The organism is Rubrivivax rivuli (assembly GCF_004016505.1).
Taxonomy (GTDB): domain Bacteria; phylum Pseudomonadota; class Gammaproteobacteria; order Burkholderiales; family Burkholderiaceae_C; genus Rubrivivax; species Rubrivivax rivuli.
This window is the reverse complement of record NZ_SACR01000001.1, coordinates 1-113,080: the sequence shown is the minus strand read 5'-3', so window position 1 is coordinate 113,080 and position 113,080 is coordinate 1. Positions and strand designations below refer to the sequence as shown.

The window sequence follows — 113,080 nt, the reverse complement described above, 5'->3', positions numbered from 1 at the left end:
CGGCTCCGGCTGTCGAAGGAGCACCGGCATGAAGCACAGCGCGCGCCGCCGTCAGCGCGGCGGCTTCGTGATGGGCCTGGTGGCCGGCCTGCTCGTGGGCCTGGCGCTGGCCTTGGCCGTGGCGCTCTACATCACCAAGGCCCCGGTGCCCTTCATCGACAAGGTGCCGCAGCGCACGGCCGAGCAGGACAAGGCCGAGATCGAGAAGAACCGCAGCTGGGACCCCAACGCGCTGCTCGGCGGCAAGCCGGCCAAGCCGCTGGCCGACCCGGCTGCGGCCTCGGCGGCAGCCGCGGCCTCGGCCGTGGCCCTGTTGCCGCCCGTGGTCGCCTCGGGCCCGACGGCCAAGCCGGCCACGCGCGATCCGGCGGCCATCCTCGCCGGCGCGCCCACGCCAGCGGCCACGCCGCCTGGCGCGAAGCCGGCGGCCGAGCCCTTCGTCTATTTCGTGCAGGCTGGCGCCTACACCCGGCCCGAAGATGCCGAGCAGCAGAAAGCCAAGCTGGCCATGCTGGGGCAGGAAGCCAAGGTCAGCGAGCGCGAGCAGGCCGGGCGCGTGGTGTACCGGGTGCGCATCGGCCCTTTCCCCACGCGTGAGGTGGCCGACGACCTGCAGGGCCGCCTGCAACAGCAGAGCATCGAATCGCAGATCGTGCGCGTCGAGCGCCCCTGAGAGACCACGGCGTTCGCAGACGCGGCACACTCCACCTCGAGCAGCAGTGCAGGAACTCGGCCGCCGCGGCCGGGTCCACCCAGGCCCGAACCTCCCACGAAAGGACATTCATGAACCGGCGCGATTTCTCCACCCTTCTGGCCAGCGCAGCGGGCACGGGCCTGGCCCTCACCGGCGCCGGCTCGGCGTTCGCGCAGGGCGCGCCGGTGGAAGGCAAGGACTACGTGCGCCTGCAGACGCCCAGTGCCGTCACGGGCCTGGCCGCCGGCAAGAAGGTGGAGGTCATCGAGTTCTTCTGGTACGGCTGCCCGCACTGCTTCAGCTTCGAGCCCACCATCGAGGCCTGGAGCAAGCGCCTGGCGCCCGACATTCAGTTCCGCCAGATGCCGTTTGCCTTCATCGGCCCGGTGGAGCACCAGAAGCTGTTCTACGCGCTGGAAGAAATCGGCCAGCGCGAGGCGCTGCAGAAGCGCATCTTCAACGCCATCCACCTGGAGAACCGCCGCATCAACACCGAGGCCGACATCCTGAACTTCGTCGCCGCCAACGGCGTGGACCGTGCGAAGTTCACCGAAGCCTGGAAGTCTTTCGGCGTGAACACCAAGATCAACCGCGGCAAGCAGCTCTCCAACGCGTACAAGATCGACGGCGTGCCGGCCATCGGCGTGCAAGGCCGCTTCTACACAGCGCCCTCGCTGGCCGGCAGCAGCGAGCGTGCCGTGGCGGTGGCCGATTTCCTGATCCAGCGCGCCCGCCAGGGCACCTGAGCCGCGGCCCCGGCGGGGGCCTCGCGCGGTGTCTTTTCACGGCACCGCGCCCCAGCAGTGGCAAAACTTGTGGCTAGAATGGCCTGCAAGTTTCGTGCCGATTACATGCTGCTCTCTCGCCTCTCACTGTGCTGCCTGCTGCCTCTGGCCTTCGGCCCGGGCGCAGCGTGGGCGGCCAAGGCCGACCGCAGCCAACCCATCGTGATGGAGGCCGACCGACCGGGCACGCTGGACTACCAGCGCCAGGTGCTGGTCTTCAACGGCAACGCCGTCATCACCCAGGGCACCATGGTGCTGCGCGCCGACCGCATCGAGATGCGCGAGATGGCCGATGGCTACCGCGCCGCCAGCGCCATCGGCCTGCCCGGCAAGCCCGCCACCTGGCGCCAGAAGCGCGACGGCCCGGCCGACGAAGTGGTCGAAGGCAGTGCCGAGCGCATCGAGTTCGACGGCAAGGCCGACACGCTGCGCTTCATCGGCAACGGCGCCGTGCGCCGCCTGCGCGGGGGCAACGTGGTCGACGAGATCAACGGCGCCACCATCGTGTGGGACAACCTCGCCGAGGTCTTCAAGGTGGAAGGCGGCGCCGTGACGCCGGCCAACCCCAGTGGCCGCGTGCGCGTGACACTGACGCCGCGTGCCGAGGCGGCCAGCGCGCCGCCGGCCCCGGTCCCGGCCGCGCTGCAGCCCAGCCGCACCCTGCCTTCGCCGCGCTGATGGAAGCGGCCGAGGCTTCTGCCACCGCGGTGGCCACGCCAGCGCCTGCCGCCGGCAGCCGGCTGGAGGCCACGGGCCTGCAGAAGAGCTACGGCGCGCGCATGGTCGTGAAGGAAGTGCACCTGGCCGTGGGCGCCGGCGAGGTGGTGGGCCTGCTCGGCCCCAACGGTGCGGGCAAGACCACCACCTTTTACATGGTGGTGGGCCTGGTGCGGGCCGACCAGGGCGAGATCCGCATCGACGGTCAGCCGGTGCAGGGCCTGCCCATCCACCACCGCTCGCGCCTGGGTTTGAGCTACCTGCCGCAGGAAGCCTCCATCTTCCGCAAGCTCACGGTGGAGGAGAACATCCGTGCCGTGCTGGAACTGCAGCGCGGCGCCGATGGCCGGCCGTTGAAGGCGGCGGTGATCGAGGACCTGCTCAACGGGCTGCTGCACGACCTGAGCATCGAGAAGCTGCGCGACTCGCCGGCCCCGGCGCTGTCGGGTGGCGAACGCCGGCGTGTGGAGATCGCGCGCGCCCTGGCCACGCAGCCGCGCTTCATCCTGCTGGACGAGCCCTTCGCCGGCGTCGACCCCATCGCGGTGATCGAAATCCAGAAGATCATCCAGTTCCTGCGCTCACGCGGCATCGGCGTGCTCATCACCGACCACAACGTGCGCGAGACGCTGGGCATCTGCGACCGCGCCTACATCATCAGCGACGGGCGCGTGCTGGCCGAGGGCACGGCTCAAGAGATCGTCGCGAACGCCGAAGTGCGCAAGGTGTATCTGGGCGAAAACTTCCGCATGTGATGGAGCCCCCAGCCTTGTCGCTACGCGCCTTCGGCACCCCCCAAGGGGGCTCACGCTGCGGTCCGGCAAAGCCGGCCCCGCGCGTGGGCTTGAGCGGGCTGCGGCCATGAAGCCATCACTTCAGGTCCGGCTCTCGCAGCACCTGGCGCTCACGCCCCAGTTGCAGCAATCCATCCGCCTCTTGCAGCTCAGCACGCTCGAGCTGCACCAGGAGGTGGGGCAGATGCTCGAGCAGAACCCCTTCCTGGAGACGGACGAAGAACTGCCGGCCAACCCCTTCGAAACACCGCTGGAGCGACAGGCCGTCGACCGCGTGGCCGACCGCACGGCCGATGCCGAAACCAGCAGCGATGCTGGCGAGAGCGGCGGCGACAGCGGCGGCGACACGGCTGCCGAGATCCGCGGTGACGAGTTCGGCACCACCGAGCGCGAAGACTGGGAGAACGGCACCGAGCGCGATGACTTCGACGGCATCCGCGAGACGCCGTCGTCCTCCGCCGCCACCGGCGAAGGCGACGAGCTCGATCCGCACGAGCGCCGCAGCAGCAGCGGCTCGCTCGAAGACCACCTGCGCCTGCAGGTGATGGGCATGCGCCTGTCGGCCCCCGACCAGGCCGCGCTGATGGTGCTGATCGAAAGCCTGGACGGCGACGGCTACCTGGCCGACCCGCTGGAAGAGATTGCAGAGCGCCTGGCCGAGATGATGGGCCTGCAGGACGACGAGGAAGCGCGCGCCGACCTCGCCGACCGCCTGCGTTGCGCGCTGAAATGGCTGCAGAGCCTGGAGCCTGCGGGCGTGGGCGCGCGCAACCTCGGCGAATGCCTGAGCCTGCAGCTGCTGCAGACGCCGAAGTGCGCCGCGCGCCAGCTGGCCTTGCGCATCTGCGACCAGTACCTCGAACTGCTGGCCCGCCGCGACATGAAGCGCCTGACCGCGCTGACCGGCTGCGATGAAAACCTGGTGCGCCAGGCGCAGGCGCTCATCCGCCAGTGCGAGCCCAAGCCCGGTCGGCCCTTCGGCAACGCCGAGGCCACCGTGGTGGTGCCCGACGTCATCGTGCGCAAGAGCGGCCGCGGCCTGGCCGTGGTGCTGAACCCCGACGTGATGCCCAAGCTGCGCATCAACGACCTGTACGCCGCCGCCGCGCGCGGCCAGCGCGGCAATGCCGCCAACCCGGGCCTCAGCTCGCGCTTGCAGGAAGCACGCTGGTTCGTGAAGAACATCCAGCAGCGCTTCGACACCATCCTGCGCGTCAGCAAGGCCATCGTCGAGCGCCAGAAGGCCTTCTTCACGCACGGCGCCATCGCGATGAAGCCGCTGGTGCTGCGCGAGATCGCCGATGAACTGGGCTTGCACGAAAGCACCATCTCGCGCGTGACCACGGCCAAGTACATGGCCACGCCGCAGGGCACCTTCGAGCTGAAGTACTTCTTCGGCAGCAGCCTGAACACCGAGGCCGGCGGCAACGCCAGCAGCACGGCAGTGCGCGCGCTGATCCAGCAGTTCGTCACCGCCGAAGACCCGAAGAAGCCGCTGTCCGACAGCCAGCTCTCCGACATGCTGGAAGAGCAGGGCATTCAGGTGGCGCGGCGCACGGTGGCGAAGTACCGCGAGTCGCTGAAGATCGCGCCCGCTTCCTTGCGCAAGGCCATCTGATGCCGGGCCTCTTCCTGCCCTGCGCCGGTGGCGTGGAAGCGCTGCTGGCCGACGAAGTGCAGCGCATCACCGGCACCACGGCAGAGGCCACGCGCGGTGGCGTGTGGGTGGAAGGCGATGCGCGCACGGCGATGCGGCTGAACCTGGAAAGCCGCCTGGCCACGCGCGTGCTGTGGCCCTTGATCGACGGCTACTACCGCGACGAACACGACCTCTACGAACTGGCGCGGCGCGTGCCCTGGGGCGAATGGATCAGCCCGGCGCAGACGCTGCGCGTGGACGTGAGCGCGCAGCGGTCACCGCTGCAGAGCCTGAACTTCGCCGCGCTGCGCATCAAGGACGCGGTCTGCGACACGCTGCGCGAGCAGACCGGCGAGCGGCCCAGTGTCGACACGCGCCGGCCCGACCTGCCCATCGCGCTGTTCGTGGGCCCGGAGCACGCCACGCTGTATGTCGACACTTCGGGCGAGGCGCTGTTCAAGCGCGGCTGGCGTGAAGACACCGGCGAAGCGCCGCTGAAGGAAACGCTGGCCGCGGCCATGCTGGCGGCCGCCGGCTGGCAGGGCCGCGCCGAGGACGGCCCGCTTTTCGACCCCTGCTGCGGCGCCGGCACCATCGCGGTGGAAGCGGCGCAGATGGCCTGCGGCATCGCGCCCGGCGGTCAGCGGCGGTTTGCCTTTGAGCGCCTCTTGCCCTTCCGCGCCCACATGGCCGCCTGGCGCGAGATGCAGCAGGCCGCGCAGGCGCGTGTGCACGCGCCGGCTGTGGCCGTGTACGCCGGCGACGTGAGCTTCCGCATGACCGACTTCGCCACCCGCAACGCCGAGCGCGCCGGGGTCTTGCAGGCCATCGATTTCAAGACCGCCGATGCCCTGCAGCGCCCACCACCGGCCGAGCGCGGCGTGATCCTGATGAATCCGCCTTACGGCGAGCGCATCGCCCCGAAAGGCCAAGGCACGGCCACGGCCCGCGAAGGCTTCGAAGGGGGCGGCAGCTCCGCCGAGTTCTTCGGTGCGCTGGCTGCGAACTGGAAGCGCCAGTACCCGGGCTGGACGGCCTGGCTGCTCAGCCCCGACATGAAGCTGCCGGGCCTGATGCGGTTGAAGGAGAGCCGCCGGGTGCCGATGTGGAACGGCCCCATCGAGTGCCGACTCTTCCGCTTCGACCTCGTGGCGGGCACCCACCGGGGCTAACGCAGCACCGGCAGCGCCGCCACGCGGCGGTCGATCTCCTGAAGCTGCGCCTCGTAGGCGGGCGCGCCCACGCCGCCGAAGCGTTTGACAAAGCTGGCCTCGTCCATGAACTCGGCCAGGTCCTGCCAAGGGGGCATCACGTCGCCGTCCCGCTGGGCTGCGGCCAAAGCCGCCTGCAGGCGCTGCGGGTCGCGCACGGCCCGTTCACCCAGGCGGATGCCCGCGCGGTTGGCCGCCATGTCGTTGAAGCTGAAACCGCTGCCGCCGCGTGAATCGGCCAGTTCCTTGTACACGCCGATGGCGCGCGACAGCGGGCTGGTGCCCTCGGCCGCCAGGGCCGCCGACACCAGCAGGTGGCGCGGAAAGTCGGCGCGGCCGTCCAGCGTCACCTGCATCGGGCGCGGTTGTGGCCAGTTGCGCGCTGCCGGCAGCAGCGCGCCCATGGTGCGGCCGTTGACGTAGAGCGTCAGCACCACCAGCGCCGCGCGGTTTTCGGCCGCGGCGTCGGCACCGGGGGCCGCGCTGCGTTGGCGCGCCAGCGCGAACAGGGGCGCCAGCACGCCAGGCAGGGGCACCGACCAGCCCGGCGACTGGCGCGCCGTCACCGCGGCCAAGTGCTCGGCATAGACCCGCAAGCGCTGCTGCTGGTCGGGCGGCACCAGCCCGCCCAGCAGGCGCTCGGAGCTGTCGTCCTGCCAGGCATAGACCACCGCCAGTTGCTGCGCGCCGAAACTCACGCGGCGCACCACCTCGCTGGCGGCCTGCCATTGCGGCTGCAGGCCGGCCCGTTCGGCGGCCCAGCGCAACAGCTTCTCGCCGGCCCAGGCGGGCAGGGGCAGGCGCCCCACCTGCAACTCGTCCAGCGCGGGCAGGCCGCCCGTCTCGCGCAGGCGCAGCTGCACGTTCAGCCAACGGCCGAAGGGGTTGGCCGGCAGGTGCAGGCTGGCCTTCACGAGCGCGCTGCCGCGCTGCAGGCTCACGCTGCCGGCCGAGGGCGCGTGGCGGCGCAGCGCGGCCTGGTTGAGCAGCACCTCCACGTCGCGCTCGCTCAGGCGCAGCGCGCTCACGCGGCCTGGCGTGGCGCGCCGCGGGTCGTGTGCGCGCACCAAGGCCAGTGCACGGGCCACGTCCTCGGCCACCGGTTCGGCCTGCAGGCTGACCGAGGGCTCGGCTTGCAGCGCCGCCACCACCGCCACCAGCACCGCCAGCCCGGCCAGCAGCGGCACGGCCGCTGCGGCGAGCATCCATTTCTTCATGCGCCGAGTCTGCCACCAGGGGCGCACCAGCCGCCGTGGGCCTCGGCACCGCGGGGCATAATTCCACGCTGAACTTCCGGAGGAATGCCTTGGAAACGGCCCAGGAACCCGCCTCTGCGCGCTAGCCGTCCTGGCCGGCTGCCACGCGGCCGGGCGAGACGGCACCCCAGCCGCCCCTCTCGCAGCCCCCGCCCCGGCGCCCCCGCCCGGGCCCCTGTTTCGGAAGTTGCCACATGCTCAACGTCTTCACGCTGGCCCAGGGCCGGCTGGTCCAGGCCGAGATTTCCCAGCTCGACGCGCTGGCGCTGCTGCAACCGGTGTGGGTGGACCTGGAGAGCCCCACCGAGGAAGAAAAGGCCTGGGTGCACCAGTGCTTCGGCCTCAGCATCCCGGCCGGCGTCATCGACGACGACCTCGAAGAGTCGGCCCGTTTCTACGAAGAAGACAACGGCGAGCTGCACATCCGCTCCGACTTCCTGGTGGACGCCGATGACCCCGCCAAGGGCAGCGAAGCCCAGCCCGCGCGCAACGTGCGCGTGGCCTTCATCCTCTCGAAGAACGTGCTGTTCTCCATCCACGCCGAAGACCTGCCCGTCTTCCGCCTGCTGCGCCTGCGCGCGCGGCGCATCCCGGCGCTGATCGAAGACGCCAAGGACGTGCTGCTGAAGCTCTACGACGCCGATGCCGAGTACAGCGCCGACCGCCTGGAAGGCATCTACGACGGGCTGGAGAAGGTCAGCGCCAGCGTGCTGACGCAGGACGTGAACGACCAGGTCGCCGGCGCCGCGCTGACGGCGATCGCGCGCGAGGAAGACCTGAACGGCCGCATCCGTCGCAACGTGATGGACACACGCCGCGCCTTGAGCTTCATGATGCGCAGCCGCATGCTCAATGCCGAGCAGTTCGAGGAAGCGCGTCAGATCCTGCGCGACATCGACAGCCTGGACAGCCACACCGCCTTCCTCTTCGACAAGATCAACTTCCTGATGGACGCCACCGTCGGCTTCATCAACATCAACCAGAACAAGATCATCAAGATCTTCTCCGTGGCCAGCGTGGCGCTGCTGCCGCCGACGCTGATCGCCAGCGTCTACGGCATGAACTTCGAGCACATGCCCGAACTGAAGTGGCAGTACGGCTACGCGCTGGCCGTCGGCCTGATGGTGTGTTCGGTGGCCGCGCCCTTCCTCTACTTCAAGCGCAAGGGCTGGTTGCGGTAGCCGCCTGCAACGGCGCGCAACAGGCGGTCTCGGCGTCGCATCCTGCGCACAACTCCGCAGGGCTTCGTATGCCAGGAGGCGAAGGCATCGTGTAACCTCGTCGCGTTGTGCCGGCAATCCGGCACCCGTCTCTTCGAGGCCGCCAAGAACATGCAGATCACACCGAAGACGCCGGCAGCCCTGATGCTGCGCCGTGCCCTCTTGGGCGCCGCCATGGCCGCGGGTGCGTTGGCCGCCACGCCGGCCCTGGCCCAGTTCAGCATGGTGCCGGCGCCGCTGTGCACGCAGCCCAAGGAATCGGCCACCGAGGGTGAGCGCGAGTACCGCGTGGACGCCGCCAAGCACCTCTACGCCTGCTACCCGATGCGGGTCTACCGCGGCAAGCTGCCGCCGCTGCTGTACGGCGTGATGATGGTCGAGACCGAGATCGACGCCACCGGCCAGGTGGTCAACGTCAGCGTGGTGCGCAAGCCGGCCGCCGAGGAGGTGGCGCCCTGGGTCATCGCGATGATCAAGCGCGCCGCGCCCTTCCCGGTGCCTGCCAAGCAAGCGGGCGGCACGGTGAAGTACACAGAGACCTACTTCGTCGACAAGTCCGGGCTGTTCCAGGCCCAATCGGTCACCGAAGGCCAACGCTGAACTTTGAGCCCCCAAGCTCGCTGGCGCTCGCTACCCCCCGAGGGGGCCGTCCGCCAACGGCCCGGCGGAGCCGGTTCCGTGGCGGGAAGCTTGATGCAATGGCATCCCTTCAGCTGTTCACGCGGCGCTTGAGCCAGCGCATCAAGGCGCCCAGCACGGGCAGCTTCTCGTAGAGCTCTTCGGCCACGTCCCAGTAGTCGCGGTGCAGCTCGATGCGGCCGTCTTCGGCCAGGCGCAGGTGCGAGGCGCCGCGCACCACCAGCGGCGGCTGCGCCCTGCCTTTCAGGCCGAAGACGAAGTCCCAGGTCAGGAAGCACTGCCGGCCCTGCACCACGGCCTCGTGCACCCTGAAGCGCGGCGCGTCCAGCGTGCGGAACATGTGCTCGAAGATGGCCGTGATGGCCGGCACGCCCTGCACCTCGTTGAAGGGGTCCTTGAAGCGCGCGTCTTCGGTGTAGATCTCCGCCAGCTGTGCCAGGCCCTGCGGCGACAAGGCCTCGTAGGCCTGCACGATGGCGGCGATGCGCGGGTCGGCGTGGCGCGGCGTGTTCACAGGCCGGTGGAGCGGCGCACGGCCGCGAAGTAGGGGCCGTAGCCCAGGTGGCGCAGCGCGTGCATCCAGAAGGTGAAGCGCTTCGGGAAGTGGATCTCGAACTCGCCCTTCTTCCAGCCGCGCAGGATCTCGCGCGCAGCGTCTTGAGGCGTGATGAGCGCGGGCATCTTGAACTGGTTCTGCGCGGTGAGCGGCGTCTCGACGAAACCCGGGTTGATGACCGACACGCCGATGCCCTGCGGCTGCAGGTCGAGGTACAGCGTCTCGGCCAGGTTGATGAGCGCGGCCTTGGTCGGCCCGTAGGCCAGGCTCTGCGGCAGCCCGCGGAAACCCGCCACGCTGCTGACCAGGCTGATGTGGCCCGCGTCCTGGCCGGCTTGGGCCTGGGCCTGCAGCACAGGCAGCACGGCATCGAGCATGTAGAGCGCGCCGACGTAGTTCACCTGCACGTGCTGCAGCGCCACGTCGAGATCGAAAGCCGGGGCGCGCATGGGCTTGTAGGTGCCGGCGCAGTACATCGCCAGGTCGATGCGGCCGTGCACGCGCGCGATGTGCTGGGCGGCGTCGCGCAGGGCTTCGCGATCGGTGGCATCCAGCGCGATGGCGTCGCTGCCCGGGTGTTCGCTGACGAAACGGTCCAGCGCCTCGCGGCCGCGCGCGGAGACGACCACGCGCGCGCCGGCGGCGTGCAGCGCGGTGGCCGTGGCGCGGCCGATGCCGGTGGAGGCGCCCACCAGCCAGGCGGTCTTGCCCGTCCAGCGCTCGATCCGGGGGTTCAGGGCCATCTTGTTCTTTTCAGGGTTTGTAGAAGGACAGGGTCACTTCGCCAAGGTAGATGCCGAACTTGCTCATCACGGCCTTGTTCAGCATCACCTTGTCGTCCATCAGGAACATCCAGTCGTCGAACTGCACCTCGTAGACCTTGCCGTCCACCGGCAGGCTGAGCGTGTAGCGCCAGTTCAGCGCGTTGCCGGCGCTGCGGCCTTCGGCCACGCCCACCACGTCGTCGGCGCGGCCGGTCCAGCGGCCGTTGCCTTCGTCGGTGAGCTTCCAGACGCGGCGCTCGGTCTTGCCGTCGCTGTAGGTGAAGCGCTCGTCGAGCACGCCCTGGTTGCCGTTCCAGGTGCCCGTCATCTGCACCGTGAAGCGGCGCACCACCTTGCCCGAGCGGTCGGTGAAGATGCCGTGCGCCACCATGGGGCCATTGAAGTAGGTCTTGAGATCGAGCACCGGCTTTTCGGCGGCGTAGTCGGCCGGTGTGGGCGCCGAGGCGCAGCCCGCCAGCAGCGCGGTGGTGGCCGCGAAGGCCGCGGCCAGGGTGATCAGGCGTCGTTTCATCGGGGTGTTTCCTTGCGCAGCCAAAGCGCCCACAACAGGCTGGCCGCCGCCAGCTTCAGCAGGCAGGGCAGCAGACAGTAGGCCAGGGTCAGGGCCTGCAGCGCTTCGGCGTCGCGGGCCCCGGGGGTGTAGCCGAAAGCGCCCAGCAGCGGCAGCGCCACGCCGGCGGCCAGGGCCAGGTTGAGCTTGGTGGCAAAGTTCCACCAGCCGAAGTAGGCGCCCTCCAGCTGCTGGCCGTGGCCGGCACGCTGGATCACGCCGGCCAGCAGCGCGCCGGGCAGCGTGAGGTCGGCGCCCAGCGCGATGCCACTGGCGATGCACACCGCGGTGTAGGCCGCCACGTCGCCCGCGCCCAGCAGCGCGGCCCAGGCGAAGGAGGCGATGGCCAGCACCATGCCCGCCAGCCAGGTGCGTGCCAGGCCGAAACGCGCCACGCCGCGCAGCCACAGCGGCATGCTCAAGGCGCCGGCGGCGAAGTAGCTGGCCAGGAAGAGCGGCTCGAAGGCAGCGGCCTGCAACCGATCACGGATGAAGAACAGCACCAGCGTGGCCGGCACGGCACTGGCGACGCCGTTGACGAGGTAAATGGCCAGCAAGCGCTTGAAGGCCGGCGTGCGCAGCGGCGCCCACAAGGCCGGCGCGCTGGCGGTGGTGACCTGCGGCCTGGGCGCGCGCGCCAGCAGCGCCACGCCCAGCGCCAGCGTGAGCGCAAAGACGGCGGTGGTCACGGACAGCCCCGCCACCGAGGGCAGCACGCTGGCCACCAGCACGCCCAGCAGCGCCAGGCCTTCGCGCCAGGAGACGATGCGCGCACGCTGGCCTTCGTCGCCGCCCAGGCGCGCACCCCAGGCCTGGTGCAGCACGCTCAGCACGCTGTAGCTGAGGTAGGTGAGGGCCAGCAGCGCGGCGCACCACAGCAGCAGCGCTGGCTGGCCGGCGGCGCCGGCCGTCGTGTCCACCGCCGGAAAGAAGAGCCCGCGGAAACCGAGTGCGCAGAGCAGCGCCGCCAGCACCGCGGCCAGCAGCACGGCGCGCGCCGAGCGGGCGAACCAGCCGTCGACCAGGCGGCCGATCCAAGGGTCGGCCACGGCATCGAGCAGGCGCGCGCCCAGCAGCAGCGCACCCAGCGTGGCCAGCGGAATGCCGAACTCGGCGGCGTAGTGGTTGGGCAGCACCACGTACAGCGGCAGCGCCACGAAGGCCAGTGGCAGCCCCAGGCTGCCGTAGGCCAGGCCCTGGCCCCAGCCACCGCGCCAGGCGGGCGCTGCGCCGGCAGTGGTCACGGGGCGCTTCTCGCGGTCTTCAGGCCCAGCAGCTGTTCACGCATCGCGGGCTCGGAGGTGCGTGGCGAGAGCCAGATGCCAAAGAACAGGCGGGCGAAGGCCACCTCGCGCAGTTCGCCGCGCAACTGACCGTTGAGGAAGAAGCGCGCACCCACGCCGGGCAGGTTCACGCCGGTGATGCGGTCGCCGGGCTTCACGTCGGGGAAGAGCTGCTGCATGTTGCCCAGCCAGCGCTCGCCATCGATGGCGCCGATCTCGCCCTGGCGCGCCATCTCCTTGAGCGAACGCTCGGCGATGGCACTGCCCTTGAGGTTGCGCAGGTACTGCAGCTCCAGCGCGAAGGGCACGGCCTGCCAGTCGGGCCCTGGGGTGGCCACGCCAGCCCAGAGCCGCGCGTCGTAGACGCGCAGACCCATGAAGCGCAGCGTGCCGCTGCCCAGCAGCCGCGCGCCGGTGATCTCGGCCGCCACCTCGGCCGGCCCGCCTGCCGGCGGCGGCGATTGCGCCCACACGCCGCCGGCGCCCAGCAGGGGCAGCGCGGCGGCGGCCAGCAGCCACTGGCGGCGGGCCGGCTTCATGGCGTGCGGCGCAGCGTGAACTGCATGACGTTGGTGTTCCCGGTGTCGAAGGCCGCTTCGCAGTAGGCCAGGTAGAACTCCCAGATGTGCATGAAGCGCTGGTCGAAACCGAGCTGGCGCACCTGCGGGTCGTGGTGCAGGAACTGCGCGCGCCAGCGGCGCAGCGTCTCGGCGTAGTCGGGGCCGAAGGCGCATTCGTTCACCACCTCCAGGCCGGCCTTGGCGGCCTCGGCACGGAAGGCCTGCGGGCTGGGCAGCAGGCCGCCAGGGAAGATGTACTGCTGGATGAAATCGGTGCCGCGCACGTAGCGGTCGAAGAGGTCGTCGCGGATGGTGATGGTCTGGATGCAGGCGCGGCCGCCGGGCTTGAGCTGGCTGCGCAGCGTGCTGAAGTAGCTGCCCCAGTACTCACGGCCCACGGCCTCGAACATCTCGATGCTGCAGATGGCATCGAAAGGCCCGTCGGTGATGTCGCGGTAGTCCTGCAGGCGCAGGTCGGTCTTCTCGGCCAGGCCGTGCCGCGCCATGCGCTCCTGCGCGAACGCCAGTTGCTCGGTGGACAGCGTCACGCCCGTGACGTGCGCACCGAACTCGGCCGCGCCGCACTCGGCCAGCGCGCCCCAGCCGCAGCCGATCTCCAGCACGCGCTGCCCCGGCTGCACCTCGCACTCGCGCAGCGCGCGGCGCACCTTGGCCCGCTGCGCCTCGGCCATGGGCTTGGTGAAGTCGCCTTCGAACAGCGCGCTGCTGTAGTTCATCGTCTCGTCCAGCCACAGGCGGTAGAACGGGTTGCCGATGTCGTAGTGCGCGTGGATGTTCTTGGCCGAGCCGCGCCGCGAGTTGCGGTTCATCAGGTGCTTGATGCGGTAGGCCAGGCGCCCCCACCAGGTGCCGTAGACCACCGATTCCACCGCGTCGCGGTTGGCGATGAAGAGCTTGAGCAGCGCCGCCAGGTCGGGCGTGGTCCAGTGGCCCTCGATGTAGCTCTCGGCGAAGCCGATGTCACCGCTTTTCAGCGCGGCGGCGCAGACGTGCCAGTCGTGCAGGCGCAGCGCAGCCCGCGGTTCGGGCTGCGTTGCCGAGCCGAAGCGCGCCTGCGAGCCGTCGGGCAACTGCACGTCCAGCGTGCCGGCGCGCAGCTGCTTCATCAGCGAGAACACGGCACGCGCGGCGGCCGGTGCCGTGTCGGGCAGTGCGAAGGCTTGGTGGGCGGTGGTGGAGGCGGAGTTTGAACGCATGGCCGGCGGTCTCTGCAAAACGAAGGTAGGGGTGGTACGCAGGGGCGGGCGGGGTGGATGCCTGGCGCGCTTCAGCGCGAGACGAACCCCTCGGGCGGTGCTGGTTTGCTGACGAAGGGCACGCGCTTGAGCCAGAGCTTCAGCGCCTGCCAGTGGATGCGCGCCAGCACGCCCAGCGTCATCAGCGGCATGCCGAAGAACGCGGCGCGCACGGACGCGGCGTTCAGCGGCGCCAGGTGCCCCGAAACGCTGGTGAGCAGCAGCGCGCCTTGTTCGTCGTCGTGGTCGACACGCGCCACGCAGCGATCGGCCGTGCGCATGAAACGGAAGCGGTACTGGCCCGTCACATGGCAGAAGGGCGACACATGGAAGACCTTGCGCGCGCGCAGTTCGCGGCCGTAGCCCAGACCGGGGCCCGCGAGCAGGTAGCAGTGGCGCTCGCCGAAGGTGTTGTTGACCTCGGCCACTTGCGCCGCCAGCGAGCCGTCTTCGCGGTGGCAGTGCCAGAAGCTCACGGGCTTGAACACGAAACCCAGCACGCGGGGGTAGGTCTGCAGCCAGACTTCACCGGTGGCGTCGTGCACGCCCTCGCGGGCCAGCAGTTCGTCCAGCCAGGCCAGCGCGTCGCGGCGCCCGTCGCCGTGGTCGGCGTCGTGGAAGCTCAGCAGGCCGAAGCGGTTGCGGCGCAGTGCCGGGCAGGGCTGCGTGCGCAGGCTGCGCATGGGCAGCATCACGAAGTAGGTCGGGTAGGCGAAGGCGTTGGCGGCCGGGCGCAGGCGGCGGTGCCGCACCGTGCCAGTGGCCAGCAGGGCCTGGGGCTGAAGCGGTGCCGTCATGCGCTCAGGGCCTCGGCACGCTCTGCCGGTTGAGAAGCCCAGGCCTGGCGAACGCGCGAGACGATGTCCAGCGCCGACATCAGGCCGTCTTCATGGAAGCCGTAGCGCGTCCAGGCGCCGCCGAACCACACGCCGCCGGTGCCCTGCACCGCGGGCAGGCGCTGCTGAGCGGCCACGGCAGCGCGGTCGAAGACCGGGTGGCTGTAGTCGAAGCGGCCCAGCACCTTGTCTGCCGCAGGCATGTGCGCCGGGTCGGGGTTGAGCGACACCACCACCGGCTGCGTCCAGGGCAGCGGTTGCAGCTGGTTGATCAGGTAGTGCAGGCACACGGCGGCCTGCTCGCGGCCGGTGTCGGCGGCGCGGGCGTAGTTCCACGCGGCCCAGGCCAGCTTGCGGCGCGGGAGCACGGCTTCATCGGTGTGCAGCACGGCATGGTTGGGGTGGTAGCGCACGGCGCCCAGCACTTCGCGTTCGGCCGGGGTGGCGTCGGCCAGCATCGCGAGGCTCTGGTCGCTGTGGCAGGCCATCACCACGGCGTCGAAGGTCTCGGTGCCGCTGTCGGTGGCCACGGCCACGCCACCGCCGGGCAGGCGCCGCACGCTGCGCACGGGGGTGTTCAAGCGCGCATCGGCCACGCTCTTCAGCAGCTTCGCCACGTAGTGCTTGGCGCCGCCGCGCACCGTGTACCACTGCGGCCGGTCGGCCACCTGGATCAGGCCGTGGTTGTGGCAGAAGCGGATCATCGTGCCGATGGGGAAGCGCAGCATCTGGTCGGTGGGGCAGCTCCAGATGCAGCCGATCATCGGCAGGAAGTACCACTCGCGGAAAGCCGCGTTGAAGCCGTGCTCGTCGAGGAAATCGTCGATCGGTTGCGCCAGTTCACCTTCGGCGTTGCGCAGGGCGATGGCGGTGGTGAGCTTGTTGAAGCGCAGGATGTCGCGCAGCATGCCCAGGAAGCGCGGCTTGAAGAGGTTGCTGCGCTGCGCGAACACCGTGTTGAGGTTGTTGCCGCTCCACTCCAGCCCGTTCTGGCGCACCTGCACCGAGAACGACATGTCCGACGGCGCCGTCTCCACGCCGTGTTCGGCGAAGAGCTTCACCAGGTTCGGGTAGGTGCGGTGGTTGAACACCAGGAAGCCGGTGTCCACGCCATGCGTGACCGGCCCTTGCGGCGTGGGCAGCGTGATGTCGACGGTGTGCGTGTGGCCGCCGAAGTAGCTGTCGGCCTCGAACAGCGTGACGCGGGCGTCCCTGGAGAGCTCGTGCGCGCTGGCCAGCCCGGTGATGCCCGAGCCGATGACGGCCACCCGCTTCATGCCCGGCCCCCCTGGCGAATCAGCGGGGCACCGCAGCGCGCGGTGCCCCGGTCTGTAAAGGCTGCTGTGCGGCGCCCCGGGGCCAACGAGGGAGGGAGGGAGGAGGAGGAGAGAGACCCCGGGATTTCGGCCGGCACTGCCGACGGTCCGCACAACAGAAAAATCAGCATTCAGTTCAGCCTTGAGAGTGAATCAACGCCGAACTGCAGCGTGAGAAGCCTGTGGTGAAGAAAAGTTCCAGGGTGCCGGCCCCGCTCGCGTAAAGAAGCGTGGCGCTGGGGTGCCTTCGCGGGTTGACAAGAGGTGGTGCGCAGTGTGGCATGACCGACAGACCTGGGACTGGATGCTCACGCGTGGCACATCCGAGCCGCGCGTCGGGGGTCGCAGTGTAAACTAACCAGTCGCGTTTTGACCAGTCGGTAATGTGTGGTGGCGTCGCGGTGTTGTCCCCACCCACGGTCGGCCCTTTGGCCCGGCCTGCGTGGGTGCGCAGGCGCGCTGGGGGCGCTGGTGTTTGCACGTGCGCAGAAATGCGCGCGCCCGTTGAGAATGCCCGGCAGCCGCCACCGCCATGAACGACAGCTCACGCTCCGCCTTGATCACCTTGTCGATCGCCGCCGTCGAACGCGACACGGGTTTGTCGAAAGACACCCTGCGCGTCTGGGAGCGCCGCTACGGCTTTCCCACGCCGGGCCGCGACGCCGTGGGCGAGCGTGCCTATGCGCTGGAGCAGGTGGAGAAGCTGCGCCTCGTCAAGCGCCTGCTGGATGCCGGCCACCGGCCGGGGCGCATCGTGCAGATGGAGACCGCCGCGCTGCAGCTGCTGGCCGACCAGACGGTGGACCAGCCCCTGCGCAGCGCCGAAGCCCTGGCCGATGCCAGCGATCTGCGTGAGCTGCTGGCGCTGATCCGCGGCCACGACGTGCCGCAGCTGCGCACCGTGCTCACGCGGCTGCTGGCGCGCCGTGGGGTGGCGCGTTTCGTCACCGAAGTGGTGGCACCTCTGAACGCAGCCGTGGGCGACGCCTGGATACGCGGCCAGATGGAGGTCTTCGAGGAACACGCCTACACCGAGCTCGTGCAGACCGTGCTGCGGCAGGCCATCGCCGCGATTCCGCCGGGCGCCGACGAGGGCCACCCGCGCGTGCTGCTCACCACCTTCCCGCACGAGCCGCACGGCCTGGGGCTGCTGATGGCCGAAGCGGTGTTCACGCTCGAGGGCTGCCCGTGTGTCTCGCTGGGCGTGCAGACGCCGGTGTGGGATGTGGTGCTGGCCGCCACCGCCTACCGCGCCGACATCGTGGCGCTCAGCTTCACCGGCTGCCTCAACCCCAACCAGGTGGTCGAGGGCCTGACCGAGCTGGCGCGCAAGCTGCCACCGGGCGTGCAGGTCTGGGCCGGTGGCGCCGCGCCCGTGCTGCACCGCCGCAGCGTGCCCGGGGTGCTGGCGGTGGCCAGTCTCGAGGGCCTGGCAAGCCACCTGCGTGCCTGGCGCAGCGCTTCCCCAGCGGGCAGCCGGGCCTGGCCTGCGCAGGCTGGCGGGGTGGCGGGGCCCTCCCTAGAATCGTGACATGGAACCCGTCAAGCCCATGATGCTGTACCCCGAGCTTTTCCGGCAACTCGAAGCCGTGCGCTGGAACATGGAGAGCGACATCCCCTGGGACCGCTTCGACGCCAGCCGCCTGACGGAAGAGCAGGCCCAGACGATCAAGATGAACGCCATCACCGAGTGGGCGGCACTGCCGGCCACCGAGATGTTCCTGCGCGACAACCGCGAAGACAGCGACTTCAGCGCCTTCATGAGCGTGTGGTTCTTCGAGGAGCAGAAGCACAGCCTGGTGCTGATGGAGTACCTGCGCCGCTTCCGCCCCGACCTCGTGCCCACCGAGGAGGAACTGCACGCCGTGCGCTTCGAGTTCGACCCCGCGCCCGCGCTCGAGACCTTGATGCTGCACTTCTGCGGCGAGATCCGCCTGAACCACTGGTACCGCCGCGCGGCCGAGTGGCACAGCGAGCCTGTCATCAAGGCGATCTACGAGACCCTGGCCCGCGACGAGGCCCGCCACGGCGGCGCCTACCTGCGCTACATGAAGCGCGCGCTGCACAAGTTCGGCGACGAGGCCCGCGCGGCCTTCGCCAAGATCGGTGTGCTGATGGCCAGCGCGCGCCGCACGGCGCAGGCGCTGCACCCGACCAACCTGCACGTCAACGTGAAGCTCTTCCCGCGCGACACCATCCAGAGCCGCATGCCCGACCCGCAATGGCTGGAGGCCTGGCTCGACCGCCAGATCCAGTTCGACGCGGTGTGGGAAGGCAAGGTCGTCGAACGCATCCTGCACAACATGAGCCTGCTGATGGAGCGCAGCTTCGCCAGCGTGCAGGAGCTCAACCGCTACCGCAAGGAAGTGACGGCGGCCGTGGCCGCCCAGGCCGCGCTGGCGGCCCAGCCCCGCCCGGCCTGACCCGCACCCCGGCGCACCCCGGCGTCTCCCAGGCTGGGCAAAGCTCGCCGACGCCCCCAGAATCAACCTGCCGCTTGCAGGGCCTTCGCGGCCCTGGCGCGGAAGGGCGCCCCATCAGCAACAAGCACAGGGCGCCAGTGGCAAGTTCGAGGGGGAGAGCCGGATTGCAGAAGCATCGACCACCCGCGGCCGCCTGGCGCCGCACGCTGTTGGCGTTGGGCGCAGCGGCCTTCGCCGCCAGCGCTGGGGCCCAAGGCACCGCAGCGCCGGCGGCCCCGGCCGCAGCCGCGGCGGCGCCGGCCCAGCCCACCGTGCAAGTGCAGCGTTATGAGATCCAGGGCAACACCCTGCTCCAGCCCGCGGCACTGCAGCAGCGCCTGCAGGCCTACACCGGCCGCCAGCCGCTGCAAGGCCTGCGCGATGCCGCCGCGGCGGTGCAGGAAATGTACCGTCAGGCCGGCTATGGCGGCGTCGTGGCCTTCCTGCCCGAACAGCCGCTCGATGCCTCAGGCGCGGCCGGAGCCACCGTCCGCATCCGGGTCGTCGAGGGCCAGCTCGTGCGCGTGGACATCACCCAGAACAAGGCCTTCAGCAGCGCCAACATCCGAGCCAGCCTCCCCTCGCTGGTGACGGGGCGCACGCCGGACGTGCGCCGCATCGACGCCGAGATCCAGCTCGCCAACGAGAACCCGGCCAAGACTGTGCAGGTGCTGCTGCAGCCCGGCGCCGAGCCGGCCACCATCGCCGCGCAGCTGACGGTGGCCGAGCAACCGGTGCAGCGTTTCACCGCCCGCGTGGACAACACCGGTGGCGAGCGCGACGGCCGCTGGCGCGCCGCGCTGGGCTGGCAGCACGCCAACCTCTTCGACCGCGACCAGGTGCTGGGCGTCGAGTTGCAGACCGCGCCCGAGAACGCCTCTTCCGTCGCGGTGGCCACGGTGAGCTTCCGTGCGCCGCTGTACGGGCGGCTGCTGGCCATCGATGCCTACGGGGCCTATTCCGATGTCGACGCCGGCAAGCTCACCACCCCGGCGGGTGACCTGAGCTTCTCGGGCCAGGGCAGCATCGTCGGCGCGCGGCTGAACGCCTACCTGCCGCGCTGGCAGAACATCGACCAGCGCCTCATCGCGGGGCTGGAATGGCGCGAGTACCGCAACAACTGCAGCATCGAGGGCCTGCCGCAGGGCGCCTGCGGCTCGGCCGGCGCCAGCGTGGCGGTGCAGCCGCTGAGCCTCACCTACACCGCACAGGCCGCCGGTGATGTGCGGGCGGGGCTCAGCGTCGGGCTGCACCACAACCTGGCCCTGGGCGGGCGCCACGCCGATGCGGCCGATTTCGAGGCCGTGCGCCCGGGCAGCGCGCGCCGCTACACGCTGTGGCGCCTGTCGGCCCAGGTGGCGGTGCCGGTGGGCGAGTGGGGCAGCCTGGCCGCGCGGCTGCAGGCCCAGCACAGCGCGCGCGCGCTGGTGCCGGGCGAAGCCTTCGGGGCCGGCGGCGCCCAGAGCGTGCGCGGCTTCGAAGAGCGCGAGCTTGGCGGCGACAGCGGCGCGCAGCTCAGCCTGGAGGCGATCAGCGCGCCTCTGGGTGCGCTGGTGGGCCAGCCCGAACTGGAGCTGCGGGCCCTGCTCTTCGCCGATGCCGCCACCGTCAGCAACCGCAATGGCGACCCCTGCCTGGGCGAGCGCCGCAGCTGCCGCATCGGCAGCCTGGGCGCTGGCTTGCGGCTGGGCTGGCAGGCCTGGCAGCTGCGGCTGGACGTGGGGCGGGCGATGAACAGCGCCGTCACCACGCGCGAGGGCGACGTCCGCGCGCACTTCTCGCTGAGCACTTCCTTCTGAGCCGTCGCGGCGCGCGGCGCCGCACACCGGAGACACCGTCATGCGCGCATCCTCACACCCGGCCCTGAAGCCCCTGGCCGCCGCAGCCCGCGCCGTGCTCACGGCCGGCCTCCTGACGACGCCGGCCTGGCTGCAGGCCAGCACCACCCTGCCCAGCGGCCTGCAGGTCGTGCAGGGCCAGGCCAGCGTGGCCACGCAGGGCGCGCTGATGACGGTGAAGAACAGCCCAGGGGCGATCCTGAACTGGCAGAGCTTCTCCATCGGCAGCGCGGCCGGCGTGCACTTCCAGCAGGCGAACGCGGCCAGCAAGGTGCTGAACCGCGTGGTCGGCCGCGACCCCTCGGCCTTGCTGGGCAGCCTCACCAGCAATGGCCAGGTGTGGCTGCTCAACCCGAACGGCGTGCTCTTCGGCCAGGGCGCCCGCGTGGACGTGGCCGGGCTCGTGGCCAGCACGCTGCGCCTGCCCGATAGCGATTTCCTGGCCGGCCGCTACCGCTTCAGCGCCGTGGCGGGCGATGGCGGCACGGTGCGCAACGAAGGGGCCTTGCAGACCACCTTCGGCGGCCAGGTGGTGCTGCTGGGCAGCCGCGTGGAGAACACCGGCAGCGTGGTGGCCCCCGGCGGCAGCGTGGCGCTGGCCGCGGGCCGCAGCGTGGAGCTGGTGGACACCGGCCTGCCGCACCTGGCGGTGAAGGTGGAACTGCCGGCCTCGGCCGACGGTGCCGGCAGCAGCGAGGTGCTCAACCTGGGCCGGCTGGTGGCCGATGGTGGCAAGGTCGACATCTACGCCGGCATCGTCAACCAGCAGGGCCTGGTGCAGGCCGACACGCTGGGCATCGATGCGCAGGGCCGCCTCACGCTGCAGGCCACGCAGCAGCTGAACCTGGCCGAGGGCAGCACCACGCGCGCAGCCGGCGGCACGCTGCGCCTGGATGCCGGCGCCGAGGGCCAGGCCACGGTGGCCGGCCTGGTGGACGCCAGCGATCTGCAGGGCCGCGGGGGCGACCTGCTGCTGCAGGGCCGCCGCATCCTGCTGGGCAGCACCGCGCTGCTGGACGCCAGCGGCGCCACGGGTGGGGGCCTGTTGCGCGTGGGCGGTGACTTCCAGGGCAAGAACCCCTTGGTGCGCCATGCCGACATGGTGACGGCGCTGCGCGGCGCCACCTTGCGCGCCGATGCCACGGGGCAGGGCGATGGCGGCCTGGTGGTGGTGTGGTCGGACAGCGCCACGCGGTTTGGCGGGCACGTCAGCGCGCGCGGTGGTGCGCTAGGCGGTCATGGGGGCCTGGCCGAAGTGTCGGCCAAAGGCTGGCTGGATTACCGCGGCACCGCCGATCTCGGCGCCCGTGGCGGCCGCGAAGGCACCTTGCTGCTCGACCCCTTGAACATCGTCATCCAGGCCACCGCGCCCAACCTCAACGGCGACGGCACACCGGGCGACGATCTCGGCAGCAACAGCATCGCCTTCGTCGACAACCCGGGGCTCACCAGCATCATCACCGCCGGGGCGCTGAACAGCCAGTTGAATCTCGGCAGCGTCACCCTGCAGGCGACGAACGACATCACGGTGAACCAGGCCGTGAGCTCGGCCTCCGGCAGCAGCCTGACCCTCCAGGCCGGCAACAACATCGACATCAACGCCGTCATCTCGCTGGGCGGTTCGCTCACGCTCTCGGCCAACGACAACGCCGCCGGCACGGCCAGCGGCAGCGGGCGCGTGGCGGTGCTCGCGCCCTTGACCTCCACCGCCGGCACCCTGGCCCTCACCAACGGCGGCGGTGCCGGCGTGCACACCTTCGCTGCGGACCTGACGGCGGTGAACCTGAACGTCATCGGCGACATCAACCTGAGCACCTCTGTCACCTGGACGCTCATCGGCACCGGCAGCAGCCTGAACAGCAACCTCACCGGCACCGGCGGCTTCACGAAGGAAGGCGCCGGCACGCTAACCCTCAACCCCCCCGGCTTCAGCAACTACAGCGGCAGCACCGTCATCAACGCGGGCACGCTGCGCGTGATCTCGGGTTCGCAGCCCCTGGGCACGGGCTTCGTCATCGTCAACACCGGTGCGACGCTGGACGCCTCCAACGGCGCCACCATCGGCAGCGACCTCACGCTGGCCGGCGGCCGGCTGCGCACCAGCACCGGCACCGGCACCTTCACCGGCAACATCTTCCTGAGCCTCGCCTCCAGCCTCAGCGCCGATCCCGGCGCCACGCTGCTGATCGCCGGCACGGGCAACATCGGGGGCAGCGCGGGCCTGCGCGTCGACGCCGGCAACGTGCGTTTCCAGGGCTCGGGCAGTTCCTTCGGCGACCTGCTCATCACCGGCGGCGCCGAACTGGCGATCACCGATGGCGGCCTGCTGGGCTTCGGCATCGTCACGCTGGACAACGGCACGCTGCGCTCGGTGACCAACCCGGTGTCGATCAGCAACACCCTGGACATGGGCGCCGGCGGCGGCACCCTGTTCACCGACACCGCGATGGACGTGTTCGACGGCATCAGCGGGGTGGGTCGTCTCACGCAGACTGGCGGTGGCACCCTGACCCTGCAGCTGGCAGCCACGCACACCGGGGGAACCACCATCAACGGCCTGTTTGCCACCACCGGCACCGGCCAGCTGCCCGCCAGCGGAACGGTGACGCTGCAGCCTGCCGGCGTGCTGCAACTGGGCGGCAACGCGTCCATCGGCAACCTCGACGGTTCGGGCACCGTCAACCTGGGCGCGTTCTCGCTGGGCACGGGCCAGGACGGCGGCCTGGCCACCTTCGCGGGTGTGATCGGCGGCACGGGCAACGTCTCCAAGGTGGGCAACGGCACGGCTGTCCTCAGCGGTGCCAACACCTACACCGGCGGCACCACCGTCTCGTCGGGCACGCTGCGCCTGTCGGGCGCCACGGCGGCCGCCGGCAGCGGCAACCTGCTGGTCTTCGGCACGCTGGACGTCACCGGGGGTGCGGTCGTGCCCAACAACGTCAACAGCAGCGCGGGCACGCTCTTCAACAGCAGCGGCACCGGGCGCATCGACGGCAACGTGGCGATGAGCGACGGCCCCACGTCGGTGGGCAGCACCGGCACCGGCCTCACGCTGGCCGGCGTGGTCTCGGGCGCAGTGGGCTTGAGCCGCAACGGCGGCGCGGGCGTGGTCTACCTCACGGGTGCCAACACCTACACCGGCGTCACCAACGTGCTGGCGGGCAAGCTGGCGGTGGGTGACGGGGGCAGCACCGGCACGCTGGGCACGGGCAACGTCAACGTGGCCAGCGGCAGCACGCTGGAGTTCAACCGTGCCAACGCCCTGCTTGTGAGCAATGGCATCAGTGGCGCCGGCTCGGTGGTGCAGCAGGGCACGGGCATCACCACGCTCACGAACACCAACCCCTACGCGGGCGGCACCACCATCAACGCCGGCACCCTGCGCGTGCAGAGCTCTGCGGGCGCCCTGGGTGCCAACGCCGTGACCGTGAACAGCGGCGGCACGCTCGACCTCACCGGCAGCGTGCTGATGCCCAACGCCGTGCAGGTGGCCGGCGGCGGGCGCGTGGGCAGCAGTGCCAACGTCAACACGCTGTCGGGTGCGGTGACGCTGGCTTCCGGCACGGCCGACTTCGGCCTCGCGGGGGGCGTGCTCCAACTCACGGGCAGCATCGGCGGCACGGGCGGCTTGAACGTGGCAGCCGGCGGCATCTACCTCAATGCGCCGAACAGCTACACCGGGGGCACCAGCGTCAATGCGGGCGCCAACCTGGGCCTCGAAGGCTCGGGCGCCAGTGTCGTGGGCGGCATCGCGGTGGCGGGCACGCTCGACGTGCGCAACGGTGCCGTGGTGCCGAACACCATCACGCTCGGGCCGGGCGCCACGCTGGGGGGCGGCAGCGGCCTGCCCGCCACCGTGAGCGGCCCGGTGGTGCTGGGCGGCAACGCCACCATCTTCGTCAACGGCGGCGACATCACGGTTTCTGGCCCCATCAGCGGCACCGGCACGCTGACCATTCCTTTCGGGGGCGCCCAGACGCTCACCTTCTCCGGCACCAACACCTACGTGGGCGACACGCGCGTGCAGGGCAGCGGGCTCGTGGCCGTCGGCGGCAATGCGCTGCCAGACAACTCCACGGTGGAGATCGTCTCGGGCACCACGTTGACACTGCTGGGGGCCGAGGTGCTCGGCGGCCTGACGGGTGCGGGCAGCGTGAACTTCAACAGCGCCACGCTGCCTGTGGGCGCCAACAACGCCAGCACCACCTTCCAGGGCACGGTCAGCGGCGCGGGTGCCTTCGAGAAGATCGGCACCGGCACGCTCACGATCACCGCTTCGCAGGGCTTCGGCGGCAGCACCCTCGTCTCGCAGGGCACGCTGGCGCTGCAGGGCGACAACCGCCTGCCCATCGGCACCCCCGTCTCGGTGGCCAGCGGCGCCACGCTGTCGCTGCAGGGCCTCAACACCGTCGGCAGCCTGAGCCTGAGCGGCACCCTGGCCGGCACGGGCACCCTGACCGCCGGCAGCTACACGCTGGCCGGCGGCGCGACAACGCTGGCCGGCGCCGGCCTCGGCGCCGGCCCGCTCGTCGTCACCGGCAACAGCAGTCTGGGCGGGACGACGGCTTCCGGCGCGATCACCGTTGCCAGTGGCACGCTGAGCCTGGCTGGCGCCAACCGCCTGGACGACTCCGCGGCGGTGCAGGTGCAGAGCGGCGCCGCGCTGGCGCTGGCCGGCAACGACACCGTGGCCTCGCTGGACCTGTCTGGCACGCTGGCCGGCACGGGCACGCTCACCGCCGGCACCACGCTGCTGTCCAGCGCCGTCGTGCAGGCGAACCTGGGCGGTTCGAACCTCGTCGTCAGCGGCAACAGCACCCTCAGCGGCACCTCCGCGGCCAACACCGTCGCCGTGAACGGTGGCACGCTGACGCTGATCGGCGCCGAACGTTTCACCAACGCACCTGCCCTGTTCGTGGATGCCTCGGCCACGCTCAGCTTCGGGGGCAACCAGACGCTCGGCAGCCTGGCGGGCAGTGGCATCGTGAACCTGGGCACCGCCTCGCTGACGACGGGCGGCGGCGGCTCCAGCACCTTCGCTGGCCAGATTTCAGGCACTGGCGGGTTGGTGAAGGTGGGCGGCAGCAGCTTCACCCTCAGCGGCAACCAGGCCTACACAGGCAGCACGCTCGTTGCCGCGGGCACGCTGCGCTTGGGCGGCACGCTGGCCTCGGGCACGACCCAGGTGGATGGCGGCGCGCTCGTGCTGGATGCAGCCGAACGCCTGGCCAACGGCGGCACCCTGTTGCTCAACGGCGGCGTCGTCGACCTCGGCGGCTTCAGCGAGACGGTGGCAGGCGTGCAGTTGCTGGACGGCAGCATCGTCAACGGTACGCTGGCCAGCACCAGCCCCTACGACTTGCGCAACGGCACCGTGAGCGCATTGCTCACGGGCACCGTGGGCCTGGTCAAGAGCGGGCTGGGCACCGTCACGCTGACGGCGCAGAACAGCTACACCGGCACCACGCAGCTCAACGGCGGCACGCTGGTGATGGACAACGCCAGCCCGCTGACCTTGAGCGCTCTGACGATGACCCAGGGCACGCTGGCCGGCAGCGGCGCGCTCACGGTCAGCGGGCCCTTCCAGGCCACGGGCGATTCGGTGCTGCTGAGCGGCACGGGCGGCTTCACCACCAACGGCACCACCACGGTCAACCTGGCGGCGGCCACGGGCGGCTTCGTGGCGGTGCAGCGCCCCTGGGTCAACAACGGCACCTTCACCCTGGGTGGTGACGACGGTCTGCGGCTCGGCGGCAGCGAAGGCGGCTTCTTCACCAACGGGCCGAGCGGGGTGTTCAACATCGCCACCACCCAGGCGCTGACGGTGCAGACGAGCAGCGGCACGCCGGCCGTCAACAACGCCGGCGTCATCAACCACACGGGCCCCAGCAACTCGCTGCTGGTGGGCAGCTTCACGAACCTGGGCGTGGTCAACGTCGATGGCGCCGGCCTGGCCATCGTGGCCACCAACGGCGGCACCGACACCGGCAGCTACGCGGTGGCGGCGGGCAGCTCACTCACCTTCGGTGGCGGCACGCGTGCGGTCAGCGGCGTGGGGGCCTTCAGCGGCAGCGGGCTGGTCGACGTGAACAGCGGCGTGCTCGACATCGGCAACGTGCTCACGGCCTCGGGCTTGAGCTTCCGTGCCAGCGGCGGTGCCTTGAACTTCAACGGCAGCGGCACGCAGACGATGGCCAGCCTGCTCATCACCGGCGGCAGCGTGGGCGGCGCAGCCGGCCTGGTGGTCACGGGCGCCTTCAGTGCCACGGGCAGCAGCGCCAGCATCGGGGCCGGCGGCAGCCTGCAGACGCAGGGCAGCGGCCTGGTCAACCTGGGCAGCAGCACCGGCGGCACGTTGGCCGTGAGCCGGCCGTGGATCAACAGTGGCAGCCTCACCATCGATGGCGACGATGCCATCGCCATCAACGCCAGCGCGGGCGGGCAGTTCGTCAACGACGCGGCAGGCACGGTCACGCTCAACGGCAGCGCGGCCACGCCGCTGGGCCTGAGTGCCGGCACGGGCACGCTGTTCAACAGCGGCACGCTGGCGAAGACATCGGCCGGCACGCAGACGCTGGCTTTCACCACGCTGCAGAACAGCGGCACGCTTGACGCGGTTGCCGGCACGCTGGCCGTGCCGGGCGGCTTCACGCAGACCGGCACCATCCGGACGAACACCGGCGCCACGCTGTCGGTGCCTGCGGGCTTCACCAACACCGCATCGGCCACCATCTTCGGCGGGGGCACCGTGGACCTGGGCAGTGGCACGCTGACGCAGCAGGGCACCCTGATCCCTGGCACGGGCGTCACGGCCGGCACGCTCGGCATCACCGGCAACCTGGTGATGAGCGGCGGCTCCTCGCTGTTCTTCAACGCCGGGGGCACCGCTCCCGGCAGCAGCGACCGGCTGGTCGTCAGCGGCAGCGCCACGCTGGGCGGCACGCTGCAGGTCACGAGCCTGCCGGGCTACAACCCGGTGAACGGCGATGCCATCCCGGTCGTGCAGAGCGCCAGCAGCACCGGCGTCTTCGGCAACCTCACCCAGCCCGGCGGCTTCACCACCGGCTACCGGCTCGCGGCCGGCGAGGCCGTGCGGTTGATCTACAGCAGCACGCCGGGCACGCTGGTCTTCACCAACGCCGCGGGCGACCTGAACTGGTCCACGCCCGCCAACTGGGGCGGCACGCTGCCCGGCAGCACCGACACTGCGCTGATCAGCAGCGGCTTCTCGGTGCTGAAGAACACCGGCATCGACACCATCGCCGGGCTCGAACTCAATGCCGGCAACGCGCTGACGCTCAGCGGGGGCACGCTCACCGTCACCGGCACCTCGGTGCTCGCCGGGGCCGTGACGCTGCAGGGCGGCAACCTGCTGCTGGACGGGCCGGTCACCAGCACCGGCGTGTTCAGCGTGAGCGGCGGCACCCTGCGCCTCAATGGCGCGGCCAGCTTCACATCGCTGGCGGCCAGCGCCGGCATCATCGACGGCAACGGCAGCCTCACGGTGAGCAACAGCGTCAGCCTGGCCGGGGCCGGGTTGGGCAGCACCTTCACGCTGGTCGACCTGACGCAGACCACGGGCGACCTGCTGCCGGGCCCATTGGGGAGCGCGGGCGCGGTGCGCCTGCGCACGCTCGACCCTGGCAGCCGCCTCATCGTCGACAACCTCATCAATGCCAGCGGCACGATGGATGTGCAGGCGGCCGGCAGCCTGGAGCTGCGGGCCAGTGCGCTGACCGAGGCCGGTCTGGTGGCCGGCGGCAACCAGACCGTCACCGCCGGCAGCGTGCTGCTGCAGGGCAGCAACGCCGGCACGGCGCGCCGCGCGCGCATCAGCGCCGGCGGCAACCAGAGCCTCACGGTCACCGGCCCCGGAGGGCTCACCGTGCAGGGGGGCAGCGTCGGCAACGGCAACTCGGCCCAGATCATCGCCACCGGCACGCAGACGGTCGCCCTCACGGGCGGCGGCAGCCTCAGTCTCGTCGGTGGCGCCAGCGGAACGAACAACCAGGCTGTGCTCACTGCACAGGGCTTGTCGCAGACCCTGGCGGGCAGCGGCGGCACGTTGTCGCTGCAGGGCGGTGCGGGGGGAAGCAACAACACGGCGAACCTCACCGCCTCGAACGCCAGCCCTGCCATCACGCAGCAGATCACGGGCTTCGGCAACGTGCAGGTTGTTGCGGGCACGGGGGATGGCACCTCGGCGGCGCTGAGCAACGCCAACGGCACCCAGACCGTCAACATCAGCGGCACGCTGAGCGTGAGCGCCGGTGCTGGCGGCAACAACAACCCGGCCCAGATGGCCGCGCCCAACCAGTCGATCACCACCGGGGGTGATGTCGTGCTGCAGGGCGGCAGCACCACCGCCGGCACTGGCGTCTTCACCGATGCCCGCATCGGTGGCGGCAACGGCCCCGGCAATCTGGTGATGAACATCGGCGGCAGCCTGCTGGCCACCGGGGGCAGCAACGGCAGCGGCGTCGTCATCGGACGCGTGGCCACGGCGGTGCAGCCCATGGGCATCGACATCACCGCCGGCGGCGACATCCGCCTGAACCCCGGCACGCAGGCCGGCTCGGGCGTGCGCGTCGGCAGCCCCGTGGGCGGGCCGCTGGTGGCGGGTGACATCCGCCTGGCTGCGCCCAACGGCCTGGTCTTCGTGAACGGCTTGCTCGGCGGCACGCCCTCCACCGAGGTGCAGGTGCTGACGGCGGGCAATGTGACCCTGCAGGGCCGCACGGTCGACGTGGGCAGCGTGCTCACGGGTCAGAACCTGCAGGTGCAGGCCACCGACCGCCTGGTGCTGCGCGATCTGGCGCGGCTGACGGCCAACGCCACCAGCGGCGATGCGCTCATCCTGCGCACGGGCGCGGGCGGCTTCGACAACACGGCCGGGGCCGGGGCGCTCAGCGTCACGGGCACGGCGCGCTGGCTGGGCTATGCGCCCGACCCGACCGTGGTCAACGCCGGGGGCCTGGTGGCCGCCTTCAAGCAATACGCAGCGCCCTTCGGCACCACGCCGGCGGCCAGCGGCAACGGCCTGCTGCTGGCGCTGGCCCCCACGCTCACGGTCAGTCTCCAGGGTCAGGTGAACAAGGCCTACGACGGCACCACCGCAGCCACCTTGAACGTCGGCAACTTCGTGCTTTCGGGCGCGCAGCCCAGCGACACCGCGACCCTGGCGCCCGTGAGCTCGGGCACCTACGCCGACCGCAACGTCGGCACCGGCAAGACCGTGCAGGCCACGGGCCTGGGCGTCAGCGTGGTGGACACGAGCACCGGCATCCCCGTCTTCGGCTACGCCTTCAGCGGCACCGCCAGCGGCGCCGTGGGCGGCATCAGCGCGCTGCCGCTGGTGGTGTCGGGCCTGGGCACGCAGAACAAGGTCTACGACGGCAACACGGCCGCCGTGCTGTCGGGCACACCGGGCATCTCGCCACTGGCGGGCGACGCGGTGAGCCTGGCGGGCACGGCCACCGGGGTCTTCGCGAACAAGAACGTCGGCACCGCCAAGCCCGTGTCACTGGCCGGCTTGAGCCTGACCGGCGCCGACGCCGGCAACTACACGCTGGTGCTGCCGGCGGGCCTGCTGGCCGACATCACACCGCGGCCCTTGACGGTCAGCGGGCTGGTGGCGGCCGACAAGGTCTACGACGCCAGTGCCACCGCGGCCCTCGGGGGCACGCCCTTGCTGAATGCCGTGGGCGGCGACGCCGTCACGCTGGTGGGCACGGCTTCGGGCAGCTTCGCCAACGCCAACGTGGGCATCGCCAAGCCCGTCACTGTCACCGGCCTGAGCGTGACAGGCGCCGACGCCGCGAACTACAGCTTCACACCGCCCACGGGTCTGGCGGCCAACATCACGCCGGCCGTGCTGCGCTTCAACGCCGACCCGCTCACGGCCGCGGCCGGCACGCCGCTGCCACCGCTGACCGGCAGCGTCACCGGCTTCGTCGGTGGCGAGACCCTGGCCGGTGCGACCACCGGCACGCTGGCCTGGACGACGCCGGCCACATTGGCCAGCGACCCGGGCACCTACGCCATCACCGGCGGGGGTCTCGCGGCCCTGAACTACCAGTTCCTGCAGGCGCCCGGCAACGCCAGCGCGCTGACGCTCACGCCGGCGCCCACCCAGGCCGCTGCCACGAACGCCAGCGTCACGGCCACCACGGTGAGCCTGCAGACGGTGCAGGTGCCGCTGGCGATGTCCACGCCCACCGAGGGCCGGGTGCTGGATGTGACCCCGCTGCTGGCCAGCACCAGCAGCACCAGCACCAGCACGAGTACGAGCACGGGCACGGGCACGGGCACGGGCACGGGCACGGGCGCATCTGCCGGCACGGGCGCCGGCTCGAGTGCAGGGAGTGGCAGTGCGCCTGCCACCCCGGCCGGTGGCGAAGGCAGCGGCACGCCGGCCGCCGCCCCGGAAGCCACGACCACGGCCACCGCGCTGGCTGCCACGCCGGCCGCGGGTGGCGAAGGTGGCGGCGGTGCGCCGGTCTTCCGTGCCATCAACTACAGCCTGTTGCCACGGCCGCAGGTGCAGAACCTGCTGGCGGCGCGCGAGCAGTACAAGAAGCAGGTCTTCGCGCAGGGCCTGTTCAAGCTGGAGCAAGACCCCACGCTGGCCGACGTTCGGCCGTGCAAGACCGAGGCCGAGCTGAGTTCGGGCAACTGCGTCATCACCGAGGCCTTGCGGCAGGAGATCCAGCAGGCCATCGCGGCCCGCGCCGTGGTGGCCGGCCCGCGCAAGCCCGACCGCCGCCGCGTGCGCCAGGCCGCGCTGCCGAACATCGAGCGCAAGCTGGCGCTGCTGATCGGCGTCAACGCCTACCGCGACAAGCGCGTGCCCGCCCTGGAGGGCGCCGTGCCCGACGCCCGCGCCGTGCGCACACTGCTGGAGGGCCGGCTGGGCTACGAAGCCACGGTGCTGGAGAACCCGACGCGTGAATCGATGATCCGCGCCTTCAACAAGATCGCGCTGGAGGCCGACGCGAACGACAGCGTGGTCATCTACTACGCAGGCCACGGCGTGGTGGTGCCCGTGGGCGGCACCGACACCGGCTTCTGGCTGCCCTCGGACACCAACGCCGAAGACCCGGCCAGCTGGCTGTCGAACGCCGACATCGCGCGCATGGTGGCGGCCGTGGGCTCGCGGCAGCTGATGCTGATCAGCGACAGCTGCTACTCCGGCTCGCTGGTCGGCAACGAGCGCGTGCAGGTGGCCAACACCAGCAACGCGGCCGACCTGCTCTCGCGCAAGGCCGCGGTGGTGATGAGCTCGGGCGGCAACGAGCCGGTGGCCGACGAAGGGCGCGACGGCCATTCGGTCTTCGCCTGGCACTTCATGCGTGCGCTGGAAAGCGTGGACAACTGGCAGGTCGGCGGCAGCGTCTTCGAGCGTGTGCGCAGCGCGGTGAGCAAGGAGTTCCCGCAGACGCCGCAGTACGGCGCCTCGCGCTCGGCCGGGCACCAGGGCAACACCGACTTCCTCTTCGAGCGGCGCGAGTTCGAGGCGCCGGCTGCTGCGGCGCCGGCAGCGGCGCCGCGCCCGCCTGCCCCGCGTTGACGCGTGCCTGGAGCCGGCCCGCTCAGCGCTTGGGGGCCGGCCGGTTCACCAGCGCGATGCCCCCGCACACCGCCACCAGCGCCACGCCCAGGCGCAGCGTGAGCGGCTCGTTGAGCAGCAGCACGCCCGCCAGCAGGCCGAACATCGGCGTGAGCAGCGTGAAGGCCGAGATGCGCGTGGCCGGGTAGTGGCGCAGCAGCCAGAACCACACCAGGTAGCTGACGAAGCTGACGATCACGGTCTGGAATGCCAGCGCCGCCCAGGGCAGGGCGCCCACCACGGCGGGCCACACCTCGCCGTGCAGCAGGCCGGCCGCTGTCAGCGCCACGCCCGAGACACCCAGCTGCCACAACAAGGTCTTCTCGGGCGCGGCGGTGGCGAGCTTCGAGCCGCGCAAAGTGAGCGTGGTCAGGCCCCACAGCAGCGCCGCCAGCAGGCCCAGGCCGTCGCCCACCCACTGCATCGGGCCCAGCGTGGGCGCGGCAAACCCCTCGGCAAAGGCCCACACCACGCCGCCGAAGGCCAGCGCCAGGCCGGCCAGCTGCGCCGCGTGCAGCTTCTCGTTGCGCGCGATGAAGGGCATGCCCAGGGCCACCACGAAGGGCGCCAGGTAGATGAACACCGCCATGCGGCTGGCGCTGGTGTACTGCAGGCCGATGAAGATGCAGGCGAACTCGGCCGCGAACAGCGCGCCCGCCGCCAGGCCGCCGCGCCAGGTGCCGTCACGCTGCCACACCGGCGTGCCACGCCACGCGGCCCAGGCCAGCAGCAGCACCGCCGCGCCCAGCGAACGCAGGCCCGCCTGCAGCAGCGGCGGCATCTCGGCCAGGCCCACCTTGGCGGCCACCTGGCCCAGGCCCCACACCGCGCTGCAGCCCACCAGCAGCACGACGGCCATGGCGTCGAGCTGCGTTCTTCTGTCTGAACTCATCCGCGCGATTGTCGGTGCGTCAGCAGCAGGGCCAGCGCCGCGCACAGCAGGCCTGCGCCGGCGCCGGTGGCGTGGGCCAGCGGCGCGGTGGCGATGTCAAAGCCGCCGTTCAGCAGGCCTTGCGCCGGCCGCAGCGGCGGGCCCCAGGGCGCTTCCAGGCCCAGCTTGACGAGCAGGCCCACGGCCATGGCAGCGCCCAGCAGGCGGCGCCGGCCGCTCTCGCGCACCAGCAGCCACAGCGCAGCCACCGCCACGCCCGCGTGCAGCACGCCCGAGAGGCCGCCGTAGTGCGCCAGCGCGGGTTGCAGCAGCAGCGGCAGGTGCGCCAGCGGCCAGGCCGCCGCCCAGGCCAGCGTGGCGGCGCGCGGCAGGCGCGCGGCCAGGCCCAGCGCGGCCACCACCGCAGCGCCCAGCAGGTTGGCCAGCAGGTGGAAGAGGCTCCAGTGCACGAAGGCAGCGCTGAAGGCGCGCCAGGGCTCGGTGCCGAAGGCTTCGGGCTGCCAGTCGAGCAGCGCGCTGGGCAGCGCCAGGGCGAGCACCGAGCCCGCCGACAGCGCTGCGGCCATCAGCACCCAGGCGCGGCCCGGCGTGGGCCCAGCAGGGGCGGCCTGCAATTCAGGCAAACACGGCCTGCCAGAGCGCGAGCACGGCCTCGCGCGGGGCGGCCAGGCTCTCGGGCTCGAACTGCGTGGGCTTTTCGTCCAGCCGCGCGCGGTGCTGCGCGCGGCGCAGTTCGCGGTAGGCGTCGGCCGCGGCACTGCCGATGCCGGCCGGCAGCAAGCCGGCGCTCTCGGCGCGCTGCAGCAGCGCGATGTTGCCGGCGTTGTCGCGCAGCGGCGGGTGTTCGCCGCTGTGGGCCAGCACCAGGTACTGCACGGCGAACTCCACGTCCATCATGCCGCCGGGGCTGTGCTTCACGTCGAACTTCTCCGCCGGCACCGGCCGCGCGGCACGCACCTTCTCGCGCATGGCGCGCACCTCTTCGCGCAGCGCGGCGGGGTCGCGCGGAGCCGTCAGCACAGCGCGGCGCGTGGCCTCGAAGCGCTGCGCCACGCTGCGTGCGCCGGCGCAGAAACGCGCGCGGGTCAGCGCCTGGTGTTCCCAGGTCCACGCGGTGTTGCTGCCGCGGCCGCCCTGGTAGTGCTCGTAACTCGCGATGCTGGTGACGAGCAGGCCCGAGTTGCCATTCGGCCGCAGCGCGGTGTCGATGTCGAAGAGCTCGCCCGCCGCGGTGCGCAGCGTCAGCCAGGTGATGAGGCGGCGCACGAAGCCGGTGTAGACCTCCTGCGCCTTCTGCTTGTCGGCCTCGGTCGCCTCGTCGTCGTCGGCGTAGACGAAGACCACGTCGAGGTCGCCGCCGTAGCCCAGCTCCAGCCCGCCCAGCTTGCCGTAGGCGATGACGGCCAGCCCGGGCTCGGGTCGGTGGCGCAGCCTGAAGCCGGCCCAGGCCCAGCGCACGGTGATGTCGAGCAGCGCATCGGCCAGCGCCGAGAGGTCGTCGGCCACCTGCTCCACCGTGAGCTCGCCGCCAACGTCGCGCACCAGCGTGCGGAAGACCTCGGCGTGGTGCGCGCGGCGCAGCGTGTCGAGCAGCTTCTCTTCGTCGTCTTCGCCGGCGCGCTGCAGCGCGCTGCGGCGCTCTTCCAGCTCGGCGGTGAAGGCGGCACGGTCGAAGCGCTGGTGCAGCAGGCGCTCGTCGGCCAGTTCGTCGATGACGCCGGGGTGGCGCATCAGGTACTGCATGGGCCAGCGCGCCAGGCCCAGCAGCTTGAGCAGGCGGCCGTGCACCTCGGGGCGTTCGACCAGCAGCGCGATGTAGCTCTCGCGGCGCAGCAGGGGTTCCAGCCAATCGACGAAACGCAAGGCACCGGCCGGCGTGCAGCGTTCTTCGCGCAGCGCCAGGCCGGTTTTCTGCATCAGCCGGCCCAGGCGCAGGCGGCTCTCGTCGCGCAGGGCCTGCACACGCGGGCTCTGCGCGAAGGCGCGCACGCGTTCGGCCAGTTCGGGCGGCAGGCGCTCGAGCAGCGTCTCACTGTCCACCGGCAGCGGCCCGGTGCCGCAGCCGCGGCCGCGGCAGGGGCCGCTCTTGCTGCCGCCACCTTCGGCCGCCGCGCCCTGGCCTTCGCGCAGCAGCGCGTCGAACTCGGCGGCCACCAGCTCGCGCACTTCCAGCAGGCGGTCGAGCAGCGCGCAGCTCTCCGGGCCCTTGCACACCAGGCCCATGCTGGCGGCGATCCAGGCGAGGTCTTCGTCATTCGTGGGCAGCAGGTGCGTCTGCTGGTCGTCCAGGAACTGGATGCGGTGCTCCACCCGGCGCAGGAAGGTGTAGCCCTCGGCCAGCTGCGTGGCCGTCTCGGCCTTCATCAGCCCGCGCGAGACCAGCCGCTGCAGCGCGGTGAGCGTGCTGCGCGTGCGGATCTCTGGGAACTGCCCGCCGCGCACCACCAGCATCAGCTGCACGATGAACTCGATCTCGCGGATGCCGCCGCGCGAGAGCTTCACGTCGTTGGCGCGCTCGGGCCGGCCGGCGGCGCGGCGCTGGGCTTCGTCGCGGATCTTGCGGTGCAGCTGCCGCAGGCCTTCGAACACGCCGTAATCCAGGTAACGGCGGTAGACGAAAGGCGTGACCAGGCTGCGCAGCTGCAGCGCGCGGCCGCTGGTGACGGCCGCACGCGGCGCCACCACGCGGCTCTTGAGCCACGCAAAACGCTCCCACTCGCGGCCCTGCACCTGGAAGTACTCTTCCAGCATCGAAAGGCTCACCACCGGCGGGCCCGAGTTGCCGTTGGGCCGCAAGGCGAGGTCGACCCGGAAGACGAAGCCGTCTTCGGTGGTCTCGCCGATCAGCGCATAGAGGCGCTTGACGACGTAGCAGAAGTACTCGTGCACGCTCACCGCGCCGCGGCCCTCGGTGTTGCCGGGGGTCTGGCCGTCGTCTTCGTAGACGTAGATGAGGTCGATGTCGGAAGAGACATTCAGCTCGCGCGCGCCGAGCTTGCCCATGCCCACGATCCACAGCTGCACGCGCTGACCGTCGGGGCCCAGCGGGGGGCCGTGGCGCGCATCCGCTTCGGCTTCGGCCTGCGCCAGCGCGAGTTCCAGCGTGGCCTCGGCCAGCGTGCTCATGGTGCGCGTGACGACGTCCAGCGCGGCGCCTTCTTCCACGTCCAGCACGGCCAGGCGCTCGATGACGAGGTGGCGCGCCACGCGCAGCGCGGCGGGCAGGTCGCGCCCGCCGGCCTGCAGGCGGTGCACGAGCGCGGTGATGTCGTCGAAACCCGGCACGCCGGGGGGCAGCAAGGCCAGGTCGGTGGCGTAGCGGCGGCGTATGCGCTGCACGAAGCGGCTGTGAACTGCGGCCGCGGTCGCGGTGAGCATCGGTATCCCTCCGGAAAATCCCTGGTCCGGCGCTGCATTCATGCGCGTGCGGCGTCCGGGAGCGGCAGTGTCATCGCCTTGGCATGGCCTATGCCGGCCGGGGGGTATGGTGACTGTTCAGTCGCAAAATAGGCGGATGAAGACAGCCGCCGTGCAGATGATCAGCCGCCCCGAGTGGCCCGCCAACCGCGAGGCCGCTGCCCGGCTGGTGGCCCAGGCCGCCGATGCCGGTGCCCGGCTGGTGGCGCTGCCGGAATACTTCTGCCTGCTGGGCCGGCGCGACACCGACAAGCTCGCGCTGGCCGAGGCCCCGGGGCAGGGGCCCATCCAGGACTTCCTGGCCGAGACCGCCCTGCGCCACGGCGTGTGGCTGGTGGGCGGCACCTTGCCCGTGCACGCAGACGTGCCCGGCCGTGTTCTCAACCGCTGCGCCGTCTACGGCCCCGATGGCCACGCCGCAGGACACTACGACAAGGTGCACCTCTTCGCCTTCGACAACGGCCGCGAGAGCTACGACGAAGGCCGCACGCTCTGCGCCGGCGGCCAGCCGGTGGCACTGGACCTGCCGGCCACGGCGCAAACGCCCGCGCTGCGCATCGGCTTGAGCGTCTGCTACGACCTGCGGTTTCCGGAGCTCTACCGCGCCTTGATGGCGCCGCCCTGCGACCTGCTGCTGGTGCCCGCGGCCTTCACGCACACCACCGGCCAAGCGCACTGGGAGGTGCTGCTGCGCGCCCGCGCCATCGAGAACCAGTGTTACGTGCTGGCCCCTGCCCAGGGCGGGCTGCACGAGAACGGCCGCCGCACCTGGGGCCACAGCGTGCTGATCGACCCCTGGGGCCAGGTCGTGAGCGTGTTGCCCGAAGGCGAGGGCGTGGTGATGGGCGAACTGGAACTGGGGCGCATCGCGCAGGTGCGGCAGCAGTTGCCGGCACTGGCGCACCGGCGGCTCTGAAGCTGTAGCGGCTCGTCACCCGCCGAACATCATCCGCCGCGCCAGCCAGCCCTTCAGCGGCGGCAAGGCACCCAGCGCCGCCAGCCCCAGCCCGCGTGCGCTGGCCGCCCCGGGCAGCTGCCAGGTGAAGCTGCGCGCCAGGAAATCGGTGGCGGCGATCATGGCCCAGCGGTCGGGCGCCCGCGCCCATTCCACGCGGCGCAGCGCGGCGTCCAGGTCGTCGGCCCAGCGCAGCGCACCCACCAGCGACTGCACGTCGCGCAGGCCCAGGTTCAGGCCCTGGCCGGCCACCGGGTGCAGGGTCTGCGCCGCGTTGCCGATGTTCACCGTGCGCCCATGCACCAGCGTGCGCTCGGCGTTCAGGCCCAGCGCAAAGGTCTTCAGCGGGCCTAGGCCCACCACGCGCCCGGCCTCGGGCGGGAAGAGCGTGTTCAGCACCGCCAGGCGCTGGGCGTCGGTCAGATCGCGCACCGGGTCGTCGGCGCTGGTCACGCACCACACCAGCGCGGCACGGGCCTGGCCGTCGGGGCCTGGCGGCAGCGGCAGCAGCGCCGCCGGGCCCTGCCGTGTGAAGCGCTCGAAGGCCAGGCCCGGCGTGGCACCGGCCAGTGTGGCGGTGCCCACCCAGGCGGTCTGCGCGTAGTCGTGGGTCACGGCCTTGCGGGTCTGGTCGGCGAACACACCGCCTTCGGCCACCACCGCGAGGTCGAAGCGTTCGGCCACGCCGGCGTCCACCTCCACGCCGCTGCCCTCGGCTTTCAAGCCCGCCACGGGCGTGCCGAAGCGCGTGTGCAGCCGTTGCGGCTCGGCCGCCGCGGCGGCCAGCCAGGCGGCCTGCAGCGGTGCCAGCAGCGAGCCGTAGCTCAGCACCGCGCCCACGTGCGGCACGCCCAGTTCGCCAGCGCGCAGGCGCACCTCGGCCTGGCCCCAGCTGGGCGGCTGCTGCGAGACGTGCACCTCGGTGATGGGCTGGGCACCGGTCGGCAGCGCGCCCGGCGCCACGCCCAGGCGCTGCAGGAACTGCAGGCTGCCCAGGTTCAGTGCCAAGGTGCGCGGGTCGGCGGCCACGTCGCGTTCGAGCGCGCGGGCGTCGAAGACGGTGATCTGCGCGTGCGGCAGCAGCCGCGCCGCGTGCAGGGCCAGCGCCAGCCCCACCGGGCCGGCGCCCACCACGGCCAGTTGCCAGGCGGTGTTCATGGAGCCGGAGTCTGGCTCAGCGCGCCTGGCCCTGCAGCGCCAGGCGCGCAAAGCTCAGTTCGCGGTAAGGCGTGGCCCCGGTGTCCACGCAGCGCTGGAAGGCGCGCATCGCTTCTTCGCGCTGGCCCTGCAGCAGCAGCTTCTGGCCGATGAAGAAGTGAGCCTCGGCCAGGTTCAGGCGCTCCATCTCGGGGGCGGCGCTGGCCTGCTTGAGCAGTGCGGCGCGGTCGATGCGGCCGAGCAGAAAGCGCAGCAGGGCGCCGGGCAGCTTCTGCGGGTCGGTGGCTTCGACATGTTCGTCCACCGCCGCGGCGCCACGGCCGCCCTGGGCTTCGGCGGCCAGGTACAGCCACAGCAGCGCGAACTCGCGGCCTTCGCCGGTGCCGTTGGCCACGGCCTCGCGCAGCAGCTTCTCGGCTTCGGCCGGGCGGCCCTGCAGGAAGTGCAGCGAGCCCATCCAGCTGGCCGCCCCGGCCGGCCGGGCTGCGGGCGTGATGCGCGCGAAGCTGGCCAGCGCTTCCTCGGCCTTGCCGGCGCCGGCCAGCGCCACGCCGCGTGCATCCAGCGCCTCGGCGTCGTCGGGGCGCAAGGCCAGCACGGCATCGGCGTCGGCCAGCGCCTGCGCATGGTCGCCCAGCAGGTTGTGCGAGATGGCGCGCGAGACCAGCACGCGCTGCGCCAGCGGGCTGCCCGACGGGATCTTCTGCAGCACCTGGCCGTCGATGGTGCGGCCGAACTCGTTGCGCATGATCAGGCCCTGCAGCGCGTCGTTGCGTGCACCGCGTGCGTTGCGCACCCGGCGCTCGACCTTCTCCAGTTCGGGCACGATGGCCTTGTCCTCCAGCAGCGGCAGGCGCAGGCGCCCGAAGCTGCCTTGCCGCGCCTGCAGGATCTTCTCGCGCCAGGTGCTCAGCTCGGTGGGCAGCACCTGGTCGTCACGGCGCTCGTAGCGGCGCACGAAGCTGGCCGTGCGGCCTTGCAGCTCCATGCGGGCGCTGAAGCGGAACTGGCGCTCGACGATCTCCATTGGCGGCGGGGTGCTGCTGGTCATCGCCACCGGCACCTGGATCTCGATGCGGCTTTCCACCAGGCGTGGCTGGTCGACGAGGAAGGGCGTGCGGCGCTGCGTCTCGTTGGGCCCCGTCAGCACGTCCAGCAGCTCCATGGCACCGAACTCGGCCTCGAGGTAGCCGCGGTTGTACTGGCCGAACTCGGGCACCTCGAAGCGCTGCGTGAACTGCCAGCGGTTGGTCTGGCGGTCGTCCACCACCTCGGGCTCGCCCAGGGTCTTGAGGCCGGGCAGGAGCCGCGCGAAGCTGCCGCCCAAGGCCTGGCTGAGCGCCTGCACGCCGGCCTGCGCCTGGCCGGCGCGCCAGCGTTCGGCCGGCAGGCCGATGGCACGCATGGTGAAGGCCAGCTGCGCCGGCCGGCCGGGCTCGCGCAGGTCCCAGCGCTGCTCGAACTGCAGGCGGTTCACGGCCGCGGGTGGCTCGGGCACGGTCTGCAGTTCGCTGCCGGCGCCCACCACCAGCGCGGCGCCGTAGGGGTACTGGGCGCGGCTGTCCATCTGCAGGCCCTGGCCGTTGATGGTGGCGTCGAGAAACCACACGCGGCCCTGGTGCTCCACGCGCGTGATGACGTGGTCGAAGAGCTCGTGCGAGGGCAGGTAGTCGCGCACGCCACGGTTGCGCTGCACCGAGACCAGCGCCGGCTTGGCGTCGAAGCCCAGCTCGCGCAGCAGCGCGTTGAGCAGCACCACCTTGTCCTTGCAGTCGCCCAGCAGTTCGGCCAGGGTCTGCTGCGGCGGCTTGGGCCGGTGCGAGCTTTCGCCCAGGCTCACGCTGAGGTAGCGCACCTCGTCCTGCACGAAGCGCAGGGCTTCGGAGATCAGCGCCTCGTCCTTCAGGCCCGTGGCGCGCAGGGCTTCGGCCTTGGCAGCCACCGTGGGCGGCGTGGGGCTGGGCAGCGCGAACAGGCGCTGCGCCCAGGCGTCCACCTCGGACCAGCTGGCGTACTCGCTGATGTCGATGGCGCGGTAGACCTTGAACCAGGGCGGCGTGCCCTGCTCCTGCGCCACGGCGGCCAACTGGTGGCGCACGGCGCGCAGCACCTGCGTGTTGCCCTCGGTGAACTTCTCGGCCTCGTCCTGCCCGGCCAGCGGCTTGGTGTAGACGGTCTTGTTCGCCGGCAGCACCCAGCGGTGGTGCAGCAGGTCCACCGGCGTGTCGTAGCCTAGGCGCATGCCGCCGGAGATGCGGCCCTCGAAGATGGGGTTCTCGCCTTCCACGGTGTAGGCCAGTTCCACGGCGTCGCCCACGCGCACGTCGGACAGCACCACCAGCAGCGTCTCGCCGCCGTCCAGCACCTGCTGCTCCAGGCGCTGCTCGCGCCGCATGGGCTCGATGCGGGCTTCGGCCAGTCGCTCGCTGCGCTGGCCCTCTCGCAGCACGCTGGCGTGGTGGATGACCACGGTCTGGAAGGCCGGGTTGAAGCCGATCTGCCACTGTGAAACGCCGCCCAGGGCGCCCGCGTCCAGCGCGACGCTGCGGATGCGCACGAAGGTCTGCGGCTTGGGCGTGGTGTGGTTGGTCTGCAGGTCCACCAGCTGTTCGCGCCGCGCGCCCACGGCCGGGGCCTTGGGGGCGCTGGCATCGGGCGCGGGTGGGGCCGCCACCCAGGCCGGGATGGCACCCACCTGCCAGCCCTTGCCGCTGCGCGGTGGGGCGGCGGGGGTGGCCGCGGCCGGCACCGCGGGCTTGGCCGCAGGGGCCTTGGTGGCGGCGGGCTTGCGCGCCGCCGGGCTGGCCTTGCTGGCGGCGGCTTGGGCCGCGGCGGGCTGGGCGCCCAGCCCGAAGGCGCCGACCAGCGCGACGGCGCAAAGCGCCAGGAGGGGGGCGCGTCGCGCCCGGGCCCAGAACTGCATCTTCTTGTGCTCCCTGAAAAACTGGCCGCTGGCCGGCATTGCGCGGTGGCCCTGACCGCAGCGGTGCTTATTATTCGCCGCGCACCCGCTCCGGGTGCACACCCGAGGAAAGGGGCTGGCCATGGCGCTGATGGATTTCATCAAGAAGCAGTTCATCGACATCCTGGAGTGGACGGAAAGCGGCGACGGCACGCTGGCCTTCCGCTACCCGATGGCGGGCAACGAGATCCAGTACGGCGGCAGCCTCACGGTACGCGAGAGCCAGATGGCCGTCTTCGTCAACGAGGGCAAGGTGGCCGACGTCTTCGGCCCCGGCATGTACAAGCTGACGACGCAGACGCTGCCGGTGCTGACCTACCTGCAGAACTGGGACAAGCTCTTCCAGAGCCCGTTCAAGAGCGACGTCTACTTCTTCAGCACGCGCCAGCAGCTCGACCGCCGCTGGGGCACCACGCAGCCCGTCACCATCCGCGACAAGGACTTCGGTGCCGTGCGGCTGCGCGCCTTCGGCAACTACGCCTACGCGATCCAGGACCCCAAGCTCTTCCACACCGCGGTGAGTGGCACCAGCGCGCGCTACACGGTCGAAGAGCTGGACGGTCAGTTGCGCGGCCTGATGCTGCAGCACATCAGCGATGCCGTGGCGCAGAGCGGCATTCCTTTCCTCGACCTGGCCTCGAACCAGATCGAGTTCGCCAAGCAGTTGCAGGAAGCCACCGCCCCTGAGTTCGCCAAGCTGGGCCTGGCGCTGGTGAGCGTGACGGTGCAGAACGTGAGCCTGCCCGAGGAACTGCAGAAGATCCTCGACCAGAAGATCGGCATGGGCATGGTCGGCAACGACATGGGCAAGTTCATGCAGTACCAGACGGCGCAGGCCATCCCGAAATTCGCCGAAGGCGCGGCGGGCGGTGGTGGCGGCAGCGGCGTGGTGGGCGACGCCATGGGCCTGGGCGCCGGCGTGGCGCTGGGCCAGGTGATGGCGCAGCAGCTGCAGGCCGGGTTGCAAGGCGGTGGTGCTGCGGCGGCGCAGGCGGCAGGCGTTGCAGCCGCTGCGGTTGGCATCAAGCCCGACGAGGTGATGGCCACGCTGGAGAAGCTGGCTGACCTGAAGGCCAAGGGCATCCTCACCGAAGACGAGTTCGCTGCCAAGAAGGCGGAACTGCTGAAGAAGCTGGTCTAAGTTGGCCACGTCTCCGCAGCGCGCTTATCGCGCTGCTTGTCCGAACTGCGGTGCGCCGGTCGAGTTCGCTTCGGCGGCCTCGGCCAGCGCTGTCTGCAGCTTCTGCCGCAGCACGCTGGTGCGCGATGGCGAGGCGCTGCGCCGCATTGGCGTCAGCGCCGAGCTCTTCGACGACCACAGCCCGCTGCAGCTGGGCGCGAGCGGCTCGCGCCAGGGTGTCGCGTTCACGCTGGTCGGCCGCCTGCAGTACGGCTACGAGGGCGGCACCTGGAACGAGTGGCACGCGCTCTTCGACAACGGCCGCAGTGCGTGGCTGAGCGAAGACAACGGCGCCTACGTGCTGGCTTTCGACCAGCCCTTGCCGCCCGACGCCCCTGGCATCGGCGGCCTGCAGGCCGGCACGCGCGTGCTGGCCGACGGCCGCGCCTGGGACGTGGCCTCGGTGCAGAGCGCCCACCTCATTGCCGCGCAGGGCGAACTGCCTTTACCGCCGCGGCTGGAAGGCGAGTTCACCGTCGTCGACCTGCGCAACGGCGCCGGCGAGGTGGCCACGCTGGACGGCAGCGACCCGGCGCGCCCGGCTTTCAGCGTCGGCCGCAGCGTGCTGCTGGCCGAGCTGGCCATGCAGGGCCTGAAGGACAGCAGCGAGAAGACGCTCAAAGGCCGTGGCGTCGAGTGCCCCAACTGCGGCACGGCACTGGAGGTGAAGCTCAGCAGCACGCAGAGCCTGACCTGCACGAACTGCGCCTCGGTGGTGGACATCAGCCAGGGCCTGGGCGCCGAGCTGAAGCACTACCAGCAGAACAACGCCGGCATGGGCGGCGCCGAGCCGCTGCTGCCCCTGGGCCGCACCGGCACGCTGGCGCTGGACGGCCCGCCCTTGCCCTGGCAGGTGGTGGGCTACCTCGAGCGCTGCGACATCCCCGCGCCCGGTGACGATGAAGAAACGAGCTTCTGGCGCGAGTACCTGCTCTACAACGCGGGCGCCGGTTTCGCCTTTCTCGTCGACACCAACGAAGGCTGGAGCTGGGTGCGCCCCATCACCGGCGCGCCCGCCGTGCGCGGCAAGCAGGCCACCTGGCAGAACGACAGCTACCAGGAGAAGTGGAGCTACGACGCCAAGGTCACCTGGGTGCAGGGCGAGTTCTACTGGCGCGTGCAGCGCGACGAGCGCGCGCGTGTCACCGACTACGAAGGCACGGGCCGTGCGGTGGCCAAGCGCCTGTCACGCGAGAAGACGCGGCAGGAGGTGACGTGGTCGGCCGGGCAGGTGCTGAAGGCCGAGACCGTGGCCGATGCCTTCGGCCTGGCCGCCGGCCAGCGCGCGGCGCTGCAGCGCGACGTCTCGCCCACCAGCTTCAAGGCCGCCGGCGTGCCCAAGGCGCTGCTGCTGGTGGTGCTGGTGCTGGGCGTGGTGGTCTTGCTGGCGATGTGCAGCGACAACGAATGCGACCAGGTGCGCAACACCTTCGGCGCGGCGAGTGCCGAGTACCAGCAGTGCGAACGCAACCGCGGCTCGGGCAGCGGCTACCGCAGCAGCGGCGGCAGCTACGGCGGCTGGTCCAGCGGTTCAGGCGGCCACAAGTAGCGGCGCGCCGACCCTTCAGACAACCAAGAGGAGCTTCACCATGATGGGTATCGAATGGCTCAAGCCCGGCGCTTTTTTCGGCTCGGCCTTGTTCGCCTTGCTGGGCGTGGCCGTGTTCTGGCTTTGCTTCGTGATCATCGACAAGCTCACGCCCTATGACCTGTGGGCCGAGATCGTCGAGAAGAAGAACCTGGCGCTGGCCATCGTGGTGGGCGCGATGTGCATCGCCATCGGGCTCATCGTCTCGGCCGCTGTTCACGGCTGAAACAGGCCCCAGCGGCGATCAAGCTTCCCGCCGCGGAACCGGCTTCGCCGGGCCGCTGGCGGACGGCCCCTGGGACCCGTAAGGGCCCTCGACAGGGCCTTGGGGGTCCACATTCACGCGTAGGTTTCCCAGGCCTGCCGCTCGGGGTGGTCGAGATGGGGCAAGTGGTTGTAGCTCAGCAGCCGGTGCCCCTTGGGCGTGAAGCTGAACTCGCTGAGCGCGCTGTTGCGGATGCGCAGGTTCAGCTCGATGGTGGTCTCGGGCGGCGTACCCAGCACCTGGTGCACGGCGGTGGCGATGGGCCCGCCGCTGCTGACCAGCAGCACGTTGCCGCTGTGCGTTTGCTGCACGTGCTGCAGCGCGCCAGCCACGCCGGCGCTGAAATCGGCCCAGCTGGGCATGCCTTGGGGCTGCGTCTGGCCGGCCATCCAACGTGACAGCGCCTCACGCAGCAGTCGGAAGTGGGCCTTGTAGACCTCAGGGCTGTCGGGCTTGGCCAGCGGCCCGGCGTGCACGGTGCGGATCAGCGCTTCGCTGTCGTACTCGTTGAGGCCCGGCCACAGCAGCGCCTCAGGCAGCATCGCGCCGCCGCCTTCGGCATGCCCGTGGGCGATGCCGGCCAGCGATTGCGCATGGCGCTTGAGCGTGCCGCGCAGCACGCCTTCGAAGGCGATGCCGCGCCCGGCGAACCAGCGGCCCAGCGCCTGGCACTGGCGCGTGCCGAGTTCGCTGAGCTGGTCGTAATCGGCCGCGCCGAAACTGGCTTGGCCGTGGCGCACGAGGTAGAGCGTTCCCATGCCTGGCATTCTGGGCCGGGCAGGGGTGGTCGCCCTGTCGCGCTGGAGTCAGCGCCGATGTCCGGGCCAACACCAGCGCCAGGTCGCGCGCCTCACTCGTTGCTCATCACCACCTGCATCTCGAAGCTGCCGGCCTTGCCGGCCTCGAATTTCCAGGGGCGCAGGCCTTCGACGACCGTCTTCCGCAGCACACGCGCCTGCGGCGGCTGCACGTCGACCACCGTCACGTCGGTGACGGCACCTTCGCCGTCGATGGTGAGCTTGGCGCGCACCACGCCCTTGTCGATGCCGTTGCGGATGGCCTCCGCCGGGAAGTCGAGGGGCGTCTTCTTCACGACCTTCGGGGCGCTCTGGGCGGCCACGGGGAGGCTGACCAGGTGCAGCGAGAGGCCCAGGGCCGTGGCCAGGCCCACGCGGGCGGTGAGGTTGCGGAGCTTGCTTTGCATGGCGCGTTCTCGGATGAAGTGGAGGGACAACGGGACAAGAAAAAGAGGCAGTGCGCCCGGCCTTCAGGCCGCGGCGCCGCCGGGCAGGCGGAAGAAGGCCACGGCCTTGACCAGCCGTTCGGCGTTGGACTTGAGCGATTCGGTGGTGGCGGCGATCTCTTCCACCAGCGCGGCGTTCTGCTGCGTGGCCTGGTCGACTTCGCCGACGCTGCCGTTGATGGAAGCCATGCCCGTCACCTGCTCGTGGCTGGCGTGGCTGACCTCCTCGACGAGCTGGCGCACGTCCATCACGGCCTTGACGATGCCGCCGATGCGCTCGCCCACCTCGGCCACGGTGCGCGTGCCGTCGGCCACGCGCTCGGCCGAGTCGTCGATGAGGCTCTTGATCTCGCGCGCCGCGCTGCTGGCACGGCCGGCCAAGGAGCGCACTTCGGTGGCCACCACCGCGAAGCCGCGGCCGTGCTCACCGGCCCGCGCCGCTTCCACCGCGGCGTTCAGCGCCAGGATGTTGGTCTGGAAGGCGATGCCATCGATGACGGCGATGATGTCCTTGATGCGCGTGCTGCTGCCGGAGATGCGCGTCATGGTCTCGACGAGCTGCTCCACCGACTTGCCGCCCTCCACCACCGCGTCGCGGGCGCTGGTGGCCACCTGCGAGGCCTCGCGGGTCTTCTGGCTGTTGCCCTGCACCGTGGAGGCGATCTGCTCCACCGCGCTGGCGGTCTGCTGCAGGCTGGCGGCGTTGCGCTCGGTGCGGGTGGACAGCTCGGTGTTGCCGCCGGCGAGTTCGTCGCTGTGCGCGGCCACGTCGCGGGCGCAGCGCTGTACGTCCTCGATCACCCCCAGCAGGTGCTGCTGCATGCCGCCCATGGCGCGCAGCAGTGCGCCGATCTCGTCCCGCGCGCCCGAGTCGATGTGGCGCGAGAGGTCGCCCGACTTGATGCGCTCGGCAGCGTCCATCGCGTGCTGCAGCGGCACGGTGATCGAGCGGCTGATGACCCAGGCCGCGCTCACGGCCAGCACCAGGCCGACCGCGCCGAAGACCAGCATCAGCCACACGCTGCGCTGGGCCGCGGCGCCACCGGCGGCGGCGCGGGCTTCGACCTGCTCCTTCAGCGCCACGCCCAGGGCTTCCACCGATTTCTCGTAAGCCTGCTGCACCGGGCGCAGATCGATGAGCAGCGAGGTGCGCGAGTCGTCGGGGTTGCCGGCGTCGTAGACGGTGAGGAACTTGCGCACGGCGGCCGTGAAGGCGGCCTTCTGCGTCTTCACCTCTTCGATGAGGCGGGCGTTGTCGCCCTGGCCGGCAAGCTTCTGCACCTCGGCCAGCTGGGTTTCGCCGTCGGTGAGCGACTCTTCGATGGCGGCCTTCAGCCGCTTGATCTGGCCGCCGCTGTCCACGATCAGCAGCTCGCGGCTCGACCGCGCCACGAGGTGGGTGCGTTCCTGCAGCGCGTTGGCGGCGCGCACGAGCGTGATGTCGACGCGGGCCGTGGTGTCGAGGTCTTGCGCGAGCGAGCGCGCGCTGAGCGCGCCCACGCCGCACAAGCCCACCAGCAGCAGGATGAGGATGGCGAAGGCCACGCCCAGGCGCGGCCCGATCTTCAGGGTCTGGAGGAGTTGAGACACGGCTTCCCTCGAATCAATGCGGCTTCACCGGTTTCCGGTGCACTTGTTCGTGTCATCGGCGCCTGCACCCGGGTTCTGAGCCGGCGGTCGTGACGGATTGCACGGTCGGCGGGGCGTTACGCTCGGCGCATGTCGTCGACCTCTTCCTCCGCCGAGACGCCCGCAGCGCACGCGCGCATCCACCCGGCCGAACTGGCCCTGCTGGCTTCGGTTTTCGTGGTCGCCGCCTGTGGCCTGGTCTATGAACTCGCGGCCGGCGCGCTGGCCAGCTACCTGCTGGGCGATTCGGTGCTGCAGTTCAGCACCATCATCGGCAGCTACCTGTTTGCCATGGGCATCGGCTCGTGGCTCAGCAAGTACATCCGGCACCAGCTGGTGGCGCAGTTCCTGCGCATCGAGCTGCTGGTGGCCTTCATCGGCGGGCTGATGCCGGCGCTGCTGTTCACCGCGCACAGCAGCCTGCCGGCCAGCGCCGAGCTGCCCTTCCGCGTGATGCTCTACGGCCTGGTGGGCGTGATCGGCATCCTGGCCGGGCTGGAGATTCCGCTGGTGATGCGCATCCTCAAGGCGCACTTCGCGCCACGCTGGGCGCTCTCAGACCTGGTCTCGCAGGTGCTCACCTTCGATTACCTGGGCGCGCTGATGGTGGCGGTGGCCTTCCCGCTGCTCTTCGTGCCGCACCTGGGGCTGGTGCGCACGGGGCTCTTCTTCGGGCTGCTGAACGCGGCGGTGGCGGTGTGGGTGCTCTTCGCCTTCCGCGCCGACCTGCGGCGCTGGGGCGCGCACGCGGCCGCGTGTTTCGGCGTCGTGGCCGTGCTGATCGCGGCCATGGCCGGCGCCGACCGCCTGACCACCTGGGCCGAAGACAGCTTCTACGGCAGCGACATCGTCGTGCGCGAGAGCAGCGACTACCAGCGCGTGGTGGTCACGGCCGGCCCGGCGGGGGTGCGCCTCTATCTCAACGGCAACCTGCAGTTCCACAGCCGCGACGAGTACCGTTACCACGAGGTGCTGGTGCACCCCGCGCTGGCCGCGCACGGCGCACCGCGCAGGGTGCTGGTGCTGGGCGGTGGCGATGGCCTGGCCGTGCGCGAGGTGCTCAAGCACCCCAGCGTGGAGCAGGTGACGCTGGTGGAGCTCGATCCGCACATCACGCGCCTGTTCGCCAACAACCCGGTGCTGCGCCAGCTGAACGCCGACGCCTTGGCGAGCCCCAAGCTGACCGTGGTGAACACCGACGCCTACACCTGGCTGGAGGCCAACCGCGAGGTCTTCGACGTCATCGTCGTCGACTTCCCCGACCCCACCAACTTCAGCATCGGCAAGCTCTACACCACCAGCTTCTACCAGCGCGCCGACCAGGCCCTGGCCGCCGGTGGCTACCTGGTGGTGCAGACCACATCGCCGCTGTTCGCGCGCAAGAGCTACTGGACGGTGGTGAGCACGATAGAGGCCGTGGGGCTGCAGACCACGCCGCTGCACGTGCACGTGCCCAGCTTCGGCGAGTGGGGCTTCGTCATCGCCAGCCGCCGGCCCTGGCAGGCGCCGGAGAAGCTGCCGCCCGGCCTGCGTTTCCTCACCGTGGCCGGGCTGCCGGCGCTCTTGCAGTTCCCGCCCGACATGGCGCGTGTGCCGGCCGAGCCCAACCGCCTGAGCAACCAGGCCCTGGTGGCCACCTTCGAAGAAGAGTGGGGCCGGGTGAAGTGAGGCCGCCCGCACTGCGCCGCCGCACCTTGCTGGGCTGGGGCGCCGCCGGCGTGCTGGCTGCAGGCTGCAGCCCGCCGGCCGCCCCGGGGGCGGTGCCCGTGCAGTGGGTGGGCGCCAGCCACGCCCGCGGCCACCGCTTGCGCCGCAGCGGCGCGCTGCCGCCCGTGGCGGTGGAGCGGCGGGCCGGCGCGCTGGTGCTGGGTGCCGGCGTGGCCGGGCTGGCCGCGGCGCGCGGCCTGCGGCAGCGCGGCATCGAAGAGGTGCACGTGCTGGAACTCGAAGACCAGCCCGGGGGCAACAGCCGCGGCCACCAGATGGCGGGCATGGCCTGCCCGCTGGGCGCGCACTACCTGCCGCTGCCAGGCCCGCAGGCGCGCGAGGTGAGCGAACTGCTGCACGAGTTCGGCCTGCTGAAACAAGAGCTCGGCCGCACCGTGGCCGACGAGCGCCACCTCTGCCACAGCCCGCAGGAGCGCGTGTTCTTCGAAGGTGCCTGGGCCGAGGGCCTGTTGCCACCCGTGGAGCCCGGCTCGCGCACGGCGCAGCAGCTGCAGGCCTTTGCCGCCGCGGTGGCCGCCGTGCAGCGCGAAGGCGCCGGCCGCCGCGGCGAGCCGGCCTTCGCCCAACCTGCACACCGCAGCGCCTGGGGCGCACTGCAGGCTGAACTGGACGCGCAGACGTTTGCGCATTGGCTCGGCGCGCGCGGCTTCGACGACGCCCACCTGCGCTGGTACCTCGGCTACTGCTGCCGCGACGACTACGGCGCCACGCTGGACGAAGTCTCCGCCTGGGCCGGCCTGCACTACTTCGCCAGCCGCCATGGCTTTCACGCCCCGGGCAGCGAGGCTGAAGCCCGCGAGGCCGTCTTCACCTGGCCCGAAGGCAACGCCTGGCTCACGCAGCGCCTGGCCGCGCCGCTGGGCGATCGCCTGCACGGCGGGCGCACGGTGCTGCAGGTGACCGAAGGCCGCCACGCTGTGGAGGTGCTGGCCTGGGACGAAGCCGCGCAGCGCCTGGAGCGCTGGACGGCGCCGCAGGCCGTGCTGGCGCTGCCGCTCTTCATCGCCGCGCGCGTGGTGCAGAACGCCCCGGCTGCGCTGACGCAGGCCGCTGCGCAACTTCAGTACGCGCCCTGGCTGGTGGCCAATGTGCAGATCGACGCCCCGCTCTTCGACCGCCCCGGCGCGCCGCCCTCGTGGGACAACGTGGTCTACGGCGGCCGCGGCCTGGGTTATGTGGACGCCATGCACCAGAGCCTGCGCCCGGTGCCCGGCGCCACCGTGCTGACGGCCTACCACGCGCTGCCGCGCAGCGAACGCGCAGCGCTGCTGGCCGACGACCCCTCGCCCTGGGCCGCGCGTGTGCTGGCCGAACTGCGGCAGGCCCACCCCGACATCGACCAGCGCGTCCAGCGCATCGACCTCATGCGCTGGGGCCACGCCATGGCCATCCCCGTGCCCGGCTTGCAGCGCCACGCGGCCCTGCAGGCGCTGCGCAGCGCACGCGGCCGGCTGCGTTTCGCCCACGCCGACCTCGCGGGCTGCTCGGTGTTCGAAGAGGCTTGCTCGGCCGGCGCCGAGGCTGCGCTAGCCTAGGCGGCTTCCGTCCTCTGCCACGGCCTCTACGCAAGGCCGCCCCACACCATGCAATACCGCCACCTCGGCCGCTCCGGCCTGCGCGTCAGCGCTTTGTCTCTCGGCTCCTGGGTCACGTACCACAACCAGGTCGACACGGGCCAGGCGCGCGAGATGATGGCCGCCGCCTTCGATGCCGGCGTCAACTTCTTCGACAACGCGGAGGTCTACGCCGGCGGCCGCAGCGAAACCATCATGGGCGAGGCGCTCAAGGCGCTGGGCTGGCCGCGCCTGAACTACATCGTCAGCACCAAGTTCTTCTGGGGCCTGGACCGCAGCGGTGATGCCGTCAACCGCAAGGACACGCTGAACCGCAAGTACCTGATGCAGGCCATCGACGGCAGTCTGCAGCGCTTCGGCCTCGACTTCATCGACCTGATCTACTGCCACCGCCCCGACCCGCACACGCCACTGGAAGAGACCGTGCGCGCGATGAACGACATCATCAACCAGGGCAAGGCGCTGTACTGGGGCACCAGCGAGTGGAGCGCGGCCGACATCGCCGCGGCCTGGCAGATCGCCGACCGCCACGGCTGGCACAAGCCGCTGATGGAGCAGCCGCAGTACCACCTCTTCCACCGCGAGCGCGTGGAGAAGGAGTACGCCCGCCTGTATGAAACCACCGGTCTGGGCCTCACCACCTGGAGCCCGCTGGCCAGCGGCCTGCTCACCGGCAAGTACCGCAACGGCATCCCCGAAGGCAGCCGCGGCGCGCTGGAGAACATGGCGTTCCTGCGCGACGGCTTGCTGGATGCGAAGAAGAACGCCGCCGTGGCCGCGCTGGAGCCGATCGCCGCCGAGCTGGGGGGCACCCTGGCGCAGCTGGCCATCGCCTGGGTGGCGAAGAACCCGCGCGTCAGCACCGTGATCACCGGGGCCTCCAGCGTGGCTCAGCTGCAGGCCAACCTGGGCGCGATGACCGTCCTGGACAAGCTGGACCCGGACGTGCTCGCCCGCATCGATGCGCTGACCGCGCCGCTGGCGGGCTGACACGCTGTGCAGGGCGCGGGGCGCGCACAGGATGTCGCAGCCTTGGAATGTCGAGCTTTTGTCGAGGATAAATGGGACTCAAGTGTGCGGCGGGCCGGCCGTAAACCGCAGGAGCAAGAGCCAGAAGGACACTTTCCATGCGCAGCAACCTGCCCGTCACCCAGCGTGAGTACAGCTTCCCGATCGAGCAGACCCTGGTCTCGGTCACCGATCTGAAAGGGCGCATCGTCTACTGCAACGGGCCCTTCGTGGCGGTGAGCGGGTTCACGCGGGAAGAGCTGCTGGGGCAACCCCACAACATGGTGCGGCACCCCGACATGCCCGAGGAAGCCTTCCGCGACATGTGGGAGACCATCGAATCGGGCCGGCAGTGGTCGGCGCTGGTGAAGAACCGGCGCAAGAACGGCGATCACTACTGGGTGCATGCCAACGCCACACCCATGCAGCGTGATGGGCAGACGGTGGGCTATCTCTCGGTGAGGCGTGCCGTCTCGGCCGACCGCGTGGCCGCAGCCGAGCAGCTGTATGCCCGCATGCGCGAAGAAGCCGCGCAAGGCCGACTGCGCACCGGCCTGCATCGCGGCGCCGTGGTGCGCCGCGATGCCGTGGGCCGCGCCCTGCAGGCCGTGGGCACCGCGGTGCAGCGCGTGGGCGTGCACGGCGCACTGGCCGTGGGCGCCGTGCTGGGCGGTGCAGCGCTGGCCAGCGCCACCGCCGCGGTGGTGTGGGTGCCGGCCGCCTTGGCGCTGGCACTCGCGGTGCAGGCCTTGCAGCGCCGCGTGGTGGAGGCGCCGCTGCAAGCCGTGCTGTCCGATGCGCGCCAGCTGGCCGCCGGTGACCTCACGCACGAAGTGAACGTCGACGCGCCTGGCCTGCCCGGTGAACTGCAGGGGGCGCTGGCCCAGCTGTCGGTGAACCTGTGCACCGTCATCGGCGACGTGCGCACCGAGGCCGAGAACCTGCGCACCGCGGTGGCCGAGATCGCCGCCGGCAACCAGGACCTGTCATCGCGCACCGAAGCCCAGGCCAGCAGCCTGGAGGAAACGGCGGCGTCGATGGAGCAGATCAACGGCACCGTCAAGCAGAGCGCAGCCTCGGCCAGCCAGGGCGCACGCCTGTCCGAGGAGGCTTCGAGCGTGGCCCACCACAGCCACGAGGCCGTGATGGGTGTGGTGCAGTCGATGGAGGCGATCTCCGAATCGTCCAAGCGCATCGGCGAGATCATCCACGTCATCGAAGGCGTGGCTTTCCAGACCAACATCCTGGCGCTGAACGCCGCGGTGGAAGCGGCCCGTGCAGGCGAGGCCGGCCGCGGCTTTGCCGTGGTGGCCAGCGAGGTGCGCGGCCTGGCGCAGCGCACCGCCGAGGCAGCGCGCGAGATCAAGCAGCTCATCACCGCCAGCACCGAACGTGTGGACGCGGGCAACCGCCAGACGCAACTGGCGCAGCAGCGCATGCAGGAAGTGCTGCAGAGCGTGGGCCAGGTCAGCACCTTGCTGGGCGAGGTGAGCTCCGCTGCGCAAGAGCAGCAGCAGGGCGTGAGCCAGGTCAACGAGGCCGTCACGCACATGGACGGCATCACGCAGCAGAACGCGGCCATGGTGGAAGAGCTGGCCGCGGCCGCGCAGGCGCTGAACGGCCAGGTGCAGACCGTGAACCACACGCTGCGCCTGTTCCGCCTGCGTGCCGGCGAGAGCTCGATCGCCGAAGGCGATGCCGTGGCCCTGCGCAAGGAGCAGCGAGCAGCGGCGCCGGCTTCTGCGCCCGCCCCCGCAGCTGCCGCCGTGTCGGCAGCCCCTGTGGCCAGCCCCGGTGCCGTGGCCAAGGCAGTGGTGCAGCGGGCTGCGGCCCCGAAGGCCCCGGCGCGCGCCGCGCCGCGGCCTCAAGCGGCCAGGCCGGCCCCTGCGGCCCCTGCACCCCGGCCGCCAGCCGCCCCGGTGACGCGTGAGGCCGCGCCCGCCGCGGGCTCCGACGACGACTGGACCACCTTCTGACGGCAGCAGGCCTCCGGCCGGCACCATGAAAAAAGGCCCACCGCGAACGGTGGGCCTTCTTGCATCTGGAGCGGGATAAGAGGCTCGAACTCTCGACCTATACCTTGGCAAGGTATCGCTCTACCAACTGAGCTAATCCCGCAGGGGTTCTGGTGGCCTGGGGCGGAATCGAACCACCGACACGCGGATTTTCAATCCGCTGCTCTACCAACTGAGCTACCAGGCCGTGCAGAGCCCAGCAGTATAGCCCAAGTTCCCGCGCCCGCCGGCAGGCTTCAGCTGGCGCCGCGCTTGTTGCGTGAGAGGTCCACGCCCAATTGCTTGAGCTTGCGGTAGAGGTGCGTCCGTTCCAGGCCGGTCTTTTCGGCCACGCGCGTCATGCTGCCGCCTTCCTGCGCGAGGTGGAACTCGAAGTAGCTCTTCTCGAAGGCGTCGCGCGCTTCGCGCAGCGGGCGGTCGAGGTCGAACACCTGCTCAGACCGCGGGCCCTCGTGCGCCGGGGGCAGCATCGTGTGGGCCATCGGGTGCAGTGGCGCTGCCTGGGGGTCGCCGCCTGGCGCTGCCCCCAGCTCGGTGCGCAGCCCGCCTTGCAGCGCGGCGGCCAGGCGCTGCGCCGGCTTCACCAGAGCCTGCTCCACGGCGCGCAGCAGCTTCTGCAGCGTGATGGGCTTTTCGAGGAAGGCGCTGGCGCCGTACTTGGTGGCTTCCACCGCGGTGTCGATGGTGCCGTGGCCGCTCATCATGATGACCGGCATGCTCAGCTGCCCGCTGGCGCCCCATTCCTTGAGCAGCGTCACGCCGTCCACGTCGGGCATCCAGATGTCGAGCAGCACGAGGTCGGGCCGCAGCATCTCGCGCACATGGCGGGCCTGCGCGGCGTTTTCGGCCAGCTCGACCGTGTGACCTTCGTCGGTCAGGATCTCGGACAGCAGGGCACGGATGCCCAACTCGTCGTCGACTACCAGGATAGTTGCCATGCGTTCTACTAGTGCGTCACGCTGCCAGGGGCCGGTGCGGCGCCGGCATCGGCGGCCTCGTCAGGCCCGCCCGGCGTTGCGGCGAAGTTGGAAAATGATAGCGAAACGCGGGCTCCGGTGACGGGTCCCTCGGGATCGTCGCCCCGGTGCAGGTTGGCCACGCGCAGCCGGGCGCCGTGTTCGTCGGCGATTTTCTTCACCACCGCCAGCCCCAGGCCCGTGCCTTTGGCCTTGGTGGTGACGTAGGGCTCGAAGGCACGCTTGAGCACCTTGTCGGCGAAACCCGGGCCGTTGTCGATGACGGTCAGGCGCACCGCCCGCAGCCCGCCCTGCTCGCCGCGCGCGCCCGAGACGAGCAGCTCCACCTGCCCATCGGGGCGGTCGGCCACGGCGTCCAGGCCGTTCTGCACGAGGTTGTGGATGACCTGGCGCAACTGCGTCGCGTCGCCGCGGATGGCCGGCAGCCCGGGTTCCACACGCGGGCGCAGCAGGCCGTTGTCCAGCGCCTGGCCGTACAGGCCCATCACCTCGGCCGCCAGCGCGCCCAGGTCCAGCGGCTTCATCTGTGCGGCCGGCAGGCGGGCATAGTCGCGGAACTCGTTGACCAGGGTCTGCATCGCCTGCACCTGGTTGACGATGGTGTTGACGCTGCGCGCCAGCAGCGCCTGGTCGGCCCCTTCGAGCTTGGCACCCAGGCGGTGCTGCAGCCGCTCGGCGCTGAGCTGGATGGGCGTGAGCGGGTTCTTGATCTCGTGCGCCAGGCGCCGCGCCACCTCGGCCCAGGCGGCGCTGCGCTGCGCGCTCACCACCTCGGTGATGTCGTCGAAGACCATCAGGCGCATGTCGCCGGGAAGACTGGCGCCGCGCACCAGCAAGGTCAGTGTGGTGCCGTCGCCGCGCTGCAGGTCGAAGCTCTCTTGCCACTGGTCGCGTTCGCCGGCCTCGGGGCTGGTGGCCAGCAGTTCGAAGCGCTGCTCCACGCCCTGCGAGAAGTCTTTCAGGTCGGGCAGCTCGCTCAGGCGGCGGCCGCGCCAGCTGGCCAGCGGACGCTGCAGGATGCGCGTGGCGCCCGGGTTCACGGTGTCGATGCGGCCCTCGCGGTCGAACACGATGACGCCAGCGGTCAGGGTGTCGAGGATGGTCTGCAGCCGCGTGCGCGCGCCTTCGAGCTGCTGCACCCCTCGCTGCACCTGCGCGCGCGCCTCGGCCACCTGCGAGGTCATGGCCGCGAAGCTGCGCGTGAGGCCGCCGAGTTCGTCGCCGCTGGGAAAGACGGGCTTGGCCCGCAGGTCGCCGGCCGCGACCTCGCGCACGCCATCGGCCAAGAGCAGCAGCGGCTTGGCCAACTGGTTGCCCAGCACGATGGCCAGCAGCACCGCCGCGAACACGGCCAGGATGAGCGCCAGCGTCAGCGTGCCCACGTACATGCGGCGCAGCGCGTCGCGCGCCAGGAAACGCTGCTGGTACTCGCTGTAGGCCGCCTGCACCGCCAGCGCATTGGCCGCCAGCGCCCGCGGCATGGGCTGCAGCAGCATGAGGTAGCGCTCTTCGCTGCGCGCCAGCGCCGTGCCGGTGCGTGGCACGCGGGCCAGCGCGCGCACGCGCGGGCCGGGGTTGCCCGGCGCCAGGGCTTCGTCGTCCAGGCCCTCCACTTGCGCGGCCGAGCCGGTGTCGCGCACCTGGCGCATCAGGTTGGCGCTGGCGCGTTCGGGCGGGCCCGCGCTGGCGCTGCCGCCAGCGGTGAAGAGCACCTGGCCCTGCGGCCCCACGAGCGCGGCCTCGCTGGCGCCGATCTGCTCGCGCAGCCGCTCCAGTGCCAGTGGCGCCATCGCCAGGCCGGTGTCGGCCAGGCGGTCGGCGCCGACCTGGGCCTTGCCGATGAGGTCGGCCGTCAGCGTGTCGAGCGTGCCCTTGCCCAGGGCCAGGCCGGCGTCCAGCGCGCCGGCCACCTTCACGTCGAACCAGGCCGCGATGCTGCGGCTGGCGAACTGGTAGCTCACGGTGTAGATCACCAGGCCCGGCAGCAGGCCCACCAGCGCGAAGATGCCGGCCAGCTTGATGAGCAGCCGGCTGCCGAACTTGCCGCGCCGCACGCGCACCGCCAGCCGCAGCGCCACCACGCCGATCACCAGCGTCAGCAGCGCGGCCACGGCCACGTTCACCCAGAACAGCCAGACGAAGTGGCGTTCGTAGAAGCCGCCGCCCTGGCTGCTGAAGCTGATGACGAAGGCCAGCACCAGCGCCGTGCCGGTGGCGGCGACGATGGCGATGATCCAGGCCCAGCGGGCCGAGTTGCTCACGGGCTGCCCAGCTCGACCTTGAGGGTGCTGTTCACGCCCACGGCCCAGTCGCCCTGGCCGCCCAGCCCGAACTGCATCGGGCCTGGCAGCTGCGAGGTGTCGAGCCGGTAGCTGAACTGCAGGTAGTAGGTCTTGTCCGCGTCCAGCTCCTTCAGCTCGGCGAGCTTCCAGTCGCTGCTGCGCGAGGCCAGCGCCAGCGCCTCGGCCAGTGTCGGGAAGGTCTGGTTCAGGCCGCCGATGAGGCCCACGCGCCACGAGTTGGTGAGCGGCTGGTAGGCCAGGCGCCAGGAACGCGTGACACGCGCCACGCGCTCATCGCGCCAGTACCAGCGGTTGCGCAGCAGCTGTGCCTGCGCCACGAAATAGATGGGCACGCCGCGCTGCAGCGCTTCTTCCACCGAGCGCGGCAGGTTCACGCGGGCGTTGAAGTCCAGGCTCAGGGCACCGTCCTGGCGCTGCACCTGCAGGCCGGCCAGTTCCACGCCCTGGGCCTGGGCAGCGCTGCCGGCCAGCAAGAGCCACAGGGCCAGGCAGCAACCCAACAGCCAGCCCGGCAGCCACGGCTGCAGGGGGGCGGGGCGGTCCGGCAGCGGGGGCATGGGCGGGTAGGGGCTTCGTCAGGGGCCGGAGGACTTGCGCAGCAGGGCGTAGAAGAAACCGTCCTGCAAGGCCGCGGGGCGGTTGGCGATCGCCCCTGAGGCATTGTCGGGCAGCGGCAACAGATGGCCGGGCGCCTGCGGCTCCAGCACCGCCGCCCCTGGGGGCAGGCGTTGCAAAAACGCGTCGATCTGCTGCCGGCCCTCGGCCGGAAAGATGGAGCAGGTGGCGTAAAGCAAGCGCCCGCCCGGGACCAGCAGAGGCCACAGGGCATCCAGCAGCTCGGCCTGGATGCGCGCCAGCGCCTGGATGTCGTCCTGCCGGCGCAGCCAGCGCACGTCGGGGTGGCGGCGCACGATGCCGCTGGCCGTGCAGGGTGCGTCCAGCAGGATGGCGTCGAAGGGCCGGCCGTCCCACCAGCCCTTGGGAAAGCGGCCATCCCCGGCCTTCAGCTCGGCCTGCAGCCGCAGGCGGTTCAGGTTGTCCTGCACGCGGGCCAGGCGCAGCGGGTCGCTGTCCAGGGCCAGCAGGTCGAGATCGGCCAGCTCCAGCAGGTGGGCCGTCTTGCCGCCAGGGGCGGCGCAGGCGTCCAGCACGCGGGCGCGCGGGCGCTGCCAGGGCGCGCCGGTGTCGCCTTCGGCGGGCTGCAGCAGCAGCGCGGCGGCGCGCTGGGCGGCGGCGTCCTGCACGCTGACCTCGCCTTCGGCAAAACCGGGCAGCTGATGAACCGGGCAGGGCTGGGCCAGCACCACCGTCTGGCCGGCACCCAGGCGCGTGCCGGGTGGGTCTTCGGCCAGCGTGGCGGCGCGGCCCAGCGCGGCCAGGCCGTGCACGTACGCTTCGCCGGTGCCACGGCGCGCGTTGACACGCAGCGTCATCGGCGGGCGGCGATTGGCGCCGGCCAGCAGGGCTTGCCAGTGCTGCGGCCAGTCGCGCTTGACCCGTTCCACCCACCACAGCGGGTGGTTGTAGGCCCCCAGGGCGCTGCGTTGCGCGGCGGGCACGAGGCTGTCGCGCTCGCGCAGGAAGCGCCGCAGCACGGCGTTGATGAAGCTGGCCGCTGCCGGCGTGCGCACGCGCGCAGCGCTGACGGCCTGGTCCACCAGGGTGTGCTCGGCGTAGGGCGGCGGGTCTTGACCCGCGCCGGTGGGCCACAGCAGCGCCAGCGCGGTGACGAGCAGCGCGTCCACCGCCGGTGGGGGCAGCTTGGGCGCCAGCAGCGCGCGCGCTTCGGTGGCGCTGCCCAGCCAGCGCAGGGTGTGGAAGCTCAGCGCCTGCACGCCCGGTCGCAGGTCGGGCGGGCAGCGCGCCAGCACGTCGGTGAGCGACTGCCCGCCGCGCACCGCCTGCACCGCGTCGGCGGTGTGTTCGAGCAGGCGGCCCAGCGGGGGCGAGGCACCGCCAGCGGGCGGGGTGGGTTGGGCGGCCGGCAGCATCGGGGCAGTCTAGCCGGCCGCTGCCTCGCCCCGCTGCGAGGCGCGGCTGGGGTGATGCGGTGAAAGCACAGCGCGAGCGGGCGTGGCGGCGCACAATCGTCACTTCCTTGGCTACGCAGCGGCCTGTCGCGCGCTCCCCACCCCACCCATGCCCCGTACCGTTGCCCCGGCCGCCGCCAACCGCATCTTCCGCAGCGAAGAAGAACTCGCCGCCCTGCCGGCCAGCGAACGCATCCGCTACCGCCTCGTGCAGGCCGAGCGGCGCTACCACGCCAACGACAACATCTCTGCCTTCGTGCGCGAGGGCGAGCTCGCCGAGCTGAAGGCCGAGGTGGCGGCCAAGCTGCAAGAGGTGTTGCAGGCGCTGGTGATAGACACCGACAGCGACCACAACACCAACGAGACGGCCAAGCGCGTGGCCAAGATGTACCTCGAAGAGGTGTTCCGCGGCCGCTACGTGCCCATGCCCAGCGTCACGGAGTTTCCGAACGTCGAGCGCCTGAACGAGCTGATGATCGTGGGTCCCATCACCGTGCGCAGCGCCTGCAGCCACCACATGTGCCCGATCTTCGGCAAGGTGTGGATCGGCATCCTGCCCAACGAGCACAGCAACCTGATCGGCCTGAGCAAGTACGCGCGCATCGCCGACTGGATCATGAGCCGGCCGCAGATCCAGGAAGAGGCCGTGACGATGCTCGCCAACGAGCTGCAGGAGCGCGTGCGCCCCGACGGCCTGGCCATCGTGATGGAGGCCGACCACTTCTGCATGCACTGGCGCGGCGTGAAGGACAACGAGAGCGCCATGGTCAACAGCGTGATGCGTGGCGCCTTCCTGAAAGACGCCAACCTGCGCCGCGAGTTCCTCTCGCTGCTGCCGCGCAAGTCGAACTGACAGCCCCCCGCCCGCGCGGCGCTGCCGCCGGGCTGCCACCGAGGATTTCCCCATGCTCGTCCGTCTCATGTATGCCAGCCGCGCCGTGCCGGCCGTCGACCAGGAGGCGCTGGTCGCCATCCTGCGCAAGAGCAAGGTCAACAACCCGGGCACAGGCATCACGGGCGTGCTGTGCTTCAGCGAAGGCATCTTCCTGCAGGTGCTCGAAGGCGGCCGCGCCGCGGTGAACCAGCTCTACAACCGCATCGCCACCGACCCGCGCCACAGCGACGTGACGCTGCTGTGCTACGAAGAGATCGGCGAGCGCCGCTTTGCCGGCTGGAGCATGGGCCAGGTGAACATGAGCCGGTTGAACCCGGCGCTGCTGCTGAAGTACAGCGAGAAGCCGACGCTCGACCCCTTCGCCGTCTCGGGCCATGTCTCGATGGCGCTGTTCGAAGAGCTGATGGCCACGGCCAGCATCGTCGGCCAGCCATGAAGGTGGCGGGCTGGCTGCTGGCCCTGGCGGGCTTGCTGGCCGGCCTGGTGGGGGCCTGGCTGCCCGCGGCACCCGCGTTGGCCGATGACGGCCTGCAGGCCGTGACCCTGCAGCACGGCGGCCAGCAGCGCCGCTACCTGCTGCACGTGCCCGCCAACCTGGACCGCACGCGCCCCGCGCCGCTGTTGCTGGCCTTGCATGGCGGTGGTGGCCATGCCGAGTTCATGGCCGATGACGAGCGCTACGGCTTGCAGCGCCTGGCCGCGAGCGCGGGTTACGTGCTGGCCTTCCCCAACGGCAGCAGCCGTTTCCCACGCGGCCGACTGGCCACCTGGAACGCCGGCGGCTGCTGCGGCCAGGCGCGCGACCAGAACGTCGACGACGTCGGCTTCCTGCGCGCCGTGGTGGCCGACGTGCAGGCCCGCGTGCGCATCGACCCGGCGCGCGTCTTTGCCACCGGCATGTCCAACGGCGGCATGATGGCCCACCGCCTGGCCTGCGAGGCGGCCGACGTCTTCCGCGCCGTGGCCGCCGTGGCCGGCACCGAGGCGGCGCCGAACTGCCAGCCCTCGCGGCCGGTGTCGGTGCTGCACATCCACGCGCTGGACGACACCCACGTGCTCTACGGCGGCGGTGCCGGGGCCGACGCCTTCCGCGACCGCAGCCAGGTGATGGACTTCGTCTCGGTGCCGGTGACGATGTCGCGCTGGGCGCAGCGCCTGCAGTGCCCGGCACCGCCGAAGCCCGTGCTCGAACGGCCGGGTGCGCGGTGTGAGGCGTACGCTGGCTGTGCGGGCGGCGCGCAACTGCAGCTGTGCACGGTGGACACCGGCGGCCACAGCTGGCCCGGGGCCGAGAAGGTGCGGCGCGGCAAACCGGGCGCCACGCAGGCGCTCGACGCCAACGCGACGATGGCCGAGTTCTTCGGGCGGTTGCCCTGAACTTGGGCTAGAGCCGGCCCGCCGGCCCGAAGCGGAACAGCCCCACCAGCAGCCGCGTCGGAAAGGCCGCGATGGCCTCGTTGTAAGGCTGCGCCGTCTCGTTGAAGAGCTGCCGCGCGAAGCCCAGGCGCTTCATCGCATCGCGCCAGGCCAGGGCGTTCGTGGCCACGTCGTCGCGCACGCGCACGGCCTCGTGCTGCTCCAGCAGTGCAAACACGCGGCTGGCGGCCGCGGCCTGCGCCGCTTCGGCCGCGGCCCAGGCTTGCGCGTGGGCCTGCACCACGGGTTTGCTGTCCATCTGCGTGGCCGCGCGCGCGGCTTCGGCGCAGGCGGTCTGCCAGGCGTCGAGCGCGCCCTGTTCCGCCGCCATCGGCTCGCGCAGCGCGGCCATCAGCGGGTCGGCAGCGGCCTGGCGCTGGCGCAGCGCATCGCCCACCTTGGCCCAGCTGGCGGCGATGGCGTTGCGCAGGGCCACGAGCCGGTTGTAGGCGCCCACCATCCACAGCAGCAGCACGCAGACCAGGGCCGTGAGCCAGATCGAGCTTGAGTCCATGCCCCGAATCTAGAGCATCGGCCGGCCGTGCCGGCGGGCGCCTCAGCCGCGCACTTCACCCTGGCCCAGCACCACCCACTTCATCGAGGTCAGCCCCTCCAGCCCCACCGGCCCGCGGGCGTGGAACTTGTCGGTGCTGATGCCGATTTCCGCGCCCAGGCCGTACTCGAAGCCATCGGCGAAACGCGTGCTGGCGTTGACCATCACGCTGGCCGAATCCACCTCGCGCAGGAAGCGCATGGCATTCGGATGGTTCGTGGTGAGGATGGCGTCGGTGTGGTGGCTGCCGTGGCGGTTGATGTGGGTGATGGCCTCGTCCAGGCTGTCCACCACCTTGATGCTGATGATGGGCGCCAGGTACTCGCAGCCCCAGTCAGCTTCGCTGGCGCGGTGCACCCGCGGGCGCGGGCCCAACAGCGCGGCGGCACGGGCGCAGCAGCGCATCTCCACGCCCTTGGCCATGAACACGTCGCCGATGCGCGGCAGGAAGGCCGCCGCCTGCGCGGCGTGCACCAGCAGGCTCTCGGTGGCGTTGCAGGGGCTGTACTTCTGTGTCTTGGCGTTGTCGGTGACCTTCACCGCCATCTCAAGATCGACCTCGGCATCCACGTAGGTGTGGCAGTTGCCATCGAGGTGCTTGATGACAGGCACCTGGGCCTCGGCACTGATGCGTTCGATCAAGCCCTTGCCGCCACGCGGGATGATGACATCCACATATTCGGGCATGGTGATCAACGCCCCCACGGCCGCGCGGTCGGTGGTGGGCACCAGCTGCACGGCGGTGGCCGGCAGGCCGGCCTCTTGCAGCGCGGCGTGCACCAGCGCGGCCAGCGCCAGGTTGCTGTGCAGCGCCTCGCTGCCGCCACGCAGGATGCAGGCGTTGCCGCTCTTGAGGGCCAGGCTGGCGGCCTCGATGGTGACGTTGGGCCGGCTCTCGTAGATCATGCCGAACACACCGAGCGGCACGCGCATCTGCCCCACGCTGATGCCGCTGGGCCGGCGCTTGACGCCGGTGATCTCGCCGATGGGGTCGGGCATGGCGGCGATCTGCTCGCAGCCTTCGGCCACGGTGGCGATGACGGCGGGCGTGAGCTTCAAGCGGTCGACCATCGGTTCGGCCAGGCCGGCGGCGCGGGCCGCTTCGAGATCGCGCTGGTTGGCGGCCTGCAGCGCCGGGCCGGCCTCGCGCAGGCGGCGCGCCAGCGCACGCAGGGCGGCGTCTTTGGCCGCGCTGGGGGCGGCGGCCATCGTGGTGGCGGCCGTGCGGGCCGCGGCGCCCATGCGGGCCATCAGGGCGGGGATGTCGAGGTGGGTTTCAGCAGCAGACATGCCGTGGATTGTCCCAGAGCCCCTGCCGGCAAGCCGGCTGCGGCCTCAGGGCGCCACGCCCGTCACCCAGGCCTTGCGGATGAGCCGCCCGCAGTTGGCCGATTCGTTGCCCGAGCCCGCCGGGCCCTGGCGCGCCAGCACGCCGTACCAGGTGCGCGTGGCGTCGATCCACGGGTAGAAGCCGAAGGCGCCCGCGCTGCTGAAGGCGCCGTCGCCCACCGCCGGGTCTGTTTCCACCCAGTGGCCGAGCGAGTAGCTCCAGCTCTCGGTGCGCGGCACGGGCGTGGCCAGCGCGGTGGGGCAGGTGTCGGGGTTGGTGCACACCGCGTGGCTGCCGAGCTGGGCGCCCAGGCGCAACTGGCCGGCCAGCATCTTGCGCAGGAAGCGCGTGTAGGCCGCCGGCGTGCTCTCGGCGCCGCCAGCGAGCTGCGGCTGGTTGAAGCTGATGGGCACGTCGTCGCCCAGCACCGCGCGGAACTCGGTGGCCAGCTCGCCGTTGCCCATGTTGCCCAGGCCCATCAGGCTGGCCAGCTTCTGCATGTGGCCGCCGTCGTAGAAGAAGCGGCCTTCGGTGTTCGCGCTGTACTGGCCGTTGCTGGCGGGGAAGGCCAGGCAGCCGTCCACCGTCTGGCCTTGCAGGCAGATCGAGAAGTTGGTGTAGCCGCTGCGGAAGGTGAGGTGGCTCACTTCCTGGGCCGTCAGCGTGCCGGCGCGCTTCTCCACCACGTGGGCGCCGAAGAGCCACTTGGTGGCCGAGGCCAGCGACATCGAGGTGTCGGCCGTGTAGGCCGTGGCGTTGCCGGCGCGGTTGACCGAGCCGCTGGTGCGCGCACCGTTGCGGTCGCCCAGTTCCCAGTAGAAGGGCGCCACGGCGGTGCACAGCGCGTGGTTGTTGGCCGTGGTGGTGGCCGCGGCGATGCGCTGCGCCTCGGTCGGGCCGGCGGACGGTGGGGGTGGCGCCGGTGCGGGGTCGGTGGCACCACCCCCGCCACCGCAGGCGCTCAGGCCTGCGCACAGCAAGGCCAGCGTGGCCGAGGTGGTGCTGATGACGAACCCGTTTTTCATGGCGTGTGCTCCCTGGGCCTGTTTGTAGGCCCGGCACCTGACACGCAGCACATCGGCCGTGTAAAGCTGCGTCACCGCGTGTAGCGCGGTGTCACGGGATCAGCGACAGCACCGCCAGCCAGAACGAAGCCGTCAACGCGAAGGCCGCGGTGGAGATCACGATCGTGGCCGTGGTCTCGGCCTGCAGCGTCTCGTAGCGCTGCGAGAAGATCAGCGCGTTGCTGCCCGTGGGCAGCGCCGCCATCATCACCACCACGGAGAGCGGCAGCCCGGTGAGGCCGAAGCCCCAGCGCGCCACCACCAGCACCACGGCCGGCACCAGCAGCAGCTTCACCGCGCTCAGGCCTAAAGCGCCGCGCCACAGGCCGCGCACGCCATAGGCCGCCAGCGTCACGCCGATCAGCACCAGGCACATCGGCACCACGGCCGCGCCTAGAGTGAGCAGGCTCTCGTCGACGATGGGGTGCAGGCCGAGGCCCGTGAGGTTCCAGGCCATGCCGGCCAGCACCGGCAGCACCACGGGGTGGATGACGGTGTTGCGCGCGGTCTGCGCCAGCGTGCGCGCCAGCCCGCGCAGGCCGCTCGGGGCCGTCTGGCCCTGGGCCGCAGCTGCGCGCGAGAGGTCGAGTTCCACCAACGCCGTCAGCAGCGTCAGCAGCACCAGCGCGTGCAGGCTCACGAGGGCGATGTGGATGGCCAGACCGGCTTCGCCGAACACGGCCGCCGCGAAGGGCACGCCCACTTGCAGCGAGTTGCCGAAGGTGGCGGTGATGGCCCGCGTGGCCGGCGCTGCCGCGCCATGCCGCGCTGCTGCACGGCGCTGGCTCAGGTAGACGAGCAGCAGCACCCCCACCAGCGGCACGAAAAACGCCACCAGCGTGGCCCAGGGCATGTGCGCCAGGTCCAGCCGCGCCGTGGTGCGGAACAGCAGCGCCGGTACGAAGAGGTAGAAGACCAGGTTGCCCAGCACGCGCGCCGGGTCGCCTTCTTCGGGCTTGCCCAGCCAGCGCTGGCGCGCGGCCAGCCAGCCCAGGCCGACGGTGAAGAACATCGCCATCAGCTTGGCCAGCACGGTGGCCGTCATCGCGCTGCGGCCCTGCGGCCGCCGGGGCTCAAGCCGCGGCCTTCTTGGCGGCGGGTTTCGCGGCCGCCTTCTTCGCCGCAGCACCCTTGGCCGGCACCTTGGCCGCACGCGGCTCGAACTCGAAGCCGACCTTGCCTTCCTTCGCGTCCCAGGCCAGGAAGGCCTTGAACTTGCGCTTGGTCTTGTTGCTGACGAAGTTCTCCAGCAGGCTGGTCTTGCCCGTGGTGAGCAGCTTCACCACCTCTTCATGCGGCACCGGCTGCTGCAGGATGATCTTGCCGGTCTTGAAGTCGCAGGTGACAGGCGCTCCCACGCTGTGCTCGCAGACGTAGTTCGTGCCGTGCTCGAAGACCTTGCCCTTGCACTTGGGGCAGTGGCCCAGGCTCTGCTGGGCGGAGAAGTCTACCGGCTCGCCATCGCCTTCGGCCTGCTTGGCGTCGTCGCCGAAGTCGAACTCGAGCTTCCAGTTGCTGATCTCTTCGTCGAAGGCCAGCTTGATCTCGGCCGTGAAGGGCCAGCCCGCCTTGCTGCGGAAACCTTCCAGCGGGCCGATCTTCTTGTCGCGCACCAGGGCCTCGGCCTCGGCCGTCTCGAAGGCGCGGCCGGCCGGGATCTTGGTGATGGAGAAGCCGCAGCCTTCCTCCATGCCGGCCGCGCCGGTGCAGGCGAAGCGGCGGTAGTTCTCCTTCACCACGCCGCCGCAGTTGGGGCAGGGCGTGGCCAGCGTGGCGTAGTCGCCGGGGATGGTGTCGCGGTCGTACTCCTTGGCCTTCTTGACGATGCGCTCGGCCATCTTCGCGATCTCGCCCATGAACTGGTCGCGGCTCAGGCGGCCGTGCTCCATCTCGCTGAGCTGGTACTCCCAGTTGCCGGTGAGGTCGGGGCGCGTCAGGTCTTCGATGGCCAGGCCGCGCAGCAGCGTCATCAGCTGGAAGGCCTTGGCCGTGGGCACGAGCTCGCGGCCGTCGCGAAGCATGTACTTCTCGGCGATCAGGCCTTCGATGGTCTGCGCACGCGTGGCCGGCGTGCCCAGGCCCTTTTCCTTCATCGCGTCGCGCAGTTCTTCGTCTTCGATGAGCTTGCCGGCGCCTTCCATGGCGCTCAGCAGCGTGGCTTCGGTGTAGCGCGCCGGGGGCTTGGTCTTCAGCGCGTTCACGGCCACGTCCTCCACGCGCACCTGCTCGTCCTTCGCCATGGCCACGAGGTTGGCATCGTCGTCTTGCGCCTCCTTGCCGTAGACGGCCAGCCAGCCGGCGTTCACCAGCACCTTGCCGTTGGTCTGGAAGACGTAGTCCTGGCCGCCGTGCTGCACCGTGCTCAAGCGCGTGGTGACCATGAACTCGGCGCTTGGGTAGAACACCGCGAGGAAACGCTTGACCACCAGGTCGTAGAGCTTGGCCTCGATGTCGGTGAGGCTCTTGGGCGCCTGCAGCGTGGGGATGATGGCGAAGTGGTCCGACACCTTGGTGTTGTCGAACACGCGCTTGGTGGGCTTGATGTAGCCCTCGTTCAGGCCCTTGCGCGCGTGCATGCTCAGCTCGCGCAGCGGGCCAGGCAGGTCTTCGTCGGCCAGCATCGTGAAGGTCTGCTTCACGGTGGGCAGGTAGTCCTCGGGCAGGGCGCGGCTGTCGGTCCGCGGGTAGGTCAGCACCTTGTGCTTCTCGTACAGCGCCTGCGCCAGGCTCAGCGTGGTCTTGGCGCTGAAGCCGAAGCGGCTGTTGGCCTCGCGCTGCAGCGTGGTCAGGTCGTAGAGCAGCGGGCTGGCCTGCGTGCTGGGCTTGGCTTCGTCCACCACGCGCGCGGGCTGGTTGCGCACCGCGGCGGCGATGGCGTCTGCCGTGGCCTGGTCCCACAGGCGGTCGGCGCGGGCCTCGGCGTCGTTGGCGTCCTTCTTCCACTTGGTGTCGAACCATTTGCCTTCGTACTGTCCGGCCACGGCATCGAAGGTGGCCTTCACTTCCCAGTAGGGGCGGCTCACGTGCTTGCGGATCTTCTCTTCACGCTCCACCACGATGCTCAGCGTGGGCGTCTGCACGCGGCCCACGGTGGTGAGGAAGAAGCCGCCGTCGCGGCTGTTGAAGGCCGTCATCGCCCGCGTGCCGTTGATGCCCACCAGCCAGTCGGCCTCAGAGCGGCTGCGCGCGGCGTCGGCCAGGCCCTGCATCTGCGCTTCGCTGCGCAGCTTCTGGAAGCCTTCGCGGATGGCCTGCGGCGTCATGCTCTGCAGCCACAGGCGCTGGATCGGCTTGATGGTCGGCTTCTTCTCGCTGTTCTGCGCATACTGCACGATCAAGCGGAAGATCAGCTCGCCCTCGCGGCCCGCGTCGCAGGCGTTGATGATGGCCGTCACGTCCTTGCGCTTGACCAGCTTCACCACCGCGCTCAGCCGCGCCTTGGCCTTGTCGATGGGCGCCAGGTCGAAGTGCGGCGGCACCACCGGCAGGTTGGCAAAACTCCACTTGCCGCGCTTGACGTCGTACTCCTCCGGGGCCTTGATCTCCACCAGGTGGCCCACCGCGCTGGTGACGACGTAGGTGTCGCTCTCGAAGTGGTCGGCGTGCTTCTCGAACTTGCCCGCCACGGGGGTGAGCGCGCGCACGATGTCCTGCGCCACGCTGGGCTTCTCGGCAATGATGATGGTCTTGCTCATGGTTCCTTGGAAGTCGTTCACTGCCTTGGCGGCGGTGCCGGCGCGCCCCGCAAAAGGGCTGCCTACAATCCGCCGATCTCGCGCGCACGCACGCGCGCTCGTACGAATTCAATATACGGAATGAAGATGACCCCGCAAGCGGCACCGCTCCGCCCCGTGGCCGCCACCGACAAGCGCCGCATCCAGGTGCGCAAGAGCGGCGTGCACGGCAAGGGCGTCTTCGCGCTGCAGCCTATCGCCAAGGGCGAGCGCATCATCGAATACAAGGGCGAGATCATCGGCTGGCCCGAGGCGCTGCGCCGTCACCCGCACGACCCGAGCGACCCCAACCACACCTTCTATTTCAGCCTGGACGATGGCAGCCATGTCATCGACGCCAAGGTGGGCGGTAACGCGGCGCGCTGGATCAACCACGCCTGCGAGCCCAATTGCCAGGCCGAAGAGCTGGAAGGCCGGGTCTTCATCAAGGCGCTGCGCAAGCTCAAGCCCGGTGAAGAACTCTTCTACGACTACGGCCTGGTCATCGACGAGCGCTACACGCCCAAGCTGAAGAAAGAGTACGAGTGCCGCTGCGGCAGCCCGCGCTGCCGCCGCACCATGCTGGCGCCCAAGCGCTGAGGGTGCCACAGCATGCCTAACAGCCAGACGCAGTGGGGTGCCGAGGCGCTGTGGCAGCAACTGGAGCCCTTGCTGCCCGGGCTGAGCGTGGAGGTGCTGGCGCGCGCCGAGAGCACCAACACCCTGCTGCTCGACCGCGCACGCGCCTGGGCGGGCGCGCCCGATGGCCTGGTCACGCGGCCCGGTGAACTCGACGGCCGCAGCGCCGATCGCGAACGCCCCACGCCGCTGGGCCGGCGCGGCGCCGACATCCAGCCCTGCCTGCTGGTGGCCGAGCAGCAGACGCGCGGCCGCGGCCGCCTCGGGCGCGACTGGGTTTCCAGCGCCGGCGCCTCGCTCACCTTCAGCCTGGCCCTGCCCCTGGCGCCGGCCGACTGGTCGGGCCTCTCGCTGGCGGTGGGGCTGGCCTTGGCCGAAGCGCTCGATCCCTTGCCTGCCGAGGCCCCGACATCACCGCGGCTGATGCTGAAGTGGCCCAACGACCTCTGGCTGGCTGAGGGGCCTGCGCAGCCGGGCCAAGCCAGCGGCAGCCTGGGCCGCAAGCTGGGCGGCATCCTCATCGAGACCGTCAACGTCGGCCACCGCCGCCTTTGTGTGGTGGGCGTGGGCCTGAACGTGCGGCCGCAGGCCGTGCCCGAGCTGCCGCACGGTTACGCCTGCCTCGCCGAGATGCAGGCCGAGGCCAGCGCCCCGGCCACGCTGGCGGCGGTGGCGCTGCCGTTGGTGAGGGCGCTGCTGCGCTTCGAGGCCGAGGGCTTCGCGCCGCTGCAGGGCGCCTATGCACGGCGTGATCTGCTGCAGGGCCAGCCCGTCACCACCACGCTGGCTGCCGTGCCCGAAGGCGTGGCCGAGGGCGTCGACGAGCGCGGGGCCCTGCGCGTGCGCAGCGGCGACCTGCACAGCCTCGTGAGCGGCGAAGTCAGCGTGCGCCTGCAAGGTGGGGGGGCCTGATGCTGCGCGGCTTGCTGGTCTTGCTGGTGCTGGCCAACCTGGGCTTCTTCGCGTGGAGCCGGGGCTGGCTGGCGCCCGGCATCGCGCCGCCGAACCAGGGGCAGCACGAACCGCAGCGCCTGCAGGCCCAGGTGAAGCCCGAGTTGGTGGCAGTGCTGCCGCCCAAGGACGCCAATGCCGCCGTGGTGGCGGCGCGCGCCGCGGCCGCGGTGTGCGTGGAGACAGGCCCGCTGGCCGAATCCGAACTCGTCACCGCCGAGGCCGAACTCGTGGCCGCGCAGGCCCCCGCCGGCAGCTGGACGCGCGAGCCCGCCCCGCTGCCGCCGCTGTGGCTGGTCTACGCCGGCCGCTGGCCCGAGCCTGCCGCACGCCGCGCGCGCGAGGCCGATCTCCGCAAGCTCGGGCTGCAGCCCGAGGTGCTCACCGCGCCGGCCGAACTGGCGCCGGGCCTCGTCATCTCGCGCCATGCCAGCAAGGCCGAGGCCGATGCGGCGCTCGAGAAACTCACCAGCGCCACGCCGCCGCTGCGCGGTTCGCGCGTGGCGCAACTGCCGCTGCCGGCCGCCAACACCGTGCTGCGCCTGGCGCGCGCCGATGCCGACTTGCAGGCCCGCTTGCGGCTGCGCCCGGGCGAAGTGCTGGGTGGTGGGTTCAGGCCTTGCGCGGGCGCGCCGGTCGTGGCGTCGGCGTCGGCGCCGAAGCCCTGAACAGCGCGGCCACGGCCAGCGCCAGCGCGGCCAGCCAGGCCAGCGACATCGAACCCCCGCCGCCGCCACCCGCTGCGGGCGCTGCCGGGGTGGTGGGCGGGGTGCTCACCGGGGCTGCCGCCACCGTCACGGTCTGGGTCGTGTTCGCGCTGGCCCCGGTGCTGTCGGTCACGGTCAGGCGCACCGTGAAGCTGCCGGCAGCGCTGGGGGTCAGCGTGGCGGTGGCGGCGTTGGTGGCGCTGCTGAAGGCGGTGACGATGCCGCCGCCGTCGGTGATCTCCCACAGGTAGGTGCTGAGGCTGGCGCTGCCCGAGGCCGTGCTGCCACTGCCCGATAGCGTGACGGCACTGCCGGCGGTGGGGGAGGCCGTGCTCACCGTGATGGCCGCCTGGGGACCGGCCACCGCCAACACGGCGCGGCCGGCGTCCAGCATGCCAGCGCCGCAGAAGGTGGTGTTGCAGTAGCACTGCAGCTGTTCCACCGAAGTGCTGGGCGCCACGCACTGCGGCACCACAGTGCCGTCGCCGTTGTCACCCCCGGTGGTGGGGAAGGGGCGTGCCGTGCTGCGCAGCGCGGCCAGCAAGGTGGCCGGTGTCAGCGTGCTGCGCTCGGAGAACATCAGCCCGGCGGTGGCGGCCACCAGCGGTGACGCGAAGCTGGTGCCCACGGTGATGTTGTAGCTGTCGGTCCAGGTGGAACCCACGGGGCCCTGGGTGCCGGTGTTGGTGGCCGCCAGGATGGGGTAGAGACAAGGCGTGCCAGGGGTGATGTTGATGCAGTTGCCGGCGGGGGCGGCGATGCTGATCTGCGTGCCCAGGTCGGAGAAACCGACCTTCGTGCCGGCATGGCGCAAGCCGGCCACGGCGATGACCCCGGTGCAACTGGCCGGCGCGCTGACCGGCCCGCCGGCGCTGTTGCCGGCCGCAGCGACGATGACCACGCCGCGGGCCAGCACCTCGTTCACGGCCGATTGGTAGCCGGTGCTGCAGGCGCCGCCCCCGCCCAGGCTGAGGTTCAGCACCTTGGCCGGGTTGGGGTTGTCGGGCACGCCCGGCACCGAGATGCCGGCGGCCCAGCGCATGGCGGCCTGGATGTCGGCACTGTCGCCGAAGCACTTGCCCAGCACGCGCACCGGCAGCACACGCACACCCGGGGCGGCGCCGGCCATGCCGTTGCTGTCGTCGGTGGCCGCGCCGATGAGGCTGGCCGTGCTGGTGCCGTGCCAGCTGCTGTCCGACGCCGTGCAGCCGCTGAAGGTGCTGGTGCGGCTCTCGGCCGAAGTCAGCCAGTCGCCGGGGTCGCTGGGGTCGCTGTCGCGGCCGCCACCGTCGTTGGCCACCGTGGCATTCGTGACGAAGTCGTAGCCCGGCAGCAGGCGCCCGGCCAGGTCGGGGTGCTCGGGCCGCACGCCGGTGTCGAGCACGGCCACCACCACGGCGCTGTTGCCGCGCGTGCGGGCCCAGGCGGTCTCGATGTCGATGGACGACACCGGCCCCTGCGCCAGCGTGGCGGCCGGCGCGCGCAGGTACCACTGCCCGCTGGCCGGGCCGTCCTGCAGGCTGCTGCCGTTGCTGCGCCGCTCGGTGGTGCTGGTGGGGTAGAGCGGGTCGTTCGGCGCGGCGGTGCGCCGCATGCGCTGGTTGGGCTCGGCGAACTCCACGTCGGGGTCTGCGGCCAGCTTCGCGGCCAGCTCGGCCGCGCTGATGCCGCTGGCGCGCAGCACCTGGATGTTGGCGCCCACGGCGGGCCCGGCCTGCAGCGTGCGGCCCAGGCGTGCGCCCATCACGTTGGCGCGTTCGGTCAGCACGTTGCGCACGGTGCTGGCCTCGGCGCGGGATGACAGCGCGTACTGCCGCGTCAGGTCGGCCGTGGCCTTGAACTTCACGATGACCTCGCCTTCCACCGGCGGCAGTGGCGTGCGCGCGGCGGCCGGCACAGGCCGGTCGGCCCCGGCCGGCAGCGCCAGCGCGGCGCCCAGCGCCAGCAGCATCCACGAGCCGGCGCGCCGCGCCGGGGCCAGGGGGAAGGGCTTGTGCAGCATGCACCCAGTTTAGGCTGCGGCCCGTGGCGCCGTATGTCCACGGCACCGGCTTCCGTAAGCAAGCGCAAGCCCAGGCCCGCCGCGCGGGTGCCGGCCGTGACATTTGCCCAACGGAACGACCCCCATCCCCCCGATGACGGCCCCCGAGCCCAGGGGGTGGGGCACCTGAGCGCTTGTGCTGACGGGGCGCCTCGCGAGAATGGGTCGCTCAGCCGGCATGTTCCGGCAGCTTCGGGCCCAACACGGCTCGCCAGGAGAACCCCTTTGAAACACCACTTCCTTGCCGCAGCCTGCCTGGCGGCCCTGGCCCCGTTGTCGGCCACCGCCCAGGCCACCGACCACGTGCACACGCCGCTGTGCAACCACCAGTGGTCTGACCACCAGGGCGCCCTGAGTTTCGCCACGCCCCTGGCGCTGCCGTCTTCCGGCCGCACCACGGGCATGACCTTCATCCTCAACGACCTCGGCGGCGTCGGCCCCGGCACGGCCGCGCGTGCAGGCTTCGAGGCGGCCGCCGCGCTGTGGTCGAGCGTGCTGCTCGACCCCATCACCATCGTGCTGGACGTGCAGTTCTCGGCGCTGGGCCCCGGCATCCTGGGCTCCACCGGCTCCACCACCAACACCGTGGGCTACGCCGCGCTGCGCAGCCTGCTGGCTGCCGATGCCACTTCGGCGGCCGACGCTTCGGCCGTGGCCTCGCTGCAGAACGGCGCCCTGGGTTTCGTCTCGAACGAGCCGCTGACGACGGGCCCCATCGACTCGCGCGTGCGCGTGTTCGACAACAACAACAGCTTTGACAACAACAACATCGCGGTCAACACCGCGCAGGTCAAGGCGCTGGGCCTGGTGCCCACCTACGCCGCGGGCAACACCACGCAACGCGACGGCTCGGTGTCCTTCAGCACCGCCTTCAACTGGGACTTCGACCGTTCCGACGGCCTCACGCCGGGCTTCTTCGATTTCGTCGGCGTGGCCGCCCATGAAATCGGCCACGCGCTGGGCTTCCGCTCGGGCGTCGATTTGGCCGACATCAACGCGCTGCCGGGGGCGCAAAGCCCGAACGGCGTGCGCGGCCTCAACAACATCGCCTGGGGCACGGTGAACGACCTGTTCCGCTACGGCAGCTTCCAAGGCGCGCAGACGCTGGACTGGTCCATCGGCGGCACGCCCTGCCTGTCGATCAACGCGGGCGCGTCCTGCGTGGGCCTGCTGTCCACCGGCCGCGTCAACGGCGACGGCCGCCAGGCCAGCCACTGGAAGGACGATTCGCTGATCGGCGGCGCCCCCCTGGGCATCATGGACCCGACCGTGGGTTCGGCCACCAGCAACACGCCCACGCTGGTCGTGACGCAACTCGACATCACCGCCTTCGACGTGATGGGCTACAACGTCACCGCCATCCCCGAGCCCTCGACCTGGCTGATGATGTTCGGCGGCCTGGCTGCCGTGGGTGCCGTGGCACGCCGCCGCCGCCAGAGCGAAACCGCGGCGGCCTGAAACCTGCCGCGAGGCCGGCGCCTGCGGGCGCCGGCCCATGAAAAAAGGCCCGCTGCTGCGGGCCTTTTCCTTGGGGGCGTGGCGGCCGCGTTCAGCGGGCCATAACCTGCACCATCTCGAGCACCTTGTTCGAGTAGCCCCACTCGTTGTCGTACCAGCTCACGACCTTGATGAAGGTCTTGTCCAGCGCGATGCCGGCGTCGGCGTCGAAGACGCTGGTCATGGCCTCGCCGCGGAAGTCGGTGGAGACGACCTTGTCCTCGGTGTAGCCCAGCACGCCCTTCATCGGGCCGGCGGCGGCGGCCTTCATCGCGTTGCAGATGTCTTCCCAGCTGGCTTCCTTCACCAGCTCGGCGGTCAGGTCGACGACGCTGACGTCCGAAGTCGGCACGCGGAAGCTCATGCCGGTGAGCTTCTTGTTCAGCTCGGGGATCACCACGCCCACGGCCTTGGCCGCGCCGGTGCTGCTGGGAATGATGTTCTCCAGGATGCCGCGGCCGCCGCGCCAATCCTTGTTGCTCGGGCCGTCAACCGTCTTCTGCGTGGCGGTGGCGGCGTGCACGGTGGTCATCAGGCCGCGCTTGATGCCGAAGCTGTCGTTCAGCACCTTGGCCACGGGGGCCAGGCAGTTGGTGGTGCAGCTGGCGTTGCTGATGATGGTCTGGCCGGCGTAGCTGTCGTGGTTGACGCCGTAGACGAACATCGGCGTGTCGTCCTTGCTGGGCGCGCTCTGGATGACCTTCTTGGCGCCGGCGTCGATGTGCTTCTGGCAGGTGTCCTTCGTGAGGAACAGGCCGGTGGCTTCCACCACGATGTCGGCGCCCACGTCACCCCAGGCCAGCGTGGCGGGGTCTTTCGCGGCGGTCAGGCGGATGCGCTTGCCGTTGACGATGAGCGTGTTGCCGTCCACCGCCACCTCGCCCTTGAAGCGGCCGTGCACGCTGTCGTACTTCAGCATGTAGGCCAGGTAGTCGGGCTCGAGCAGGTCGTTGATGCCCACGATCTCGATGTTGGGGAAGTTCTGCACGGCGGCGCGGAACACCATGCGCCCGATGCGGCCGAAGCCGTTGATGCCGATCTTGATGGTCATGAGGTCTCCTTAGGGTTTGAGGTCGATCTGAAGGCAGGGTACCTGGATGTGCGCGATGTCGGCGTAGACACTGGCCAGCTGCTCGCTGCGCAGGTCCAGTTCGGCATCGCGCAGCCAGGCGATCAGGGGTGCCCGTGCTCGGGTCTGCTCGGGTGTGGCAGGGCCGACCGTCCCGACATCGTTGGGCGCGCCCGGCCGCAGGTAGGTCAGCCGCACATCGAAGGGGCAGCCCATGGGGGTGGTGTCGAGCTGCAGCGACTGCGTCTGGATGCCCTTGGTCAGCCCCATGAAGTCTTGCAGCCGCATGGCGTGGAAGCCGAAGCCGCCGGATCCATCGAGCCGAAAGATGAAGACCGTGCTCAGCCACACCGGGGTGTCGCTGCCGGGTTCGAAACAAGGCAGCCGGTAGCCCTGGGCCCAGGAAGTCACGGTGCGTGCGAAGACGCCCGCGCTGCTCATGTGATGCAGCTTCACTTCTGGTGGTTGATCGGGCGCGTTGAACTTCAGCAGCGCGAACAGGCGGCCCTGCACGCCATCTCTCTGGGCCCGCGTGGGGTACGTGAAGTCCAGCTCCGGCATCTTGATGCAGGCCTGCAAGGCCTTCTGGCGCGGGGTGGCCGGTGTCGCCAGGGTCTCGTAGTTCACCTTGCGCGTATCGGGCCTGAAGAAGTACTCCTGGCGCAAGGCGATGGGGCCTTCGGCGCTGTTCAGGCAGGGCAGGCGCAGGGTGCGCAGATGGGCCTGCACCTCGTCGACGAACTCGGTACCGCCTTCCTGCTCGAGCACCTGCACCGCGGGTGGGCGGTTGGGGCTGTTGAAGCTCAGTTCCACCAGCACACGGCCCTGTTGCTTGCGCTGCAGCAGCTCGAAGGGGTAATCGGGCCGGGGCAGCCGGGGGTCGGTGGCGGTCAGGCAGGCCGTGGCAGGCGAGGCCTGCAGCTTCAGCTCAGGCACTGTGACCGCGTGCGCCGCCGATGACAGCACCAAGGCCGCAGCCCATGCCGTCACGGCGGCTGCGGCGCGCAGCCGCAGGCCGCTGGGCGGCGCTGGCGGCAGACGGGAGGAGACGGGTCTCACGAAACCGGGAGTGAAGAGGTGCTCAGCGCCCCACCACCTGCCGCACCACCGCCACCACGTTCTCTGCCGTGAGCTTGAAGTGCTTGAACAGCGCCGGCGCGGGCGCGCTTTCGCCGTAGGTGTCGATGCCCACCACGGCCGCGCAGCCGTACTTCCACCAGCCGTCGGTGACGCCGGCTTCCACCGCGATGCGCGGCACGCCGGCCGGCAGCACGCTGGCCTTGTACTTGACGTTCTGGCGGTCGAAGACGCTGGTGCTGGGCATGCTCACCACGCGCACCGCGATCTTCAGCTTGGCCAGTTCGGCCTGCGCATGCAGCGCCAGGCCCACCTCGCTGCCGGTGGCGATGATCACGGCCTGGGCCTTCTTCTTCAGGCCCACCTCGCTGGGCTCGGCCAGCACGTAGGCGCCCTTGCCGATGTCGTCCAGCCCGGTCTTGGGCGCGTAGGGCAGGTTCTGGCGGCTCAGCAGCAGCGCGCTCGGCCGCGTGCTGTTGCCCAGTGCCATGGTCCAGGCGACCACGGTTTCGGCGGTGTCGGCCGGGCGCCAGACGTCGAGATTGGGGATCAGCCGCAGGCTGGCCGCGTGCTCCACGCTCTGGTGGGTGGGACCGTCTTCACCCAGCCCGATGCTGTCGTGCGTGAAGACGTGGATCACACGCTTCTTCATCAGCGCGGCCATGCGGATGGCGTTGCGGCTGTAGTCGCTGAAGGTCAGGAAGGTGCCGCCGTAGGGGATGTAGCCGCCGTGCAGGGCCACGCCATTCATGATGGCGGCCATGCCGAACTCGCGCACGCCGTAGTTGATGTGGCGGCCCCCGTTGGGCGCACCGTCGTCGGCGCCGAAACGCAGCGCCGGCGTGTGGCTGGTGTTGGTGAGGTTGCTGCCGGTGAGGTCGGCGCTGCCGCCCAGCATCTCGGGCAGCGCGGCGGTGAAGGCTTCCAGCGCGATCTGGCTGGCCTTGCGGCTGGCCACGGTCTCGGCCTTCGTGTGCGCGGCGATCACGGCATCCACCGCGGTCTGCGCGAAGTTCTCGGGCAGGCGGCCTTCCATGCGGCGCACGAACTCGGCGGCCAGCGCCGGGTGGGCGGCGCGGTAGGCGGCGAAGGTCTCGGCCCAGCGCTGCTGCGCGGCAGCGCCGGCGGCACGCGCGTCCCACGCGCTGTAGGCGGCCTCGGGGATGACGAAGGGCTCGTGCGCCCAGCCCAGCGCCTCGCGCGTGAGCTTCACTTCCTCGGCGCCCAGCGCCTCGCCGTGCACCTTGGACGTGCCGGCGCGGTTGGGGCTGCCCTTGCCGATGGTGGTCTTGCAGATCACCAGCGTGGGCTTGGTGGCCGAGGCGGTGGCGGCGTGCAGGGCCGCGCCCACGGCGTCAACGTCGTGGCCGTCCACCGGGCCGATGACGTTCCAGCCGTAGCTCTCGAAACGCTGCGCCACGTTGTCCACGTACCAGGGCTGCACCTGGCCGTCGATGCTGATGCCGTTGTCGTCGTACAGCGCCACCAGCTTGTTCAGCTGCCAGGCGCCGGCCAGCGCGCAGGCTTCGTGGCTGATGCCTTCCATCAGGCAGCCGTCGCCCATGAAGACCCAGGTGCGGTGGTTCACCACCGTGTGGCCGGGGCGGTTGAACTCCTGTGCCAGCAGCTTTTCGGCCAGCGCCATGCCCACGGCATTGGCCAGGCCCTGGCCCAGCGGGCCGGTGGTGGTTTCAACGCCCGGGGTGATGTCCACCTCGGGGTGGCCGGGCGTCTTGCTGTGCAGCTGGCGGAAATTGCGCAGCTCGCTCATCGGCAGGTCGTAGCCCGTCAGGTGCAGCAGCGCGTAGATCAGCATGCTGCCGTGGCCGTTGCTCAGCACGAAGCGGTCGCGGTCGGCCCAGTGCGGGTCGGCCGGGTTGTGGCGCAGCGCGCCGCCCCACAGCGCCACCGCCATCTCGGCCATGCCCATGGGCGCGCCCGGATGGCCGGAATGGGCCTGCTGCACCGCGTCCATGGCCAGGGCGCGGATGGCGTTGGCCATCAAGGAGGTGTCGGAAACGGAAGCAGGCATGGCAGGGGTGCGCAAGGCGGGGGGTGCGAAGTAAGCCATGATTCTAGGAGGCCCGTCCGCCACCAATAATGAGGGCCTGCTCACCCGATGCGGTTGGTTTGAACGCGTGTCCCCGTCTTCCCGCCTGAAGTTCCAGCGCCTGTTATGGGCCACGGCCGCGCTGCTGTTCGCCGACGTGGTGGTGGTGTCACTGCTTGCCGCGGGGGCGGTGCCCAGCGCGCCTGCACAGGGTCTGCTGCGCGGCGCGGTGCTGCTCAATGCCGGGGTGGCGCTGGTGATGCTGTTGCTGTTGCTGCTGCAGTGGCAACGCGGGCAGGCCGAGGCCGAAGCGGCGCGGGCAGAACAGGTTCGCCAGCGCGAGGTGCTCGACGCCTTGCAAGCCGCCGTGGTGCTGTGGGACGCCGACGACCGCCTCGTGCTGGCCAACGGCGATTTCCTGAAGGTGTACGGCGCCGTGGCCCAGCACATCCGGCCTGGCGTGCGTTTCGAAGACGCTCTGCGCACGGCCGTGGCCGCGAACCTCCTGCCCGAGGCCTCGGCCGGGCCCGAGGCCTGGATCCAGCAGCGCCTGGCGCAGCGCCGCCAGCCGCAGCAGCAAGGGCCCATCCTGCGTGCGCTGCCCGATGGCCAGTGGCGCCGCATCGTCGAACAGCGCCTGAGCGATGGCAGCCTGCTGGCGCACAGCGTCGACGTCACCGAGCTCATCAACGCGCGCACCGAGCTGGCCCTGGCACGGCAGGCCGCCGAGCAGGCGCGCCAGCGGCTGTCTGACGCGGTGGACGCGCTGCCCGTGGGCTTCGAGCTCTACGACGCCGACGACCGCCTCGTGATGGTGAACGCCGCCGCCACGGCCATGTACCCGCAGCTGGGCGATCTGGCCGACCAGCGCCCCTTGTTCGCCGATGTGGTGCGCATCAACCACGCCCGCGGCGGCCTGCCCGAGATCGCCGACGAGGCCGCGCTGGAGGCCTTCATCGCGCGCCGCATGCGCGAGCGCCGCCACCCCGGCCCGCCGCATGTGATGCAGGTGGCGCGCGGGCAGTGGGTGCGTGTGCACGAACGGCGCACGCGCGATGGCGGCACCGTCGGCGTGCGCGTCGACGTCACCGAGGCCTTCACCGGGCGTGCGGCGGCCGAGCAGGCCACGCAGCGTCTGCAGGATGCCATCGACGCGCTGCCCGAGGCCTTTGCGCTGTTCGATGCCGAAGACCGGCTCGTGGCCTGCAACGAGCGTTACAGCCAGACCTTCGGTTGCGACGAACAGTTCGTGCGGCCGGGCGTCACCTTCGAGGAGGTGCTGCGCCACGGCCTGCAGAGCGGCCTGTATCCGCAGGCCGAGGGCCGGGCCGAAGCCTGGCTCGCCGAGCGCATGGCCGCGCACCGCAACCCTTCCGGCCCGGTGCTGCAGGCCTTGGCCGGCAACCGCTGGGTGCGCGTGGACGAGCGCCGCACGCGCGACGGTGGGGTGGCTGGCGTGCGCAGCGATGTCACCGAACTCGTGCACCGCGAGCAGGCCTTGACGGCGCTGAATGCCCAGCTGGATGCGCTGAACGCCCGGCTGGCGCACCTGTCGGACACCGACGACCTCACCGGTCTGGCCAACCGCCGCCAGTTCGACCGCCGCCTGGCCGACGAGTGCGCGCGGGCGCGCCGCCACGGCACGCCCATCGCCTTGCTGCTGCTGGATGTCGACCACTTCAAGCGCTACAACGACCTGCACGGGCACCCGGCCGGCGACGAGTGCCTGCGCCAGGTGGCCCAGGTGCTGCGCGGCACCGCCCGGCGTGCCGGCGACCTGGTGGCCCGCATCGGCGGCGAGGAATTCGGCCTGCTGCTGCCCCACCACAGCGCCGATGAGGCGCGCGCGCAGGCCGAGAGCGCCATCGCCGCGCTGGCCGAGGCAGCGCTGCCGCACGGCGATTCGCCCGTCTCCCCGCAGGTGACGCTGAGCATCGGCGGTGTGCAGGTGGCGCAGCCAGGGGCCGGGCTGGAGGCGGCGATGCTCGTGCAGCGGGCCGACGAGGCGCTCTACGCTGCCAAGCACGCCGGCCGCCAGCGCCTGGTGATGCACACCCTCTAGGCTGCGCATGCAAGGCCTGCACCTCACCGCCGACTTGCGCGGCTGCCCCCCCGCGCTGGCCGTGCTGCACGAGCCCGAGGCGCTGCGCGCGCTGTGCCTGGGCGCGGTGGCCGCGGCCGGGCTGCAGGCCGTGGGCGAGCTCTTCCACCGTTTCCCGGCGCCGGGCGGCGTGACGGGCGTGGTGCTGCTGGCCGAATCTCACCTGGCGGTGCACACCTGGCCCGAGCTGGGCGGGGTGACGCTGGACGTCTACGTGTGCAATCTGCACGGCGACAACAGCACCCGCGCCGAAGGCCTGCTGGCCGCGCTGGAGCAGGCCTTCGGTGCCAGCAGCGCCGAGCGCCACCGCGTGCGACGCGGCGGGCCAGGCGCCGCCTAGAAGCCGCCTAGAGGCCGCCTAGAGGCCGCCCGGGTTCAGGCCAGGCCCGCGGCGGCCTTGGCGCGCAGCTTGGCGTTGATGTAGGCGCCGTGCGGCACGTGCAGCAGGTCGGCCACGCGCCAGAGCACGTGGTTCTCGTGCGCCGTGAGCTGGCCATCGGTGTAGGCCACGGCCCACATCGCCTCCACCACCTGCACCTTGTCCTCGAAGCTGAGCTGCTCGTTCAGCGTGGAGGTGAAGGCATGGAAATCGACGGCGTGCTTCGCCCGGTGCTCGGCCAGTTCCAGCAGGCGGGCCTGCTCGTCATCGGCCAGCGCAAACCGCTGCTGCAAAACGGCCAGCACGGCGCGGCGCTCGGCCTCGGTGCATTCGGCATCGGCGCGCATCACCTCCACCAGCAGCACGGCCGTGGCCAGGTGCAGGCGGTGCGCTGCGTTGCCGCCGCCGGGGCCCTGCAGCGGCTGGGCCAGCAGGCTGTTGAAGAGGTCTTGCAGGGGGCGCAGCATGGGGGTCTCGGGGGCCTGGACCGGGTTGGGATCGCGGCAGGACGGCTGGAGTTCAGTCTTGGCGCCGCGGCAGCGTGGCGGCCTGCTCGCCCAGGTCCCAGAACAGCCCCGTCATCAGCGCCAGCGCCTCGCGAACCACGGGCACCAGCAGGTGCTCGTCGGGCGCGTGCTGGCTGCAGGCCGGGTAGCTGTGCGGCACCCACACCGTGGGCAGGCCCAGGATGTCGGCGAACACGTCGTTGGGCAGGCTGCCGCCCAGGTTGGGCAGCAGCACCGGCGGGCGGCCGGTGCTGCGCTGGATGCTGGCCAGCGTGAAGCGCACCCAGGCGTTGTCGGGGTCCAGGCGCGTGGCGGCCATCACCGGGCCCACTTCGATGCCGATGTCACCGAAGCCCTGCGCCGCCAGGTGCGTGGCCAGATGCTCGTGCAGCCGGGCGATGTCGGTGCCGGGCACGAAGCGCATGTGCATCGTCGCTCTTGCCGTCGGCGGGATGGCGTTCACGGGGTGCTGCGGGTTGCCGGCCACCATGGCCAGCACCTCCAGCGTGTTCCAGGCGATCACGCGCTCGGCCGGGCTCAGGCCGGGCTCGCCCCAGCCCGGGTCGACTTCGGGGTCGCCCGGGTCACCGCCGAAACGCAGGCCGGCGAGCGCGGCACGCACGTTGGCCGGGATGGGCGGCGGGCGCAGCGCCGCCACGCGGATGACCCCGCGGCCGTCCACCAGGCTGGCAATAGCGTTGGCCAGCACCACGGCCGGGTTGCTCAGCAGGCCGCCCCAGTTGCCGCTGTGGTGGCCGCCCTCGCGCGCCTTCAGCGTGAGATCGAAGTTCACCGTGCCGCGTGAACCCAGGAAGACGGTGGCGCAATCGCGCCGCAGGCGCGGGCCGTCGCTGGCGATCAGCACATCGGCGCGCAGGGCCTCGCGCTGCTGCGCGCAGAAGGCGGCCAGCCCCGGGCTGCCGGCCTCTTCGCCGGTCTCGATGAGCCACTTGACGTTGAAGCCCAGTTGCCCGCGCTGCTGCAGCACCTGTGCCAGCGCCGCGATGTTGATGCTGTGCTGGCCCTTGTTGTCGGCGGTGCCGCGGCCGTAGAGGCGTTCGCCGTCCTGTGCCAGCACCCAGGGGCCCTGGCCCCGCTTCCAGCTGGCGTCTTGCCCGCGGATGACGTCGCCGTGGCCGTAGACCAGCACCGTGGGCAGCGTGTCGCCCTCGTGCCGGTGGGCGATGAGGAAGGGCCCGAAGCCAGCCTCGGGGTTGGGGTGCAGTGTGCAGGTGAAGCCCAGCGCGGCCAGCGTGGGCGCCATCTCGTCGCTGAGGTAGGCCTGCAAAGCCGGGCCCGAGGCCGGGTCCTGGCTCTCGGTGCGCATCGCCACGCGGCGCGCCAGGTCTTGCGAGAAGGCGCCGCTGTCGAAGTGCGCCAGCGCGGCCTGCAGCGCGTTGCCGCGCGCGGCCGGGGCCAACACTGCACTCAAGGCTTGCTCACGAGCTCGAAGTGCTCCACCACGGGCGGCGCGGCGAAGAAGGGCCCGACGATCGCACGCCACTCGGCAAACAGCGGTCCCTGGCGGAAAGCCACCGTGTGGTCTTCCAGCGTGGCCCAGAAGATCTGCAGGATGTAGCGCTCGGGGCTCTCGATGCCGCGGTTGACCTTGGCGCCGTGGAAGCCCTGGGCGCGGCCGATGACGGTGGCGATGCCGCGCTGGATGGCCTCTTCGAAGGCCGCGTTCTGGCTAGGCTGGATGCGGATGTCGGCAAGTTCAAGGATCACGGGCAGGCTCCCAAGTCAGCAGGTGGCCAGTGTCCCACGGCCCCTGCACCGACCACGCCGCAGGCGCTTGCGGGTGGGTCAGAGCCTGCAGCCGCGGCCGGGGTCGGCCAAGGCCTTCACGGCCACGCCGCGCGTTTCGTTGTTCACGCCCTTCACCTCGCGCAGATAGATGTCCTGCACCGGGTTGCGTTGCGGGCTCAGGCTGAACTTGCCGCGCGGGCTGTCGATCACGGCCTTGGCCATGGCGGCCTGCAGGGCCTCGCGCTGCTTGATGTCGCCCTTCACGGCGTTCAGGCCGGCGGCGAGCATCTGCGCGGCGTCGTAGCCCTGCACGGCGTAGACATCGGGCTGCTGCTTGTAGCTGATGGCGTAGGCCTTGCGGAAGGCGTTGTTGCGCGGCGTGTCCAGGTTGTCGGCGTAGTGCAGCGTGCTCAGGATGCCCTGGGCGCTGGCGCCCTGCGCCTCCAGCGTGCCGTCGGTGACGAAGCCCGAGACCACCAGCGGCACCGCCTTCTTCAGGCCCGCGGCGTCGTAGTCCTTGACGAACTTCACCGCACCGCCGCCGGCGAAGAACGCGAACACCACGTCGGGCTTCTGCGCCGCGATCTCGGTCAGCAGCGCCTGGAATTCCACGCCCGGGAAGGGCAGGCTGAGTTCCTTCATGACCTTGCCGCCGCCCTTCTCGAAGCCCTCGGTGAAGCCCTTGACGGCCTCGTTGCCGGCGGCGTAGTTCCAGGTGATGCTCATGGCGCGCTTGTAGCCCTTGCCCGCGGCCACCACGCCCGCGGCGTAGCCCGGCTGCCAGTTGCTGAAGCTGCTGCGGAAGATGTTGGGCGCGCACTGCGCGCCGGTCAGCGCGTCGGCGCCGGCGTTGGGCACGATCATCAGCGTGTTGCTCTCGCGCGCGGCACGGGCCATGGCCAGCGCCACGCCGCTGTGCACGGTGCCCACCAGCACGTCGACCTGGTCGCGCTTGATCAGCTTGTTGACGTTGTCGGTGGCCTTGGCCGGGTCGCTCTCGTCGTCGACCTTGAAGTACTGCACCTCACGGCCGCCGAGCTTGCCGCCCTGTTCCTGCACGTGCAGCTTGAAGCCCTTCTCGATGGCGTCGCCCAGCGCCGCGAAGGTGCCGGTGGCCGGCAGCATCAGGCCCACCTTGATGGGCGCGTTCTGCGCCAGTGCGCCGCTGCAGGCGAAGACACCGCAGGCCAGGGCCAGGGTGCTGAGGGCGGGTCTGAAGCTCATTCGGGTCTCCGGGGTTTCTTGTGGGGGTCTGGGCCGTTGCCAGCCTCCCAGCATGCCTGGGGTGGCAGCCGGGCGTTAGCGGGGTTTGCCGGATGTGGCGGATTTCACGGTCGGCGTCGGCGCAGCGGCCGCCGGGACGCGCCTGCCGGCCTCCGCACACCGCCTGTTGCAGACCGGCTGCCTCAAGTTCAGGCGGCGGGCACCCGAAAACAGGCGTGAGAGGCCGTCCGACAGGACAGCCAAGAGCAGATACGCACAGGGAAGCCGCATGACCAGCACCGTCGCCGTCGAGGAGTTGCGCGTGGGCATGTACATCCACCTCGACGGTGGCTGGCTGTCGCACCCGTTCCCCTTGTCGGCCTTCCGCATCACGTCCAACGACGAGATCGCGACCATCCGCGGCCTGGGCCTGACCCAGGTGCGCTGGGTGCCTGAAAGAAGCGAGTTGCCCGCCGCGGGCGCCTTGCTGGAAGGGAATGTGCCGCCTGTGGTGCCGGCCGGCTCGGCCCTGAGCCCCGAGGAGCAGGCTGCGCGCGACCAGGAAGCCTGGCTCAACGCGCAGCGAGAGTCGGCACAGCGCTGCGAGCGCCAGTACGGCGAGGCGGCCCGCGTGATGCGCGACATCGGCGAGCAGATCACGCAGCAGCCCAAGGAAGCCGGCCGCACCGCAGGCGATCTCACGCGCGCCATGCTCGACAAGATGCTGGCCGCCGACGAGGTGGGCATCCGCCTCGTCAGCGGCGCCGGCGGCGACCGCAACAGCGCCCACGCGCTCAACGTGGCGGTCGTCTCCATGCTCATCGGCCGCACGCTGGGCATGAGCGACAGCGAGATGCAGGACATGGGCGTCGGCGCCCTGCTGCACGACGTGGGCAAGATCGACGTGCCCGACCGGCTGCGCCACCCGGAAGACAACTTCACCCCCGCCGAGACCAACGGCTACCGCGACCACGTGGCCAAGGGCGTGCTGCAGGGTCACCGCATGGGTCTGAACGCCGGCTCGCTGTCGGTGATCGCGCAGCACCACGAACACGCCGATGGCAGCGGCTTCCCGATGAAGCTCAGCGCCGACCGCATCGGCCTGGGGGCGCGCATCGTGGCCATCGTCAACCGCTACGACAACCTGTGCAACCCCGGGGGCCGCACGCTGGCCCTCACGCCGCACGAGGCGGTGGCGATGATGTTCGCGCAGTCGCGCTCGCGCTTCGACCCGCCCGTGCTCAACGCCTTCATCCGCATGATGGGCGTGTACCCGGCGGGCTCGCTGGTGCAACTCACCGACGACCGCTACGCGATGGTGGTGGGCGTCAACTCCACGCGGCTGCTGAAGCCGCGCGTGCTGGTGCACGGCACCCCAGCCGCGCGCCCCGGTGCGCGCGGCGGCAACGCCGGCGCGCCGCAGCTGCTCGACCTGGAGTTGCAGCCCGAGTTGGGCATCCGCCGCAGCCTGGCGGCGAGCAAGGTGCCGCCGCCGGTGCTGGCCGCGCTCGACCCGCGCCCGCGGGTGTCCTACTACTTCGAGCCGCTGAGCGTGGTGTCGCGCCCTGCGGAGCTGGCTGCGTGAGTGCTGCCGCACATTGGGCCGGCCTGCTGGCAGGCATGCCGCAGGCGGCCTGGGTGGTGGCCATGGCCGACCGGCGCGTCGTGGCCGCCAACGCCGCTGCCGCGGCCTTGCTCGGCCGCAGCGCGCAGGCGCTGCAGGGCGACGCGGCTGACGCGCTGCTCAGTTCGCCCGAAGACCGCCTGTGGTGGGACAGCGAAGGCAGCATCGGCCTGCTGCACACCGACACCGTGGTGGCCACGGCCGCAGGCGCACGCTACGTGAGCCGCAGCCTGTCCCTGATCGACGTGCCGCCCGGCGAGCCGGCCCATGCCCTGGTGGTGGTGGCCGACCGCAGCGCCGAGCACCGCGCCGAGAGCGAACGCGAGGCCGCGCTGGCCGAACTGCAGGCCACGCTGGAGGCCACGGCCGACGGCATCCTCGTCACCGATCCGCAGGGCCGCTTGAGCGCCTGCAACCGGCGCTTCGCCGAGATCTGGGGCCTGCCGCGCGAGCTGCTGCAGCACGAAGACGATGCCGCGGTGCACGCCTGGATGGCGCGCAGCGTGGGCGACCCCACGGGCTACCAGCTGCGTTTGAACGCGCTGCGCGAGACGCCGCAGGCGAGCTCCAGCGACCGGCTGGAACTGCTCACCGGCCAGGTGGTGGAGCGCGTCTCGCGGCCGCTGCTGGTGCGCGGCCGCGCGCAGGGGCGGGTGTGGTCCTTCCGTGACCTCACGGCCAGCGTGGAGGCCGAGGCGCGCATCGAGCAGCTCTCGCGCAACGACACCCTCACCGGCCTGCCCAACCGCAGCGCGCTCGTCGACCACGTCAACGAAGCCACGGCCACGGCCCGGCGCGAGGGCCGCTCCTACGCCTTCCTGCTGGTGGACCTGGACCGCTTCCGCCAGATCAACGACAGCCTGGGCCACGAGGTGGGCGACCAGGTGCTGCAGACCGTGGCCCACCGCATCCAGGCCTGCCTGCGCGCCGACGACGTGCTGGCCCGCCTGGGCGGCGACCAGTTCGCCGTGCTCGTGAACCCGGCCGATGCCGCGGCCGCCGAGGCCACCGCCAAGCGCATCCTCAACGTGGTGGCGCACCCGTGCAGCGTGGAAGGCGCGCCCTTCACGCTGACCTGCAGCATCGGCATCGCGATGGCGCCTTCGCAGGGCTCGCGCATCGACGACCTCGTGCGCCACGCCGAGGCTGCCATGCGCACCGTCAAGAGCGCCGGCCGTGCGCACTACCGCATGCACCAGGCGCGCGCCGAGGGCGACCGCCGTAACGACATGCAGCTCGACCACGCCATGCGCCAGGCGCTGGTGAGCGGGCGCTTCCGCCTGCACTACCAGCCCCAGGTGAGCCTGGCCGACGGCCGCGTGGTGGGCGCCGAGGCGCTGCTGCGCTGGCGCGACCCGGAGATGGGCGATGTCTCGCCGGCGCACTTCATCCCCGTGGCCGAGGACAGCGGCTTCATCGTGCACATCGGCGAGTGGGTGCTGGCCCAGGCCGTGCGCCAGGCGGCGCTGTGGCACCAGCGCGGGCATGCACTGCCCATCGCCGTGAACGTCTCGGCCCTGCAGTTCAAGCAGCCGCATTTCGTCGACCGCGTCGGCAGCGTGCTCGACATCAGCGGCCTGCCGCCGCACCTGCTGGAGCTGGAGCTGACCGAGAGCATCCTCGTGCACGACGCCGACGAGTCGCTGCACCGCCTGCACGCGCTGGCGAGGCTGGGCGTGAAGATGTCCATCGACGACTTCGGCACCGGGTACTCGAGCCTGAGCTATCTCAAGCGCTTTCCCATCGGCAAGCTCAAGATCGACCGCAGCTTCATCAAGGGCCTGCCGGGCGACGACAGCGACGCCGGCATCGTGCGCGCCGTGCTGCAGATGGCCCGCGCCCTGGGCATGAAGTGCATCGCCGAGGGCGTGGAGACCGAGCCGCAGCGCCACTTCCTGCAGGAAGAAGGCTGCGACGAGTTCCAGGGCTGGCTGTACGCGCCCGCGCTTGACAGCCTGAGCTTCGAGCAGCGTCTCGTGCACGGGCCGGCTGCGCCGGCCGCTGCAGGAGCGGCCGTGCCGGCCCCCGCGCCCGCACGGCGCATCCGCCTGGTTCGGTAGGCGGCGCACCGACGCCGCACCGACGCCGCACCGACGGCGACCGGCACGGGTTGCACAATCACGCCCCGCACCCCGCGCCGGGGTGTGCCTGCTAGGCTGCCCATGATTTACAAGTTCAAGAGCCCCGCCACTGGCGACCTGATCATGCTCGGGGTCCATGGCGACCAGATGCTGCGCCTGCTGGGCCGTGAGCCCGCACCGCGCGGCATCATCGAGCCCGCCGACATGCCTGCCGCCAGCGCCGCGCTGATGGCCGCCATCACGCAGGATGAAGCCCCGCCCGAGGACGACGACGCCCGCCAGCCCCCCGTGGGCCTGCGCCAGCGCCTGTGGCCCGTGGTGGAGATGCTGCGCCGCGCGCACGCGGCCGACGCGCCCGTGGTGTGGGGCGTCTGAACCCACACCGACCGAATCGAACCGCCCGAAAGGAAGCCCCCGATGAAGCTCTGGAGCGACAGCTGGACCAACGGTGACCCCATCCCCGCACGCTACGCCGCCGGCAAGCCCGACGGTGCCGGCCAGGCCACCTTCAGCGACAACCTGAACCCCGCGCTGCAGTGGAGCGACCTGCCCGCGGGCACGCAGTCGCTGGTGCTGGTGTGCCACGACTTCGACGTGCCCAGCCGCGGCGACGACGTCAACCAGCCCGGCCGCGAGGTGCCGGTGGACCTGGAGCGGGTCGACTTCTTCCACTGGCTGCTGGTCGACCTGCCGCCCACGCTGGCCGGCATTGCCGAAGGCGAGTTCAGCCGCGGCTTCACCGCGCGCGGCAAGCCCGGCCCGGCCGCGCTGCATGGCGCGCGCCAGGGCCTGAACGACTACACCGCCTGGTTCGCCGGCCATCCCGAGATGGCGGGCGACTACTTCGGCTACGACGGCCCCTTTCCGCCATGGAACGACAGCCTGGTGCACCACTACGTGTTCACGCTCTACGCGCTGGACGTGGCACGCCTGCCGGTGGAAGGCGCCTTCAAGGGCGCCGACGTGCGGGCCGCACTGGCCGGGCGCGTGCTCAACGCGGCCACTTTCTCGGGCACCTACACGCTGAACCAGCGCCTGATCGGCGCCGGGTTTTGAGCGAGGCGGCGGCCTGGGGCCAGCCCTGGCTGGAGCCGACCCAGGTGATTGCCGTGCGGCACGGCCGCACCGCGTGGAACGCCAGCCAGCGCGTGCAAGGCCACCAGGACGTGGCACTCGATGCCGTCGGCACCTGGCAGGCCTCACAGGTGGCCAAGGCCCTGGCCGACACCCCGCTGCACGCCGTGCACAGCAGCGACCTGCGGCGCGCCCACGCCACCGCTCTGGCCATCGCGGGCCTGCACGCGCTGCCGGTGCGCGCGCACCCGGCGCTGCGCGAGCGCCACTTCGGCCGCTTCGAGACCCTGACGCACGCCGAGATCGAAGCGCGCTGGCCTGAGGAAGCGCTGCGCTGGCGCCGCCGCGACCCGGTCTTCACTCCGGGCGGTGGTGAATCGCTGCTGGCCTTCTCGGCGCGGTGCGTTGCGGCCGTCGAGCGGCTGGCCGAAGCCCACCGCGGGCAGACCATCGTCATCGTCGCGCACGGGGGTGTGCTCGACTGCCTGTACCGCGCCGCCGTGGGCCTGCCGCTGGAAGCGCCGCGAAGCTGGGCCCTGGGCAACGCCACCATCAACCGCCTGCTCTACACCGGCGAGGGCTTGCAGATGGTGGGCTGGAACGACGACGGGCACCTGGCCGGCGAGGCGCCGGCCGAGGCCTGAGGGGGCGAGGCTTCAGGCGCTGTGGGCACGGCGGCGACGCGCCAGGCCCGCAGCCGCCAGGGCCAGCCCTGCCAGTGCCAGCGAGCCAGGCTCAGGCACGCCCGAGGGGGTGGTGGCCAGGGGCTGCACGCGGATGCTCATCTCGCCGTAGTTCTGACCGTTGGAGAGGAAGGCATTGCCGCCCGCGTAGAGGTCGGCGTTCGTGCGCGCCACCATGCCGCGGCCGCTCACCGAGGTGACGGTGACCGAGTACACCTGGCCCACCGTCAGCGGCGTGCCGCTGACATTGAAATCGAACCACTTCAAACCATCGTTGACCAGGGGGCTGAAGACGAACGAGCTCAGCACAGGGCCCGACGGGCCGGCGCCCTGCAGCAGGCGGAAGGTCATCGACAAGGCGCCGAGGTGGACGTTGGCGTCACCGACCAGCACGCCGATCGAAACGCTGCTGTCTTCCGCCGTGAAGCTCTGGCCCATGCCGTTGTAGCCGAAGCAGATGCAGTGGCCGCCCACGGAAGTGGCACCGGTGGTGTTGATGGGGCCGGCAACGGCGTGCTGCGCGCTGAACAGGGCGGCCAGCAGGCCGGTGGCGACAGCCAACTTGGTGAAACGCATGGATAACTCCGGGATTGTGTTTGTGCACTTCATCGGCCCCAACGAGGGCTCGGCGGCTCAGGCAGCAAGTCGCAGGCCAGCTGCCCCGCGCTGCACGCGCCATGGCGCCAAGTCCTTGATCACAAAGAATGACCGCCGTGATATCCGCACGAACCGCCGCCCGGAGGCCTGCCGGGCGGCGCCAGCGGTGTAAGCGGCACCGACGGTCCTTCGGTACGCCGGCGGCATCGCCGGCGCACCGCCCGGGCCTGGCAGCGAGGTTCAGCCGCCGAACAGGTCGCCCGCCGCGGGCGCTGCCGGTGGCACGAGCCCCAGGTGGCGCCAGGCCGCTGCCGTCGCCACGCGCCCGCGCGGCGTGCGCTGCAAAAAGCCCTGCTGGATGAGGTAGGGCTCGATCACGTCTTCGATGGTGCCGCTCTCTTCGCCGATGGCCGCGGCCACGTTGTCCAGGCCCACGGGGCCGCCGTCGAAGCGGTGGATCACGGCCTCCAGCAGCTTGCGGTCCATCACGTCGAAGCCCAGCGGGTCGACGTCCAGCATCTTCAGCGCCTTGTCGGCCAGCGCCGCGGTGATGCGGCCGTCGCCCTTGACCTGCGCGTAGTCGCGCACACGGCGCAGCAGGCGGTTGGCGATGCGGGGCGTGCCGCGGCTGCGGCGTGCGATTTCCAGCGCGCCGGCGTCGTCGGCCGGCACGTTCAGCAGGCTGGCCGAGCGCGTGACGATGCGGGCCAGCTCTTCGTGCGTGTAGAACTCCAGCCGCGCCACGATGCCGAAGCGGTCGCGCAGCGGGTTGGTCAGCATGCCGGCCCGCGTGGTGGCGCCCACCAGCGTGAAGGGCTGCAGGTCGAGCTTGATGCTGCGCGCGGCCGGGCCCTCGCCGATCATGATGTCGATCTGGTAGTCCTCCAGCGCCGGGTAGAGGATCTCCTCCACCACCGGGCTCAGCCGGTGGATCTCGTCGATGAAGAGCACATCGTTCTTCTCGAGGTTGGTGAGGATGGCGGCCAGGTCTTTCGGCTTCTCCAGCACCGGGCCCGAGGTCTGGCGCAGGTTCACGCCCAGCTCGTTGGCGATGATGTGGCTCAGCGTCGTCTTGCCCAGGCCCGGCGGGCCGAAGAGCAGCACGTGGTCCAGCGCCTCGGCCCGCTGCTTGGCCGCGCCGATGAAGATCTCCAGCTGCTCGCGCGCCTTGGCCTGGCCCACGTAGTCCTGCAGGCCTTTCGGGCGCAGCGCGCGTTCGATGGCCTCTTCGTTGGGCGAGGCGGGCGCCGCGCTGATCACCCGGGCCGCCGCCGGGCGGGGCGCGGGGGCGAAGTCGTCGGTCTGGATGGCCATACAGTGATTATGACCAGCCGCTACACTGCGCGCCCTCACCATGCACCGCCGCCACCTTCGCCCGCTGACCTGGCTCGCCCTCTGGGCCGTGCTGGCCATGGCCTTGCTGCCGGCGGTGTCGCACGCGCTGTCGTTCGCGCGCGGCGACGGGGGCGCCTGGGCCGAGGTCTGCACGCCGCAAGGCATGCGCTGGGTGCTGGTGGAAGCGCCCGACGGGCCTGCGCCCAGCAGCCTGCCGACGGCCACCGGGCACCTGGAGCACTGCTCCTTGTGCACCCTGAGCGCCGGGGCTGCCGCGCCGCCGCCCGCGCTGCCGGTGCTGCTGGCCTTGTCGCTCGCGGCCTTCGAGCCACCGCTTTTCCTGCACGCGCCGCGCACGCTGTTCGCATGGCGCACCGCGCAACCGCGCGGGCCCCCGTTCGTCTCCTGACCTTCGCCACGTTCGCCCTGCGCCCGGCCTGAAGCCGCGCGGGGTGCCCCGTTGCATGCCCCGCCCTCGCAGGCGGGGTGTTCAGGAGTTCTGCCTTGTCTTCCCGTTTTTCGTCCCTGCACCGCAGGGCGCCGTTGGCGCTGGCCGCCGCGGCCAGCTGCGCTTTCGCGCAAACCGCTCCCGCCCCTTCGAACGTCTCCGCAAACGCCGCCGCCCAGGCGCCGGTGCGCGACGCCGGCATCGTCACCATCGTCGGCAGCCGCGTCAGCAGCCTGCCGACGCAGATCCCCACCACCACCGAGGGCATCACCGGCGCCGAGGTCGAGACCAAGATCAACGCCACCGACAGCGAAGACGCGCTGAAGTACTTCCCCAGCCTGCTGGTGCGCAAGCGCTACATCGGCGACTACAACCACGCGGTCCTGTCCAGCCGCGCCAGCGGCACCGGCAACAGCGCGCGCAGCATGGTCTACGCCGACGGCATCCTGCTGAGCAACTACCTCGGCAACGGCGCCGCCTTCACGCCGCGCTGGGGCCTGGTGACGCCCGAGGAGATCGAGCGCGTCGACGTGCTGTACGGCCCCTTCTCGGCCGCCTACCCGGGCAACAGCGTGGGCGCGGTGGTCGACTACGTCACGCGCATGCCGCGCAAGTTCGAGGTGCATGCCAAGGTGGGCTACTTCGTCCAGCCCTTCGAGCTCTACGGCACGAAAGACACCTACAGCGGCTGGCAGGCCAGCGCCTCGGTGGGCGACCGCGCCGGCGCCTTTTCGTGGTGGTTGAACGTCAACCGGCTGAAGAACGAGGGCCAGCCCATGACCTTCGCGACCAAGCTGGTGAGCGCCAGCACCACGGCCGCCGGCACGCCCGTCAACGGCGCCGTCCTCGGTGAAGACAGGAGCTACCTGCCCTGGTACCTGATCGGCGCCGGCACGCAGTACAGCACCACGCAAGACCACGCCAAGGCCAAGATCGCCGTCGATCTGCCCGGCCAGGTGCGCGCGCAGTACACCCTGGGTTGGTGGCAGAACAGCACCGTGGGCCAGAGCACCAGCTACCTCACGCGGGCCAGCGATGGCAGCCCCTTTTACAGCGGCGTGGCCACCATCGGCGGGCGCAACTACACGGTCGCCGCCAGCGACTTCGGCCAGAACCGCGACAGCCTCACGCACCTCATGCACGGGCTGAGCGTGGCCAGCCGCGCGCGCGGTGTCTTCGACTGGGAGATCGCCGCCAGCCTCTACGACTACGACCAGGACATCGCGCGCGCGCCCACCGGCGCCAAGCCCGCGGCCGATGCGGGCGGCGCCGGCCGCATCACGCGCCTGTCGGGCACCGGCTGGCACACCCTGGCGCTGAAGGGCGTGTGGCGCCCGAACGCGGCGCACCAGGTCGATCTCGGCCTGCAGCAGGACAGCTACCGCTGGCGCCAGCGCATCGACAACGCGGCCGACTGGATCACGGGCGACGCCACCACGGCGGTCAGCAGCTTCCGCGGCCACACGCGGCTGCAGAGCCTGTACGCGCAGGACACCTGGTCTTTCGCGCCGGCCTGGAAGGCGGTGCTGGGCTTGCGGCACGAGCACTGGACGGCCCGCGACGGCGCCAAGACCACAGGCAGTGCGGCGCCGGTGAACTTCAGCGCCCGCAGCGAGAGTTGGCTGTCGCCGAAGCTGGCCCTGGGCTTCCAGGCGGCCGAAGGCTGGGCCTTGAAGCTCAGCACCGGCCGCGCTGTTCGGGTGCCCACCGTGGGCGAGCTCTTCCAGGGCAACGCCGGCACCGATGTGGTCACCAACCCGGGCCTGAAGCCCGAGAAGAGCTGGACCACCGAGTTCACCAGCGAGCTCAGCCGCGGCCTGCAGCGCCTGCGCACCACGCTCTTCCACGAGACCACCACCGACGCGCTCTACAGCCAGGCCATCGCCGGCACCAGCCCCATCGTCAACAGCGTGCAGAACATCGACCGCATCCGCACGCTGGGGCTGGAGACCTTCTACGAGGTGTCGGACCTCGGTGTCCAGGGTCTCGACCTGCAGACCAGCCTGACCTACGCCGACAGCGTGATCCGCGCCAACAGCAGCTACGTCAGCGTGCCCGGCGACACCGTGGGCAAGCAGCAGCCGCGCGTGCCGAAGTGGCGCGCCAGCTTGCTGGCCAGCTACAAGTTCAGCCCCGCGCTGACCGGCAGCTTCGGTGCCCGCTACGGCAGCCGCCAGTACGGCCAGCTGAACAACAGCGATCCCAACGGCTTCGCCTACCAGGGCTTCAGCAAGTACTTCACCACCGATGTGTGCCTGCGCTGGAAGATCGACAAGCAGTGGAGCGCGGCCTTCGGCATCGACAACCTGAACAACTACCAGTACTGGAATTTCCACCCCTACCCGCAGCGCACCTACAGCGCCGAGCTGCGTTTCGACCTGTGAGCACCCTCGCCATGAAGACACCCCTCCTCAGCCTCGTGCTCGCCACCGCCACGGTGGCGGCCCAAGCCCATGTGACGCTGGAAACCCCGCAGGCCACGGCCGGCGCGGGCTACAAGGCCGTGCTGCGCGTGAGCCACGGCTGCCAGGGCACGGCCACGCACACCCTCACCGTGCGGCTGCCGGCGGGCTTCCGCGGCGCCAAGCCCATGCCCAAGGCGGGCTGGGCGCTGAGCGTGCAGAAGGCGCCGCTGGCCCAGCCCTACGAGAGCCACGGCCGCCGCGTCACCGAAGACGTGGTCGAAATCACCTGGAAGGCCACCAGCCGCGAGGCGTGGCTGCCCGACGCGCACTACGACGAGTTCGTGCTGCGCGGCCAGGCGCCGCAGGCGGCCGGGCCGGCCTGGTTCAAGGTGCAGCAGCTGTGCGAACAGGGCCAGTGGGACTGGTTCGACGTGCCGGCCAGCGGCACCACCACGCGCGGCCTGAAAGCCCCTGCGGCATTGCTGGAAGTGATGCCCGCCGCACCGGCCGCCCCTGGCGGCCATCACCATTGAGCCCGGCACCGGCGCGCGCGCCCCACTGGACCTTTTAAACCCTGCCCCATCGACAGCAAACGGAGAGCCCCATGAACACGACACGACGCACCCTTCTCACCGCAGCCGCCTGCGCTGCGCTCGCCAGCCCGCTGGCCGCCTGGGCCCAGGCCGGCCTGAAGGTGGAGGGCGCCTGGGCGCGCCCCACCGTGCAAGGCCAGGCCGCCGGCGGCGGTTTCCTGAAGATCACCGGCGGCGCCGCTGGCGACCGTCTGGTCTCGGGACGCACCACGGTCAGCAGCGCCGTGGAACTGCACACCATGTCGATGGACGGTGACGTCATGCGCATGCGCCAGGTGCCCGGCATCGACGTGCCGGCCGGCGGCACGGTGGAGCTCAAGCCGGGCGGCCTGCACCTCATGTTCATGGGCCTGAAGCAGCCGCTGAAGGCCGGCGAGACCTTCCCGCTGACGCTGCGCTTCGAGAAGGCCGGCGAGGTGAAGGTGGACGTGAAGGTCTCGGCGCAAGCGCCCGCAGGCGCCGCAGCAGGCCACGGCGGCCACAAACACTGACGAGCGCGCGCCTCAGCCGCGCGCGTCGAACTGCAGGATGGCCTCGGCCACGCGGTCCAGCGGCATGACGTGGTCCACCGCGCCGATCTTGATGGCCTCCTTGGGCATGCCGAAGACCACGCAGCTGGCCTCGTCCTGCGCGATGGTGCGGGCGCCTCCGTCGTGCAGCTGCTTCATGCCGCGCGCGCCGTCGTCGCCCATGCCGGTGAGGATGATGGCCAGCACGTCCTTGCCCGCCACCTCGGCGGTGCTGCGGAACAGCACATCCACGGCCGGCTTGTGGCGGTTGACGGGCGGGCCGTCGGCCACCACCGCGAAGTACTGGCCGCCGGCCTTGCGCAGCTGCATGTGCTTGCCGCCGGGGGCGATGAGCACGCTGCCGCGTTCCAGCCGGTCGCCGTCCTTGGCCTCTTTCACACGCACGGCGCACAGGCCGTCCAGCCGCGTGGCGTACATCGCGGTGAACTTCTCCGGCATGTGCTGCACGATGGCGATGCCGGGGCTGTCGGCCGGCAGCGCGGTGAGCACCTGCTCCAACGCCTGCGTGCCGCCCGTGCTGCTGCCGATGACCACGGGCTTGTTCATCGACAGCGCGTGCAAGCCCGGCACGGGCGCGGCCGCGGCGGCGCTGCGGGCCGGGGCCGCCGCCGGCGGCAGGCTGCGCCGCACCTGCGGGCGCGAACGCGCCGCGGCCTTCAGTGCGGTGACGAGCTCGCGCCGCGAATCCTCCAGGAACTGCTTCAGCCCCAGCCTCGGCTTGGCCACCACGCCCACCGCGCCGGCGGCCATGGCCTCCAGCGCGATCTTGCTGCCCTCGGTGGTGAGCGTGGAGCAGATGACGGTGGCGATGGGGCTTTCTTCCATCAGCTGACGAAGAAAGGTCAGGCCGTCCATGCCGGGCATCTCGATGTCCAGCAGCAGCACGTCGGGCTTGTGCTTGCGGATCAGCGGCCCGGCGATCAGCGGGTTGGGCGCGCTGCCCATCAGCGCGATCTCGGGGTCGCCCTGCAGCAGGTGCTGCAGCGTCTGCCGCACGATGGCCGAATCGTCGACCACGAAGACCTGGATGGCCATGAGGGTGCCTCGGGGGTTGTCGTGGAAGGGGCTGGGGCGGTCGGGCTCAGAGCGGCACGGCCGTCACTTCGGGTGCGTCCGGGCCCACGGTCCAGGACAGCTTGCGGTAGCTGTGGCCGCCCAGGTCGTGGTGCAGCACGCGCACGCCGTCGGCGGCCAGGGCCTGCAGCGTCCAGTGGGCGTTGCAGTCGCCCACATGGCCGGCACCGAACTGCCCGGGGAACATGTTGCCGCCGCCGTAGACGTAGGCTTCGCACAGCTGTGGCGTGATGCCGCGCTCGCGCAGCAGCTCGTACATCACGTCCAGCGCCACGTCGCCCCACGCGCTGTCGCGCGGGGCCGCCGTGCGGGTGGCCGGGCTGGCGTGCACGATGTGGCACATCGCCCCCACCGTGCGCCGCGGGTCGGTCAGCACCACCGCCACGCACGAGCCCAGCAGCGTGACGAGCTTGTCGCCGCGCGTGCCGCAGGCCACGTCGCCCGGATGCAGCGTGTGGGTGACGCTGCCGAAGGCCGGCAGGCCGCCCGGTGCCATCAGCCGGCCACCTTGCGGAAGGCCCCCGGGGCCAGCACCTGCAGCGGCGTGTCGCAGGGCACGCGGCCCTCGGCCGTGCCGATGAAGAACAGGCCGCCAGGGCGCAGCTGCGTCAGCACGCGGTCGACCACGGCGCGCTTGGTGGGCGGGTCGAAGTAGATCAGCACGTTGCGCAGGAAGACGATGTCGAAGGGCGCGCCGGGCAGGCCGCCCTCGATCGCGGCGCACAGGTTCAGCTGCCCGAACTTCACGCGTTCGCGCAGCTTGGGGCCGATCTGCACCAGGCCCTCGCTCTCGCCCTCGCCCTTCAGGCAATGGCGCTTCAGGCGTTCGGGCGGCACCTGGCGCAGGCGCTCGGCCGGGTAGATGGCGCTGCTGGCGCTGTGCAGCACGCGGTCGCTGATGTCGGTGCCGAGGATGGACCAGTCGCTGCCGATCTGGCCGCGCTGGTGCAGGTCGGCCAGCAGCATGGCGGTGCTGTAGGCCTCGTCGCCGAAGGACGAGGCCGCGCTCCACACCGCCACGCGGCGCGGGCGCTCGCGCGCCAGCTCGGCCTCGATCAGCTCGAAGTGCGCGGGCTCGCGGAAGAAGTAGGTCTCGTTGGTGGTGAGCAGGTCCACCGCCATCTGGAACTCGCCGCCGTCGTCGGGCGTGCTGATGAGCTGCAGGTATTCCTCGAAGCTGCCCAGCCCCAGGCGCTGGATGCGCGGGGCCAGGCGCGAGGAGATCAGCGGCTTCTTGCTCGGGGCAAAGCTCAGGCCGATGCTGCCGTGCATCAGCTCGGCAATCTGCGTGAAGGTGCGGTCGCTGAGGGTGGCCATGGCGGGTTCAGGCGGCCAGCGGCTCGGGGCTGCTCTGCACGCCCTGCGAGGAGGCGCAGATCTCGGCCATCTCGGCCACGTCGAAGGCGCGGTCGGGCTCCAGGATGATGACGAAGCGCGCGCCCACCTTGCCCATGCCGCGGATGAAGTCGCGCCGCACCGTGGTGCCGAAGTTCGGCGGCGGTTCGATCTGCGCCGCAGGGATGTCGATCACCTCGCTCACCGCATCGACCATCAGCCCGAGCTCCACGCGCTCGCTCAGGCCGTCGATCTGGCGCAGGGCGTCGAAGATGACGATGCAGGTTTTCTTGCCCACGCGGGCCGGCGGGCGGCCGAAGCGGGCGTGCAGGTCGATCACCGGCACCACCGCGCCGCGCAGGTTGATGACGCCGCGCACGAAGCTGGGCATCAGCGGCACGGTGGTCATGGGGCCGTGCTGGATGATCTCGCGCACGGTGCGGATGTCCATCGCGAAGACCTCTTCGCCCAGCGCGAAGGTGAGGAACTGCGCGGCGGTGTCGGTGGGGGCCAGGGCTGCCATGGTCGCCTGCCTCGGGTTCAGTAGGGGCGGAAGCTGCCGGTGCCCGTGGCGCGCGGCGCCGGGGCCGCCGCGGCCGCACGCGGCCCGCTGCGCATCGGCGAGTTCGGCGCGCGCCGCTCGGCCACCGGCTTGCCCTTGGCCGCGCCGCGCGCCGGGGGCGCCTCGGCCTCCACCAGCGTGAAGAAGGCCACCGACTGCTGCAGCTGCTCCGCCTGGCCCGAGAGCTCTTCCGAGGTGGCCGCCAGCTCTTCCGAGGCCGAGGCGTTCTGCTGCGTGGCCTTGCTCAGCTGGCCCATGGCGCCACCGATCTGCGTGACGCTCTGGCTCTGTTCCTGCGAGGCCGCGGCGATCTCCTGCACCAGCTCGCTGGTCTTCTGGATGCTGGGCACGATCTCGTCGAGCAGCTTGCCGGCGCGTTCGGCGGTGCTCACCGAGTTGCTCGCCAGGTCGCCGATCTCCTTGGCCGCTTCCTGGCTGCGTTCGGCCAGCTTGCGCACCTCGGCGGCCACCACCGCGAAGCCCTTGCCATGCTCGCCGGCGCGCGCGGCCTCGATGGCGGCGTTCAGCGCCAGCAGGTTGGTCTGGTACGCGATGTCGTCGACGATGCTGATCTTCTGCGCGATCTGCTTCATCGCCTGCACCGTCTGCGTGACGGCCGCGCCGCCCTCGCCGGCCTCCTTGCTGGCCTTGGTGGCCATGCCGTCGGTGACCTTGGCGTTGTCGCTGTTCTGCGTGATGCTGGCGCTCATCATGTCGATGCTGGCCGTGGTCTCTTCCACCGAGCTGGCCTGCTCGCTCGCGCTCTGGCTCAGGCTCTGCGCGGTGGCGCTCACCTGGTTGGCCGCACCCGTCAGCGCATCGGCAGCGGCGCGCACCTCCTCGATGATGCCGGCGAGCTTCTCGCCCGTGCTGTTGGCGTCGTTCTTGACCTGGTCGAACACACCCTCGGCGTCGCGGGTGATGCGTTGCGTCAGGTCGCCGGCGGCCAGGCCGCCGAAGACGCGGCCCACGTCCTCGATGATGGCGCCGAGCTTCTCGCTGGTGGCGTTGGCATCGTCCTTCACCTGGCCGAAGACGCCTTCGTAGTCACGCGTGATGCGCTGGCTCAGGTCGCCCGCCGAGAGCGCGCCGAAGACGCGGCCCACGTCGTCGAAGATGACGCTGGTGTTCTCCATCAGCACGTTGACGCCTTCGCACAGCGTCTTGATGGGGCCGCTCTTGCCTTCCAGCGGGATGCGCTGCGTCAGGTCGCCGTTCTTGGCCGCGGTGGTCACGCCCTGGGCCTGCTCCACCGCCTGCTCCAGCATCTGCTTGGCCTGCACCTGGGCCGTCACGTCGGTGGCGATCTTGATGATCTTCGCGACGCGGCCCATCTCGTCCTTCACGGGCGCATAGACGGCCTGGATCCACAGCTCGCTGCCGCTCTTGGTGATGCGGCGGAAGGTGCTGTTCTGGGCCTTGCCCGCGTTCAGCTCGCGCCAGAACTCGGTGTACTCGGGCGTGTTGGCATAGGCCGGGTCCACGAACATGCGGTGGTGTCGGCCCTTGATCTCGTCCAGCCCGTAGCCCAGGGCCTGCTGGAAGTTGCGGTTGGCGTTGAGCACATGGCCGCCGAGGTCGAACTCGATGAAGGCGTAGCTCTGGTCGATGGCGTCGAGGATGCCCTTGGCGTTCTGCCGCTCCAGCTCGGTGGCCGTGATGTCGTAGCGCACGCCGAGGTACTTCACGGGCTTGCCGTTGTCGCCCAGGATGGGGGCGATCACCGCGTCCACGTAGTAGGGCGTGCCGTCCTTGGCGCGGTTCTTCACCACGCCGCGGAAGATGTCGCCGCGGCCGATGGTCTGCCACATCTCCTTGAACACCGACTTGGGCATGTCGGGGTGGCGCGTGGTGTTGTGGCCGTGGCCGATGAGCTCGTTCTTCGGGTACTTCGAGACCTCGAGGAACTTCTCGTTGACGTTGAGGATGTCGCCCTTCTTGTCGGCCTCGGAGACGATGCTCGTGAGGTTCATGATGTCGGTGCGCACCTTCAGCTCGCTCTCCACCGCGTCCAGCCGCTGCTTCAGCTGCGCGAGCGTGCCTTCGGTGTCGGCGCGTGCCGCCTCGGCCTGTGCCGCAGCAGCGCGCGCGGCTTCCGCCGCGGCCTGGTGCTGCTGGCTGAGGGCCAGGGCCTGGTCCAGCGCGGGGCCGGCAAACAGGCGACCGATCCAGGAGATTTCCGGCGTGTTCATGGGGTCTGTCCTTCCGTGGGGGCGTTCGGGCTGCGGCTGGCCGCACTGAGGGGGTGGGGTGAGGCGGCAACCGGCCGGCCTGCCGGGCCCGGGGGCTCGGCTGCCAGCTGGCTGAGGGAATGCACGTCGAAGATGAGCGCCACCTCGCCGTTGCCGAGGATGGAAGAGCCGCTCATGCCGCGCAGGCTGCGAAACATGCGGCCCAGGGGCTTGATGACGGTCTGGTGCTGGCCGAGCAGGCTGTCGACCATCACGCCGTAGCGGCGGCGGCTGCTCTGCAGCACCACCACGCTGGTGCGGTCGGGCGCGGGGCCGTCCAGCGCATACAGGGCGCGCAGGCTCACCACCGGCAGCACCTGCCCGCGCAGCTCCACGAAGCCGCGGCCGCGTTCGTCCAGTGCGCTGACGGTGGGCCGGTTCTCGATGACCTCGACCACCGCATCCAGCGGGAAGATGAACTTCGAGCTGCCCACGCCCACGAGGAAGCCGTCGATGATGGCCAGCGTCAGCGGCAGCCGGATCTCGATGCACGAGCCCTCGCCTGGCGTGCTGTTCAGCACCACGGTGCCGCGCAGCGCCTCGATGTTGCGGCGGACCACGTCCATGCCCACGCCGCGGCCGGAGAGGTTGGTCACCTTCTCGGCGGTGCTGAAGCCCGGCTCGAAGATCAGCCGGTCGATGTCGGCGTCGGCGGGCACCACGCCACGCTCGACGAGGCCCCGGTCCCACGCGCGCTGCAGCACCTTGTCGCGCTGGATGCCCCGGCCGTCGTCGACGATGCGGATGAGGATGCTGCCGCTCTCGTGGCAGGCCGACAGCGTCAGCCTGCCCTGGCCCGGCTTGCCGGCGGCGGTGCGCTGCGCCGCCGTCTCCAGGCCGTGGTCGAGGGCGTTGCGCACCAGGTGCATCAGCGGGTCGGCAATGCGCTCGACCACGCTCTTGTCGAGCTCGGTCTCGCCGCCGGTGATCTCCAGCAGCACGTCCTTGCCGAGATCGGCCGCCGTGTCGCGCACCACGCGGCGGAAGCGGCTGAAGGTCTCGCCGATGGGCACCATGCGCAGCTGCAGCGTGCCGTTGCGGATCTCCTCGATCAGCCGGCCGATCTGCGCATTGGCCTCGATCAGCGTGCCCTGGCGCGTCTGCCGTGCCAGCAGCGAGGCGCCGGCACCGGCGATGACCAGCTCGCCCAGCAGGTTGATCACCGCATCCAGCCGGTCGGCCTGCACGCGGATGAAGCGCTGGTCGTCGGCGACGGCCGGCGTGCCGGCCCCGCCTTGCGTGGCCTCGCGCGCCCGGCTCTGCTTGCTCAGTGCCGCGTTGACCACCTGCGCCGGCACGCCGGCCGTGGCCTGCAGGATCTCGCCCAATGGCGCGGCACTGCCGCTGGCGGCTGCCGCTGTCTGCGCGCGCAGGCCCTGCTGCAGCTGCGCCCGCGTGATGGCGCCAGCCGCCACCAGGATGTCGCCCAGGCGCGGGTTGTCGGGCATGGCTTCGATGAGCGCGGCGAAGTCGGCGGCCGTGCCGCCGGGCTCCACCAGCTGCAGCGTGCAGTCGTCCCGCACGAAGCTGAAGGCCCCTTCGATCTCGGCCCGCGTGGCGTGGGTCTGCAGGCCGAACTCGAAGGTGAGGTGGCAGCTTTCCGGGTTCAGCTGGTCGAGGGCCGGCACGCCGGCGATGTCGCAGTGCACCGTGGCCATGTCGCCCAGGCCGCGCACGTAGTTCAGGATGGCCAGCGGGTCCATGCCGTTGCGGAAGGTGTCGGTGCCGAAGGCCACCGCCACATGCCACAGCCGCCCGGCCGGTGGGCCCACCGCGGCGCGGGCATCGCCGGCGCTGGCGGCCTGGGGCTGTTCGGCCGCCGCGCCGTGGGTGCTGCCGGTGGCGGCCAGCAGCTGCTGCACCAGCGCCTCGCGCGCGGCCACGGCGTCGTCGGCCTCGTCCACCGCCGCCTGGCGTGCTTGCGCCACCAGCGCGCGGATCTGGTCGTTGCACTTCAGCAGCAGGGTGCTGAGTGCCGGGGTCAGGGCCAGCCGGCCTTCGCGCAGCTGGTCGAGCAGCGTCTCCACGTGGTGCGTGAAGGCCACCACGCGGTCCAGGCCGAAGATGCCGGCCGAACCCTTGACCGTGTGCGCGCAGCGGAACAGCGCGTTGAGCAGTTCGCTGTCTTCGGGTGTGTCTTCCAGCTGCAGCAGCAGCTGTTCGAGGGTTTCGATCTGCTCCTGCGCTTCGCTGATGAAGGCAGGCAGGGCCTCCTGGATGAAGCTCAGGTCGGCGGCTTGCGCGCTGGCGTCGGGCTTCATGCCGCCACCCCGGGGCTGTGTTCGGCCAGCCAGCCTTGCAGGCCCAGGGCCTGGCAGGCCGCCTGCAGGGCGGTGCTGGGGGCGTGCAGGGCCAGGCTGTGGCCCTTGTCGGCCAGGCCGCGCTGCAGCGCCAGCAGCAGCTGCAGGCCGGCGGCGTCCACCTGGTCCACGGATTCGCCCGTCACGGCCGCCACCGGCTCGCTAGAGGCCAGCCAGGCCAGCCACTGCGGGTGCAGCTCACCCACCGTGTAGATCGTCAGCTCGGCCGGCAGGCGCAGCGGCGCGCCGGGCGTGGGCAGGGTGTCGTTCATCGCAAGTCCTCAGGGCAGGATGAGCTTGGACACCGCGTCCAGCAGCTGCGGCGGGTTGAAGGGCTTCACGATCCAGGCCTTGGCGCCGGCCGCGCGGCCCTGTTCCTTCTTCGCGTCCTGGCCTTCGGTGGTGAGCATCACCACGGGCACGAACTTGTGGCGCGGGTGCTGCTTGACCTGCGTGACGAAGGTGATGCCGTCCATGTTGGGCATGTTCACGTCGCTCACGATGAGGTGCACCTTGCCCGCGGCTTCCAGCGCCGCCAGGCCTTGCACGCCGTCGGCGGCTTCCACCACCTCGTAGCCGGCGCGCTGCAGCGCCAGCTTCACCACGGTGCGCAGCGAAGCCGAGTCGTCGACGATCAGGATGGTCTTGGCCATGGCGGGTGATGCTCAGAAGAAGGTGGTTTCGGTGGCCGCCTGCGCGGGGCGCGGGGCCTGCTGGCCGGCGGCCACGGCGCGCTGCTCGTCGGTGGTGTAGCCGGCGCTGAGCAGGGCCTGCCAATCGGCAGCCTCGGGGGGGCGGCCGGCGGGCAGGGTCTCGGCCAGCCGGGCCATCGCGTTGCGGATGGAGTCGCCGACCTGGTCCATGATCTGCTGCACGCGGTCCTGGAACTGGAACGCCACCATCAGCTGCTCGACCTGCGCCTTCACGCTTTCGCCGTGGGCGCTGAGGGCCGCGGCGCGCTCGTTGAGCTGGCTGACGGTGCAGTCCACCTGCTCCACCACGCGGTTGATGGTTTCTTCGCTGGCGTGGATGACCTGCGTGTCCTGCGCGGTGCTTTCGGCGGCCTGGGCCAGCGCAGCCTGCATGTGGTTGCCGAAGTCGCCCACACGTTCGCCAATGCGGCGCCCGGTGTCCCCCGATTCGGCCGACAGCCGGCGCACCTCGCTGGCCACCACGGCGAAGCCGCGACCACTGGGGCCGGCGCGTGCGGCTTCGATGGCCGCGTTCAGGCTCAGCAGGTTGGTCTGGCGGGCGAGCTGGGCCACGTCCTCGGCCATGTCGCGCAGGCCCTGGCTGGCGCCCGAGAGCTGGCGCACCGAGCCCATCACGACATCGCGCGATTGCACGAAACCCTGGAAGTTCTTCAGCAGGCCGCGCAGCTCCGTCTCGCACTGCAGCAGCAGCGCGGCACGTTCGTCCACGCTGGCGGCGGTGGGCGTGCCACCCTGGCCGCGGCTGTCGATGATGTGGTCGAGCTGGTCGAGGATCTGCATGAACCCGGCCAGCAGCTGTTCGGTGGCGTCCCGCATCTGGGCCTGGGCGGTGCCCAGGTGGGCGGTCCAGGTGCGGGCGGCTTCGTCCAGGCGCAGCAGCAATTCGGCGGTGGCCTGGGCCTGCTCGGCCGTGGGGCGCCGGCTGCCGGCGGGCTCGCCGCCCAGCCAGGCCGGCCACCAGGCGCCCAGGCGTTGGCGCCAGGGGGTGCGCAGAGGGGCTGCACGGTGGGCGGCCGGGAGAAGCTCGGGTGCGTTGACGTTCATGCGCAGGACGACTCGCTGATGGTTGCCAAACTTCTGTCCAGGACAGTGAAAAACTTGCGTTCGTCAGTGTTTGGACAATCTGAGTATCGGCACGGCGGCGGCGGGCTGAAGGCTTGAGCAGCGGCCTTTACCGGGCCCTGTCTTCGCGCTTGCCCGGGGCCTTGCGCGCCTACGCTGGCGGCTCCTCAAGTGCTGGAGCACGCCATGCTGACCCGCCTGATCTACGCCAGCGAGACCACCGAAGCGCTGACTCCGGCTGCCGTGCAGCACATCGTCGACCGTGCCCGCTTGAACAACACGCGGCTGCATCTGAGCGGCCTGCTGCTGTTCGACAGCCGTTGCTTCCTGCAGGTGCTGGAAGGTCACCGCGCGGCCGTGAGCGAACTCTTCGGGCGCATTGCCACCGACCCCAGACACCGGCGCATCGAGTTGCTGGAAGTGACGCCGGTGCACGAACGCCGCTTCGCGCGCTGGAGCATGGGCTTCGCTGCTGCGGACGCTGCCCACGGCGAGCTGTTCCTGCGCTTCGGCGGTGCGCCGGAGTTCAACCCCTACGCCATGAGCGCAGCCGGTGCCTTGGGCCTGCTGGAGTGCGTGGGTGCGGCCCATGTGGCCGCGGCGCAGCCCCCTCGCGCCGCGTGCGCCTGAGGGACCGGCGCTGCGCCGCGCTCAGCGGTTCAGCGACTTGAGCGCGAGCCGTATGCCTTCGCTGACGCCGACCTCGGCGGGCAGCGCCTTCAGCGCTGCGGCAGCTTCGCGCTCGCTGTAGCCCAGCGCCTGCAGTGCCTGCGTGATGTCGGCCTGGCTGTCGCTGGCCGGCGTGGCTGCGGGCAGGGCCAGGTCAGGCCCGAGCTTGCCCTTCAGTTCGAGCAGCAGGCGTTCGGCCGTCTTCTTGCCGATGCCCGGCACCTTGACCAGGCGCGCGCCGTCCTGGCGTGAGACGGCCTGCGCGAGCTCGTCCACGCTCAGGCCCGACAGGATGGACAGTGCGGTCCGTGGACCCACGCCGCTGATCTTCACCAATTGGCGGAAGGTGGCCCGCTCGGGCTCGGTGAGGAAACCGAACAGCACCTGCGCGTCCTCGCGCACCACGAAGTGCGTGAGCAGCACCACCGGCGCGCCGAGGGCGGGCAGGTTGTAGAAGGTGCTCATCGGCACATCGACCTCGTAGCCGACACCGTGCACGTCCAGCAGCACCAAGGGTGGCGCCTTCTGCACCAGCACGCCGCTGAGCCGGCCGATCATGCGCGGGCCTCCAGCAATGGGCCGATGCGTTCTTGCAGCGCGGCGAAGTTGGGTTCGCCCTCGTGGCGCCACACCTCGAAGTGGCTGCGGTCGATCAGCAGCGTGGTGGGCGTGGCGCGCACACCGCCGAAGGCGCGAGCGATGGCGCCGGTGTTGTCGATCACCACGCCGAAGGGCAGGGCGCGGCGCTGCGCGAACTCGGCCACCAGGGCGGGTGCGTCGTGCTGCATGGCCACGGCCAGCGTTTGCAGGCCCCGAGCTGCGAAGCGCTGGTGCAGCGCCACGAACTGCGGCATTTCCTTGACGCACACCGCGCAGCTGGTGGCCCAGAAGTTCACCAGCACCACCTGGCCGCGCAGTGCGGCCGAGGCCTGGCGTGTGCCATCGAGCAGCGTGTAGTCGAAAGCCGGCGCTGGTGCTTTCCGCGCGCAGCCGGGCAGGCCCGCCAGCAGCGCGGGCGCGGCCGTCATTGCCAGCAGGGCGCGCCGGCGCGCAAGATCGGGCTGCGCCGGCAGGGGCTGGTTCGGTGTTGGCAAGAGGGGGGTGGTCATGAGGCGGCGGCATCTTACGGCAGCGATGGTGGGCGGCCTGTGGCCCTGGTGGGCGCGTGCAGCGCTGGGTGAAGCGGACGCCGCGGCCGGTGTTCGTGCGGCGCTGGAGCGGGGTGCCACGGCGGCCGTGCAGCTGCTGGGCCGCACCGACGGTTTCCTGGGTGATCCGCGCGTGCGCATTGCGCTGCCCGAGGGGCTGCAGAAGGTGGCCAAGCTGATGAAGGCCACCGGCCAGGGCGCACGCGTCGACGAACTCGTCACCGCCATGAACCGCGCTGCCGAAGCCGCCGTGCCCGAGGCGCGCTCGCTCTTCGTCAGCACCGTCAAGCAGATGAGCGTGGAAGACGCGCGCCAGGTGGTGCGCGGCGGCGAGACGGCGGTGACCGACTGGTTCTCGGCCAAGACCCGCGCCCCGCTCGGCGAGAAGTTCCTGCCCATCGTCACGCGCGTGGTCGAGCGGCAGAAGCTCGCCGAGCGCTACAACCAGCTGGCGGCGAAGGCCTCGGGCGCCGGTCTCGTGAAGGGCGATGCGGTGACCGTGCAGCAGCACGTCACCACGAAGGCGCTGGACGGGCTGTTCCTCATGATCGGCGAGGAAGAGAAGAAGATCCGCGCCGACCCCGTGAAAACCGGCAGCGCGCTCCTGCAGAAGGTCTTTGGCCGCTGATGGCGCGGCCGGGCGCAGGGCTCAGGCGTTGCGCGAAAGCTCGAACTTGAGCGCGTCGGGCAACGATTCGATGATCGCGTCGCGGCCCACGCTCGTGAACTGGCGCCCGCCCTGGTTCAGCACCTGCACGGCCTTGCCCTGCTCGGCGATCTGCACGAAGGCCAGCCGGGGCGCCGTGCGCAGCAGTTCGGCACGCAGGCGGTCGAAGCGCTGACCGCCCAGCGAGGCCTCGTAGACCAGCGCATCGGGCATGGCCTCGGCGCACTGGTCCTGCACTTCTTCGATGGTGCTGACGAAATCGAGCATCAGGGCCAGCGGCCGCAGCGCCTCGCGCACGACGTTGCGCACCTCGCGCCGCGCCGCCAGCACCAGCACGTGGCTGCCGCTGAGCGGGGGCGGGGCCAGTTCGGGCGACACCGTCTCTTCGAAATCGGTGGTGCCCTCGGGCTCCAGGCGCGGTGCCAGCGTGTCGGGGAACTCGAGCGCCAGCTCGGTCTTGCCAGGCAGGTCCTGGCGTTGCAGGTGCAGGCCCAGCACGGCGCTGGTTTGCTGCAGCAGGCGCCATGACATCGTGTTGAGTTCGGCCGCTTCGGCATCGGCCCTGGGCATCGCGCCGGTTTCCACCTCGTCGGGCCGGCGGTGGGCGAAGCGCACCGACATCACGGCGTGTGCGGGCCAGTTCTTGATCTCGATCTTCATGTCGATGCGCGAGACCGTGTGCTCGAAGGCCCAATCGAGCGTGGTCTGCAGCAGCGAGAACAGCAGCGTGGCGTCGCTCATCACGAGCGCGGCCCCGAACTCCTGGCGCACTTCGATGGCACGGTCGTCCATCTCGCGGCCGCGCTCGCGCAGGGTGTCGCGCATCAGCGCGGTCAGGTCCAGGCGCTCGCGGGCCAGCTGCACGTCGCCATTGCCCAGGCGAACGACCTGCTGGCCCATGATGCCGGCGCGGCGCGCGAGATCGATCTCGGCGTGCAGCGCAGCCAGGCTTTCGCGGTCGATGCGGCCGCTGCTGCGCAGCGTGTTCACCCGGTCGAGCGCGGACGAGAGCGTCGTGGCCACTTCACTGCCCAGCTGGGCGATCAGGGCCTGGGGGTCCAGCGGTTCGACCACGCGTCGGCCCGAGACCGATGACGGCCGGGCGATGTCGGTCAGATCCATGGCTTGCCTTGTTCGGAAGTTCGTCGCGTGCGTGGCAGCTGCTGCGCAGCGCTGGGCGGCGCCAGAAACTGCAGCGCCGGCACGCCTTCGGGCCAAGCCCCGATTGGACATCGGACGCTTGGGTGCAATTGCTGCAAATTTGTTACAGCATCCTCCGGATCGCCACCCCGCAGGCCCGGGGTGCGCGGGCTGCGCGTGCCGAGCTTGTCACGGCGCCGGCCCGATCGCACCTTGCACGCGGAGGGCTGCGCGTGCTTCGGCGTCGAGCCCGAGTTCGGCCAGCACCTCGTCGGTGTGCTGGCCCAGCAGGGGGGGCGCCCTGCGCAGGGTCACTGGCGTGGCCGAGAGCTTCATCGGGCTCGCGACGAGTTCCAGCGCGTCATGGTGCGGGTGTGCCACGCTGGTCTTCATGCCGCGTGCCAGCACCTGCGGGTCGGCAAACACGTCGGCCAGATCGTTGATGGGGCCGCAGGGCACTTTTGCGGCATCCAGCGCCGCCAGCCATTCGGACCGCGGCCGCAGGCGCAGCCGCTCAGCCAGCAGCGGCACCAGCAGGTCGCGGTGGCGCACGCGGCTGGCGTTGCGGGCGAAGCGATCGTCCTGGGCCAGTTCAGGGCAGCCGGCCACTGCACAGAAGCGCTCGAACTGGCCGTCGTTGCCCACCGCAAGGATGAGGTGCCCGTCAGCCACCTCGAACACCTGATAGGGCACGATGTTCTGGTGGGCGTTGCCGGCACGGCGCGGGGCCTTCTTGGTCACGAGGTAGTTGGCACCCAGGTTGGCCAGCATCGCGACCTGCGTGTCGAGCAGGGCCATGTCGATGGCCTGGCCCTGGCCGGTGGCGTCACGGTGGCGCAGGGCGGCCAGGATGGCCACCGTGGCGTACAGCCCCGTGAAGAGATCGGCCACGGCCACGCCCACCTTCTGCGGGCCGCCGCCGGGCAGGTCGTCGCGTTCACCCGTCACGCTCATCAGGCCGCCCAGGCCCTGCACGGCGTAGTCGTAGCCGGCGCGGTCGCGGTAGGGGCCGGTCTGGCCATAGCCGGTGATCGAGCAGTACACGAGCCGCGGAAACTTCGCGCACAGCGTGGCCGCATCCAGCCCGTAGCGGGCCATGTCGCCCACCTTGAAGTTCTCCACCAGCACATCGCACTGCGCTGCCAGTTGCAGCACCAGGGCCTGACCGGCGGGCTGCGCGATGTCCACCGTGACCGAGCGCTTGTTGCGGTTGGCGCCCAGGAAGTACGCGGCCTCGGGGGTGTCCTGGCCCTCGCGGTCCTTCAGGAAAGGCGGGCCCCAGCCGCGGGTGTCGTCACCGCCCGGGTGGCCGTCGCCTGGCGGCCGTTCGATCTTGATGACCTCGGCGCCCAGGTCGGCCAGGGTCTGCGTGCACCACGGGCCGGCCAGCACGCGCGAAAGGTCGAGCACGCGCACGCCGTCGAGGGCGCCGGCGGGCAGTGGAAGCGGAGCCTGTGTCATGGCGGCGATTCTGCGGCAGGGGCCCGGATAATCTGCCGCATGAACCGCCAGCTGCCCTGCACGCCTCGTTTTCGTTCCGCTCTGCGCGGCGCCGCGGGGGCGGCGTCGGCGGCCTTGGCCGGCCTGCTGGTCGCGTGCACGCCAGCGCTCGACTGGCGCGACGTGCGCCCCGAAGGTGCCCTGGTGCAACTGCAGATGCCTTGCAAGCCCAACGGCCAGAGCCGCGACGTCAATCTTGGCGGGAGCCGCGTGAACCTGGCCCTGCACGCCTGTGCTGCAGGGCAACTCACCTGGGGCCTGGCGGCCGCCGACATGACCGATCCGGCCCGCGTAGGCCCGGCCTTGGCCGAATTGGCGGCCTCGGCGGCCGGCAATCTGGCCACGAAGGGCTCGTCGCTCCAGCCCCTTGCCATCTCGGGGGCCACGCCCAATCCCGCCAGCGGCCTGCAGCGCTTGAGCGGCCGCCTGCCCGACGGCAAGCCGGCCCAGATGCAGGTGGTGGTCTTCACGCGCGGCACCTGGGTTTACCAGGCCAGCGTGCTGGGCGAGAAGGTCGACGAGGCAGCGGCACAGACCTACTTCGCATCGCTGCGCTTCAGCCCGTGAACGGGCCCCCAGGCGGCAGCGGTGGGAGGTCTGTGCCAGAAGCAGCAAGCTGCCGATAATGCCTGGACAGACGCAAGCTGCCGTGGCCTCCATCCTCCTTGTTGCCCATGCTCCGCTCGCCTCGGCCTTGCTCGAGGTGGCGCGTCACGCGTATGCCGATTGCGACTGTTCCGTGGCCGCTGTGGATGTCCCACCCACCGCGACGTTGGAATCGGCCGCGGCGCAGGTGGCCGGGGCGCTGCAGGGCTTGCCGTCTGGCGAGGTGCTCGTGCTGGCCGACGCTTTCGGCGCCACACCCAGCAACGCCGCGCTCGCAGCAGTGGACGGCGTGCAGGCCCGTGTGGTGACCGGCGTGAATGTGCCGATGGTCTGGCGCGTGCTGTGCTACGGGCGCCTGCCACTGGCCGACCTGGTCACCCGCGCCGTGGACGGCGGTCGTCAGGGCATCATGCAGGTGGCCACCCCGCGCCGTCAGAACCAGCCCCAACGCCCTCTCAGCGATGATCCAGACCAGCATCCAGATCAGTAACAAGCTGGGTCTTCACGCCCGCGCGTCGGCCAAGCTCACCAAGCTGGCAGGCAGCTTCAAGAGCGAGATCCATCTCAGTCGCAATGGCCGCCGCGTGAACGCCAAGAGCATCATGGGCGTGATGATGCTGGCAGCGGGCCTGGGCACCGAGGTGCAGATCGAAGCCGAAGGCATCGACGAAGAAGCAGCCATGGGCGCCTTGCGCGCCTTGATCGACGACAAGTTCGGCGAAGGCGAGTAAGCCGTCTTCCCGCGCCGTCCTCACAGAGAGAGGGCGGCCGTGGCCGCCGCTGGGCTACATTGGTGACATGAGCATCCAGGTGTTTGGCTTGCCGGTGTCGCGGGGTGTGGCCATCGGGCGCGCGGTGCTCGTGGCCTCCAGCCGCGTCGATGTGGCGCACTACTTTGTCCCCGTCGATCGCATCGACCACGAGATCGGCCGTCTGCGGGGCGCCCGCGATGGCGTGGCCACCGAACTGCAGTCGTTGAAGCACGAACTGCCGCCGGAAGCGCCTGCGGAGCTGGCCGCGCTGCTGGACGTGCACTTGATGCTGCTGCACGACGAAGCGCTGATCACGGCCACAAAGGGTTGGATTCGAGAGCGGCACTACAACGCCGAGTGGGCCTTGTCTGCGCAGCTCGAAGTGCTCGCCCGTCAGTTCGACGAGATGGACGACCCCTACCTGCGCGAGCGCAAGGCCGACATCGAACAGGTGGTCGAGAGGCTGCTGCGTGAACTGGCAGGTCAGGCCGGGGATGAGGCACCCGCAACGGCGGCCGCTGCGAAGGCCATGCGCGATGTTGCCGGTGAAGACCCTCTGGTGCTGGTGGCCAACGACGTGGCGCCTGCCGACATGATGCAGTTCAAGCGCAGCGTGTTCACTGGCTTCGTCACCGATGTGGGCGGGCGCACGTCGCACACGGCCATCGTGGCTCGCAGCATGGACATACCTGCGGTCGTCGGTGCTCGTGAGGCGAGTCGTCTGATTCGCCAAGACGACTGGGTGGTGATCGACGGCGACGCAGGTGTGGTGATCGTCAATCCATCACGGATCGTGCTGGAGGAGTACCGCTTTCGCCAGCGCCAGAGCGAACTGGAGCGCGCCCGCCTCGACCGGCTTCGCCACACGCCGGCTGTCACCCTGGATGGCGAGGTGGTGGAACTTTTGGCCAACATCGAGATGCCGGGCGACGCGCCGAGCGCGCTGGACGCCGGTGCCGTCGGTGTCGGACTGTTCCGAAGCGAGTTTCTCTTCATGAACCGCGGGGGCGACCTGCCGGGCGAAGAAGAACAGTTCGAGGCCTACCGCGCAGCCGTCGAAGCCTTGCAGGGGCTGCCGGTGACCATCCGCACCGTCGACGTGGGCGCAGACAAACCCTTGGAGCGCATGTCCCAGCAGGAACTGCGGCACGAGCACGGGCTCAACCCGGCGCTGGGCTTGCGGGCCATCCGCTGGAGCTTGTCCGAGCCGGGCATGTTCAGGCAGCAGTTGCGCGCCATCCTGCGGGCAGGCGCCTTCGGGAAGGTGCGCATCCTCGTGCCGATGGTGGCGCAGATGAGTGAAGTGCGGCTCATCTTTGAAGCCCTCGCTCGCGCCCGGCAGCAGCTCGACGACGCAGGCCGGGCCTACGGGCCCGTGGAAGTCGGCGCCATGATCGAAGTGCCAGCAGCGGCGCTGCTGGTCGAGCGATTCCTGCGCCACTTCGACTTCGTCTCACTCGGCACCAACGACCTGATCCAGTACACGCTGGCGATCGATCGTGCAGACGAGGCGGTCGCGCATCTGTACGACCCCTGGCACCCCGCAGTGCTCCAATTGATCGCGCGCACCATCGCGTGCGCCCGGCAAAGCGGTCGCGGCGTGAGCGTCTGCGGCGAAATGGCGGGTGACCCGGCGTTCACGGAGCTGCTGCTCGCCATGGGCCTGCGCAGCTTTTCGATGCACCCCGCGCGCATCGCGTCCATCAAGCAACGCGTGTTGCGAGTCGATACGCGTCGGCTTGCTGCGCACCTCGAAGAAGTGCTGGCCAGTGACGCGCCACAGGCCGCATTGACGCAACTGCAAGCGGGCAGCTGGCCACACTGAGCCCTGTCGGAGCTGTGCCTAGGCAGTGCCCGCGTAGTGCCAGCGTCGTGCTTGCAAGCTCTCTTAGATACGTGCTACAGTCGAAGGCTTCGCTGTTCGCTGGTCTGCTTTTTGAAGCGGTGGATGTGTTCGGTGAAGGCGGGCTGAAGAGGCTTGACGGTGCTGAAAAAAGCGTGTCATAATCTTTGGCTCTGCTGACGAAGTTTGGTGCTGCGGTTCGGATGGATTGCAAGCAAAGCGAATCAGCAAAAAAGCAG

At 70.9% G+C, this 113,080-nt stretch carries 94 protein-coding genes and 2 tRNA genes (1 of these 96 cut by a window edge); 45 read left to right on the top strand and 51 right to left on the bottom strand.

The annotated features are described in order from the left end of the window. From argS to EOE66_RS00455, 7 genes are all read left to right on the top strand, one after another. Window positions 1-32: the 3' end of an arginine--tRNA ligase gene (gene argS / locus EOE66_RS00485; protein WP_128226741.1), read on the top strand. 1,690 nt of this gene lie to the left of the window's left edge; only the last 32 of its 1,722 coding nucleotides appear in the window; its start codon lies beyond the left edge, outside the window; it ends in the stop codon at window positions 30-32. Beyond that, the gene (locus EOE66_RS00480) at window positions 29-673 is read left to right on the top strand and encodes an SPOR domain-containing protein (protein ID WP_128226740.1); all 645 of its coding nucleotides are present in this window, start codon (window positions 29-31) and stop codon (window positions 671-673) included. The genes argS and EOE66_RS00480 overlap by 4 nt, the downstream gene beginning before the upstream one ends. A 110-nt stretch (window positions 674-783) precedes the next feature. Continuing rightward, entirely contained in the window at window positions 784-1,440 is a 657-nt protein-coding gene (locus EOE66_RS00475; protein WP_128226739.1) for a thiol:disulfide interchange protein DsbA/DsbL, read from the top strand. A 105-nt stretch (window positions 1,441-1,545) separates the two neighbouring features. Then, window positions 1,546-2,157, top strand: a complete 612-nt coding sequence (lptA, locus tag EOE66_RS00470; RefSeq protein WP_128226738.1) for a lipopolysaccharide transport periplasmic protein LptA — start codon at window positions 1,546-1,548, stop codon at window positions 2,155-2,157. After that, a complete protein-coding gene (gene lptB / locus EOE66_RS00465) occupies window positions 2,157-2,951 on the top strand; it encodes an LPS export ABC transporter ATP-binding protein (RefSeq protein WP_128226737.1) in 795 nt (264 codons plus the stop codon). Before lptA ends, lptB begins: the two co-directional genes overlap by 1 nt. 106 nt (window positions 2,952-3,057) lie before the next feature. Beyond that, complete coding sequence (locus EOE66_RS00460) at window positions 3,058-4,608, top strand: RNA polymerase factor sigma-54 (RefSeq protein WP_128226736.1); 1,551 nt, start codon at window positions 3,058-3,060, stop codon at window positions 4,606-4,608. Further along, window positions 4,608-5,801, top strand: coding sequence for a THUMP domain-containing class I SAM-dependent RNA methyltransferase (locus EOE66_RS00455; protein WP_164884945.1), 1,194 nt, complete (start codon window positions 4,608-4,610; stop codon window positions 5,799-5,801). Before EOE66_RS00460 ends, EOE66_RS00455 begins: the two co-directional genes overlap by 1 nt. Here the strand turns inward: EOE66_RS00455 and EOE66_RS00450 are convergent. Further along, window positions 5,798-7,057: a YfiM family lipoprotein gene (locus EOE66_RS00450; RefSeq protein ID WP_128226734.1), complete on the bottom strand. Its 1,260-nt coding sequence runs from the start codon at window positions 7,055-7,057 to the stop codon at window positions 5,798-5,800. The two genes, EOE66_RS00455 and EOE66_RS00450, sit on opposite strands and share 4 nt — an antisense overlap. A gap of 233 nt (window positions 7,058-7,290) precedes the next feature. On the opposite strand from EOE66_RS00450, the gene corA reads away from it, so the two are divergent. Then, on the top strand, window positions 7,291-8,277 hold the full coding sequence (corA, locus tag EOE66_RS00445; RefSeq protein WP_128226733.1) for a magnesium/cobalt transporter CorA: 987 nt from the start codon (window positions 7,291-7,293) through the stop codon (window positions 8,275-8,277). A gap of 150 nt (window positions 8,278-8,427) precedes the next feature. Beyond that, window positions 8,428-8,916 carry an energy transducer TonB gene (locus tag EOE66_RS00440; protein ID WP_128226732.1) on the top strand — a complete coding sequence of 163 codons (489 nt, stop codon included), beginning with the start codon at window positions 8,428-8,430 and terminating at the stop codon, window positions 8,914-8,916. Window positions 8,917-9,025: 109 nt separating this feature from the next. Here EOE66_RS00440 and EOE66_RS00435 read toward each other — a convergent pair whose 3' ends face one another. From EOE66_RS00435 to EOE66_RS00400, 8 genes are all read right to left on the bottom strand, one after another. Continuing rightward, window positions 9,026-9,469: a nuclear transport factor 2 family protein gene (locus EOE66_RS00435; protein ID WP_128226731.1), complete on the bottom strand. Its 444-nt coding sequence runs from the start codon at window positions 9,467-9,469 to the stop codon at window positions 9,026-9,028. Further along, window positions 9,466-10,254 carry an SDR family NAD(P)-dependent oxidoreductase gene (locus EOE66_RS00430; protein WP_128226730.1) on the bottom strand — a complete coding sequence of 263 codons (789 nt, stop codon included), beginning with the start codon at window positions 10,252-10,254 and terminating at the stop codon, window positions 9,466-9,468. Before EOE66_RS00430 ends, EOE66_RS00435 begins: the two co-directional genes overlap by 4 nt. A gap of 10 nt (window positions 10,255-10,264) precedes the next feature. Next, window positions 10,265-10,807, bottom strand: coding sequence for a DUF3833 domain-containing protein (locus EOE66_RS00425; RefSeq protein WP_128226729.1), 543 nt, complete (start codon window positions 10,805-10,807; stop codon window positions 10,265-10,267). Continuing rightward, window positions 10,804-12,090 carry an MFS transporter gene (locus EOE66_RS00420; protein WP_128226728.1) on the bottom strand — a complete coding sequence of 429 codons (1,287 nt, stop codon included), beginning with the start codon at window positions 12,088-12,090 and terminating at the stop codon, window positions 10,804-10,806. The genes EOE66_RS00425 and EOE66_RS00420 overlap by 4 nt, the downstream gene beginning before the upstream one ends. Then, window positions 12,087-12,668, bottom strand: a complete 582-nt coding sequence (locus EOE66_RS00415; protein ID WP_128226727.1) for a chalcone isomerase family protein — start codon at window positions 12,666-12,668, stop codon at window positions 12,087-12,089. Before EOE66_RS00415 ends, EOE66_RS00420 begins: the two co-directional genes overlap by 4 nt. Then, window positions 12,665-13,906 carry an SAM-dependent methyltransferase gene (locus EOE66_RS00410; protein WP_128226726.1) on the bottom strand — a complete coding sequence of 414 codons (1,242 nt, stop codon included), beginning with the start codon at window positions 13,904-13,906 and terminating at the stop codon, window positions 12,665-12,667. The genes EOE66_RS00415 and EOE66_RS00410 overlap by 4 nt, the downstream gene beginning before the upstream one ends. Window positions 13,907-13,977: 71 nt before the next feature. Next, window positions 13,978-14,742 (bottom strand): DUF1365 domain-containing protein, encoded by a 765-nt coding sequence (locus tag EOE66_RS00405; RefSeq protein WP_128226725.1) that lies wholly within the window; start codon window positions 14,740-14,742, stop codon window positions 13,978-13,980. After that, entirely contained in the window at window positions 14,739-16,058 is a 1,320-nt protein-coding gene (locus EOE66_RS00400) for an NAD(P)/FAD-dependent oxidoreductase (RefSeq protein WP_128226724.1), read from the bottom strand. Before EOE66_RS00400 ends, EOE66_RS00405 begins: the two co-directional genes overlap by 4 nt. A 571-nt stretch (window positions 16,059-16,629) precedes the next feature. Between EOE66_RS00400 and EOE66_RS00395 the strand changes: the two genes are divergently transcribed. From EOE66_RS00395 to EOE66_RS00380, 4 genes are all read left to right on the top strand, one after another. Next, window positions 16,630-17,628: a MerR family transcriptional regulator gene (locus EOE66_RS00395; protein WP_128226723.1), complete on the top strand. Its 999-nt coding sequence runs from the start codon at window positions 16,630-16,632 to the stop codon at window positions 17,626-17,628. 22 nt (window positions 17,629-17,650) lie between these two features. After that, entirely contained in the window at window positions 17,651-18,520 is an 870-nt protein-coding gene (locus EOE66_RS00390; RefSeq protein WP_128227452.1) for a ferritin family protein, read from the top strand. Between the two features lie 164 nt (window positions 18,521-18,684). Beyond that, window positions 18,685-20,358, top strand: a complete 1,674-nt coding sequence (locus tag EOE66_RS00385; RefSeq protein ID WP_164884944.1) for a ShlB/FhaC/HecB family hemolysin secretion/activation protein — start codon at window positions 18,685-18,687, stop codon at window positions 20,356-20,358. Window positions 20,359-20,398: 40 nt separating this feature from the next. Further along, window positions 20,399-31,966, top strand: coding sequence for a YDG domain-containing protein (locus tag EOE66_RS00380; RefSeq protein ID WP_128226721.1), 11,568 nt, complete (start codon window positions 20,399-20,401; stop codon window positions 31,964-31,966). Between the two features lie 22 nt (window positions 31,967-31,988). Here the strand turns inward: EOE66_RS00380 and EOE66_RS00375 are convergent, their stop codons facing one another. From EOE66_RS00375 to glnE, 3 genes are all read right to left on the bottom strand, one after another. Next, the gene (locus EOE66_RS00375) at window positions 31,989-32,897 is read right to left on the bottom strand and encodes a DMT family transporter (protein WP_128226720.1); all 909 of its coding nucleotides are present in this window, start codon (window positions 32,895-32,897) and stop codon (window positions 31,989-31,991) included. Then, on the bottom strand, window positions 32,894-33,427 hold the full coding sequence (gene rrtA, locus EOE66_RS00370) for a rhombosortase (RefSeq protein ID WP_375137453.1): 534 nt from the start codon (window positions 33,425-33,427) through the stop codon (window positions 32,894-32,896). Before rrtA ends, EOE66_RS00375 begins: the two co-directional genes overlap by 4 nt. An 85-nt stretch (window positions 33,428-33,512) precedes the next feature. Further along, window positions 33,513-36,275, bottom strand: coding sequence for a bifunctional [glutamate--ammonia ligase]-adenylyl-L-tyrosine phosphorylase/[glutamate--ammonia-ligase] adenylyltransferase (glnE, locus tag EOE66_RS00365; protein WP_128226718.1), 2,763 nt, complete (start codon window positions 36,273-36,275; stop codon window positions 33,513-33,515). 136 nt (window positions 36,276-36,411) lie between these two features. On the opposite strand from glnE, the gene EOE66_RS00360 reads away from it, so the two are divergent. Further along, a complete protein-coding gene (locus EOE66_RS00360; RefSeq protein WP_128226717.1) occupies window positions 36,412-37,230 on the top strand; it encodes a carbon-nitrogen hydrolase family protein in 819 nt (272 codons plus the stop codon). Window positions 37,231-37,245: 15 nt separating this feature from the next. Here the strand turns inward: EOE66_RS00360 and EOE66_RS00355 are convergent, their stop codons facing one another. Continuing rightward, window positions 37,246-38,427: an FAD-dependent monooxygenase gene (locus EOE66_RS00355; protein ID WP_128226716.1), complete on the bottom strand. Its 1,182-nt coding sequence runs from the start codon at window positions 38,425-38,427 to the stop codon at window positions 37,246-37,248. 16 nt (window positions 38,428-38,443) lie between these two features. After that, complete coding sequence (locus EOE66_RS00350; protein ID WP_128226715.1) at window positions 38,444-41,350, bottom strand: DUF3857 domain-containing protein; 2,907 nt, start codon at window positions 41,348-41,350, stop codon at window positions 38,444-38,446. Between the two features lie 121 nt (window positions 41,351-41,471). Between EOE66_RS00350 and EOE66_RS00345 the strand changes: the two genes are divergently transcribed. Genes EOE66_RS00345 through EOE66_RS00335 form a run of 3 tightly spaced genes read left to right on the top strand, consistent with a single transcriptional unit; the run spans window position 41,472 to window position 44,383 of the window. Next, on the top strand, window positions 41,472-42,530 hold the full coding sequence (locus EOE66_RS00345; RefSeq protein ID WP_128226714.1) for an SPFH domain-containing protein: 1,059 nt from the start codon (window positions 41,472-41,474) through the stop codon (window positions 42,528-42,530). A 1-nt stretch (window position 42,531) separates the two neighbouring features. Then, window positions 42,532-44,118: a DUF4178 domain-containing protein gene (locus EOE66_RS00340; RefSeq protein ID WP_128226713.1), complete on the top strand. Its 1,587-nt coding sequence runs from the start codon at window positions 42,532-42,534 to the stop codon at window positions 44,116-44,118. A 40-nt stretch (window positions 44,119-44,158) separates the two neighbouring features. Next, complete coding sequence (locus EOE66_RS00335; protein WP_128226712.1) at window positions 44,159-44,383, top strand: DUF350 domain-containing protein; 225 nt, start codon at window positions 44,159-44,161, stop codon at window positions 44,381-44,383. A 113-nt stretch (window positions 44,384-44,496) separates the two neighbouring features. Here the strand turns inward: EOE66_RS00335 and EOE66_RS00325 are convergent, their stop codons facing one another. The 3 genes from EOE66_RS00325 to EOE66_RS00315 all read right to left on the bottom strand — a co-directional run bounded on the left by EOE66_RS00325 (window position 44,497) and on the right by EOE66_RS00315 (window position 47,255). Further along, window positions 44,497-45,180 (bottom strand): histidine phosphatase family protein, encoded by a 684-nt coding sequence (locus EOE66_RS00325; RefSeq protein WP_128226711.1) that lies wholly within the window; start codon window positions 45,178-45,180, stop codon window positions 44,497-44,499. A 92-nt stretch (window positions 45,181-45,272) separates the two neighbouring features. After that, entirely contained in the window at window positions 45,273-45,626 is a 354-nt protein-coding gene (locus EOE66_RS00320; protein ID WP_128226710.1) for an energy transducer TonB, read from the bottom strand. 63 nt (window positions 45,627-45,689) lie between these two features. Further along, window positions 45,690-47,255: a methyl-accepting chemotaxis protein gene (locus tag EOE66_RS00315; RefSeq protein WP_128226709.1), complete on the bottom strand. Its 1,566-nt coding sequence runs from the start codon at window positions 47,253-47,255 to the stop codon at window positions 45,690-45,692. A gap of 129 nt (window positions 47,256-47,384) precedes the next feature. Between EOE66_RS00315 and EOE66_RS00310 the strand changes: the two genes are divergently transcribed. The 4 genes from EOE66_RS00310 to EOE66_RS00295 all read left to right on the top strand — a co-directional run bounded on the left by EOE66_RS00310 (window position 47,385) and on the right by EOE66_RS00295 (window position 53,580). Then, window positions 47,385-48,962 (top strand): polyamine aminopropyltransferase, encoded by a 1,578-nt coding sequence (locus EOE66_RS00310; protein ID WP_128226708.1) that lies wholly within the window; start codon window positions 47,385-47,387, stop codon window positions 48,960-48,962. Then, window positions 48,959-50,557, top strand: coding sequence for an FAD-dependent oxidoreductase (locus EOE66_RS00305; protein WP_245478843.1), 1,599 nt, complete (start codon window positions 48,959-48,961; stop codon window positions 50,555-50,557). The genes EOE66_RS00310 and EOE66_RS00305 overlap by 4 nt, the downstream gene beginning before the upstream one ends. 48 nt (window positions 50,558-50,605) lie before the next feature. Next, window positions 50,606-51,586, top strand: coding sequence for a potassium channel beta subunit family protein (locus EOE66_RS00300; protein WP_128226707.1), 981 nt, complete (start codon window positions 50,606-50,608; stop codon window positions 51,584-51,586). Between the two features lie 137 nt (window positions 51,587-51,723). Beyond that, window positions 51,724-53,580 (top strand): methyl-accepting chemotaxis protein, encoded by a 1,857-nt coding sequence (locus EOE66_RS00295; RefSeq protein WP_128226706.1) that lies wholly within the window; start codon window positions 51,724-51,726, stop codon window positions 53,578-53,580. Window positions 53,581-53,646: 66 nt separating this feature from the next. Here the strand turns inward: EOE66_RS00295 and EOE66_RS00290 are convergent. From EOE66_RS00290 to rsmB, 6 genes are all read right to left on the bottom strand, one after another. Next, window positions 53,647-53,722, bottom strand: a tRNA-Gly gene (locus EOE66_RS00290). 8 nt (window positions 53,723-53,730) lie between these two features. Further along, window positions 53,731-53,806 (bottom strand) — tRNA-Phe (locus EOE66_RS00285). Window positions 53,807-53,855: 49 nt separating this feature from the next. Beyond that, the gene (locus tag EOE66_RS00280) at window positions 53,856-54,557 is read right to left on the bottom strand and encodes a response regulator (RefSeq protein WP_128226705.1); all 702 of its coding nucleotides are present in this window, start codon (window positions 54,555-54,557) and stop codon (window positions 53,856-53,858) included. Window positions 54,558-54,565: 8 nt separating this feature from the next. Next, window positions 54,566-56,857: an ATP-binding protein gene (locus EOE66_RS00275; protein ID WP_128226704.1), complete on the bottom strand. Its 2,292-nt coding sequence runs from the start codon at window positions 56,855-56,857 to the stop codon at window positions 54,566-54,568. Further along, window positions 56,854-57,456, bottom strand: coding sequence for a DUF4390 domain-containing protein (locus EOE66_RS00270; RefSeq protein WP_128226703.1), 603 nt, complete (start codon window positions 57,454-57,456; stop codon window positions 56,854-56,856). The genes EOE66_RS00275 and EOE66_RS00270 overlap by 4 nt, the downstream gene beginning before the upstream one ends. 18 nt (window positions 57,457-57,474) lie before the next feature. After that, the gene (gene rsmB / locus EOE66_RS00265) at window positions 57,475-58,890 is read right to left on the bottom strand and encodes a 16S rRNA (cytosine(967)-C(5))-methyltransferase RsmB (protein WP_128226702.1); all 1,416 of its coding nucleotides are present in this window, start codon (window positions 58,888-58,890) and stop codon (window positions 57,475-57,477) included. A 148-nt stretch (window positions 58,891-59,038) separates the two neighbouring features. Between rsmB and folE the strand changes: the two genes are divergently transcribed. From folE to EOE66_RS00250, 3 genes are read left to right on the top strand one after another with little or no spacing between them, the layout of a single operon-like run. Continuing rightward, complete coding sequence (folE, locus tag EOE66_RS00260) at window positions 59,039-59,782, top strand: GTP cyclohydrolase I (protein WP_128226701.1); 744 nt, start codon at window positions 59,039-59,041, stop codon at window positions 59,780-59,782. A 52-nt stretch (window positions 59,783-59,834) separates the two neighbouring features. Next, on the top strand, window positions 59,835-60,260 hold the full coding sequence (locus tag EOE66_RS00255; RefSeq protein WP_128226700.1) for a BLUF domain-containing protein: 426 nt from the start codon (window positions 59,835-59,837) through the stop codon (window positions 60,258-60,260). Then, the gene (locus EOE66_RS00250) at window positions 60,257-61,201 is read left to right on the top strand and encodes an extracellular catalytic domain type 1 short-chain-length polyhydroxyalkanoate depolymerase (RefSeq protein ID WP_128226699.1); all 945 of its coding nucleotides are present in this window, start codon (window positions 60,257-60,259) and stop codon (window positions 61,199-61,201) included. Before EOE66_RS00255 ends, EOE66_RS00250 begins: the two co-directional genes overlap by 4 nt. Window positions 61,202-61,208: 7 nt before the next feature. Here EOE66_RS00250 and EOE66_RS00245 read toward each other — a convergent pair whose 3' ends face one another. The 5 genes from EOE66_RS00245 to EOE66_RS00225 form a co-directional block, all read right to left on the bottom strand. Continuing rightward, on the bottom strand, window positions 61,209-61,754 hold the full coding sequence (locus EOE66_RS00245) for a LemA family protein (RefSeq protein WP_128226698.1): 546 nt from the start codon (window positions 61,752-61,754) through the stop codon (window positions 61,209-61,211). A gap of 42 nt (window positions 61,755-61,796) precedes the next feature. Further along, the gene (locus EOE66_RS00240; RefSeq protein WP_128226697.1) at window positions 61,797-63,083 is read right to left on the bottom strand and encodes a glutamate-5-semialdehyde dehydrogenase; all 1,287 of its coding nucleotides are present in this window, start codon (window positions 63,081-63,083) and stop codon (window positions 61,797-61,799) included. Window positions 63,084-63,128: 45 nt separating this feature from the next. Beyond that, window positions 63,129-64,148 carry a hypothetical protein gene (locus EOE66_RS00235; RefSeq protein ID WP_128226696.1) on the bottom strand — a complete coding sequence of 340 codons (1,020 nt, stop codon included), beginning with the start codon at window positions 64,146-64,148 and terminating at the stop codon, window positions 63,129-63,131. 91 nt (window positions 64,149-64,239) lie between these two features. Continuing rightward, entirely contained in the window at window positions 64,240-65,232 is a 993-nt protein-coding gene (locus EOE66_RS00230) for an AEC family transporter (protein ID WP_128226695.1), read from the bottom strand. 28 nt (window positions 65,233-65,260) lie between these two features. Continuing rightward, on the bottom strand, window positions 65,261-67,882 hold the full coding sequence (locus tag EOE66_RS00225) for a DNA topoisomerase III (RefSeq protein WP_128226694.1): 2,622 nt from the start codon (window positions 67,880-67,882) through the stop codon (window positions 65,261-65,263). 120 nt (window positions 67,883-68,002) lie between these two features. Here EOE66_RS00225 and EOE66_RS00220 point away from each other — a divergent pair, with 120 nt between their 5' ends. From EOE66_RS00220 to EOE66_RS00210, 3 genes are read left to right on the top strand one after another with little or no spacing between them, the layout of a single operon-like run. Further along, entirely contained in the window at window positions 68,003-68,500 is a 498-nt protein-coding gene (locus EOE66_RS00220) for an SET domain-containing protein (RefSeq protein ID WP_128226693.1), read from the top strand. 12 nt (window positions 68,501-68,512) lie between these two features. Next, window positions 68,513-69,451 (top strand): biotin--[acetyl-CoA-carboxylase] ligase, encoded by a 939-nt coding sequence (locus EOE66_RS00215; protein WP_128226692.1) that lies wholly within the window; start codon window positions 68,513-68,515, stop codon window positions 69,449-69,451. Continuing rightward, entirely contained in the window at window positions 69,451-70,158 is a 708-nt protein-coding gene (locus tag EOE66_RS00210) for a hypothetical protein (protein WP_128226691.1), read from the top strand. Before EOE66_RS00215 ends, EOE66_RS00210 begins: the two co-directional genes overlap by 1 nt. On the opposite strand, the gene EOE66_RS00205 is transcribed toward EOE66_RS00210, so the two are convergent. Continuing rightward, on the bottom strand, window positions 70,103-72,199 hold the full coding sequence (locus EOE66_RS00205) for a S8 family peptidase (RefSeq protein WP_128226690.1): 2,097 nt from the start codon (window positions 72,197-72,199) through the stop codon (window positions 70,103-70,105). The two genes, EOE66_RS00210 and EOE66_RS00205, sit on opposite strands and share 56 nt — an antisense overlap. 264 nt (window positions 72,200-72,463) lie before the next feature. Between EOE66_RS00205 and EOE66_RS00200 the strand changes: the two genes are divergently transcribed. Then, window positions 72,464-73,696, top strand: a complete 1,233-nt coding sequence (locus EOE66_RS00200) for an NF038122 family metalloprotease (RefSeq protein ID WP_128226689.1) — start codon at window positions 72,464-72,466, stop codon at window positions 73,694-73,696. Between the two features lie 91 nt (window positions 73,697-73,787). On the opposite strand, the gene gap is transcribed toward EOE66_RS00200, so the two are convergent. Genes gap through tkt form a run of 3 tightly spaced genes read right to left on the bottom strand, consistent with a single transcriptional unit; the run spans window position 73,788 to window position 77,913 of the window. Continuing rightward, window positions 73,788-74,786 (bottom strand): type I glyceraldehyde-3-phosphate dehydrogenase, encoded by a 999-nt coding sequence (gene gap, locus EOE66_RS00195; protein WP_128226688.1) that lies wholly within the window; start codon window positions 74,784-74,786, stop codon window positions 73,788-73,790. A 9-nt stretch (window positions 74,787-74,795) separates the two neighbouring features. Beyond that, a complete protein-coding gene (locus EOE66_RS00190; protein WP_128226687.1) occupies window positions 74,796-75,863 on the bottom strand; it encodes an energy transducer TonB in 1,068 nt (355 codons plus the stop codon). Window positions 75,864-75,885: 22 nt separating this feature from the next. Then, window positions 75,886-77,913 (bottom strand): transketolase, encoded by a 2,028-nt coding sequence (gene tkt / locus EOE66_RS00185; protein ID WP_128226686.1) that lies wholly within the window; start codon window positions 77,911-77,913, stop codon window positions 75,886-75,888. Between the two features lie 106 nt (window positions 77,914-78,019). Here tkt and EOE66_RS00180 point away from each other — a divergent pair, with 106 nt between their 5' ends. Together EOE66_RS00180 and speD are read left to right on the top strand one after the other, a co-directional pair. Further along, entirely contained in the window at window positions 78,020-79,993 is a 1,974-nt protein-coding gene (locus EOE66_RS00180) for a PAS-domain containing protein (protein WP_164884943.1), read from the top strand. 7 nt (window positions 79,994-80,000) lie between these two features. Further along, window positions 80,001-80,372, top strand: a complete 372-nt coding sequence (gene speD, locus EOE66_RS00175) for an adenosylmethionine decarboxylase (protein ID WP_128226684.1) — start codon at window positions 80,001-80,003, stop codon at window positions 80,370-80,372. Between the two features lie 35 nt (window positions 80,373-80,407). On the opposite strand, the gene EOE66_RS00170 is transcribed toward speD, so the two are convergent. The 4 genes from EOE66_RS00170 to EOE66_RS00155 all read right to left on the bottom strand — a co-directional run bounded on the left by EOE66_RS00170 (window position 80,408) and on the right by EOE66_RS00155 (window position 83,890). Then, the gene (locus EOE66_RS00170; protein WP_128226683.1) at window positions 80,408-80,878 is read right to left on the bottom strand and encodes a tellurite resistance TerB family protein; all 471 of its coding nucleotides are present in this window, start codon (window positions 80,876-80,878) and stop codon (window positions 80,408-80,410) included. A gap of 52 nt (window positions 80,879-80,930) precedes the next feature. Further along, on the bottom strand, window positions 80,931-82,349 hold the full coding sequence (locus EOE66_RS00165) for a M20 family metallopeptidase (RefSeq protein WP_245478841.1): 1,419 nt from the start codon (window positions 82,347-82,349) through the stop codon (window positions 80,931-80,933). Then, entirely contained in the window at window positions 82,346-82,645 is a 300-nt protein-coding gene (locus EOE66_RS00160; RefSeq protein WP_128226682.1) for an antibiotic biosynthesis monooxygenase family protein, read from the bottom strand. The genes EOE66_RS00165 and EOE66_RS00160 overlap by 4 nt, the downstream gene beginning before the upstream one ends. A 78-nt stretch (window positions 82,646-82,723) precedes the next feature. After that, window positions 82,724-83,890, bottom strand: a complete 1,167-nt coding sequence (locus EOE66_RS00155) for an ABC transporter substrate-binding protein (RefSeq protein WP_128226681.1) — start codon at window positions 83,888-83,890, stop codon at window positions 82,724-82,726. A gap of 268 nt (window positions 83,891-84,158) precedes the next feature. Between EOE66_RS00155 and EOE66_RS00150 the strand changes: the two genes are divergently transcribed. From EOE66_RS00150 to EOE66_RS00130, 5 genes are all read left to right on the top strand, one after another. Continuing rightward, window positions 84,159-85,454 (top strand): HD-GYP domain-containing protein, encoded by a 1,296-nt coding sequence (locus EOE66_RS00150; RefSeq protein ID WP_128226680.1) that lies wholly within the window; start codon window positions 84,159-84,161, stop codon window positions 85,452-85,454. Then, window positions 85,451-87,553, top strand: a complete 2,103-nt coding sequence (locus EOE66_RS00145; RefSeq protein ID WP_245478840.1) for a putative bifunctional diguanylate cyclase/phosphodiesterase — start codon at window positions 85,451-85,453, stop codon at window positions 87,551-87,553. Before EOE66_RS00150 ends, EOE66_RS00145 begins: the two co-directional genes overlap by 4 nt. A gap of 102 nt (window positions 87,554-87,655) precedes the next feature. After that, window positions 87,656-87,949 (top strand): DUF1840 domain-containing protein, encoded by a 294-nt coding sequence (locus tag EOE66_RS00140; RefSeq protein ID WP_128226679.1) that lies wholly within the window; start codon window positions 87,656-87,658, stop codon window positions 87,947-87,949. A 42-nt stretch (window positions 87,950-87,991) separates the two neighbouring features. Then, complete coding sequence (locus EOE66_RS00135) at window positions 87,992-88,630, top strand: YbhB/YbcL family Raf kinase inhibitor-like protein (protein WP_128226678.1); 639 nt, start codon at window positions 87,992-87,994, stop codon at window positions 88,628-88,630. Beyond that, complete coding sequence (locus tag EOE66_RS00130) at window positions 88,627-89,292, top strand: histidine phosphatase family protein (RefSeq protein WP_245478839.1); 666 nt, start codon at window positions 88,627-88,629, stop codon at window positions 89,290-89,292. Before EOE66_RS00135 ends, EOE66_RS00130 begins: the two co-directional genes overlap by 4 nt. A gap of 12 nt (window positions 89,293-89,304) precedes the next feature. Here EOE66_RS00130 and EOE66_RS00125 read toward each other — a convergent pair whose 3' ends face one another. Both EOE66_RS00125 and ruvB read right to left on the bottom strand, forming a co-directional pair. After that, entirely contained in the window at window positions 89,305-89,907 is a 603-nt protein-coding gene (locus tag EOE66_RS00125; RefSeq protein ID WP_245478838.1) for a PEP-CTERM sorting domain-containing protein, read from the bottom strand. A gap of 261 nt (window positions 89,908-90,168) precedes the next feature. Continuing rightward, entirely contained in the window at window positions 90,169-91,242 is a 1,074-nt protein-coding gene (gene ruvB, locus EOE66_RS00120) for a Holliday junction branch migration DNA helicase RuvB (RefSeq protein WP_128226676.1), read from the bottom strand. A gap of 40 nt (window positions 91,243-91,282) precedes the next feature. Here ruvB and EOE66_RS00115 point away from each other — a divergent pair, with 40 nt between their 5' ends. From EOE66_RS00115 to EOE66_RS00100, 4 genes are all read left to right on the top strand, one after another. Then, entirely contained in the window at window positions 91,283-91,672 is a 390-nt protein-coding gene (locus tag EOE66_RS00115; protein ID WP_128226675.1) for a DUF2946 domain-containing protein, read from the top strand. Between the two features lie 95 nt (window positions 91,673-91,767). Beyond that, window positions 91,768-94,095, top strand: a complete 2,328-nt coding sequence (locus EOE66_RS00110) for a TonB-dependent receptor (protein ID WP_245478837.1) — start codon at window positions 91,768-91,770, stop codon at window positions 94,093-94,095. A gap of 11 nt (window positions 94,096-94,106) precedes the next feature. Then, window positions 94,107-94,649 (top strand): YcnI family copper-binding membrane protein, encoded by a 543-nt coding sequence (locus EOE66_RS00105; protein ID WP_128226674.1) that lies wholly within the window; start codon window positions 94,107-94,109, stop codon window positions 94,647-94,649. Window positions 94,650-94,720: 71 nt separating this feature from the next. Next, window positions 94,721-95,200 carry a copper chaperone PCu(A)C gene (locus EOE66_RS00100; protein ID WP_128226673.1) on the top strand — a complete coding sequence of 160 codons (480 nt, stop codon included), beginning with the start codon at window positions 94,721-94,723 and terminating at the stop codon, window positions 95,198-95,200. A 12-nt stretch (window positions 95,201-95,212) separates the two neighbouring features. Here EOE66_RS00100 and EOE66_RS00095 read toward each other — a convergent pair whose 3' ends face one another. The 9 genes from EOE66_RS00095 to EOE66_RS00055 are packed head-to-tail and all read right to left on the bottom strand — an operon-like array spanning window position 95,213 to window position 104,498. Then, window positions 95,213-96,274, bottom strand: a complete 1,062-nt coding sequence (locus EOE66_RS00095; RefSeq protein ID WP_128226672.1) for a protein-glutamate methylesterase/protein-glutamine glutaminase — start codon at window positions 96,272-96,274, stop codon at window positions 95,213-95,215. A 46-nt stretch (window positions 96,275-96,320) separates the two neighbouring features. Beyond that, a complete protein-coding gene (locus EOE66_RS00090; protein ID WP_128226671.1) occupies window positions 96,321-96,809 on the bottom strand; it encodes a chemotaxis protein CheD in 489 nt (162 codons plus the stop codon). Next, window positions 96,809-97,630, bottom strand: coding sequence for a CheR family methyltransferase (locus tag EOE66_RS00085; protein ID WP_128226670.1), 822 nt, complete (start codon window positions 97,628-97,630; stop codon window positions 96,809-96,811). The genes EOE66_RS00090 and EOE66_RS00085 overlap by 1 nt, the downstream gene beginning before the upstream one ends. Before the next feature lie 7 nt (window positions 97,631-97,637). Further along, window positions 97,638-98,171 carry a chemotaxis protein CheW gene (locus EOE66_RS00080; RefSeq protein WP_128226669.1) on the bottom strand — a complete coding sequence of 178 codons (534 nt, stop codon included), beginning with the start codon at window positions 98,169-98,171 and terminating at the stop codon, window positions 97,638-97,640. A 17-nt stretch (window positions 98,172-98,188) separates the two neighbouring features. Beyond that, window positions 98,189-100,402 carry a methyl-accepting chemotaxis protein gene (locus EOE66_RS00075; protein WP_128226668.1) on the bottom strand — a complete coding sequence of 738 codons (2,214 nt, stop codon included), beginning with the start codon at window positions 100,400-100,402 and terminating at the stop codon, window positions 98,189-98,191. Next, window positions 100,399-102,702, bottom strand: coding sequence for a chemotaxis protein CheA (locus EOE66_RS00070; protein WP_128226667.1), 2,304 nt, complete (start codon window positions 102,700-102,702; stop codon window positions 100,399-100,401). Before EOE66_RS00070 ends, EOE66_RS00075 begins: the two co-directional genes overlap by 4 nt. After that, complete coding sequence (locus tag EOE66_RS00065; RefSeq protein ID WP_128226666.1) at window positions 102,699-103,013, bottom strand: STAS domain-containing protein; 315 nt, start codon at window positions 103,011-103,013, stop codon at window positions 102,699-102,701. Before EOE66_RS00065 ends, EOE66_RS00070 begins: the two co-directional genes overlap by 4 nt. Before the next feature lie 9 nt (window positions 103,014-103,022). Next, window positions 103,023-103,394, bottom strand: a complete 372-nt coding sequence (locus EOE66_RS00060; RefSeq protein WP_128226665.1) for a response regulator — start codon at window positions 103,392-103,394, stop codon at window positions 103,023-103,025. A 12-nt stretch (window positions 103,395-103,406) separates the two neighbouring features. Continuing rightward, window positions 103,407-104,498 (bottom strand): methyl-accepting chemotaxis protein, encoded by a 1,092-nt coding sequence (locus EOE66_RS00055; RefSeq protein WP_128226664.1) that lies wholly within the window; start codon window positions 104,496-104,498, stop codon window positions 103,407-103,409. 204 nt (window positions 104,499-104,702) lie between these two features. On the opposite strand from EOE66_RS00055, the gene EOE66_RS00050 reads away from it, so the two are divergent. Continuing rightward, a complete protein-coding gene (locus EOE66_RS00050) occupies window positions 104,703-105,146 on the top strand; it encodes a BLUF domain-containing protein (protein ID WP_128226663.1) in 444 nt (147 codons plus the stop codon). 21 nt (window positions 105,147-105,167) lie between these two features. On the opposite strand, the gene ruvA is transcribed toward EOE66_RS00050, so the two are convergent. Further along, on the bottom strand, window positions 105,168-105,743 hold the full coding sequence (gene ruvA, locus EOE66_RS00045; RefSeq protein WP_128226662.1) for a Holliday junction branch migration protein RuvA: 576 nt from the start codon (window positions 105,741-105,743) through the stop codon (window positions 105,168-105,170). Beyond that, complete coding sequence (locus EOE66_RS00040; protein ID WP_245478836.1) at window positions 105,740-106,294, bottom strand: TlpA family protein disulfide reductase; 555 nt, start codon at window positions 106,292-106,294, stop codon at window positions 105,740-105,742. Before EOE66_RS00040 ends, ruvA begins: the two co-directional genes overlap by 4 nt. On the opposite strand from EOE66_RS00040, the gene EOE66_RS00035 reads away from it, so the two are divergent. Then, a complete protein-coding gene (locus EOE66_RS00035; protein ID WP_128226661.1) occupies window positions 106,293-106,961 on the top strand; it encodes a DUF4197 domain-containing protein in 669 nt (222 codons plus the stop codon). The genes EOE66_RS00040 and EOE66_RS00035 overlap by 2 nt on opposite strands. Window positions 106,962-106,982: 21 nt before the next feature. On the opposite strand, the gene EOE66_RS00030 is transcribed toward EOE66_RS00035, so the two are convergent. Together EOE66_RS00030 and EOE66_RS00025 are read right to left on the bottom strand one after the other, a co-directional pair. Continuing rightward, window positions 106,983-108,122 carry a hypothetical protein gene (locus EOE66_RS00030; RefSeq protein WP_128226660.1) on the bottom strand — a complete coding sequence of 380 codons (1,140 nt, stop codon included), beginning with the start codon at window positions 108,120-108,122 and terminating at the stop codon, window positions 106,983-106,985. A gap of 207 nt (window positions 108,123-108,329) precedes the next feature. Then, window positions 108,330-109,601: a CaiB/BaiF CoA transferase family protein gene (locus EOE66_RS00025; protein ID WP_128226659.1), complete on the bottom strand. Its 1,272-nt coding sequence runs from the start codon at window positions 109,599-109,601 to the stop codon at window positions 108,330-108,332. Between the two features lie 39 nt (window positions 109,602-109,640). On the opposite strand from EOE66_RS00025, the gene EOE66_RS00020 reads away from it, so the two are divergent. From EOE66_RS00020 to ptsP, 4 genes are all read left to right on the top strand, one after another. Beyond that, a complete protein-coding gene (locus tag EOE66_RS00020) occupies window positions 109,641-110,207 on the top strand; it encodes a hypothetical protein (RefSeq protein WP_128226658.1) in 567 nt (188 codons plus the stop codon). Window positions 110,208-110,289: 82 nt separating this feature from the next. Continuing rightward, the gene (locus tag EOE66_RS00015; RefSeq protein WP_128226657.1) at window positions 110,290-110,736 is read left to right on the top strand and encodes a PTS sugar transporter subunit IIA; all 447 of its coding nucleotides are present in this window, start codon (window positions 110,290-110,292) and stop codon (window positions 110,734-110,736) included. Further along, window positions 110,708-110,977 carry an HPr family phosphocarrier protein gene (locus tag EOE66_RS00010; RefSeq protein ID WP_128226656.1) on the top strand — a complete coding sequence of 90 codons (270 nt, stop codon included), beginning with the start codon at window positions 110,708-110,710 and terminating at the stop codon, window positions 110,975-110,977. Before EOE66_RS00015 ends, EOE66_RS00010 begins: the two co-directional genes overlap by 29 nt. A gap of 67 nt (window positions 110,978-111,044) precedes the next feature. Continuing rightward, window positions 111,045-112,823: a phosphoenolpyruvate--protein phosphotransferase gene (ptsP, locus tag EOE66_RS00005; RefSeq protein WP_128226655.1), complete on the top strand. Its 1,779-nt coding sequence runs from the start codon at window positions 111,045-111,047 to the stop codon at window positions 112,821-112,823. Window positions 112,824-113,080 lie beyond the last annotated feature (257 nt).

What these genes read in the sequence shown, in the direction of transcription:
- EOE66_RS00425 (WP_128226729.1), bottom strand. Translation starts at nt 10,807, where the DNA reads ATGAAACGACGCCTGATCACCCTGGCCGCGGCCTTCGCGGCCACCACC.
- EOE66_RS00350 (WP_128226715.1), bottom strand. Translation starts at nt 41,350, where the DNA reads ATGCAGTTCTGGGCCCGGGCGCGACGCGCCCCCCTCCTGGCGCTTTGC.
- EOE66_RS00335 (WP_128226712.1), top strand. Translation starts at nt 44,159, where the DNA reads ATGATGGGTATCGAATGGCTCAAGCCCGGCGCTTTTTTCGGCTCGGCC.
- EOE66_RS00480 (WP_128226740.1), top strand. Translation starts at nt 29, where the DNA reads ATGAAGCACAGCGCGCGCCGCCGTCAGCGCGGCGGCTTCGTGATGGGC.
- EOE66_RS00310 (WP_128226708.1), top strand. Translation starts at nt 47,385, where the DNA reads ATGTCGTCGACCTCTTCCTCCGCCGAGACGCCCGCAGCGCACGCGCGC.
- EOE66_RS00100 (WP_128226673.1), top strand. Translation starts at nt 94,721, where the DNA reads ATGAACACGACACGACGCACCCTTCTCACCGCAGCCGCCTGCGCTGCG.
- lptB (WP_128226737.1), top strand. Translation starts at nt 2,157, where the DNA reads ATGGAAGCGGCCGAGGCTTCTGCCACCGCGGTGGCCACGCCAGCGCCT.
- EOE66_RS00410 (WP_128226726.1), bottom strand. Translation starts at nt 13,906, where the DNA reads ATGCGTTCAAACTCCGCCTCCACCACCGCCCACCAAGCCTTCGCACTG.
- folE (WP_128226701.1), top strand. Translation starts at nt 59,039, where the DNA reads ATGCCCCGTACCGTTGCCCCGGCCGCCGCCAACCGCATCTTCCGCAGC.
- EOE66_RS00440 (WP_128226732.1), top strand. Translation starts at nt 8,428, where the DNA reads ATGCAGATCACACCGAAGACGCCGGCAGCCCTGATGCTGCGCCGTGCC.
- EOE66_RS00390 (WP_128227452.1), top strand. Translation starts at nt 17,651, where the DNA reads ATGCTGTACCCCGAGCTTTTCCGGCAACTCGAAGCCGTGCGCTGGAAC.
- EOE66_RS00240 (WP_128226697.1), bottom strand. Translation starts at nt 63,083, where the DNA reads ATGTCTGCTGCTGAAACCCACCTCGACATCCCCGCCCTGATGGCCCGC.
- EOE66_RS00255 (WP_128226700.1), top strand. Translation starts at nt 59,835, where the DNA reads ATGCTCGTCCGTCTCATGTATGCCAGCCGCGCCGTGCCGGCCGTCGAC.
- EOE66_RS00205 (WP_128226690.1), bottom strand. Translation starts at nt 72,199, where the DNA reads ATGCTGCACAAGCCCTTCCCCCTGGCCCCGGCGCGGCGCGCCGGCTCG.
- ruvB (WP_128226676.1), bottom strand. Translation starts at nt 91,242, where the DNA reads ATGGCCATCCAGACCGACGACTTCGCCCCCGCGCCCCGCCCGGCGGCG.
- glnE (WP_128226718.1), bottom strand. Translation starts at nt 36,275, where the DNA reads ATGCTCACCGCGACCGCGGCCGCAGTTCACAGCCGCTTCGTGCAGCGC.
- EOE66_RS00460 (WP_128226736.1), top strand. Translation starts at nt 3,058, where the DNA reads ATGAAGCCATCACTTCAGGTCCGGCTCTCGCAGCACCTGGCGCTCACG.
- EOE66_RS00025 (WP_128226659.1), bottom strand. Translation starts at nt 109,601, where the DNA reads ATGACACAGGCTCCGCTTCCACTGCCCGCCGGCGCCCTCGACGGCGTG.
- EOE66_RS00415 (WP_128226727.1), bottom strand. Translation starts at nt 12,668, where the DNA reads ATGAAGCCGGCCCGCCGCCAGTGGCTGCTGGCCGCCGCCGCGCTGCCC.
- gap (WP_128226688.1), bottom strand. Translation starts at nt 74,786, where the DNA reads ATGACCATCAAGATCGGCATCAACGGCTTCGGCCGCATCGGGCGCATG.
- EOE66_RS00345 (WP_128226714.1), top strand. Translation starts at nt 41,472, where the DNA reads ATGGCGCTGATGGATTTCATCAAGAAGCAGTTCATCGACATCCTGGAG.
- EOE66_RS00035 (WP_128226661.1), top strand. Translation starts at nt 106,293, where the DNA reads ATGAGGCGGCGGCATCTTACGGCAGCGATGGTGGGCGGCCTGTGGCCC.
- rsmB (WP_128226702.1), bottom strand. Translation starts at nt 58,890, where the DNA reads ATGCTGCCGGCCGCCCAACCCACCCCGCCCGCTGGCGGTGCCTCGCCC.
- EOE66_RS00075 (WP_128226668.1), bottom strand. Translation starts at nt 100,402, where the DNA reads ATGAACACGCCGGAAATCTCCTGGATCGGTCGCCTGTTTGCCGGCCCC.
- EOE66_RS00430 (WP_128226730.1), bottom strand. Translation starts at nt 10,254, where the DNA reads ATGGCCCTGAACCCCCGGATCGAGCGCTGGACGGGCAAGACCGCCTGG.
- EOE66_RS00095 (WP_128226672.1), bottom strand. Translation starts at nt 96,274, where the DNA reads ATGGCCATCCAGGTCTTCGTGGTCGACGATTCGGCCATCGTGCGGCAG.
- corA (WP_128226733.1), top strand. Translation starts at nt 7,291, where the DNA reads ATGCTCAACGTCTTCACGCTGGCCCAGGGCCGGCTGGTCCAGGCCGAG.
- EOE66_RS00245 (WP_128226698.1), bottom strand. Translation starts at nt 61,754, where the DNA reads ATGGACTCAAGCTCGATCTGGCTCACGGCCCTGGTCTGCGTGCTGCTG.
- EOE66_RS00210 (WP_128226691.1), top strand. Translation starts at nt 69,451, where the DNA reads ATGCTGCGCGGCTTGCTGGTCTTGCTGGTGCTGGCCAACCTGGGCTTC.
- lptA (WP_128226738.1), top strand. Translation starts at nt 1,546, where the DNA reads ATGCTGCTCTCTCGCCTCTCACTGTGCTGCCTGCTGCCTCTGGCCTTC.
- EOE66_RS00320 (WP_128226710.1), bottom strand. Translation starts at nt 45,626, where the DNA reads ATGCAAAGCAAGCTCCGCAACCTCACCGCCCGCGTGGGCCTGGCCACG.
- EOE66_RS00455 (WP_164884945.1), top strand. Translation starts at nt 4,608, where the DNA reads ATGCCGGGCCTCTTCCTGCCCTGCGCCGGTGGCGTGGAAGCGCTGCTG.
- EOE66_RS00070 (WP_128226667.1), bottom strand. Translation starts at nt 102,702, where the DNA reads ATGAAGCCCGACGCCAGCGCGCAAGCCGCCGACCTGAGCTTCATCCAG.
- EOE66_RS00450 (WP_128226734.1), bottom strand. Translation starts at nt 7,057, where the DNA reads ATGAAGAAATGGATGCTCGCCGCAGCGGCCGTGCCGCTGCTGGCCGGG.
- EOE66_RS00225 (WP_128226694.1), bottom strand. Translation starts at nt 67,882, where the DNA reads ATGAGCAAGACCATCATCATTGCCGAGAAGCCCAGCGTGGCGCAGGAC.
- EOE66_RS00215 (WP_128226692.1), top strand. Translation starts at nt 68,513, where the DNA reads ATGCCTAACAGCCAGACGCAGTGGGGTGCCGAGGCGCTGTGGCAGCAA.
- ptsP (WP_128226655.1), top strand. Translation starts at nt 111,045, where the DNA reads ATGAGCATCCAGGTGTTTGGCTTGCCGGTGTCGCGGGGTGTGGCCATC.
- EOE66_RS00325 (WP_128226711.1), bottom strand. Translation starts at nt 45,180, where the DNA reads ATGGGAACGCTCTACCTCGTGCGCCACGGCCAAGCCAGTTTCGGCGCG.
- tkt (WP_128226686.1), bottom strand. Translation starts at nt 77,913, where the DNA reads ATGCCTGCTTCCGTTTCCGACACCTCCTTGATGGCCAACGCCATCCGC.
- EOE66_RS00400 (WP_128226724.1), bottom strand. Translation starts at nt 16,058, where the DNA reads ATGAAGCGGGTGGCCGTCATCGGCTCGGGCATCACCGGGCTGGCCAGC.
- EOE66_RS00405 (WP_128226725.1), bottom strand. Translation starts at nt 14,742, where the DNA reads ATGACGGCACCGCTTCAGCCCCAGGCCCTGCTGGCCACTGGCACGGTG.
- EOE66_RS00235 (WP_128226696.1), bottom strand. Translation starts at nt 64,148, where the DNA reads ATGAAAAACGGGTTCGTCATCAGCACCACCTCGGCCACGCTGGCCTTG.
- EOE66_RS00040 (WP_245478836.1), bottom strand. Translation starts at nt 106,294, where the DNA reads ATGACCACCCCCCTCTTGCCAACACCGAACCAGCCCCTGCCGGCGCAG.
- EOE66_RS00060 (WP_128226665.1), bottom strand. Translation starts at nt 103,394, where the DNA reads ATGGCCAAGACCATCCTGATCGTCGACGACTCGGCTTCGCTGCGCACC.
- EOE66_RS00270 (WP_128226703.1), bottom strand. Translation starts at nt 57,456, where the DNA reads ATGCCCCCGCTGCCGGACCGCCCCGCCCCCCTGCAGCCGTGGCTGCCG.
- EOE66_RS00080 (WP_128226669.1), bottom strand. Translation starts at nt 98,171, where the DNA reads ATGGCAGCCCTGGCCCCCACCGACACCGCCGCGCAGTTCCTCACCTTC.
- EOE66_RS00280 (WP_128226705.1), bottom strand. Translation starts at nt 54,557, where the DNA reads ATGGCAACTATCCTGGTAGTCGACGACGAGTTGGGCATCCGTGCCCTG.
- EOE66_RS00475 (WP_128226739.1), top strand. Translation starts at nt 784, where the DNA reads ATGAACCGGCGCGATTTCTCCACCCTTCTGGCCAGCGCAGCGGGCACG.
- EOE66_RS00220 (WP_128226693.1), top strand. Translation starts at nt 68,003, where the DNA reads ATGAAGATGACCCCGCAAGCGGCACCGCTCCGCCCCGTGGCCGCCACC.
- EOE66_RS00170 (WP_128226683.1), bottom strand. Translation starts at nt 80,878, where the DNA reads ATGCTGCGCCCCCTGCAAGACCTCTTCAACAGCCTGCTGGCCCAGCCG.
- EOE66_RS00360 (WP_128226717.1), top strand. Translation starts at nt 36,412, where the DNA reads ATGAAGACAGCCGCCGTGCAGATGATCAGCCGCCCCGAGTGGCCCGCC.
- EOE66_RS00375 (WP_128226720.1), bottom strand. Translation starts at nt 32,897, where the DNA reads ATGAGTTCAGACAGAAGAACGCAGCTCGACGCCATGGCCGTCGTGCTG.
- EOE66_RS00090 (WP_128226671.1), bottom strand. Translation starts at nt 96,809, where the DNA reads ATGGCACCGGGCGGCCTGCCGGCCTTCGGCAGCGTCACCCACACGCTG.
- EOE66_RS00230 (WP_128226695.1), bottom strand. Translation starts at nt 65,232, where the DNA reads ATGACGGCCACCGTGCTGGCCAAGCTGATGGCGATGTTCTTCACCGTC.
- EOE66_RS00250 (WP_128226699.1), top strand. Translation starts at nt 60,257, where the DNA reads ATGAAGGTGGCGGGCTGGCTGCTGGCCCTGGCGGGCTTGCTGGCCGGC.
- EOE66_RS00010 (WP_128226656.1), top strand. Translation starts at nt 110,708, where the DNA reads ATGATCCAGACCAGCATCCAGATCAGTAACAAGCTGGGTCTTCACGCC.
- speD (WP_128226684.1), top strand. Translation starts at nt 80,001, where the DNA reads ATGCAAGGCCTGCACCTCACCGCCGACTTGCGCGGCTGCCCCCCCGCG.
- EOE66_RS00295 (WP_128226706.1), top strand. Translation starts at nt 51,724, where the DNA reads ATGCGCAGCAACCTGCCCGTCACCCAGCGTGAGTACAGCTTCCCGATC.
- EOE66_RS00065 (WP_128226666.1), bottom strand. Translation starts at nt 103,013, where the DNA reads ATGAACGACACCCTGCCCACGCCCGGCGCGCCGCTGCGCCTGCCGGCC.
- ruvA (WP_128226662.1), bottom strand. Translation starts at nt 105,743, where the DNA reads ATGATCGGCCGGCTCAGCGGCGTGCTGGTGCAGAAGGCGCCACCCTTG.
- EOE66_RS00115 (WP_128226675.1), top strand. Translation starts at nt 91,283, where the DNA reads ATGCACCGCCGCCACCTTCGCCCGCTGACCTGGCTCGCCCTCTGGGCC.
- EOE66_RS00150 (WP_128226680.1), top strand. Translation starts at nt 84,159, where the DNA reads ATGACCAGCACCGTCGCCGTCGAGGAGTTGCGCGTGGGCATGTACATC.
- EOE66_RS00030 (WP_128226660.1), bottom strand. Translation starts at nt 108,122, where the DNA reads ATGGATCTGACCGACATCGCCCGGCCGTCATCGGTCTCGGGCCGACGC.
- EOE66_RS00140 (WP_128226679.1), top strand. Translation starts at nt 87,656, where the DNA reads ATGATTTACAAGTTCAAGAGCCCCGCCACTGGCGACCTGATCATGCTC.
- EOE66_RS00125 (WP_245478838.1), bottom strand. Translation starts at nt 89,907, where the DNA reads ATGCGTTTCACCAAGTTGGCTGTCGCCACCGGCCTGCTGGCCGCCCTG.
- EOE66_RS00055 (WP_128226664.1), bottom strand. Translation starts at nt 104,498, where the DNA reads ATGAACGTCAACGCACCCGAGCTTCTCCCGGCCGCCCACCGTGCAGCC.
- EOE66_RS00300 (WP_128226707.1), top strand. Translation starts at nt 50,606, where the DNA reads ATGCAATACCGCCACCTCGGCCGCTCCGGCCTGCGCGTCAGCGCTTTG.
- EOE66_RS00050 (WP_128226663.1), top strand. Translation starts at nt 104,703, where the DNA reads ATGCTGACCCGCCTGATCTACGCCAGCGAGACCACCGAAGCGCTGACT.
- EOE66_RS00355 (WP_128226716.1), bottom strand. Translation starts at nt 38,427, where the DNA reads ATGAACACCGCCTGGCAACTGGCCGTGGTGGGCGCCGGCCCGGTGGGG.
- EOE66_RS00395 (WP_128226723.1), top strand. Translation starts at nt 16,630, where the DNA reads ATGAACGACAGCTCACGCTCCGCCTTGATCACCTTGTCGATCGCCGCC.
- EOE66_RS00105 (WP_128226674.1), top strand. Translation starts at nt 94,107, where the DNA reads ATGAAGACACCCCTCCTCAGCCTCGTGCTCGCCACCGCCACGGTGGCG.
- EOE66_RS00155 (WP_128226681.1), bottom strand. Translation starts at nt 83,890, where the DNA reads ATGAGCTTCAGACCCGCCCTCAGCACCCTGGCCCTGGCCTGCGGTGTC.
- EOE66_RS00085 (WP_128226670.1), bottom strand. Translation starts at nt 97,630, where the DNA reads ATGGCCACCCTCAGCGACCGCACCTTCACGCAGATTGCCGAGCTGATG.
- EOE66_RS00135 (WP_128226678.1), top strand. Translation starts at nt 87,992, where the DNA reads ATGAAGCTCTGGAGCGACAGCTGGACCAACGGTGACCCCATCCCCGCA.
- EOE66_RS00020 (WP_128226658.1), top strand. Translation starts at nt 109,641, where the DNA reads ATGAACCGCCAGCTGCCCTGCACGCCTCGTTTTCGTTCCGCTCTGCGC.
- EOE66_RS00380 (WP_128226721.1), top strand. Translation starts at nt 20,399, where the DNA reads ATGCGCGCATCCTCACACCCGGCCCTGAAGCCCCTGGCCGCCGCAGCC.